Consider the following 115,343-nt stretch of genomic DNA (forward strand, 5'->3'; position numbering starts at 1 on the left):
CTCGGCAAGACCATCGAGGCCGGGCTCGTGATGCAGGAGCTCCAGCTCCGGCAGCGCGTGGACTTCGTCCTCGTCGTCTGCCCGGCCTCCCTCTGCCTCCAGTGGCGCGGCGAGATGGAGAAGCGCTTCGGCCAGCGCTTCGAGGTCATGGGGCGCGAGCTCGTCGCCCGCCGCCGGCGCGAGCGCGGCTTCGGCGTCAACACCTGGAGCACGCACAACCGGTTCATCGTCTCCTACCAGACGCTCCGCCGCCCCGAGTACCGCGAGCCGCTGCTCGCCCACCTCGGCACGCGCATGAAGAAGAGCCTGCTCGTGCTCGACGAGGCCCACACCGCAGCGCCCGCCTCGGCGAGCCTGTACGCCGTCGACTCCCACGTCACGACCCTGATCCGCGACGAGCTCGGTCCGCGGTTCGAGAACCGCCTCTTCCTCTCGGCGACGCCGCACAACGGCCACTCGAACAGCTTCAGCGCCCTCATGGCCATGCTCGACCCCCAGCGCTTCACGCGCGGCGTGCCCATCCAGGCGGGATCGAAGGCGCTCTCCGCCGTGATGGTCCGCAGGCTCAAGCGCGACCTCCAGGCGCTCGGCAAGAGCGATTTCCCCCTCCGGAGCGTCGTCCGGATCGCGCTCGAGCGCGAGGGCGACGGGTTTCGGGCGCGGTACTTCGAGGCCGAGGCCGGGAAGAGCGAGAAGCTCGCCGCGGAGATCTCCCTCGGCCCCGTGGGCACGCCCGAGCTCGAGCTCTCGCGCCTGCTCGCCGAGTACTCCGAGAAGATGAAGCCCAGGCGCGGCCGCGGGCAGCTCGTCTTCATCAACCTCCAGAAGCGGCTGCTCTCGAGCGTCGAGGCGTTCCACCGGACCCTGAACGCGCACGCGGCGCGCGTCGAGGAGGGAACGGCGAGCGCCGAGCCCCGATCCGCATCGAGGGTGGCACGCCGGCGCCCCGAGGAAGACGACGACGCGTACGGCGTCGACGACGAGCAACGCGACGAGGAGGACGCCGCCGAGGTCGCCTCGGCATCGGCCGCGCTCTCGTCCCCGGAGGGGCGCGCCCGCGAGCTCCTCCAGCGCATGCTCGACCTCTCCCGCCAGCATCGCCATCGGCCCGATGCCAAGGTCGTGGCCCTCCTCCACTGGCTCCGCGCAGAGCTCTGCCCGGGGGTCAGCGTCTCGGGCGGTGGCAAGCGCGCGAGCGGCGCGTGGAGCGAGCGACGCGTGATCCTCTTCACCGAGTACGGCGACACCATGCGCTACCTCCAGAAGACCCTCGGCGCCGCCATCGAGGCCACGGATCGCGGTGACGAGCGCATCGCGATCTTCCACGGCGGCATGGGCGACGAGGTCCGCGAGGAGCTGCAGCGGGCGTTCAACGGCGATCCGGAGGAGCACCCGGTGCGCATCCTCATCGCCACCGACGCCGCGCGTGAGGGCCTGAACCTCCAGAACCACTGCGCCGATCTCTTCCATTTCGACGTGCCGTGGAACCCGGCCCGCATGGAGCAGCGCAACGGCCGCATCGATCGCACGCTCCAGCCTTCAAGCAGGGTCCGCTGCCATTACTTCGTCTACCCGGAGCGCGTCGAGGACGCCGTGCTCGAGAAGCTCGTCGGCAAGATCGAGACGATCCAGACCGAGCTCGGGAGCCTCGGCGAGGTCGTCATGGACCGCATCGAGCGGACCCTCAGCCGCGGCATCGACAGGGGCACCGCGGCCGCCCTCGACGAGGCGGAGCGGCTCCCCGAGCAGGCCGAGACGACCCGGCGGGAGCTCGAGAGCCAGCGCGCCGACACGGCCGCGCTGAAGAAGGAGATCGACGAGGCCCGCCGCATCCTCGGCCGGTCCCGCAAGGTCATGGACTTCAGGGAAGAGCTCTTGCACGACGCCATCGACGTCGGCCTCGAGCTCGCCGGGGCCGCGCCCCTCGCGCCGCTCCCCGAGAAGGTCGAGGGGCAGCAGGCGTTCGCGCTGCCGCCGCTGCCGGCGAGCTGGGGCCGCACCCTCGACAGCCTCCGCCGGCCCCGCCACCGGGACGAGCCCGAGTGGGAGTGGCGCAAGCTCTCCCCGCAGCCGGTCGTCTTCAAGGCGCTCGACCGCATGGGCGAGGAGCGCGTCCATCTGCACCTCGAGCACCCGTTCGTGCAGCGCATCCTCTCGCGCTTCCTGGCCCAGGGCTTCGGTGCCCAGGATCTCTCGCGCGTGACGGTCGTCCCGGATGATCGCTCGGGCGAGCCGCGGGTCATCGCCCTGGGACGCCTCTCGCTCTTCGGTCCCGGGGCCGCGCGCCTGCACGACGAGCTCATCGCCGTCGCCGCGCCCTTCCGCGAGAGCGGCGAGGGCGACCACCTGAAGCCGACGGGCACCGACGAGGATCGTCAGGCCGTCGCCCATCTCGAGGAGCTGCTCACGCGCGTCGGCAGCCTGCCGGCCGTCCCGGAGCGCCTCCGCGAGCGCCTGGCGACGACGGCCGCCGCGCACTTCGGCGTGCTCTGGCGGCATGTGCAGGACGAAGCCGATGGCCGAGCGCACGAGGCCGCGCAGCTCCTGCAGGCCCGGGGCGCGAAGGAGGCCGAGGATCTCCGGCAGATCTTGAAGGACCAGCGCGTCGAGATCGAGAAGCAGCTCAGCGTCCAGCTCGGGCTCTTCGACCACCTCGAGGACGAGACCATGAAGCCGCAGCGCGAGCAGCTCGACAGCGAGCGACAGGACATGAAGAAGCGCCTCGCCAGCATCGAGGACGAGATCCGCGACGAGCCGGCGGACCTCGAAGCGCTCTACCACGTGAGCCTGAAGCGGCTCTCGCCGGTCGGGCTCGTGTACCTCTGGCCGACGACGAGCCTCTAGGGATGACCAGGCCATGAGCGACGCCGACAAGCGATTCCACGAGCAATGGATAGGCATGGCGCAGCCCTCCGAGGGGCTCGTCGTGTCGTTGCCCGTGCTGGTCGATGCCCAGTGCGCGGAGAAGCTCCCCCGGGAGGCGCACCTGGCCTTCCTCGAGTGCCTGGAGGAAGACGCCGGGGGGAGGCTGCGCGTCTCGGATCTCCCGCGGCTCTTCTCGACCGTGCTCGACCTCGGCCCGCCGCGCTTCGACGAGGGCGAGGCGCTCCCGAAGGAGCTGTCGCTCTATGTCGTCGAGGGCAAGCAGCTCCTCCGCCCGACGCGCGCGCTCACGTGGAACAAGCCCCGGGAGGACGCGACAACGGCCGCCGACAGCACGCCGGCGGCGCAGGCGGGGCGACCGTATGCGATGCTGGTCTGGGAGGTCTCCCCGGAGGTCGAGCAGCTCGACAGGCCCGAGAAGGTCACCGGGGCGTGGGAGTACCCCGCCCAGGCGAAGTTCGAGCGGCTCCTGCGCGAGTGCCGGGTGCCGATAGGGCTCCTCTCGAACGGCCACGAGATCCGGCTCGTCTACGCGCCGCACGGCGAGTCGAGCGGGTGGGTCGCGTTCCGCGTGGCGGACATGGCGTCCGTGAGCGGGCGGCCGATCTTCGATGCCTTCGTGATGCTGCTCTCGCGGCAGCGCTGGTTCGGGGTCGCGGCCGAGCAGGCGCTCCCGGCGATCCTGGCCGAGAGCCGCAAGCGCAACGCCGACGTCACCAACGACCTCTCGCGCCAGGTGTTCGAGGCGCTCGAGGCGCTGCTCGCCGGGTTCGCCGCGGCGGACGAGCGGGACGGCACCGGCGCCCTCCGGGACGCGCTGGAGCGAAAGGACGACCCCCTCTACGCGGGCCTGCTCACGGTGCTCCTGCGGCTCGTGTTCCTGCTCTACTGCGAGGATCGGGGGCTCCTGCCGACCGAGCAGCCGCTCTTCGCCGGGAACTACAGCCTCCTCGGGCTCTTCGACGCGCTGCAGGCGGACTTCGGGAAGTACCCCGACACGATGCACAGGCGCTTCGGGGCCTACCCGCGGCTCGTGGGGCTGTTTCGCGCGGCGTTCCTCGGCGTCTCGCACGGGGAGCTCGAGATCCCGGCGCGGCGCGGGCAACTCTTCGACCCGAACGTCTATCCGTTCCTCGAGGGGTGGGGGCCGGAGGGGAGCGCGCCGATCACGCAGCCGGAGGCGCGCGCGGCCGTGAAGCTGCCCAGCGTCGACGATCTCACCATCTATTCGGTGCTGGGGAAGCTCCTGTACCTGGGCGGGCAGCGGCTCTCGTACAAGGCGCTCGACGTGGAGCAGATCGGCAGCGTGTACGAGGCGCTGATGGGCTTCACGGTGAAGCGCATCGAGCACGGCGCGGTGCGGATCCGGCTCGGGAGCAAGAAGGGGGCGGCGCGGGTCTGGGTGGAGGCCGACGCGCTGCTCGCGGTGCCGGCGAACCAGCGGGAGCGGTGGCTCCAGGACGAGCTCGGGTTCGACAAGAACGTGGCGGCGAAGATCGCCGAGGCGGTGAAGGGGGCGAAGAAGGCCGGGGAGGCGCTCGGGGCGATGGAGCCCCTGAGCGGGAGGAACCCGGAGCGGGCGGGGGCGGGGACGCTGGTGATCCAGCCCGGGCCGGAGCGGCGGCGGACGAGCAGCCATTACACGCCGCGGGAGCTCACCGAGCCGATCGTGGCGAGGACGCTGGAGCCGCTGATCAAGGCGATGGGGGAGGCGCCGAGCTCGGAGACGCTCCTGAACCTGGTTGTCTGCGATCCGGCGGTGGGCTCGGGGGCGTTCCTGGTGGCGGCGTGCCGGTACCTGGCCGACCGCGTGGTGGCGGCGTGGACGCGGGAAGGGCGGATGGAGGTCATCGCCAGCGCGCATGACGACGTCGTCAATCACGCGCGCCGGCTGGTGGCGCAGCGGTGCCTCTATGGCGTCGACAAGAACACGTATGCGGTGCAGCTCGCGCGGCTGTCGCTGTGGCTCGTGACCATGGCCAGGAACGAGCCGTTCACGTTCGTGGACCACGCGATCCGACACGGGGACTCGCTGGTGGGGCTGGGGTTCGAGCAGATCCGGGCGTTCCACTGGAAGCCGCAGGCGCAGGTGGAGCTGTCGGCGGGGCTCCTGGCTGAGGCGCTCGACGAGGCGATCGGGATCCGCAAAAGGATACAGGCGCTGGCGAGCGAGGGGACGTACGCGGCGCAGCGGGAGAAGGAGCGGCTCCTGGCCGACGCCGAGGACGCGCTTGATCGGGTAAGGTTGATCGGCGACCTCGTAGTGGGGGCGTTCTTCGGGCAGAAGAACGACAAGGATCGGGAGAAAGAGCGCAATCGGCGGCTCGATCGGGTGACCGCGTGGCTCGCGACGGAGAAGGAGGGGAATGGGCCGAAGGCGGGGGAGATCCTCGCCGAGCTGCGGGGGATGCAGGAGGAGATCCGGAGGGAGCAGGTGCCGTTCCACTGGATGATCGAGTTTCCAGAGGTTTTTTACTCGGAGAGACCGGATCCGTTAGATGGGGACAAGATCAACGGCGCGGCGTTCGTGGATGCTTTCGTGGGCAATCCACCTTTCGCCGGTAAGAATGGCATCAGCGCAGCTGGTGGAGCGCACTATATCGACTGGCTGATGGCCATACGCCCTGAGGTCAAGGGCAGGCCCAATACCGATCTTTGTGCCTACTTCTTTCGTCGAGCGGCAGATTTGGTCGGCAACCACGGCACGATCGGGCTGCTCGCGACGAACACCATTGCAGAGGGCGACTCTCGATTGATGGCATTGACGCCATTGATCGGCGCAGGCGCCATCATCTACGAGGCGGAGGCGAGTAGGCCATGGCCAGGCGATGCAGCGGTTTCGATCTCCGTCGTCCACCTTGCTTTTGGTCATGCGAGAGCCGTTGTTTGTGAGCGTCGACTCGATGGTCGTGTTGTTTCCAGTATCGATTCCAGGCTCATCGTGGGTCGAGAGAGGCGCGATCCCTTGGCGCTTGTCTCTAATGCAGATCTCGGGTTTATGGGGATGAAGCTTGTTGGCGCTGGCCTCGCCATGAGCATTGCCGAGCGTGACGCCCTGGTTCTTGCTGACTCTCGGAATGCTACTGTCTTACGACCATATCTAGGCGGAGAGGATGTTAATAAGCATCCGCGAGGGGCCTTCGATAGGTACATGATCGACTTCACGTCGATGTCGCTTGAAGAGGCGAGGCGGTGGCCAATGCTTATGCGGGTTATCGAGGAGAATGTTAGGCCAGCGAGAGAAAAAGATAATCGCGGCACGTATCGTACCTACTGGTGGCGCCCGGGCGAGAGTGGCGGGGCGCTGTATGCCGCTCTTCGTGGATTGAAGCGATGCTTGGTCACCGCGCGTGTTACGAAACACCTGTGCTTCTCGTTTCAGCCTACTGATCTGGCCTTTAACGAAAAGCTTTACGTGTTCCCATTCGATGGTTTTGTACCGTTCGCAGTGCTGCAGTCAAGGACGCACGTTCCCTGGGCGTGGCTTCTATCGTCGACACTCGAGACTCGGCTCAATTACTCCGCTTCCGACTGCTTCGACACATTCCCCTTCCCCCAGCCCGACCCGCGCACCGTCATCCCCGCGCTCGAATCCATCGGCGAGAAACTCTACGAAACCCGCGCCAGCTTTATGGTCGACACCAACCAGGGCCTCACCAAAACGTACAACGCCCTGAAGAACCCAGACTCCGACGACCCCCGCGTCCTCGACCTGCGCGCCCTCCACGAGGAGATGGACCGCGCCGTCCTCGCCGCCTACGGCTGGAGCGACATCGCCGTCCCCCCGTACTGCCCGAAGACCGACGAGGATCGCGCCGCGCTCCAGGCCTTCGAGGACGAGGTCATCGACCGCCTCTTCGTCCTCAACGCCGAGCGCGCCGAGCAGGAGAAGCAAGCCGCCGCAGCCGCCGCGCCTCCCGCGAAGGGCGCCAGGAAGCCTGCCGCCGCCAGGAAGCCCGCCGATCCCGCGAAGAAGCCGCGCACCCCGCGCGCGAAGCCGGCGACGCCCTCGCTGCCCGGCTTCGGGGACGAGAGCGACCCGTGATCCGACGAGCCGCGGCACGACCTCGCCGGGGCGCTTCCAGGACGGCCCCGCTCGCGAAGCGGCCGCCCGCGCCCGCCGTGGCGCCCGCGAAGCTCGTCGGGGACATCCGCCGCCTGATCGACGCCGCACGCCAGCGGGCGGCGGTGACCGTCAACGCCGTGCTCACCCGGCTCTACTGGCGCATCGGCGCGCGGATCCGGACCGAGGTGCTCCGGTACGCCCGCGCCGCCTACGGCGAGCAGGTGATCGCCGCGCTCGCGGAGCAGCTCCAGCGCCGCTACGGCCGCGGCTTCTCGGAGAAGACGCTGCGGCGCATGGTCCAGTTCGCCGAGGCCTTCCCCGAGGAGCCGATTGTCGCGACGCTGTCGCGACAATTGACCTGGAGCCACTTCGTTCTCCTGCTGCCGCTCGAGGCTCCCCTCGCGCGCGCGTTCTACGCCGAGATGTGCCGCGTCGAGCGCTGGAGCGTGCGCGCGCTCCGCCAGCAGATCGACAGCATGCTCTACGAGCGGACCGCCCTCTCCCGCAAGCCCAAGGCCGTCGTCGAAGCGCAGCTCGCGGCGCTGCGGGCGGAGGACCAGGTCAGCCCCGAGATGCTCCTGAAGGACCCCTACGTCCTCGATTTCCTGGGCGTTCAGGACCGCTACCTCGAGAAGGATCTCGAGGACGCCATCCTGCGCGAGCTGGAGGCGTTCATCCTGGAGCTCGGGAGCGGGTTCTGCTTCGTCGCCCGCCAGAAGCGGATCCAGATCGACGGGGACGACTTCTACATCGACCTTGTCTTCTACAACCGAAGGCTCCGGCGGATCGTGGCGGTCGACCTGAAGGTCGGCGCGTTCAAGGCCGAGTACAAGGGCCAGATGGAGCTCTACCTGCGCTGGCTCGACCGCCACGAGCGCGAGCCCGGAGAGGAGACCCCCCTCGGGATCATCCTCTGCGCCGGCAAGCGCCGCGAGCAGATCGAGCTCCTGGAGCTGGGCAAGACGGGCATCCACGTCGCGGAGTACCTCACCGTCCTGCCGCCCCGTGACGAGCTCGCCCGCAGGCTCCACGCCGCGGTGGAACATTCACGCGCGCGGCTCGCGCTGCCCGAGGAGGCGAAATGAGCGACAGCACGTCGACGCAGCCGAAGAGGAGCCCGCCCACGAACCCCCGCGACCACCTGATCCGCGCCCTGCACGCCGACCTGATCGGCCCCTACCAGCTCGACGAGGAAGGCCTCGTCGAACAGGAGGTGCTCGAGCTTCCGCCGTCCCGCCACTACCTCACCGGCTTCCTCGCCTCCGAAGAAGAACGCGAGCCCGACGATCCGACCGCCGACGACAGCCTCGGCGCCGGCCCCGACGAGCCCGAGGAGGAGACCCAGGGGGAGGAGCTGGAGGACAAGCGCCCCAACCTCTGGCCCGCATCCATTGGAATGAGCGTGCTCGTCCCCAGGGAGACGCGCGACGTCAAGGCCACCGTCCGCTTCGCCGAGTATCGCCCCGAGACCCTGAAGCCCGAAGGGCGCGGTCGAGGGCAACGCGTCTGGAAGCGAACACCGCGGCAGACGATCTCCACGGATGTCCCGCTGGACCCGCAGATCCTCAAGAACGGGATCCGCCTGCGGGACACGGTGGGCCTCGTGATCTACGGCCAGATCAAGGCCGTCGAGCACGCGCGCGGGCTCCGCGAGGGGACGCAGGCGCTCGCGCTCTTCGTCGTGAACCAGCGCGGCGCCGGCGAGAAGGGCCGGCGCGACGAGCAGATGGTCTTCCAGATCGAGCTGGAGATCGAGTGCGCGGAGGGCATCGTCCCGCGGCCGAATTTCTCCGACGAGGAGAGCGACCAGTGGGACCAGAAGGTCGCCGATCTCCAGTTCCGCGAGCGCGTCGAGTACGCGGTCGGCCACGGCGTCGCCGTCGTGGTGCCCCCGGGCCAGAGCTCGCTGGACGATGGGGGCTCGCCCGGCAAGCCGGGCTCCCCGGTCACCCGCGTGAGGACCACGTGGCTCCCCGAATACGAGGTGCGGCGGGTCATCGCGCACGAGGAAGCCGACGTGAACGTCGCGATGGACGAGCTCGCGAAGCTCGACAGCGCCGAGGACGTGCGCGCCCGGCTCCAGCGCCTGCCGGCCGCCTACGGGGCGTGGATCGAGCGGCAGCGAGGCGTCGCGCTCGAGGGCGACAGGCGCGCCGAGACCCGCGACGAGCTCATGCAGAAGGCCGACGACGCCCGGCGGAGGATCCAGGAGGGGATCGCGCTCCTCGAGGGCAACGGGCAGGTCCGCCAGGCGTTCTGCCTGGCCAACGAGGCGATGGCCGAGGCCGCGCGCCACCGGAGCCCTTCCCGCTACCAGGGCGGCGAGCGCCCCGAATGGCGCCTGTTCCAGCTCGCATTCCTGCTGATGAACCTCCACGGCGTGGCCAGCGGCGAGCACCCCGATCGCGAGCGCGTCGAGCTGATCTTCTTCCCGACCGGCGGCGGCAAGACGGAGGCCTACCTCGGCGTCATCGCCTATTGCCTGCTCCTCCGCCGCCTGCGGCGGGCGAAGCTGCCCGACGGCGGGCTCGGCGTCACCGTGCTCCTCCGGTATACCCTGCGCCTGCTCACGCTCGACCAGCTCGGCCGCGCGGCGACGCTCGTCTGCGCGCTCGAATCCCAGCGCCGGAAGATGCCCGCGGTGCTCGGCGACACGCGCTTCTCGGTCGGCCTCTGGGTCGGGCGCAGCGCCACGGCCAACACCCTGGACGAGGCGTCGAAGCTCGTCACCGGCTTCAAGCTCGGCGCGAACGGCAATCCCTGCCCGCTGCCCGCCTGCCCGTGGTGCGGCGAGGAGCTCGGCCCGGGCAGCCTGACGCTCCTGCCCTCGAAGACCGCGCCCGACGAGGTGCGGGTCGGCTGCACCAGCGAGACCTGCGAGTTCTCGCGCGCCAACAACGACGAGGGCATCCCGGTCGTCTTCGTCGACGAGCAGGTCTATCGCGAGCTGCCGAGCTTCCTCATCGCCACCGTCGACAAGTTCGCGATGATGCCCTGGCGCGGCGAGGCCGGCATGCTGTTCGGCAAGGCCGGCGCGCGCGACGGCCGGCGCTTCTACGGCCCCATGGACGGGAAGCCGCCGCGCACGGCGAAGAACCTGCCCGGCGGCCTCGCCCCTCCAGAGCTCATCGTGCAGGACGAGCTGCACCTGATCTCGGGGCCTCTCGGCACCATGGTCGGCCTCTACGAGACGGCGGTCGACGCCCTCTGCTCGCGCCAGACGGGCGCCGGCGTCGTGCGGCCCAAGGTGCTGGCGGCGACCGCCACGGTCCGCCGCGCCGATACGCAGATCCAGGCCCTCTTCGGTCGTCCGGCGAGCACGGTGAGCGTGTTCCCGCCGCCCGGCATCGACGACTCCGAGACGTACTTCGCGACCGTGGACACGAAGAGCCCCGGCCGGAAATACGTCGGCGTGGCCGCGCAGGGGCGCAGCATGAAGGCAATCCTGCTGCGGGTGTACCGCACGCTGCTCGCCGGGGCGATGAAGACCTACGACCCGTCGTCGTCGCCCGAGCAGACGGCGGACGCGTACATGACGCTCGCCGGCTATTTCAACAGCCTCCGGGAGCTCGGAGGGATGCGGCGGCTGGTCGAGGACGAGGTGCTCGGCCGCGCCGCGCAGGCGGACGAGGCGCGCCCGAGGAACGCGACGGGCAAGCACCTCTGGTTCGCCAACCGGGAGCTCGGCGAGCCGGTCGAGCTGACGAGCCGCGAGCACACCGACGCGGTGAAGCGCACAAAGGACCGGCTCAACAAGCCCTGGAGCGATCCCGAGCGGATCGACGTGCTGCTCGCGAGCAACATGATCTCGGTCGGCGTCGACATCGATCGACTCGGCCTGATGGTGGTCGCGGGGCAGCCGAAGACGACGGCCGAGTACATCCAGGCGTCGAGCCGCGTCGGCCGCCAGGACAGGTGGCCGGGGCTCGTGGTGACCGTGTACAACCTCCACAAACCGCGGGATCGCTCCCATTACGAGCACTTCGCCGCCTACCACGAGAGCTTCTACCGCTTCGTCGAGGCCACGAGCGTGACGCCGTTCTCGGGTCCAGCCCTCGATCGCGGTCTCGTGGGCACGCTCGTCGCGATGGTCCGCTTCGCCTCGCGCGATCTGACGCTGCCGAAGGGCGTCATGGGGCTGCCGGCGAACCGGCACCTGGCGAACGCCGTCCTCGATCGGATCGCCGCGCGCGCGAGCCGCCAGCCCGAGCTGAACCAGGACGGGCAAAAGAAGCTCGAGGAGGAGCTCCGGATGCGCGGCCACAACCTGCTCGACACCTGGACCGACCTGGTGCGGTCGACCCCCGAGGAGCCAAAGCAGCGCCGGTACTCGAAATTCGACCGGGAGAAGGTCGGCGGCAAGCCGCTGCTCTACACGCCGCTCGACGAGGAGCGCCCGGGCCCCGACACGCCCGATGGGCGCTTCGCGGCGCCCACGTCGTTGCGGGACGTCGAGTCGACCGCGCACCTCTGGCTCATCGGGCGCCGCCTGGGGAGGCAAGGCTGATGGCCATCGCGAAGAAGACCGCGAAGGGCGGGCACAAGCCCCCCGAGGGCAAGATCCGGCTGGGCCAGGTCGTGATGACGTTCGGTCCGGGCGCGATGGTCGACCTGCTCGAACATGCCGTGCTCATCGGCGGCACCGACTTCTGGCGCTACGACAGGTACAAGGATCAGGGCTTCATCGACGAGCCCCGCCTGCGCGAGGCCATCCTCGCCCGGGTCGGCTCGAAGCTCGGGATCGAGCTGAGCATCAACCGCGCGTTCCGGCTGCCCCCCGCGGGCGACGACGACGCGCCGTCGCAACACAACGGTATCCAGGTCGCCGAGTTCCCGTCGTGGTTCGTCTGCCAGCGTTGCCGGGCGCTCGGGCCTTCGAGGAACCTCGAGCGTGAAAAGGGGCGCTACGTTCACCGCTGCACAAACACCCAGAAAGGCTTCTGCGTCCCCGTGCGGTTCGTGGCGACGTGCAAGCGCGGCCACCTCGACGAGTTCCCCTGGAGCTGGTTCGTGCACCCATCCCAGGAGACGCGGTGCGAATCGCTGGATCTCCACCTCAAGGAGGACGCGTCCGGCGACTTCGCTCATATCCGCGTCTGCTGCGGCGTCTGCGGCGCGGAGCGAAAGCTCTCGGAGGCGCGTGAGCCCAAGGTCCTGCCCCAGTGCCGGGGGGAGAGGCCGTGGCTCGGCTTCGAGGGACGCGAGGAGAAGGGCTGCGAGGAGAAGCTCAACCTGCTCGTCCGCACGGCGAGCAGCGGCTACTTCTCGCAATGGATGAGCGCGCTCTCGATCCCCGACAAGGCGCGCGAGGTGCTGAACAAGGTCAGCCAGGCGGACGTGTGGAATGTCGTGCAGGAGGCCGGGCGCGAGGAGCTCGCGCTGCTGCGCAAGGTCGTGGCCTCCGTGCGCAATGCGCTGCGCGACTACGACGACGACCAGGTGTGGACCGCCATGGAGACGATCCGCAAGGGCAAGGTGCCGGCGAGGGACGAGCTCCGGACTGCGGAGTACAAGGTCTTCCTCGAGGCGAAGGACGAGGTGGAGGGCCAGCTCCCGCCGCGGGACGAGGACTTCTTCGCCTGCCGCCTGTCCACGAAGCGCCATCCGCTGCCGCCGAGGGTGAGCCGCATCGTGCTCGCCAAGAAGGTGCGTCAGGTGCGCGCGCAGATCGGCCTGACGCGCCTGTCGGCAACCCAGATGAACCTGCAGGGCGAGACCGAGGACACGAGCAACCTCCAACCGCTCGGGCTGACGCCGACCTGGCTGCCGGCGGCAGAGATCTTCGGCGAGGGTGTGCTGGTCTGCCTGGACGAAGAGGACGTACGGGAATGGGAGGGCCGCCCGGCGGTGATCCGCCGGAAGGACGAGCTCGAGGACGGGTACAAGCAGGAGTTCAAGAGCAATAGCCGGGGGCCGGGCTTTCCGGGGGCCAGGTTTTACCTTCTGCACTCGCTCTCGCACCTCCTGGTGTCCTCGATCTCGCTCCAGTGCGGCTATTCGGCGAGCGCGCTCTCCGAGCGCATCTACTGTGCGCCGGCGACCGACGACCTGCCGATGGCGGCGATCTTCATCATGACCGGCACGAGCGGCGCCGAGGGCACGCTCGGAGGCCTCGTCGAGCAAGGTCGCTCCATCGGCCGGCACCTCCGTCGCGCCTGGGATATGGCCTCGCTGTGCTCAAGCGATCCCGTCTGTGCGCATCATTCGCCCGGGGATCGGTCCGGGCGCCATCTCGAGGGCGCCGCCTGCCACGGGTGCCTGTTCGTCGCAGAGCCGGCGTGTGAGCGATTCAACCGCTACCTGGACCGGGCGCTCGTCGTGCCAGCGATGGGGCACGATCCCGAGCTCGCCTTCTTCAAGGTCCGCCCGTGACGGGGGCGGGGTTATCCGCGGTTACGGAGCAGGATCTGCTCGCCCTCGTCGCCGCGCTCGACCGGGGGGACGTGCGCGCGCCGATGAGCGAGACGGGCCTGCGGGCCAACGGCTTCGGGCACCTCGTCGACGCGTTGCGGCCTTATCTCCGGCTCGATCGCGAAGGCCTTCACGCGGTCGTCGGCGTCGTGCTGGCCGAGCGGCGGCATCGCAAGGCCCCCAGGCTCACCCTCGTCTGGACGGGCGACGACCCGGGCGTCAGCCATTCTCGTCACACGCGGGTCCTCCTGTCCGAGCTCTTCGCGCGAGCGCGAGAGCACGTGCTCGTCGCCGGCTACTCCATCGACCACGGCGCGGAGCTCTTCGCGTCGCTGCACCGGGGCATGGCCGACCATGGGGTGACGGCGGAGCTCTTCGTCGACGTGGATCAGCTCGCCAAGCGGCTGGAGCAGGAGGCCAAGGGCGCAGGGCAGAGCTGGCCTCTCGTGTCGGCGCCGCTCGAGGCCGCCAGGGGGAACGTGGCGCGGGGTCAGGCCGTGGTGGCGCTGTTCTACCGACTCATGTGGCCGTTCGGCGACCCGAGACCGGTCGTCTATTTCGACCCGAGGACGGCCGACAGGCAGAGCGCGGTCAGCCTGCACGCCAAGTGCGTCGTGATCGACCACGAGTACACGCTCATCACGTCGGCGAACTTCACGGATCGTGGCCAGACGCGGAACCTGGAGGCCGGGGTGGCGATCGAGGACCGGGGGTTTGCGGCGAGCCTCGAGAGGCAATGGCTCAACCTGGTGGATGCGGGGAGGGTCGTGAGGGCGTGAGGCGCGCCCGAGCGGAAAGGAGCTTGCGTTGATCTCGACGTTCACCTGGCTGGATCATTCGGATCGGGAGCGGCAGCGGGTCCTCGAGGCGATCGACCGCTTCAAGGAGAGCGACACGCGCGACGAGCTCGGGCTCGGCGGCATCCGCGACGCCTTCGCGGACCTGTTCTTCCCGGGCACAAGCGTCATCCAGACGCGGGCGAGGTACTTCCTGTTCGTGCCCTGGATCTACCGCGAACTCGAGGCGCGCAAGACGCCCTCGAGCGAGATCGAGGCCAGGGCGCGCAGGGCGGAGACGAGGCTCATCCAGGTGCTGAAGGCGTCCGACGACCCGCTCGGCACGATCGGGGGCCTCGCCGGCGAGACGCTGAAACGGCTGCCGAGCAACGTGTACTGGCTCGGCCTCGAGGCCTGGGGCATCCGTGCCTTCGATGGCTCGCAGGACGACTATCACCGCTCCCTCGACCGCTTCTACGCCGCGCGCGACCGCGCCGGGCGCGACGACGACGGCGAGAGCCTCGACGGGCGCGCGCGCCGCAACTGGCACGCCGCGATCCCGGATCCCCCCGAGGATTTCCCGGGCGAGGCCGGCTTCGCCTTGCGGCGCGAGGAGGCACGCTATCTCGTCGAACGGATCCAGCTCTCTGCGCCGCGCTCGCTGCTCGCCTTCCTGGCGGACCGCGGCCGCCCGGCGGCGGTCGACTTTGTCTGGATGCACCCCCAGCTCGGTGAGCTCTCCGGCGAGGTGCAGGAGGCGCTTGCGCACGCGCGGCTGCTCGCGGAGACGATGCAAGGCGCGGCGTGGCTCTACAACGTGCTGCTCGCCGAGGAGCGCGCGAAATCGACCGCAAACGGCGAGGCGGTGGAGCGGTTCCGGGGCGAGCTCGCCGACTGGTCCGAAGAGATGCGCCGTCGGCGCGCGGCGATCGCGGCCTGGGACCGCTCCGCCTTCTGGCGTCTCGTCCGCCAGCGCACGCGCGTGGCAGGGTCGACAGAGGCGTTCGTCGAGGGCTGGCTCAGGCTCACGCCCTGGGACAAGCCGGGCGGCGGGGCTGACGACAAGACGGCGCGCGCGCTGGTGTGGCAGCGGGAGCAGCAGCTCAAGGGCGGCCGGGCGCGGCTCACCAACCCGCGCGCGCTGGAGCTCTGGGGCGGTGAGTCGGGCACGGCGCGCCTCAGTTACCGGTGGCCGTCGGCGAGCCGGCTGCTCGCCGATCTGTACACGGCCCTGGGCCGGGGAGGGGACGATGCTTCAGCCGGGTGATCGCCGGGTGCTCCTCGAGGCGCTGCGGCCGCCGGACGGCTACGTCGTCGACCGGACCCTCGCCACGACCTACTCGCTCGACCTTGTCGCCTTGCTTGTCGCGCCGCTGTCGTTCTCGCTCTTCGACCGGATCGCACGCCGCGGGGATCCAGCGGCCGGCGAGGCCGAGCCGCTGGGGGCGACGGCGCTGCTCCAGGCCGTGCGCGCCCATGCCGAGAAGCTCGTGGTGTTCTGCCAGGCGGGTTGTATCGCGCGCCCGGCGCAGTACCGCCAGCTCCTCGCCTACCTGGAAGGGTCCGTCGTCCAGGTGCGCGCGCGAAGCGAACAGGGGGTGTTCCACCCCAAGGTATGGGTGCAGCGCTTCACCTCGGCCGACGGCCCCGTGCGATATCGGGTCCTGGTCAACTCGCGTAATCTCACCTTCGATCGATCGTGGGACACGATGCTCTCGCTGGAGGGCGAGCTCAAGGACCGCACCAACGCGATCGGCCGGAATCATCCGCTCGGGGACTTCCTTGCGGCGCTCCCTGGCCTCGCGGTGCGCCCCGTCTCCGGGCGGGTGGCCACGGACACCGCGCTCCTTGCCGACGAGGTGCGCCGCGTCGCCTTCGAGGAGCCGGAGGGGTTCGAGGATCTCAAGTTCTGGCCCCTCGGCCATGACGACAAGACGCGGTGGCCGTTCGACACGCGGATCGATCGGATGCTTGTGATCTCGCCATTCCTCGCGGCCGAGACGCTCGGGCGACTGACCACGACCGGGAGCGGCCACGTGCTCGTTTCGCGCACCGAGGAGCTCGCCCGCGTCTCCCCCGCGACATTCGCCCGCTTCGACGAGGTGCACGTCCTCAACGAAGGAGCGGAGGGCGAGGACGATGACGCCGGCGGGGACGTTGAAGCCGGCGAGGCGAACACCGCGGAGACGGCCGCGCGCGGGCTTCACGCCAAGCTCTATATCGCCGATGCGGGGCGGAACGCGGAGGTATGGACGGGATCCGCCAACGCGACGCGAGCGGCGTTCCACGAGAACGTCGAGCTCCTCGTCCAGCTCACGGGAAAGAAGGGCAAGGTGGGCATCGACGCCGCGCTCGGCGACGGCGGCGGGTCGGCCGCCCTGCGGGCGCTCCTCGTGGCGTTCACGCCGTCCGGGGACGCCGTGCCACAAGACCCCGTCGACGCGGCGCTCGACCGTCGGCTACGCGCCCTGCGCCTCGCGCTCGGGAGCGCTCCATGGCGGGCGAAGGTCGAGCTCGAGGCCGCGCCGGGTGACGGCACCGAGCGCTACAGCGTCCACCTCCGCGCGGAGGGGGCGCGGCTCGACCTCGGGCCGGGCACCGAGGTGCGCTGCTGGCCGATCGCGCTCCCGCCGGATCACGCGACCGGCCTCTCGCTGTCCAGCGCCGGAGCGTCGGCCACCTTCTCCCGGTGCTCGTTTCAGGCCCTGACGAGCTTCTTCGCCTTCCGCGCCGTGGCGCAGGAAGGCGCGCGGACAGAGCAGATCGTCTTCGTTGTCAACGTCCCGCTCGACGGGGCGCCGGAGCACCGGCACGCGCGCATCCTCCTGGCGATGCTCGATGATCCAGCCAAGGTGATGCGCTTTCTCCGGATGCTCCTCGCGCTCGATCCGGTGGAGGGCATCGAGGAGCTGCTCGACGCCGAGGGCACCGCGGAAGGGGCTGCCGCCCGCTGGTCCGGCGGGGGCTCGGGGACGCCGCTGCTCGAGGCCCTTCTCCGGGCGCTCGACCACGAGCCGGAGCGGCTGCGCGAGTTCGAGCGCGCGGTGCGGGAGCTCGGGACCACGCCGGAGGGCGCTGCCGTGCTGCCGCCCGATCTCGGGCGCATCTGGGAGCCCATTCGCGCCGCCTGGGAGGCGCAGCGCTCCAGAGGAGGCCGGTCATGAGCGGAGGCACGGAGGTGCGCGTCGCCGACGCGGTGCTGGCGGGGCTCAAGGACTTCCAGCGGCGGACGGTCGATTGGGTGTTCGAGCGGCTCTACGAGGACGAGGGCGGGAGTTGCCGCTTTCTCGTGGCGGACGAGGTCGGTCTCGGCAAGACGCTCGTCGCCCGCGGCGTGATCGCGCGCGCGATCGATCACCTGCGCGCGACGGTGCCGCGGATCGACGTGCTGTACATCTGCTCGAACGGTGACATCGCGAGGCAGAACATCCAGCGGCTGAAGCTCGATGGAGACGGTCACGTGGCCCTGGCGTCGCGCCTGACCATGCTCCCGCTCGAGGTGAGCAAGCTCAAGAGCACGAGCACCGGGGTCAATTTCATCTCGTTCACGCCGGCGACGTCGTTCGATGTACGCGACGGGCTGGGCCAGGCGCAGGAGCGGGTGCTGCTCTACTGGATGCTCCGCAAGGCGTGGGGGCTCGGCGCCGGCAAGGCGATGATCAACGTGTTTCGTGGTCACGTCGGCGCGGACCGGTTCCGCGAGCGGCTCGACGGCTTCGACACCTCCTTGATCGACGTCACCGCCCAGGATGCGTTCGAGAAGGCGCTCTCCAGGCGCGTGGCGCAGGAGAGGGCGGGCGGCGCGATCGATCTGCGCGCGCAGCTCGACGCGCTCTGCCAGGCCTTCTCCTCGTCGACCCGGGTGATCGACAAGGAGACCGGCCGCGCCCGCGGCCGCTTCGTCGGCGCGCTCCGGTCGGTGCTGGCGGAGAGCTGCGTCGAGGCGCTCGAGCCCGATATCGTGATCCTCGACGAGTTCCAGCGCTTCAGCCACCTGCTCGACGACGACGACGACGAGGCGAGCGTGCTCGCGCGCGCCGTGTTCGAGTATCCGAAGGTCCGGGTGCTGCTCCTGTCGGCGACTCCCTACAAGATGTACACGCTGAGCGAGGAGGGGGGCGAGGACGACCACTACCGCGACTTCGTGCGCACCATCCGCTTTCTCGAGGGGAAGACGGGTGACGCCAGCGGGATCGAGGACGAGATGGAAGCGTACCAGTCCGCCGTCCTCGGGCTGACGCAGGCCGAGGGGCCCGAGCGCCTCCGCGCGGCGACCGGGCGGCTCAGGGAGCGGCTCCGTCGGGTGATGGTCCGGACCGAGCGGCTCGCCTCGACGCCGGACCGGAACGGGATGCTCGTCGAGGTGCCCGGAGCGCCGCTGGAGCTTCGTTCGAGCGATGTGCTCGACTACCTCGCCGTGCAGGCGGTGTCGCGGGTGGTCGGGCAGCAGGACGCCATCGAGTACTGGAAGAGCGCGCCTTATGTGCTCAGCTTCCTGGACGAGGGTTACAAACTCAAGACCGAGCTGCGCAAGGCGCTCGACGCGGGCGACCAGAGGATGCCTGTCGCCCGCGCCTTGTCGCTCTCTCCGACGGCCACGCTGCCCTGGGACAACGTCCACCATTACAAGGAAGTCGAGCCAGGCAACCCACGGATGCGGGCGCTGGTGGACGAGTTCCTCGGTACCGGCGCGCACCGCCTGCTCTGGATCCCGCCTGCGATGCCCTACTACGCGCTCGGCGGGCCGTTCGCGGACGCGGGCGTGGCGCGGCTGACGAAGCGGCTCGTCTTCTCGTCGTGGCGGGTCGTCCCCCGGACGATCGCGGCGATGCTGAGCTACGAGGTCGAGCGACGGGTGTTCAGCGAGGATACGGCCGCGGAGTACACGACGGAGTACCGGGCGGGGCGGCGCGGGTCGCTGCGCTTCGGTGCCGAGGCCGATGGCCGCCTGACCGGCATGGCCGTGCTCGCGTTGCTCTACCCGAGCCTCTACCTCGCGGAAGCGTGCGATCCCGCGAAGCTTTCGGTCGAGCTCGCGCGGGACCGGTCGTGCGGCGGCGCGCCGTGCGGCCTGGGCGCGATCCCCGCGACAGACATCCTTCAGCTGGCGAAGGAGCAGATCCAGTTCGCCGTGGAGAGGCACCTGCCCCGCACCCGGGCGGACGGCCCTGCGGACGAGCGCTGGTACTGGGCCGCCCCGTTGCTCCTCGACCGCAAGCTCAGGCAGGCGACGACGGTGGCCTGGTTCCAGCAGGAGGACCTCGCGGCGGCATGGTCCGGCGCGGCGGACGCCGACGCGCCTGTCGAGGGCGAGGAGCGCGCCGGGCGGGGCCGCTGGGCGGAGCATGTCGAGGAGGCGCGGGCTGTCGCGCTCGGCGGCGCGGCCGTGGCGACGTCGGCGGAGGGGCAGAAAGCGCTCGGGCGGATGCCCGACGACCTTGTCGATGTCCTGGCGCACCTCGCCATCGGCGGGCCTGCGGTGACCATGTTCCGGGCGATGCTCCATGTCGTGGGCGGGGAATCCGCCCTCGACGAGGCGGCGCGGACGGCCCTGCGCAACGGCGCGGGGACCACCGCGTGGGCGTTCCGCGCGCGGTTCAACCAGCCCGAGGTTGTGGCGCTCCTGCGCGGCATGCGGCGGGGCGATGATGCGACGCCGTACTGGCGGCAGGTCCTCAACTACTGCGTCAACGGCTGTCTCCAGGCGGTGCTCGACGAGTACGTGCACGTGCTCCGCGATCACCTGGGCCTGCTCGCCGGGACGATAGGCGAGCGCGTCCACGAGGTCGCGGACGAGATCGTGGAAGCGATCGAGCTCCGGACGTCACGGGTCGCCATCGACGACCTCGCGCGCAGCGAGGCCGGCCGCACGGTGAAGCGCGTGAGCCGCAACCTGCGGACGCATTTCGCTCTCCGGTATGGAGATGAGCGGTCGGAGGACGGGTCCCTTGTGACGCGCGCTGACCATGTGCGCAAAGCGTTCAACTCACCGTTCTGGCCATTTGTGCTGTCGACGACCTCTGTCGGCCAGGAAGGGCTCGACTTTCATACGTACTGTCACGCCGTCGTGCACTGGAACGTGCCGTCGAACCCGGTCGACTTCGAGCAGCGTGAGGGCCGCGTTCATCGCTACAAGGGCCACGCGGTGCGCAAGAACATCGCCGAGGCGCACGGGGAGGCGGCGCTCCACGACGGCGACCGCGATCGCTGGGAGGCGATGTTCGCCCGCGCCCTGGAGCGGCGCTCTGCGGACACGACCCACATCGTACCGTACTGGATCTTCCTCGAGGGCGCGGCGCGCATCGAGCGGCATGTCCCTGCGCTGCCGCTCAGCCAGGATCGAGAGCGCATCCAGCGACTGCGCAGCTCCCTCGCCGTCTATCGTATGGTCTTCGGCCAGCCGCGACAGGAGGACCTTGTCGCCTACCTGATCGAGCGGGTACCCCGGTCGGAGCTGGACGAGCTGATGGCGGAGCTGCGCATTGACCTGAGCCCGGACGGCGGTGCGTGAGGGTGCGTGAGCCTGAAGCGCTGTACACTCTTTCCACCCTCCTCCGGGACGCGCTCCTCGCTCCCTCGTTGAGGACGAAAGCTGGCCCCGGCGGCGCGCTCAGCCGTCGATGACCTTGGTCTGGCCGGGGTTCAGGATCTGGATGACACCGCCCCAGGCGCACATCAGCTTGGCGGCGCTGTCGAGGGCGGGCATGCCCTTGAGGAGCACCTTGGTGCTCCCCGGGATCCAGGTGCCGGCGGGGACGGGGACGCAGGGCATGGGGGTGAGGACGCCGAGGGCGGCGGCGGTGGCCGCGGCGACGGTGGGGTTCGCCAGGGAGGAGCAGGCGCCGAAGGGGAGGACATTGAGCACCGGGGCGCAGTCCGAGATGTTGGCGGCGGGCAGGGTGGCCATGGCCTGGTGGACGGGGAGGGCCATCAGCGTGGCGGGGGCCATGCCGAAGCTGCACATCGTTGTGGCGCCCGCGCAGACTTGAACGGCCATGGCGGGGGAGGATAGGGGAGGGGGGCGATGAAGGGCCAGATTTCGAGCGGGCCGGCTCCCTCCGGAGGTCTCCAGCGCTGCGCCGAAGACGCCCACGTCGATCTCGGCTCCTCCGCTCTTCAGCTCTCGTCGTCCAGCGTCTCGTACATCACCCTCGGCCCCGGCGCCGCCCCGCCCTCGGGGACCGGCACCCGCGCCGCGCGCAGCACGTCGAGCGCGAACGTCGAGCACTGGCGCTTGTCCAGGCTGTATCGGTATCGCCCCGACTCGTACTCCGCGATCTTCGCCATCGCCGCCCGCGCCTGCTCCCCCGTGATCGCGTAGTCCCGCGTCTTCACCCCTGGCCTGTCGAAGGCGCCTTTGTCGTCGTGCACCACGCCCTCGACGCCCCTCCTGAGCCGCCCCAGGTCCCGCTGCGGGTCGTAGCTCGAATACCGGGCCGGCGAGAACCCGAACGCCCGTCGCTCCCCGCTCGGCTCCTCGATCGCCACGAAGCTGTGTCCCGCCACCGGCTCGGGCAGCTCCCTGTCGTGCATGTAGGCGCCCACCAGCAGCCGATAGCTCCCCTTCGCCTGCGCCCCGCCGCTCTTCGCCTGCGCTCCCGCTGGCCCTCCCGCCCCGCCGGGCGCCGGCCCCGACGACCCGGGCCCGCTCTTCCCCTGCGCCGCCGCCTTCCCGTGCCGGTCCGCCTCGGCCTCCAGCTCGAAATCCTGCACCACCGCCACGCCGTCGCCGAAGGGGTTGGCGACCCGCCCCTCCCGCTGCTGCACGACGTGCGTGAGCTCGTGGCCGAGGAGCTCCTGGCCATAGTGCGTGTGCGGCTGGTAATGCTCCGGCGCGAAGTAGAGATCAGAGCCGAGCGTGAAGGCGAGCGCCCCGATCGAGGAGGCCTCGGGGCCGACGTGGACCCGCACGTCCGAGAAATCGGCTCCGAAATAGCGCTCCATGCGGAGCTGCACCGAGGGCGGGAGCTTCTGCCCGGCCTTCGCCGGGCCCTCCAGGAAGCCGGTGGGCGGCTGGAACGCGTGGACGTCCGCCTCCTTGCGCTGCGCCGCCCCGGCGGCCCGGGGCGCCGCGCCGAAGGGCGCCCGCGGCTGGGCGACGGTGGCGGGGTGCGGCGGCCTCGGCGCGAAGCTGAGCCCGGGGCGGGGCTGAGCGACGGTGGCGGGGTGCGGGGGCCGCTGCCGTGGGTCCATGGCGGCGCGCGGCTGCGCGGCGGTGGCCGGGTGCGGCGGCAGGACCGTGCGGGCGAAGCGCTGGACCGCCGTGCCCGCAGGGACGCGGCGCTCGGGGAAGAAGGCCTGGATGACGCGGGGGGGCGCAGCGGGACGCATGGCCGATGACGAGCAGGGTATCACCCCTGCCCGCGGAGGCTCCAGAAGCTTGCCGAAGAACCCGGCTCCGCGCGCACGGCGTTTCACCGAGGGCCTGGGGTGTTGCAGATGGGACCGCGGTCCTGTCGGTGGTCGATTTGCGGTCACATTTCGTCGCTGGTTTTTCCCAGGACCGCATTACGTGCAACCGCACGAGTGGTGCGCACAAAATCAGCTGTTTCGGCGGATTTCTCGCTGGCACCACCCAGCGGTATCGATACGTTATGCCGCGCGAGCGCCCCGCCGCGGCCGGTCGGCTATCGGTAGCTCGTGTGCACCAGCCCCCTCTGGCCACGGCGTCCACCGCCCATAGAGCCCCGCATGCCGACGCTCGAGCACAATGGCATCGTCGAGATGTTCCGCGAGAACCCCGAGCTCGCGCCCCATTTCATGACGACTCTGTTCCACGTGGACGTGCCGCCGCACGCTTCCGCGGCGGTGGTCGAGTCGTCGCTCGATCAGCTCCTCCCGGTCGAGTTCCGCGCCGACCTGGTGCTCGAGCTGCGGGATGCCGCCGGTGCGCTCGTGCTGGCGATCGTCGTCGAGGTCCAGCGCGAGGAGGATCGGGATAAGAAGTACTCCTGGCCGGTGTACGTCGCCGTCGTGCGCGCCAGGAAGCGCTGCGACACGGCCGTCCTCGTGGTCGCGACGGACGCGGTCGTGGCCGCCTGGGCGGCGGAGGACATCGATCTCGGGCTGGGGCTCGGGCATGTCAAGCCGCTGGTGCTCGGTCCGACAGTCATGCCGGCGATCACCGACCTGGCCGAGGCGGAGAGAGAGGTCGAGCTCGCCGTGCTCGCGGCGGTGGCGCACGGCAATGACCCCAACGGCATGGCCGTGGTGCAGGCGGCCGTCCACGCGCTGGCGCGGCTCGACTTGGACCATGCGGCGGTGTATTTTCAGATCATCTACGACGCGCTGCGCGAGCCCATGAGGCGGGCTCTGGAGGCATTGGTCATGGAGCGGCAGACCCAAGGCAAGGCGACGTTCCCCCCGTTCGCGCAGAAGATCTTCGAGCGCGGCATCAGCGAGGGCTTCCGTGACGGCGAGCTCCAAGGGAAGCGCGACGTGCTGTTCCGGCTGCTCGCGCGGGCGGGGATTGCGCTCTCGGACGAGCAGCGTGACCGCATCCTGGCGTGTGAGGACGGCACCACCCTGGATCGGTGGGCGGAGAACGTTCTGGGGGCGAAGACCGCTGCCGACGTGCTCCCCTGAGGCAACCCTGCGCCCGCCGGCCGTCCCGGCCGCGGTGTCGGCACCGCTGGAGCCGGGGCGGGATCCAGCCCTGATCGCAAACACGCAACCAGCGCCGCCGGGTGGTGGCCGGATTTGAACATGAAGGCGGGAAAGCGGGAAGAAAAGATCAATGATCTTCCTGCCTTCCCGCCTTCATGTGAAACACTCCGGGGCAAATCAGGCCACCACCCGCCGCCGAGGCGCTCCGCTGAGCCCCAGGCGGGGTAACCCGCCCGGCGGCGCCCGCCCGGCCGCACCCGGCACAATGTTGCCATCCATCAGAGGCCGCCGTTACGTTCCCGCCCCTGGACATCCCCGCCGCCCTCCGCTCCCTCGAGCTCTCCCGCGAGGACGACGTCCCCGACCTCGCCTGGCTCGCCGCGAGCCACGACGATCCCCCCGCCTTCTGGTCCGCCCTCGCCGATCACGCCCGCCGCGTCGGCCCCGCCCCGCGCAGCCGCCCCGGCCACGCCTACGACCTCTACCACGACGCCATCGGCCGCCACGCCGGCGCCGGCCGCGCGGCCTTCATCGCCTACCAGCGCCGCGCCGGCTGGCAATCGCTCTCCTATCCGGAGCTCGCCGCCCGCGCCTCCGCCTGCGCCCGGCGCTGGGCCGCCGCCGGCGTCGCGCCCGGCGCCGCCGTCGCCCTCGTCCTTCCCCTCGGCATCCCCTGGCTCATCGCCTTCGGCGCCGCCCTCCGCCTCGGCCTCGTCGTCTCCTTCCTCGCCCCCGCCGGCGAGCGCGCCCTGCTCCGCCGCCTCGAGGCGCTGGACCCCGCCCACGTCGTCGTCGATCCCGCCGCCCCGCCGCCCATCGGGCCCTTCGCCGAGCGCGCCCTGCCGCTCGCCGGCGACGGTCCGCCGCACGCCGCGCCGCCGCATGCCTATGCGCCCGACGAGCCCTGCGCGCGCCTCTTCTCGCCCCTGCGCGTGCCCCTCGCCGAGCCGGTGGACCTGCCCGCGAGCGCCGCGTGGCAGCGCGCCCTCCACGACGCCGTTGTCGCGTATCGCCTCGGCCCCGGCGACGCCCTCGCGCTCCCCGGTTTCCACCCCCAGCAGCATCACCCCGCGGCGATCCTCGCGGCCCTGCTCGCGGGCGCCACCTTCGTGCACCTCACCCCCGCCGACGTCCTCTCGCGCCCGGCCCTCCTGCAAGAGCAGCCCATCACCACCCTCGGCATCACCCCGGCGCTCTGCGAGGCGCTGCGCAAGGCGCCGATCGCGCGGCCGCCGAAGCTGCGCCAGTGGGTGCGGAGCGTCGACGAGCCGCTCGACTGGGTGGCCTGGAACGATCTCGTCAAGAAGAACGACCTCGCCGGCGTGCCCTCCACGAATCTCCTCGTCGACGCCGCCGCCGGCGGCGCCGTGCTCTTCTCCACGCGGCGCCCCGGCAGCGTCCAGGCGCTCGCGCTGCCGGCGGCCGGGCAACCCTACGCCCTCTTCGACGCGACCGGGAGCGGCGAGCCCGCTGCCGGGGGCGCAGGCGTCTTCGTGCCGATGCCCGACGGCGATCCGAAGAAGGACGGGTGGTTCGTGCTCGCGCGGCGCGGCACGGAGCACCTGTGGGGCGGCACGCTCGTCCCCCGCCGCGCCGGGCGGGCCTTCCCGGCCGCGGAGCTCGCGGAGCGGGTCTCGGAGGTGCCCGGCATCCTGGGCGCCTGCGTGGTGCCCATCCCCACCGGAGACCCGGGGGCGCGCTGGGCCTTCCTCCTCCTCGCGTTCGCGGGCGCGCCGCCGGACGGCACCCCCGCGCGCGCCGCGCTCTCCGATGCGATCGACGCCGCCATCCGCGAGGACCTCGGCGACGATTTCCTCCCCGATCGCGTCACCGTGCTCCCCCTCTACCCCCGCATGCAGGGCCGGAAAGTGGACGCCGCGTGGTGCCAGCGGCAATACTCGTCGGGCTTCCTGGCGGCGAAAGCGCAGCACCCCGTATTCCGCCGCCTCGCCGGGCTGCGGGGCCTGGTCCTCGGGGCGTGAGCGCGGGCCGCCGCACGGATCCGCTGCATGATCGATATCGCCCTCGCCTCGCGCGCGCTCGACGGCCCCGGTCAGGACATGGCCGAGTCGGCCGTCGACGCGCTCGTGCGCCTCGTCCAGGCGGGTGAACATCAGGAGGCGGCGAGGCAGGCGACGAAGGCGCTCGCGGCGGGGGGGACCGACGTCCGGGCGATCGCCGCGCTCCTCCTCGGCGTCTTCGGGGAGCGGGGACCGGCGGCGCTCCCGGGAATGCTGGACGTCCTGACCGGCGCGACCGGGCGGCGCTGGGAGGCGCTCCGGCCCGCGGCGCGGCGGGATCGGGCGGTGGACTCCGCGCTCTGCCTGCTGTTCCGGAGCGTGAAGGCGAGCATCGATTTCCACGAGAGCGCGCGCGACGCCACCTGGCGCGCATGGGTGGAGCAGGTGGACCGCGATCTGGCGCGCGCCTGCCTGGAGGCCGCCGCCGCCTTCGAGGCCGCCGCCGCCGAGCGGATCGCGTCCCCGCGCTGCGTCGTGGAGCTCGCCGGCCTGAAGACGCGGGTCGAGCTCTGCCTGCAGAGGATGCCCCAGCGCGAGCCCCCGCCGGAGCCGGTCGCCGCCGCCCCGGAAGCGGGCGCGGGCGAGGACGCGGCCGCGAAGGACGTGGATGCGGACGCAGGCGCGGCGCCCCCTGCCGCCGGGATCGCGCAGAGCGAGCCCGCGCCGCAGGCGCCAGGGGCGCGGATGATCCAGGTCTCGCCGGCGCTGGAGCGGTTCATTCGCAAGCTCGAGGCGTTCGCCGGGCTCGTCGAGCAGGGCGAGATGGGCAAGGCCGCGATCGTGGCCCGGGACATCAAGGCCGCGGTCGACGACTTCGATCCGCGCGTCTACCTGCCCGCGCTCCTCGCGCCCCATTTCCGCCTGCTCAGCACGCATATCGAGGCGATCGCGCCGCACTGGGCCGCGGCGGACAGCCCGGCGTGGGAGGCGCTGGAGCAGCTCTATCGGGTCGATCTCGACGCCTTCCTCGAGCCTTGAGCGACGCGATGACCGCCGCCCGGGAGCGCCCCGACGAGGATCCCGCCGAAGAGGACGGCCCCGCGGCGCTCGAGGCGGCCATCCGCCGGCGCGCGAGCGCGCTCGACGCGCCGGCGCTGATCGCGCTGCTCCGGGAGAAGCTCCCCGACCGCGCCATCCGGTTCCGCTGCCACCCGTCGCTCTCCACCCGCTCCGCGATCGTGCACGACGTCGAGATCGCGTCCGATCACGTGGTGGTGACCCTGAACCTCGGGCTCCGGAGCAGCACGAGCCCGCTGCCCTCGTATTTCCTGGAGCTGCTCGCGCACCCGCGCGCCGGCCCGGCGCTGGAGGGCGTCCTCGCGATGCTCGACGATCGCCTGCTCCGCGACCGCGTGGACGCCCTCCTGCCCGAGCGCTCCGAGCGGCTCTTCCCCCGCGCGGCGGACGTGCGCCGCGACGCGCTCGCGCTGGCGCGGCCGGCCTCGCCGCTCGCGCTCCACTGGCTGCTCGAGAAGGTCTACCCCGAGCTCGGGGTGAGCGTGCGCCGCGCGCCCGTGCGGCGCGGCATGCCGGCGCAGGATCCGCGCCTCGGGCAGGCGGTGCTCGGCTTCGCGGCGCTCGGGGGCGAGGCGGAGATCACGGCGCCCGGGCTCGACGCGATCCTCGTCGCCGAGGAGTCCACCACCTGGAGCGGCGCGCCCTGGGCCGCGGAGGCGCGGCGCCGCCTCGATGCGCGCGTCCTGCCCGCCCTCGGCGATACGGGCCTTCACCTCCGCGTCATCCTGCTCGATCGCCAGGCCGATGGCCGGCTCGAGCTGGTGGGCGCGTCCCACCTCGGATTCGAGCCGATCGTGCGGGCGCGCCCGCCCAAGGCGACCCTCCTGTTCGAGGGGCGGGTCCCGCCCACGTGACCTGAAAGTTGGTCCGCGGAGGATGGGTGTGTGAGCCTATGCATCGTTCCGGGGAGCAATGGCGTTGCGCAGAGAGCGCCCCTGAGCGTCCACCGTGCCGAGCGAAGAAGGAGGACGGCGTTGAGCAAGCCGATCCAGGAGCAGATCTTTAAGTCGCGCCTGACAATTACCTACCGGACCGACATCACCGGGACGGTGCAGCAGGAGAACCTGCCCTATCGCCTGCTCGTCCTCGGAGAGTTCGCGGGTCGATCCCTCCGTCGAGGGAACCTGCTCCCCGACCTGGGGACGCGGGGCGTCCGCACGATCAAGCGCGGCACCACGGTGAACGATCACCTGCGCGAGGTGATCCCGATCTGGCGGATCCCGGAGGGGGACGAGGCGCTGCGGCCGCTCCGGAGCGCCATCCCCGGGCAGATCCACTTCGACAAGGTGACGTGCCTCATCCCCCTGACCGCGCTCGACAAGCCCGGGGAGACGGCCTTCAGCCTGAGCGGGTCGGCGCACTTCCGGAGCGCGGAGGGCGACAACGGGATGACCGAGATCACCGGCGATGTCCGGGTCCACGGCTCCCTCACGGTGACCATCGCCGATCGCACGGCGACGGCCAAGGGCGCCAAGATCGACCTGACGGGCGCCGTCACCGGGACCTACGTCGATCCGGCGACGAACAAGGTCGTCGGGATCCTCACCGGGTTCCTGGAGATGCGGGGGATCTCGCTCGACGACAAGCGGGTGACGATCTCGCCGGTGGAGGAGGGCGAGGAGGACGGCGCCGCGGCGGCCGCCGGGGACCGGAAGGTGAAGGCCTTCGCGGTCACCGTCGAAGGAGCGCAGTCTGGCCACGCGGAGCGGACGATCCCGTTCACCTCCGTCGACTCGTTCGCTCCGGACGCGGTCGCCACAAGCATTCCCGAGGTGTACCGCCTGCGCGTGCTCAAGCAGCTCCTCCTGGACCTGCAATCGGGGCTCAGGAACCGACCCGATCTGCGCAAGCGGCTGAAGGACATGCTCCCGGGTTATGGCGAGTCCACGGCGGCGATCGAGGCGAAGCTCGCGGGGTTCCGCGAGCTCAAGGCCTGGGCGGGCGAGAGCTTCCCGCTGCTCCAGATCGAGCCGCCCGACGTCGCGCCCCCGGCGGGCGGAGGCGGCGCCCCGGCGGGCGGAGGCGGCGCCCCGGCGGGCGGAGGCGGCGCCCCGGCGGGCGGAGGCGGCGCCCCGGCGGGCGGAGGCGGCGCGGATGGCACCTGAGCACCGGTCCCTTGTGAGAGCGCTCGGCAAGACGAGGCGGGAGAATCAGCGATGGCTCTGACGGACAAAGCGAAAGAGTTGCAAGAGCGCCTCCTCGAGACGCTCGGAGAGACGCCCGGAGATCTCTACAAGAACGGCGATCCCAGCGGCAGTCCCAAGGCGATCATCAGCCTGGCGAGCAAGCCCGCGGCGACCGTCGCCGCCCCCGGGGCGGCCGCCGCCCCCGGGGCGCTGCTGTCCGCGCCGGCCGGCGTGGCCGCGCCGCTCCATTTCGACGATCGCAGCACGGAGCTCAACGAGGGGGCGCGCTTCATGAACGCGCTCGCGGTGCTCCTCGTGAACAGCGCCGACATCAACCGTGACCTGAAGAGCTTCAGCGATATCCTCGACACCATCGGCCGGCTCACCGCGGCGATCGACAAGAAGGTCGCCACGTACCTGGATCTCGTCTACCACGACGACGACTTCCAGGCGCTGGAGGCCGCGTGGCGCGGGCTCGACGACCTCGCGTCGAGCGTGAACGAAGAGGACGTGACCATCGACTTCCTCGACGCGAGCAAGGAGGAGCTCTTCAACGACCTCGTCGACCACAAGTCCGACATCTTCGGCGGGGAGCTCTTCAGGAAGGTCTATATCGAGGAGTACGATCGCTACGGCGGCAAGCCGTTCGCGTCGATGATCGGCCTCTACGAGTTCAACTCCTCGGACGAGGACGTCGAGTGGCTCAGCGCCATGAGCAAGGTCGCGAACGCGAGCCACTGCCCCTTCGTGTCGGCGGTGCACCCGACGTTCTTCCAGCCCAGCAAGACGATGGAGGAGGTCGCCCAGATCGGGGATCTCGACGCGGTGCTCGCGCACCCGAGGTTCGGGAAATGGCAGGCGCTCCGCGACACCGACGCGGCGGCCTACCTCGCCCTCACGCTGCCGCGCTACCTGCTTCGCCACCCCTGGGCGAACGGCGCGTCGATCCAGCGGGGCAACCAGATCGGGTTCGGCGAGACCGTCCACCCCGGCCGCACCGACGACGCGAGCCACTTCCTCTGGGGCAACTCGGCGATCCTCTTCGCCAAGAACATGGTGCGCTCCTACGAGCGGAGCGGGTGGGCGCAGCACATCCGCGGCCCGAAGGGCGGCGGCATCGTCGAGGGGCTCACGGTCCACACGTATACGAAGAACGGCTACGAGGAGATCCAGCCCCCGGTCGAGATCGCCATCCCCGATTACCGCGAGCTCCAGTTCGCGAAGAACGGCTTCATCCCGCTGGTGCACAAGAAGAACGAGGCCACCGCCACGTTCTTCAGCTCCCAGTCGATCAAGAAGCCGCGCCTCTTCGTCGAGGACCTGAACACAAAGAACGCGCACCTGGTGACGAACCTGGCGTATACCTTCTCGGTCACCCGCATCGCCCACTTCGTCAAGCGGATGATGCGCGAGTACATCGGGAGCACCGCCGACGGGCCGTACATCCAGCGGGTCCTCGAGGGCTGGCTCGGCCAGTACGTCACCACGATCACGAACCCCGACGACCTGACGCTGCTCTATTACCCGTTCAAGGCGGTTGCGGTCGAGGTCGAGCCGAAGCCGGGCCCCTTCGGCTGGTACAAGGCGACGCTGTCCGTCCTGCCGCACGTCCAGTTCGAGGGGATGGATGTGGAGCTGCGCCTCGAGGCGGCCCTCGGCGGGCCCTGAGGCCACGAGTCGACGAGGACGAGCCCCCCACGCGCGAGAAAGGATGAGCGGCCATGCCGACGTTTCGTAGAACCCTCGATATCTACCAGGGATACAACTACAAGAAGGACAAGCAGACGCCGGTCGGCTTCATCACGAAGCTGAAGCTCGGCGACACCGACCTCACGGCGGACCAGACTTGCAAGGACCCGACCAACCCGACGACGGATCTGAAGGTGGTCGCCGTGCTGTCCGACATCCAGTGGGAGACGGGCGTCACCGACGCGATCTATTTCGCCGGCCAGGTCTCGATCACCAACAAGCAGAGCCTCCTCACGCTGGTCTACACGTCGATGACCAACGTCCTCGCGGAGTTCCAGTTCTCGGTCTACGACTACGACCCGCTGGCGAAGAAGTATTTCCTCTGCTTCCACAGCAACCAGACCGACATGAAGGGCATCCTCGAGAAGAACGGGGACGAGCTCAACCTGGCCGTGGCGGACGACGCCTCGACCCAGGTGCAGTCGCCCGAGAACTACGCGGCCACCACCGGCATCAAGCCGCAGCCCACGGCGCAGGCGCTCCAGGTCGCGGTCGGCGACGGCAAGAACTTCGCCAAGGCCTGGGGCCTCACGGTCGGCTGAACGGCCGCCGGGAGCACGATGGCGGCCTCCACCCTGGCTCGTCCGACGTGGCGGATCGGGCAGATCCTCCTGCCCGAGCACTTCGCCGGCCTCGAGGCGGCGCTCGCCGCCGAGACGGCGCTGCGCGCGGGGCTCAGCGCGCCGGCCTACGGCGTGGCCCGGCTGGCGTGGAACGGCGACGATCCGACGGACGGCGTCCTCTGGGTCACCGCCCTCACCGCGGTGCTGCCGGAGGGCGCGCTCATCGACGTGCCGGGCAACGCCAGGATGCGCGCGCCGCTCGACCTCAAGGAGGCCGGGCGGCGCGAGGTGGAGGTCTTCGCCCACGTGCTCGACCCCGAGGGCGACGGCGGCGAGGGCGAGCCGCCGATGGAGCTGCCCTCGCCGCGGGAGATCCCGCGGGTGTTCCACGTCATCGAGCTCTCCACCGAGCGCGCCGCGCTGGGCGCCCGCGGCCGCGTCCCCCTCGGCCGCTTCGTCCTGCAGCGCGGCGCGTTCCGCCTCGACGAGGCCTCGGCGCCGCCGCTCCTGCGCCTCGACACAACCCCTTACCTCACCCGCGCCCTCGCGTCGCTCCGCGGCGATCTCGCCGGTCTGGAGAGCGCGCTCGACGCGCGGGCGCTCGACGCGCTGGGCCGCGGCGAGTCGCTCGGGCCGGTGCAGCGCGTGCGGCTGGAGGCGCGCAAGCTCGCCGCGCTGCTCGCGGACATCGAGCGCGGCGTGCCGCTCCACCCTTACGCCGTGTTCTCGGCGCTGCGCGCGTTCTCGCTCGACGTCTACCTGCTCGACGAGCACGCCTCGCCGTGGCGGCCGCCGGCCTACGATCACGACGCGCCGGCGCGCTGCTTCGGCGAGGTGCTCGCGCATCTCGAGCGCCGGACGGCGGCGCCGCAGCCGTCCTCGCCGGCCGTCGCCTTCCTCCCGGACAACGGCCGCCTCGTCGCCGCCGAGCTGCCCGACGAGGCGCTCTCGGCGCCCGAGGTCTACGTGGCCGTGCTCAAGGCGCGCGCGGCCGATCGGGTGCCGCTCGACGGCGTGCGGCTGGCCAGCCCGACCCGGCTGCGGATCGTGCGCGAGCACGCGCTCCGCGGCATGCGGCTCGCGCCCACGTCGAGCCCGCCCTTCCGGCACGGCTTCGGCGGGGCGGTCGACTTCTACCGGGTGGCCTTTGGCGCGGCCGGCGAGGAGGGCGGCGAGTGGGCGCACGCCGCGCGCGAGCGCGCCCTCGCGTTCCACCCGCCGCCGCACCTCGAGGGGCACCAGGTCGTCCTCTGCTGGAGGCGGCCGTGAGTACCCTATACTCGGCCACGGAGGCGCTGGATCGTGTCGTTCTTCGGGAAGCTTTCCGGCAATCCGGACGAGCGCGCGCTCGAGAGCATCGCGCGGAACCTCGAGGCGGTGCTCAACGCGAAGCGCGGGCACGCCGGCGCCGTGGAGGTCTTCGGGATCGGGGGCTACGACGGGATCCACGCCACGAAGCCGTTCATCGGCGCGCTCTCCCAGGAGATGCTGGAGCAGGTCAAGCGCCACGAGCCGCGGCTCACCGAGCCCCAGCTGACCCTGATCGGGCGGGATCGCGCGCTCTGGGTGCGCTTCCGGCTCAGCGGGCGCTGCCAGGGCGAGGCCTGCTCGTTCGCGATCCTCTTCCACAGCGTCTTCCGCAGCGTCCGGGTGCTGCCGGCGGCGTAGGGCCGAGGGGAGGGGCGCGGTCGTGAGGGAGCGCCTCCAGATCTCGCTCACCCTCACGCTGGCGGGGACGGCGCACGAGATCCCCGGCGGCGACGTGCGCGGCCTCGGGCTCGAGATGCACGCCTGGGGCGTGGAGGGCTGGGTGGAGTTCGTCGTGCAGGCCGACGACGGCCGGCAGGGGAAATACGCCGACGCGATCCTCGACGATTTCCAGAAGCCCGACCTCGCCGAGGTCTCGCTCTCCCTCCAGGCGGGGCACCTCGAGACCGACACCGAGCCGTCCGACGCGGTCCTGAAGACGGGCGGCGTGGTGCTGGAGCGGGCGCTGCGCGAGGAGGTCCACCAGCCCGAGGGCGAGGCGGCCGACGCGCTCTCCCGGTACTACCGGGTGAGCTTCGCCGATCCGGCGCGCGCGCTGTGGCGCCAGCACTTCCCCTGCGAGCTCACCACGAACAAGTCGTTCAAGGACGTCATCGAGGCCCACAAGGGCGCGAAGGCGACGCTGACCTACGACTTCGACCCGATCACGACCGCGGAGCCGCTGATCTTCTTCCACCTCGACCCGGCCGCGGGGAGCAGCTTCTACGATCTCGTCCTCTGGTACGTGCGGCACCGGATGGGCGTGTTCACCTTCGATCACGCGGCGCGGGCGTACTCGATCAAGGGGGCCAAGGACACGAGCGGCGCGGCCGCCGAGCTGCCCGCCGAGGACCTGGCGCGGCTCACCTCGGTCTTCCCCGCGATCCCGCGGCACAAGCCGCGCGTGCGTTGCTCGTACACGGAGTCGCCGCGCACCGAGGTGGGCGAGAACGCGAACGCGGCCGCGGGGGTGTTCCGCGACGCGCTGATCCGCACGCCGATCGCCGCGGAGGTGGACGGCCGGGTGGCGCTCGAGAAGGCGCGGCCGCTCCTGCCGGGGCGGGGGGTCGAGGTGGTGTTCCGCCGCTTCCCCACCGTGCAGGTGGCGCCGGGCAGCCTCGTGTCGATCTCCGCGACCGGCGGGCACAGCGCCGCGCTCCTGCTCGCCGCGGATCCGTTTCGCGTCCACCGGCTCTCGATCGAGGCGCGCGCCGTCGACGAGGGGCCGGAGCAGGGCTACGGCGAGCCGTCGACGGCGTTCGAGCTCTCGATGTCGGCCCACCTCGAGGCGAAGGCCGAGCCCGCGCTCCGGCTGCCGCCCATCGTGGATCCGCGCTTCCCCGGGTACCTCGAGGGCAAGGTGGTGAGCACGGTCGGCGAGGACGCCGAGATCACCTACCAGTTCGCGACGGACTCGAGCACCTCGGTCGAGCGCTACACGATCGAGATCCCCCTCTTCGAGGACCAGGAGATCACCGCGCCCTACGAGCCGACCTCCGGCTCGGGGACGCTCTACCTGCCGCTCTACAAGGGCGAGCGGGTCCTCTGCGCGCTCGATTTCTCCCGGGCGCGCGTCCAGGCGCTGCTCGACTGGCGCGCTGACGCCAGGGCCCCCGCGGACGGGCAGGGGCAGCACCTGTTCCTGGGCAAGTCGGCCACGAACAGCACGTCGGTGCTCCACGACTACCAGGACGAGAAGCCCGTGCTCCGCGTCCTGCGCACGAACGACAAGGACACCGTCCTCCTCCAGCTAGAGGAGGGCAAGCTCACCCTCAAGGTCGAGGAGAAGCAGGGCTAGCCGCGATGGGGACCCTCGTCTGCACCATCGAGATGGACAAGGCCGCGGGGCTCACCGTCACCATCACCAACGCCGACGCCAAGATCACGCAGACCATCAAGATGGACGGCACGAAGATCGAGCTGAAGGTCGCGGGCGATCAGGCGACCAGCATCATCCAGCAGGTGGCCGAGAAGATCACCATCACCTGCAAGCAGTTCGAGGTGAAGGCGGAGGAGACGATCGACCTCTCCTCGGGCAAGGCGTCCACGTGGAAGAGCGGCGACGCGCTCACCGCGCAGAGCGCGAAGGACATGACGCTCACGTCGGACGCGGACGTGAGCGTCTCCGGGCAGAAGATCGCGGCCGATGGGCAGACCGAGGTGAGTCTGAGCGGCGCGTCGACGAGCACGCTCTCCCTCGCGAGCGCGGGCGCGACGGTCGCCTCGGGGGGGAAGCTCCAGCTGTCGCAGGCGCAGGCATCGATGTCGGGGGTGCAGGTGCAGGTGAAGGCGGACGGGATGATGTCGCTGGAGTCGTCCGGGATCGCCACGCTGAAGGGCAGCCTGACCAACGTGCAGGGCAGCCTGATCAACCTGGGGTGAGGAGGGAGCATGAGCGCGAACAGCGAGCGGCTCTCTGCGATGTTCCTGGCGGAGCTCCAGGCGCTCGACGCCTTCGCGGCCCGGCGCGAGGCGGAGGGGGGCCTCCTGCCCGGGCGCGACGACCCCGACGTCCGCCGGATCCTCGAGGCGATGGCGTTCTTCTCGGCGCGGACGCGCGCCGCCGCCGCCGCCGCGACCCGCGCGGCGGTGCGGCGCATCGCCGCCGGCACCCTCGACGATCTCCTCGCGACGTCGCCCGCGGCGATGATGGTGCAGGCGGCGCCGGACGGCGGCCTGATCGAGCCTTCGGGGCTGCCCGCCGGCACCCTCCTCCGCGTCTCCACGCCGGAGGGCAAGGCCGGCATCTTCTCCACCGCGCGGCCGCTCGCGGTGCTGCCGCTCGAGATCGAGGGCGCGGCCCTCGTCGAGGTGCGGCGCCGGCTGCGCCTCACCCTCCGGCTGCGCGCGCTCCGGCCGATCAAGGGCGCGGTGGAGCTCCCGATCCACGTGCGGCGCCTCAACGACTACCGCGCCTCGCTCGCGTTGCACGACGCGCTCGAGCAGCACGCGGTGCGGGCGTTCGCCGTGGCCGACGGCGACGGGCGCGAGGCGCCGTGCCGGATCGCCTTCGGCGCGGAGCCGCCGCGGCGGCTCGCCGACGAGGCCGGCGAGCCGGGCGCGCTCGCGCGGATCCGCGGGTTCTTCCACCTGCCGGAGCAGGATCTGTTCGTCCACGTCGCGGTGCCGGCGGCGCCCACGCCGTGGAGCGCGCTCGCGATCCACCTCGATCTCGACGAGGCGTTCCCGTCGGACATGGTCGTGCCGCGTGACGCGTTCCACCTCTTCGTCGTGCCCGCCGTGAACGCCTGGACCGATCTCTCCGCGCCCGTCCTCTGCGACGGCACCCGGGACGGCTACCCGGTGCAGAGCCCGAGCGCGGTCCTCGAGGCCGTCGAGCTCACGGGCGTGCGCGGGGTCTACCGGAGCGACGACCGGGGGCTCTCGCCGATCCTGCCCGCCGCGCTCGCCTGTGGCGGCGACACCTACGAGCTCGAGGAGGACGAGGAGGGCGGCCCGCCGCGCCTGCGCCTGCAGATCGCCGGCGCGTTCGAGCGGCCCGCGAAGGTGCAGGTGGACGCGCGGTGGTCTCAGCCCGGCCTCTGGTCCTCGGCGGTGGGCCGGCTCGCGATCGTGCCGCAGACGCGGCACTTGCCGGCGATCTCCTTCCGCGCGCTCGGGCCGCTGCGCCGCCCCGAGGAGAGCCCGCTCGCGCGCGATCCCGCGCGCTGCCTCGACGTGCTCTCGCTGCGGATGCGGCCTTCGCTCTCTCAGCGGGACCTGATGGGCGTGCTGGAGATCCTCGGCACGGGCGCCGACGGGCCTTACCGGGGCGCGCACGCGCTCGTGGACTCCCTCGAGGTCGCCGAGGCGGCCGATCCGGCGCGGCGCGCGGGCGGCGTCCGGCGCGTCTACCGCCTCGCGCTGCGGCGGCGCGGCCCGGAGGACGCGCCGCTCCTGCGGCGGCTCGCGGCGCAGGTGGTCGAGCTGCTCGACGCATGGACCGAGGAGCCGGTGGACGTCGAGATCGACGCGCGCGGGGACGCGCCCCGGCGGGCGCTCCCGGCCGGCGGGGGGCGGGCGTGACCCCGCGGCTCTGGGCGGAGATCGTCGCGGCCCACCAGGACGCCGAGCGCATCATCGCCGCGGCGTTCGGGGACCGGGCGGCGCGGCCCGATCTCGATGCGCTGCGGGCGCGCCTGCGCCGCCGCCTCGACGAGCTGCTCGCGGCGCTCTCGCCTCCGGCCAGCGAGGAGGACGCCGTCTCCGCCCTGGTGCCGCTCGTGCTCCTCCTCGACGAGCGGGTCGAGGGCCGGCTCACCCGGCTCGACCCGGAGGAGCCGCCCGCGTGGCCGGCCCTCCAGCGCGACCTGTTCCCGGCGGGCGACGGCGGCGACGTGTTCTACGAGCAGGCGGCGGCCCTGCTGCGCCTGGCCGCGCCGCCGGCGCTCGTGGTCGGGGCCTACCTCTTCTGCCTCAGGGCCGGCTTCGAGGGTCGACTCGTCGACGCGCCGGCCCAGATCCCGCGCTGGAAGGAGCGCCTCGCCGCGAGGCTGCCGCCGGCCGCGCCCCTCGTGGCCGAGGCGGCGCAGGCCGCGTCGCGGAGGGCGAGGCCGCGCTGGCACCACGTGGCGGCCGTGGTAGGCGCCCTGCTCGCGCTGCAGCTCGTCCTCTTGGCCATCACGCGCGGATTGTGATGCAGTGGCCGCCGTGGCGGCCGATCCCGAGAGCAAGCACCCCACGTCGCCGGTGCTCGCGCGCTGGCGCGAGACGGCGTCGCGCCCGGGCGCGCTGCCGCGCGGTCCGCGGCCCGCGGCCTCGCGCGAGCTGCCCGCCGCGCCGCCCGCGGATCCGGTCGACGTGGAGGGCCGCGCCGCGCCGCGCGAGGCTGCGCCCCGGGACCCCGTCGTCGCCGCGCCGCGCGAGGCTGCGCCCCGGGACCCCGTCGCGCTCCTCGCCGAGATCGAGGAGGCGATCGCCGCGGCGGCGCCGCCGGCGTTCGTCGCGGTCGCGCGCGCGGCGCTGGATCCCCTCCGCGCCGCCCTGGGCGCGCCCGATGCGGAGCGCGATCCAGCGGCGCTGCTCCCGGCCTTCGAGCAGGCCGAGGACATCCTCGAGGCGCTCCTCCTCCTTCCGGCGCGGCCCCCGCCCCCCGTGGAGGGCTGATGCGAGCGGCGAGCGCGGCACCGCCGGGCCGCGCGGAGAGCGCGCTGCCGTGAGCCTCTGGATGATCGTCGCGCTCGCGGTGGTCGGGGTCGCGCTGGTGATCCTCGCGGTGGTCCTGCTCGTCCGGCAGCGTCGCCGCGCGCCGAAGGCGCCGAGCGCGCCCTCGCTCGGCGCGGCGTGGTCGCGCTTCGTGCGCGGCCTGCCGGCGAGCGCCCGGCGCGATCCGGTCGTCGTGGTCCTCGGCGAGCGGCTCGCGGGCAAGTCGCGGCTCGTCCTCGCCGCCCTCGAGCAGGGCGGCAGCCCCGTGCTGGGGGGGCCGGACGCGCCCGAGGATCCGCGGCTCACCCCCTTCGCCGGCCGGCAGATGCTCGTGCAGGAGATCTCCGGCGACCTCCTCGAGGACACGCGCGCCGAGGCCCGGGACGCCCTGCGCGAGCTCTGGGAGCCCCTCTCGCTGGAGGTGCCGCTCGTGGTGGTCGTGCTCGACGCGGGCGCGCCCTCGTGGTCGCCGGTCGGGCTGCGGCGGCTGGGGGCGCTCGCGCGCGCCAAGGTCGACCTGCTCACCGCGCTGCGCGGCACGCCGCCGCGTGTGCGCGTGTGCCTGACGCACCTCGACGAGGCGGCGGAGGGCTTCCGCGAGCTCGCGCCGATCGCCCGCGACGCCGGCCACACGGCGGAGCTGGTCCCCGCCGGCCGCGGCGCGTCCGAGCTCTCCGCCGCGGTCGCGCCGCTCGGGACCTACGTCTCCCCGTCGCTCGCGGCGCTGTCCACCGAGGCGCTGGGCCGGGTGACGCGGTTCCTCACCGCGTCCGGCCCCGGCCTGCTCGGCGCGCTCGCGCCGTTCCTCGAGGCGCTGCTCGGCGGCCGCGGCGCCGCCGCCGCCCCGACGCTCGAGGGCATCGTGCTGGCGGGGCTGCCGGACGGGGAGGGCGGCGCCGCGGTCCTCGGCGATCCGCTCTCGTTCGACGGCGCGCTCGTCGATCGGGACGCGCGCGCGTTCGACCGCCGGCGGGCGCGGACCGCGGTCCTGGCCGTGGTCGCGGGGGCGGCGCTGCTCCTCGGCGTCTACGGCTGGCACCTCCACGCGCTCGGGCGCGCGGGCGACGCGGTGGATCGGCTGGCGAGGGCCGCGGAGGACGCGAGGCGCGCGCCGCCGAGGAGCTGGCCCGGGAACGCGAGGGCCCGCGAGGCCGAGGCCGCCGCGGCCGACGCGCTCTCCTCCGCGCTCCGGCCGCTCTGGCCCCCGCTGCGCGTCGCGTTCCCGTCCGACAAGCGGGACCTTGTCGAGCGCTTCCTGACGAGCCTCCGCGAGCTCTACCTCCTCCCCCCCGCGCGCGGCGGCGAGCGCGGCCGGCGCATCTATGCCCTCTCGCTGCTCTACGCCTCCAGGGACAACGCGCTCGGCGAGCGCATCCGGAGCGCGCCCGACGCCTGGGCCGCGGCGCTCGAGATCCCGGCGCGGGTCGCGCTCGACTACATCGAGCGCAGCGAGCGTCCCTGGTCCGGCAGCGTGGAGCCGCCGTCGGGCGGCGAGGCCGAGGTCTCGCTGGCGGACTGGGAGGGCTGGCTCGGCGCGCTCGACGAGGCGCTGCGGAGGGAGACCCTCGCCCAGGACGCGCTCGACGCGCTGCAGAAGCAGGGCGCCACGCTGTCCGAGTCGATCGGCGGCGCGGTCGAGGTGGGCGGGCTGGACGCCGTGATCGAGGAGCTCAGGGCCGTGCGCGGCGACGAGGAGGTCGACGCGCTGCTCGGGTCGGTGGCGGCCCGACGGCGGGAGCCGCGGTGGGTGAGCGACAACCGCGAGGCGCTGGAGGGGCTCCTCGCGATGGTGGGGCAGGGGAGCCTCGCCGTGCCCTCGGCGAAGGGCAAGAGCCTGCGCGAGGCGCTGAAGGATCTGGCGGTCGTCGGGGGCGACGCCGGCGTGAAGGACGCCGCCCACGCGATCGTCGTCGACGGCCGCGCCGCGCGCACCTACCAGACCCGGGCCTTCTCGGATCTGCTCCGATCGAGCCGGTCGGGTCTGTACGTGCGGGCGTTCATCGACGACGTGGCGGTCGCGGGGCGGTCGCTCTTCTTCGCGCGGACCTCGGACTACCCCGCGGTCGGCCTGGGCGACACGCGCCAGCGCGGGCCCACCCGGAGCCTCTCGGGGACGTTCACGGCGCGGGCCGTGGAGGCCGAGATCAAGCCGCCGCTGCTCGCGTTCGACGCCGCGCTCGAGGGCGCGCGGGTGCCCCGCGACGAGCGGGCCGCGTTCACCCGGCTGGTCGCCGACGGCATCGCGCGCCACGCGTCCGAGCACCGGGCGGCGCTGTGGGCGTACGTCTCGAGCTTCCGGCTCGACGTGACCTCCGCCGCGGGTCTCCGCGTCGATCTGGAGGCCATGGTCGGTCCAGCCTCCTGGTTCACGGACTTCTGGGTGACGGTGGCGGAGAACGCGCGCGTGGAGCCCGGGGGCAACGTCTACCTCCAGGTGCTCGCGGACGCGCTCGTCGCGTTCCGGCCGATCGTCGAGGTGATGACGGGCGACAAGGGGAAGTACCCGGCGCTCGACGCGTACTACGCGGCGATCTCGCCGATGGTGCCCTCGCTCGACGACGGCGCGCCGGCGGCGCCGGGTCCGGCCGATGCGCCGCTCGCGGATCGGCTGCCGCCGATCGGGAAGCTCGGGCTCGCGATCCTCGACGTCGACAAGCCGGCGCCGCTGCAGCAGGTGACCGCGTGGCTGGACGGGGCGCGCATCCACGAGAAGGCGCAGCGCGAGCCGTTCCTTTCCCCCGTGGCGCTGGCCTACGGGATGGCGCTCCAGCGGGTGGAGCGGACGATCGAGGCGGCGTGGCGGGAGCAGATGCGGCCGCAGGTGGCGCCGCTGCTCGCGCGGTTCCCGCTGGATCCGCGGGGTGAGGTGGAGGTGTCGCCGGACGATCTGCTGGCGGCGGTGGGGCCGAAGGGGACGTTCCGGTCGGGGGTGGATCTGATCCTGGGGCCTGTGTGCCGGAAGGGGAGCGCGGCCGGGTGCACGCCGAAGGCGCCGGTGGGGTCCCGCGCGGTGCGGGTGCCGGGCGAGGCGGTGGAGCTGGCGACGTGGGCGGAGAAGCTCTCGGCGGCGCTGTGGGACGACGGGGGAAACCCCAGGGCGATCGCGCTCCAGGTGCGGCCGCAGGTGCTTCCGGAGGTGCAGTACGGGGCGGGGATCGGGGTGACGCGATCGTTCCTGCGCTCGGGCGAGACGACGGTCTACGGGTTCAACCAGGCGCCGGCGTGGCGGGCGCTGGCGGTGACGTGGTGGACGTCGAGCGCGGCGAGCGCCGGGATGGAGCAGACCCTGGTCGGGGCCAGCGACACGCGGGCGCAGACGATCGAGAGCAGCGGCGCTGCGTGGCGGTTCTACCGCCTGCTCTGCCGCGCGGCCGCGGGATCGGAGGGCGTGGTGACCTGGCCGTTCGATCCGCCGGTCTCGTTCGACATGCAGCCTGCCCCGTGGGCGCTCGTCGTGCCGCCGGGGAACCGGGGGCGGCGTTGCGTGAGCGCGGTGGCGGCGGACTAGCGGGCGATCCCGCGCGATGGCCGCGGGATCCGTCACGTCCGGAGGAACCCTCCGGGGCTGGCGAAGGGGTCGTCCCGAACGCAAGCGGGGCGGCTATCGGCCGTGGGCCGAGCTTCTGCGCCGCACGTTTGCGGTCGACGTCCGCGAGTGCCCGGCCTGCAAGGGCAGGATGAAGCTCGTCACTCGCCGGCAGCGCACCGGGAGACGAGCAGCTGGCCGGCGCCTCCTCGCGAAGACCTGTGTCGGCCAGCGAGCGTCGTCGATCACAGGGGCACTTGGAGCACGTCCTCGCAGGTGAAGTCGACACCCAGGGAGACCTCGACGTCGGCCTGGACCACGGCGCAGGTGTCATCGCAGAGGATGATCGCCGTCGGGTTCGCAGGGTCGTCGTAGCGCCACGTGCCTGTGACCGAGCAGGCCTGATCATACGAGAGGGTCGTCGGCGTGTTGGTCGCGGCGCTCGTGTAGGTCACGTTGACCTTTTGCTTGTCGAACGTCCTCCCGTCGGGCGGCGGCGGGATCGGGATCGTGCACGAGACGGCGGCGCCGCGGATCTTCTCGATCGCGGTCTTGAACGCGGCCGTCGTCTGCGTGGGGTCGCCGGTGTTCAGCATGGACGCCTCTCCCGTGCCGCCCGCTGCGGCGATCTCGTGCAGGTTGGTGAGGCTGGGCGGCGCGCCGGCCCCCTGCGGACTGTCGACCCCGATCACGAAGGTCGAGATGTTGTTGGAGAGTGCAGCCTCGACGTTACTCACGACGTCCTGGAGCGTGTTGCCTTGCCGGCACCCCTCCGGATAGCCGTCGGTCACGAGCACGATCGCATATTTTCCGGGGTTCTGCTGGCGCTGCGCTTCGATGTAATCGACGATGCCGTCGACCGCGAATGCCGTCGGCGTGGTGGTGCGCCACGAATCCCTGACGCTGATCTCCGGCTCGATGACATCGAGCGCCTCGCCGAACGCCGGGGAGGGCAGCGGCGTCATCGGGACATCCGGGGTCGAGTAGAGGGTGCTCTCGCACGCCTGAAGCGCCTGAGCCGCGCCCGGGAAGAACGTGAGCGACGCCCTGAACCCGGCGGACGCGCTATCCACGAAGAACTCCTTCGTCGCGGCCACGACGGGATCCCACTTCAGATCCTTCCTGCGCCACTCCACGTCGCTCGCTGTCATGCTGGCCGATACGTCGAACGCAAACACGAGGTACACCTGTTGAAACCCGGCCTGGGACGACTGGGTGGCGCACGCATTCCCCGCGCCCGTCGAGCCCCCGCTGCTGCCGCCGCCCGCGCCGGAGCCCCCGCTCGAGCCCACGCCGCTTCCGCTGCCGAAGGTGTCGTCAATCCCGGTGCTGGTGCTGGCGCCGTTGCCGGAGCCGTTGCCGGCGCCGGTGCCGCTCTGCGAGCCAGCGCTGTCCCCGCCGCCATCGTTGGCCCCTCCGCACCCCGCGCCGAACAAAGCCACCATTGGCAGTGCAATGGCTATCCTAGGCAATCTCATGAGCCAGACTCCTTCTGGAACGCGTGCCAGCGCGGTCCGCGGGCACGAAGTTAGTTCGCAACGAGAGGTCTCCAGAGGCGGAATTTTCCAGTCGTATGCCTCGCAGGAGCCCCGGATCGATGATGAGTATAGTCGATGACGCTGATCTTTGCGCGGGATACGGTCTGAAAAGACGCAGCGTCGAGTCGCGGCCGTCATCGCGCAATGCGACCCCGGCCACGCAACCAGCATGGTCGTCGGCGTGAAATCTCACATCCGGGCGTCGTAGGTGCTGGCCCGCGCCGTCCCTCATGGCGCGGGCCCCAGCGGCGCGGGACGGCCGCGCGCCCTCGTGGCGCGGAGGCCGCCGGGATCCGAGGGGCAAGGCAGCGGTCCTGGACAAGGCAGAGCGGCCCGCGCGGTGGCCCATGTCGCGCCGCGTGCAAAGGTCGCTCGTCGGGGGTGTCAGAAATGTCGCCGGAGCTCCTTGCGGTGGACGTCCTGAGGGGATCCCTCAGAGACGCCTCCCATCGCGCGTGCGCGGAGTCCGAGCTGCGAAGCGGCGTGAGCGCCGCAGGCAAAGCCCCCTGGCGCCCGCAACGCCGGCGTCCACGCCGACGTGCGCCCGCGGCGCTGCCCGCGCCACAGGTTCGGGGCAAACGCGCTCGGTCGCGCAGCGCCGACCCACCCGAGGCGCCCCGACAACCGGCGACCGGGCGGTAGAAGGCGTATTCGACGTCCCAGCCTCTCCACCCCGGCCGGGACGTGTAATCCCCGCTTCCTGATGATTCTTGATCGTGTTTATCTGCTAGCGTCTATCAATCATTGAATCGGCGCAGGCGCCGCGTCCGGCGCAGGCGCCGCGTCCGGTGCGGGTGCGGGCGCCGCGTCCGGTGCGGGTGCGGGCGCCGCGTCCGGTGCGGGCGCAGGCGTCGGCGCGGGCTCCGGGGCCGGCGTGGGCGCAGGCGCGGGCTCCGCCTTGGCTGGCGCCGGCTTGCAGGGCACGCAGGGCGGCAACCCTGGCACCTTCGAGCCCTCGGCATAGGAGAGCGTGAGCAGGATGTTATTCTGCACCTGCCAGGCGTCGATGAGCTGCGGCTGGCGCACGACATGGAGCTGGTAATCGAGGGACGCCCACTCCACGAGCTTGAAGGAGAGCCCCCCGACGATGTCGACGTTCATGAGGTCCAGCGCGCCGCGCTCATCGCCTGCGTCCAGATCCGAATACACGATCGGCAAGAGGGCGGCGATGCCCGCCTTGTACGTGATCTGCTTCTCACGGAGCGTGCCCGAGGCCTCGATGACAGCCTCGGCGCCGAGCTGGTTATAGCCCGAGAGCTCGCTCACCTCGACCTCGGGCGTCCCGTCGTCGTCCCCCAGGGCGAGCACGCCCGACGCAATGACCTCCTGCGCGCCAGCGCCGGCGCGCGCCTCGACAAGGACGGACTCCCGATTGACAGGCTGGACGAAGACGCCGAGCGACTGCTTGAGCGTCACGGGCTGGAACGGGTCGCTCAGGTGAAGGCGCGTCCCGGTGCTCGCCTCGGTCGTCCCGTCCGCGCGCGTGATCGCGTAGGTCGTCGGCGCCGAGCGCGGGTCGCTGCCAGGGAACATCTGCGTATCGAGAGCGAAGCGACCGAACGGACCGAACCAGGGCACGACGTGGTAGAGGTAGATCGCCTCGAAGGCGAGCGCGTCGCGCGACTTGACCCAGGCCTCCAGGGCCGGCGTGCGCGTCACGCCAGCGCCAGCCCCGAGCGTCATGCGGAGCTCATGGGCGGCCTTATTGAAGTCGAGGGAGCCCTCCAGAATGAAGCCTGCGGATACGCCTGTCCCGTCTGCCTGCCCGACGACGCTGCGGTTGTTGGCCAGGTTGAACGTGCCGCCGAGGAGCAGCCCCGGTGACCAGCCCTCCACGCGCCCCGGATCGGTCGCGGGCGCTTCGACGTACGTGGTCTCGACGGAGGGTACCGACTGCGCAGAGGCTCCGCGAGCGAGGAGACCGGCCACGGCGCACGCTGAGGCTACAAGCCCGAAGCGCTCTTGAGAGATTTTCATGGGATACCCTCGGCGAGTGTGCTGAATCAGGTGCAAACGCGGGGTCTATAGCACAGAGAGCGTTCGACGAGAGTCGAACGTAGAAATTTTCAAGAGAGATCGGCGCCGTCGGGTAAACGGCTGGGTTTCACGTAAGCTCACCTCGCCCGAGCCTTCTGTCACGAACGACGCTGCTTGGAGGCGATGGGGCCAAGGCCGCTCCTCTCCAGTCGCTCGTAGCGCCCCGCCCACCTGCGCGCCTTTCCGGAGAACGACGGCTGTTGAGGTCGCTCCGCGCGGGGCGTCGCCTCACTCCACGCCTCGGCGCCCGCTGACAGGTCAGGTATCCAAGGAGGTTCCCTTCCGACCGATGGGGTCAACGACATGCCTCTGCGACCAGCAACGGAACGAAGCGGGGTTGCGGCGGTTCGGTGCGCGCATCGACTGGACGAGCCTGCTCCGTCGGGTGGTCCTCGAGGACGTGTTGGCCTGCCCGTGTGGCGCCCGCAACGCCGGCGTCCACGCCGACGTGCGTCCGCGCCACAGGTTCGGGGCAAACGCGCTCGGTCGCGCAGCGCCGACCGACCCGAGGCGCCCTGACAACCGGTGGCTGGGCGGTAGAAGGCGTATTCCACGTCCTGGCCTCCCGAACGAACGCTTCATGTGCTCGAAAGGCCGCACAAGATAAGCTCCACTTGCGAGTGCGAGCTGGGTACACGCGAGCTTTCCTCGCCGGCGACGACGCCAGCTACGTGACCGGACAGATCTGGCAGGTCGACCGGTAGTTCAAGCTCGAATGAAGGGTATTCGGTTGGAGAATGCTCAATCGGGGAATGACTTCGACGCGTACACTTCGGGGAGTTCGCCGTCGAACGCGTTCTTCCGGTAGAAGGGATTGCCCATCCGCTCGGTCGAGTGATACACGGTGATCTTGTTCCAGTTCGAGGTCGAGCCCTTCACGGCCACGCCGTTCACGAAGATGCACACGTTCTCCGCGTAGCTCGCCTTCGTGGCAATGCCCTTGGCGTCGCAGAAGGACACGTTCGTCGAGCCAGCCGTGCCGTTGAATCCGTACACGGTATAGGTGTCTCCCAGGTGCTTGCTCAGGGTCCTGGCCGACGAGCTGTTGTTGAATTTCTCTGGAGGGGAGGCCAGCTCCGTGGCGCTCCAGCAGGCGTCCAGCACGATGCGCCGTGCGCGCACTTCACACTCCTTCTGGATCTTCCGGAGCTCCGCCGCGAAATTCTTCGCGGGCCCGCCTTCCTGGCCGGGCGTCTCGCCGAACAACCACTGAACGTTGCCATGCGCCGTCAGCACCACGATGACGTCCTTGTCTTTCAGCGCGTTCTGGACCTTGTTGGGGATTTTGCCGATCGTCTGCTTGCCGGTGTCGAAGCTGATCTTGGAATCGTTCAAGATCGTGCAGTTGTTCAGCTTCGTGTAGAACGCGTGGCTCGTGTTGAACAGGTTGTCCTGGCCGTTCGCGTCGAAGGTCAGCGTCAGGATGATGGCGGGTTGTTTCTCGTATTCAGGACACCGCAAGAGCTGCGCGAACGTCTGCTCGCCCAGGTAGTTGACCTCGTCCCTCAGCATCGGCTGAACGAGCGACGCCGCCGCGGCCCCGACGTGCGCCGCGTGCGGTGGCGCCGCCGTCGCGGCGGGGCGCGCGGCGCGCTGGGCGACCGTGGCGGGGTGCGGCGGCAGGACCCGAAGCGCCGTGGCGGGGTGCGGCGCCACGGAGCGCTGCACCGTCGCCGCGTGCGGGGGAGGGCGCTCGATGGTCCGGCGCTGGGCAGCGGCCGGCGGCGCCGGTTCCGGGTCGAGCACGGCCGGATGGGCCAATGGACGGGCGCTTACGGTCGCCGGGTGCGGCTGCAAGGGTCCCGCCGGAGGGCGCGGGCCCCTGGCTGGTCGCGCGCGGTCGTTCGCCATCTGGCCTGAGTGTAGTCCAGCGGCGCCCGAGCAAACAAATTCGTCCACGTTGGGGGGAGCCGTGCGCATCGCCTTGGCGGGTAGGAAACCGTAGAACTCCCCGACGGCCGCATCGCAACTCGGCATCGGAGGCCACGCTGCAACGGCGCCACCCACCTCGTGCTCGAGCCCATCGCGTTCATGGCCAGGCTGGCCGCGCTCATCCCTCCACCGCGCTAGCCGTTGCTGGGCCTGTCCGGCGTGCTCGCGCCGCACGCGTCGTGGCGCGGCGCAGAGCGGTGCGCGCACCCGCCTCGGCACCGGCGTCACGAAGCCAGTCGGTGCGCGCATCGACTGGGCGAGCCTGCGCCGCAGGGGGGTCCTCGAGGACGTGTTGGCCTGCCCGTGTGGCGGGCGGTGGCGGCTCGTGGCCGACATCTCCGAGCGCGAGGTCATCGTCGCCATCCGGATCCGGGACGCGGATCTTCGCTGCGCCTTGTTCGTTGGGGCCGCGCCGTATTTGCGCGCCGTTGTCCGCGGGGGGGAGCACGCACGGAGCGCGCGGGGGAAGGCCACGGTTTCCCCTTCCCGCTGCAAGCGTATATCAGACATAGGGGCTTGCTGGAAGCCCCGGGTCATGCCGCACAGTCCCTGACCATGACGAAGCACGCAGTGGTCATCGCTGGTGGGGGGCCGACGGGGCTGATGTTGGCGGGGGAGCTCGCGCTGGCGCGGGTGGACGTCGCCATCGTCGAGCGGCGCGAGAGCCAGGAGCTCGCGGGGTCGCGCGCAGGAGGGCTGCAGGCACGCACGATCGAGGTGCTCGATCAGCGCGGGATCGCGGATCGCTTCCTCGCGGAAGGGAAGATCGCTCAGGTCGCGTCGTTCGCGACGACGCCCCTCGATCTCAGCGACTTTCCGACGCGCCACAACTACGGGCTGGCGCTGTGGCAGAAGCACTTCGAGCGCATCCTGGCCGCGTGGGTCGAGGAGCTCGGGGTGCCGAGCTACCGCGGGTGCGAGGTGACGGGGTTTGCCCAGGAGGACGCCGGGGTCGATGTCGCGCTGTCCGATGGGCGGTCGTTGCGGGCGGCGTACCTCGTCGGATGTGACGGTGGGCGCAGCCTGATCCGCAAGAAGACCGGGATCGGTTTCCCGGGGTGGGAGCCGTCGGTCAGCTACCTGGTGGCCGAGGGCGAGATGGTCGAGCCGGCGCTGGGCATCCGCCAGGGAGACAAGGGTGTCTATGGCATCGGGCCGCTCGAGGACGGCAAGCGGGTGCGGGCGGTGCTGAGCGAGAGGGAGATCCGGCAAGACGAGGAGCCGACCCTGGACGACCTGCGCGAGGCGCTCGTCGCCTCCTACGGGACCGACTTCGGGGTGCACGGCGTCACGTGGCTCTCGCGGTTCAGCGATGCGACCCGGCAGGCGGCGTCGTACCGGGAGCGGCGGGTGCTGCTGGCCGGCGATGCGGCGCACGTGCACTCCCCGGCGAACGGGCAAGGGCTCAACCTCGGGGTGCAGGACGCGGTGAACCTGGGGTGGAAGCTGGCGCAGGTGGTCCACGGGACGTCGCCGGAGAGCCTGCTCGATACCTACCAGGCCGAGCGGCACCCGGTCGGGGCGCGGGTGCTCAAGCACACCATGGCGGCGACGGCGGTCCATCGGGGCGACGAGCGGACGAAGGCCTTGCGCGAGACCCTGGCCGAGCTGTTGACGCTGGAGGAGGCGCGCAAGCGGTACGCCGGGCTGATCTCGGGTCTGGACATCCGCTACGACCTCGGCGTGGGACACCCGCTGCTCGGGCGCCGCATGCCCGATCTGGACGTGGAGACCGAGGGCGGGCCACGGCGGGTGTTCACGCTGCTGCACGAGGCCCGGCCGGTGCTGCTCGACCTCGGTGAGCCCGGGGCCCTCGACCTCGGTCCCTGGGCGGATCGGGTGAAGCGGGTCGACGCGCGGTACGCCGGGGTGTGGGCGCTCCCGGTGCTCGGCGCGGTCGCGGCGCCCAGGGCCGTGTTGATCCGGCCCGATGGATACGTCGCGTGGGTGGGAGACGGCACGGACCAGGGCCTTCGTGAGGCCCTGACCACGTGGTTCGGGCCGCCCACGGCGGCGTAGCTCGCTCAGCCGCCCGCGTCACACCCGGTCGCCCGGCGATGCGCCCCGGCTCGAAGAGCTGCATGGGCTGCCACTCCGCGGGCAACATCGCGCCCTTCAGCCTTACCGCGTACGACGAGGCCAAGGCTGTCGCGGCGCTGATGGTCCACACGACCAAGGCGGGCACGATGCCGCCCTTCGCCGTGCGTGACACGGACGAGTGCTCGACCCGTCACGCGTGGAAGGGCGACATCCGCCTCTCCGACGAGGAGATCAGCACGCTGGAGGCCTGGAGCGAGGCCGGCACCCCCAAGGGTGATCCGAAGGACGCGCCCGCCTCGTTCGTGCCGAAGAGCCCCGACCTGCCGGGCATGACCCTCGAGGTTCATCCGAACGAGCCCTACGTCACCTCCGGTGAGCAGGACGAGTTCCGCTGCTTCATCATCGATCCCGGGCTCACCGAGGACCAGTACCTAAATGGTCTACAGATGGTGCCCGGCAACCATAAGGTCGTTCACCATGGGATAATCTCCATCGATCCGGAGTGGAAGTCCGCGAGCCTGGCCGGCCCCGACGGGAGCTTTCCGTGTGGCGCCGGCGAGGTCCCGAATGGCGTGGAGATTGGATCGCTCCAGATGCTCACAGCCTGGGCTCCCGGCACCGACCCGGTCGATCTGCCCGAGGGGGTGGGTCAGCTGATCCCGAAGGGGTCGCTCATCATGATGCAGATCCACTACCACCCCGCCGGCACGACGGCCGACCCGGACCTGACGCGCATCCAGCTCAGGCTCACCAAAGAGAAGCCGAAGTACGGCTTCCTGTACCACCTGATCGGCAACTTCGATGATCCGGTCGGCCAGTTTGGCTTCGGGCTGCTGCCGGGTCCGGGCGACAAGAACGGCGTCGAGTTCCTGATCCCCGCGGACAGCAAGAACCACGTGGAGACGGAGCAGTTCACGGTCCCGGCCCCGGACTCGCCCGGATCGCAAGAGATGCCGTTCCCGCCGGGCACTCGCATCTATGGCGACTTTCTGCACATGCACTACCTGGGATTCGACGAGAAGGTGACGGTCACGCGGGCGAACGGCTCACCCGATCAACCCAAGGAGGAGTGCCTGGCGCACGCGCCGAAGTGGGAGTTCGGCTGGCAGCGCTCGTACTCGTACGACGCGCCCATCGAGACGCTCCCGGCGCTCGATCCGGGCGATGTGCTCCAGGTCCGGTGCACGTACAATAACTCGACGGAGAACCCGTACGTGGTCAAGGCGCTCAAGGAGGCGAACATGATCTCGACGATCGACGTGGCCTACGGCGAGGGGAATATGTTCGACGAGATGTGCGTCGCCGGGCTCTCGCTCGTGTACCCGATGCCCTGACGGGAGCGGAGGCGGGAGGCGTATAAGGCATGCGCTACATCGAACAAGAGCTTCGCCGCTACCTTCGCTGCGGGCGCCTGCCGTGGGGCTTCGTGCGCGCCGCTCGCGCCCCCCTCGGAGGCAGTAGATCGAGCGCGCCCACGGCGGCCGTTGCCGCAAGGCGAAGAGCGTGGATAACAACGAGGGCGCTCGCTGCCCCCTGCCGTCGTCACGGAGGAGGCTTCTGCCCGAGGAGCACGCTCAGATCGAACGGGTAATAGGTATTGAGCTTCCGCTCACGCACCGGCGGGATGTCGACCGCGAGAACCTTCACCGGATCCCTGGCCGAGAGCTCCGTCGCTGAGATCGTGTACATCCCGCCGCTCTCGACGAGGAGACCGAAGCCCGCAGCGTCGGACGCTGCCAGGTGGAAGCCGGCGTTCGTGTCGCTCTTCCAGGCGGACAGGAGTGCCACCTTGTCCCAGACGCCGCCGTCCGACGCGAGGCTCGAGGGTATCACCACGATGTCAGCACCGGCCTTGGCCAGCGCGACGCCGATCTCGGGGAAGACCGAGTCGTGCCCCGTCACGAGCCCCACGCGCGCATCGGGCAGGTCGACGAGCTCGGGCCTCCTGCCGCTCCCCGGATCAGCGCCAGCGGCGTGGATCGCGGGAACCGTCCGCGGAAGTCTCCCCCTCTCCAGCACGAGCAGGGACTCACGTGCGCCGGCGCCGGATGGCCTCTCGCGGATCGTGGTGACGAGCAGCTGAACGCCTCTCCGATCGACGAACTCCCGCCACGCCGACCATGGGGGATCGCTCCAGTCCGGGAGCGGCTCCTGCGCGGTCTCCCCGGAGATCCCCAGCGCCGGTAGCACGACCAGCTCGGCCGGAGCGTCACCCCATCTCGAGGCGACGAGGTCGAGGTTCGCGGCAGGATCGGCCTGAGGGACGTAGGAGAGGACGCGGATCTCGACCCTGCCGGCAGGAGGCAGCCCGGCCTGGCAGGACGCGGGGGCCGTTGGCACGAAGCAAGGCCCTGCAAGATCCGCGTAAGCCTGCGGGCGCCGGTTCGCGATGGTGTCGGTCGGGTTGCTCTTTGCTCCGATCCGCGCCCGCGGGATCGACATCGTGGCGTAGAGAATCTTGTCGGCCGGCGCCGTCATGTCCTCCGCCCGGTGACGCAGCTCGACCTTTCCCTGGGGGTCGATCACCACCGACGGCGCGTCGTTCATGTCATAAACGTACGGGTCCGCCCCGCGGCGATCGACCTCTTGGCCCCAGCGGTTCGCCACCGCCATCCAGACGCCGTTTTCCCGCGCCCGCGTGGTCCAGATCGCCTCCTGCCCGTAGTCACCCCACCAGTTGGCCGGTGCGACGACGACGTCGGCTCCCTGCAGCGTCGCGATGCGCACCCAGTCCGGCAGGTAGGTGTCGGAGCAGATCACGGCGGCGAGCTCGCCATACGGCGTCGAGATGACCTTGAAGGGCGTGTCGCCACGAGCATTCCACGGCGTCGTCCCGCGCTTGCGCTCCACGCCGAGGAGACCGCCTGGACCAAAGATGGCCGCCGAGTTGAACAGTGACGCTCGCGTCCGCTCGGCGACGCCGACAACCACGTACGCCGCATATCGCTCGGCGAGATCTCGGATCCGATCGAGCTCAGGGAAGGGCGAGACGGAGCCCAGGCTCGTGCTCACCTCCTCCGCCGTGATCGAGTATCCCGTGGTGGCGAGCTCCGGCGCGACGACGATCTTCGCGCCTTTGATCAGCGATTCCTCGACGAGCTGCGCTATTCTCGCGACGTTCTGGTCACGCTTGCCGAGCTCCGGGTTCATGTGGAGCAAGGCGACCGTCACCGTCACCTCCGCGCCGGATGCCGGCAGCGGCGGCTGCGCGCTCGTTGGAGCGCCGCCCGAGCAGCCGAGGGCAAGCACGAGGGGGGCCGACCAGGCTGCGGAACCATTTGCGCAGCTGTGCCGCATGAGGCAGCCGATCCTGCCAATGGAACGACGGAGGTCCATGTGCCATACCCTCAAAGAACACTGCTATATGCAATCTCGACGTAACGACGTAACGACGCAGCGCTCGCCTGGGTCGCTGCCCTCCGGCATCCGCCCCGGAAATCCCTATCAGGACGAGCCAGTGTATGTCAATATAGCGCCGCGATGATCCACCAGCTGGGACAAATTGGCCTCCCGTCCAACGGCTGCGCTGCCATTTTGACGGTCGGGGCCGTGGGCCCGTTGCCAGGGCGAAGCGTGCATGGGGGCATGGAGGTATGGTGGTGATGGCGAACAAGGCGAGTGTCTGGGCGGGACGGTCGCTGAGCCTGCTCCTGCTCCTCGGATGCAACGTGGCGCCGCCTCCGGGAAGCACCGGAGGGGTCACGAAGCAGTCGGACGGGTCCGGGCGAGGTTTGAGCATCGTGAACACGGACTACCAACCCACCAATGTCTCGCTCCTCGACATCGAGGGAGCCGTCCTAGAGCGCTTCTGGAGGAGCGCCCGCGGTGACCCTGCGGGCCGCGGCCCCACGGAGACGGGCTCACCAGGCGTATGCCTGCGGGGCCTCGCCACCGGGGCCGGGCCAGATCTGCTCTAGCCTCGTCACAACCTCCTCACTGAGAGCCATATCCATGGCGCCTACGTTCTGCACCAGCTGCTCGACGGTTCGCGGTCCGATGATCGCCGCCGTGACGGCCGTGTTGCGCAGAACCCAGGCGAGCGCGACGTCGGCGGTGCGATGCCCAGCCTGCTGACACAGGTCCTCGAACGCTCTGAGCTGCTCTCGATGCTGCTCCGCTATGCGCTGAACCCAGCTGTCTGCGCGGCGCCCCGGCGCAGGGCTCGTCAGTCCCCCGCCGAGCAACCCGCCGCCCAGCGGACTGTACGCCAGCAGCGCCATGCCGAGGGCCCGACAGCAGGGGATGACCTCGAGCTCGATCATCCGCCTGCGGAGGTTATAGACACTCTGTTCCGAGACGAATCCAGGCCACTGGTGCTGTCGACTGAGGCTATTGGCCGATGCTATGTCCCATGCCGCGAAGTTGCTGCTCCCGACGTTCAAGACCTTTCCTTCCCTCACCAGTTGATCCATGGCCTGCCATAGCTCTTCCCACGGACAGGCCCGGTCGACATGGTGGACCTGATAGAGGTCGATACGGTCTGTTCTCAGTCGCCGGAGGCTCTGCTCACACGCCTCCAAGATGTGACGCGCCGAGAGGCGCGGCTCGTCCGGCCCTCGGAAGACCTTCGTCGCCAGCGCGATCCTGCTTCGTCGGCCTTGTCCGAGCGCCAGCCAGTTTCCGATGATGCTCTCCGCTCGCCCCTCGCTGTAGACTTCGGCCGTGTCGACGAGGTTGATCCCGCAGTCGGTCGCCCTGTCCAGCAGCAGAAATGCGTCTCTCTCGGAGGTGTGCAGCCCGAAGTTCACTGTCCCCAGACAGAGGCGGCTGACGCTGATGGCCGTGGGGCCGAGAGGGCAATATTTCATCGGCTAAAAAGGGGGAGGCGTCCTCATGAAGTCATTGTGGTGGTAGCGATCGGCTCCTCGGACAACGAGGGTCCTCAGGTAGCCGAAGCTCGACTCCACCGCCGCGCGCTCGAACCGAACCTCCGGCGTCGTGAACCGCAGCGCGTAGGCTATGCGCGGACTAGAGCTCATATTTCCCTCCGAACCGTGATAAAGATACCCGGAGAAGAACGTCGCCTGGCCGGGGATCATCTCTAGCTCGACGATCGGGAAGCTTGAGCTGTCGATGTCCGGTATATGGGAGTCGTGGGGCACGGTCCGATGCGAGCCGGGAATCACTCGCAGGCCGCCGTTGCCGTGATGACAGGCGCTCAGCGCGATCCAGGCCGTCAAGTTGGTGTCGCGGTCCAAGACGGGCCAATAAACGGCGTCGCAGTGCCAGGGGACGATGTCCTCCGATCGCGGCGGCTTGTACCAGACGTGGCTCGCCCACAGCACCAGATCAGGTCCCAGCACGGCCTCTACGCAGTCGAGGAGCGCCGGCGTCGTGGCGAGCTCGTACGCCCATCGATGCCTGAGGTGGTACCCCGATAGCGCGTGGGGATCGGGGCGACCTCCGCTCTCGCCCAGCGAATCGAGGAAGCTCCGCCGATAGTGGTCGGCCCTGGCCCGGTCGAAGACCGGAACGGGGTCGGCATACCCGTTGCGCGAAAGCTGTTCAGTCAGGGTGGATTTCATGCTGAATGCTACGCGCCGTCTCTCGGCAGGACGTCGTGCCGCGCGCCAGCAGAATCGCTGGCGTCGGGCAGGACAGAGTCGATCTCTCGGATCGAGCGGACCTTGTACGCGGCCGCAGCGAGCCCCATGGTGGCCAGGCCCGCGACGATGAAGAGGAGGCTCATTCCAGCGCCCGGGCCCGAGCCGACGAGCCAGGAGAGGAACGGGACCCAGGCCCCCCCTGGAGATAGCGCCGGCTCCAGCACATAGTCCGCGAGGGGACCGGCGATGAGCATGGCGACGGGGACCATCGCGTCGACGACGATGCGCCGGGCGGCGAAGACCCGCCCCTGGGCGTCGGGATGGATCTTTGACTGCCAGATTGCCTGGTTACACCCGTACAGGATCGGAAAAAAGAAGGAGGTCAGGAAGGATGCCATTCCCCAGGTCACAGGCGTGCGACCGAGGCCAAGCAGCACCTGACCGAAGAGGCCGTTGAGAAAGATCATCAAGAGCACTCCCTGGATGCGCTTTCGCGGCCCTCCCCACAAGCCCATCGCGATGCCTCCGGCCACGCCTCCAGCCGCGCCTGCCACCATGACCGACGCCAGAGTTGCCTCGTGACCTCCCGTCCGGGCGAGGACCAAGGGCGGCAGCAGAATCCCGAACATGCTCAGAAAGTTGTTGACCGAGAGGACGAACAGCAGCCCGACGAGGCTCTTGCGGCCAAAGACCGTCCGGAAGCCGTAGGTCGCCTCCTCGATGAGCCGCGGGCGGTCCCTCGGCTCGGTGGCCAGCGCGCGCGCTGGGAGCCGGACGAAGATCAGGAGGGCGACGGCGATCCCGAAGCTGGCGGCGTCCAGCATGAGGACACCATCGAGGCCGACGCTGCGATAGAGCGCCGATGCTGCCACCGGAGAGAGCAGGCCCGAGAGCGAGAGCGACAGCGACATCATGCCACTGGCGCGCGCATAGGACTCCTTGGACAGGAGGACGGTCACCGCTCCCAGATAAGCCGGCAACTGAAAGGCGACGAAGGCGCCGGTCAGCAGCTTGGCCACGTAGAGGTGCCAAGGCTCCAGCCCGACGGTCCTGTTGATGCACAGGATCCCGACCGTCACCGCGCCGACCCCTAGGTCGGCCACCGCCATCGCCCACCGCCGGTCAAGGCGATCGACGAGCACGCCGGCGAGCGGGCTGACCAGGACGACGACGCCGAAGGAACACAGCTCGAGGGTGGTGATGGACGCAGCGTGATGCGTTCTGTCCCAGACCCATATCGTGAACACGAAGCTGCTGATGCCGGTCCCGAGCGTTGACAGGAGCTGACCGAACCAGATCGCAAGAAACGACATCGGCAGCAATCGGAGCATCCTCCCGATCCCCTCGAGCGAAGGTGTCTCCTCACGGGATCGCGCGGTCGCTCATCGGCCCAGGATCCGGGGGGTGCGCCGAAGGGGGCTGGGAGAGGAAACGCTCCTGCAGGAGCCAGAGATTCAGGTGTTTGATGATGTGATCTGCGCAGCGATCCAGCTCCTTCATGAAGCCTTCGCCTGACGCGATGGTCTCCGGCGCCGACGCTGCCTCGCTCTCCTGACCGACGAGGGTGATGCCGGACAGGAAGGGGATGACGCCCATGCAAGGAATCCCGGTCTTGTCCTCGAGAATGCGGACGCCGTCGGCGAACTCGCTTGGATCCCCATGAAATTTGTTGATGACGAAGCCGGCGACCCGGGATCGCTCCCTCTCTGTGAGAAGCGATAGCGTCCCGATGATGGAGGCGAACACGCCGGTCTGCTCCGCGCTCCCTACGAGCAGGCATCGCGCGTCGAAGGTCTCTGCGACCCAGCAATTCGACATATCGCGCTCTTTGATGTTCAGCTCGACAGGGCTTCCGCAGCCCTCGATGACGATGTGATCGAATCGTTCGGCGAGCCGGCGGTGGCTCTTGACGATGACGGCGCGGAGTGAGTTGTACCGATGCGTGATCGGGATCTCGGCCAGCCCCGGGGACGGTGCTCCGCAGACGATGATTTCGAGCTTGTCCCCCACCGCCTTGAACATCAACGGGTTCATGTCGACGTGGGGCTCAAGGTTCGCCGCCATGGCCTGGTGCGCCTGGTGGACGTGGATCTCCCCGCCTGAAGCCGTGAGGTAGGAGCCACGCCCAGACGACATCGACATGGGCTTGAACGGGGCGACGGCCTTGCCCTGACCGCTGAGCCAGCGGCAAATGGCCAGCGTGACCAGCGTCTTCCCGACCAGGGACGATGTACCGAGGACGAGAACACTAGGGCAATTCCTGCTCGCCATGGTGAACACGTCGCTCCAGGAGGATCTAGGCCGTCAAGTTGACTACTCTAAGGCAATACCTGCCCCCGTATCAACCATTACGATCGGCACGAAAGAATATGTTCCGTCTTGCGTGTGTTATTTCAACGGTACTGCCGCGCGATCAGGTACACCAGGGTCGGCGCGCCGAGCGCGGCGGTGATGACCCCGACCGGCAGCTCGGCGCCCGCGATCACCGTTCGCGCGATCGTGTCGCACAGCGCCAGGAATGCGCCGCCCACGACCAGGGACATCGGCAACAGCACGCGCCGGTTGCTCCCGAGAGTGAGCCGGACGACGTGAGGCACCATCAGCTCGACAAAGGCGATCGGGCCGCACCAGGCGACGCAGCCGGCGACGCCGAGCGCCCCGCAGCCGATCGCGATCGCGCGCACCAGCGGGACGTTCATACCCCGGCTATGCGCGAGCTCCTCGCCTGTGGCGAGGACGTCGAGGGAGCGCGACAGGCCGATCAAGCCCAGCGCCGTGATCGCGGCGATCGGCAGCAGGAGGACGATACCGCGGTAGCCCACCTGCGGCAGGTACCCGAGCGACCACCGCACCGCAGCGAGCGTGGCGGTCTCATCGGCGGAAAACTGGATGGCCGACGACGCGGAGCCGACTGCGAGAGAGCTGGCGATGCCGGCGAGGATGATGTCGTTGTTGCGCGCCCGCCTGCTCAGCGCGACGAACGTCACCGCTGCGCTCACCCCCAGCGCCCCGAGGAAGGCGGACAGGGTGAGGACCGGCAGCTCCCCCCAGACCATGCTGCGGACCCCGAACACAATGGCGATCAGGGCGCCGAACGTCGCCCCCGCCGTCGTCCCGACGGTGCTGGGCGTGGCCAGCGGGTTGAAGAAGATCACCTGATAGGTCGCGCCGACCAGCGAGAGCGTCCCCCCGACCAGGACCGCCATCAACACGCGCGGCACACGGAGCTGCCAGAAGATGAATTCAGCGCTGTCCTCGACCAGCGGAGGGCCCACGAACGGTGCGGCGCCGATGATCAGCGCGGCGCCGAGCACGAGCGCGCCTATCCTCGTCCCGGCGCGGGCGCGGGGGCTCATGCGAGCGGCGCTGCGTCGGGCGGCTCGACCAGGAACAAGGGTCGGCCCCCCACGTCCACCGCCCGCATGCGGACGCCGAACAGGGCGCCGAACAAGGCGCCGAAATCCGCCGCTCCGTAGCTGGTCACGAACTCGATGCGTCCGTTCTTCATCCCCACCACGTTCAGGCGGTTGGCCTCGCCGTGATGGACCGAGTACGCGAGCGCGTTCACGTCGTGGGTGACGCAGAGAACGCTCTGGCCAGAGCGCCAGAGGCGCACGAGCTGCCCGTAGAGCTCGAATTGCTGCGCCGGATCGAGGTGGTTTGCTGGCTCGTCCAGCAGCACGAGCGGCGTCTCCTGGGCGAGGAGCGCCGCGACGAGGACGCGCTGCAGCTCGCCACCAGAGATATCGGTGATGAGGCGGCCCGCGAGGGGCGCCGCGCCCACCGAGGCCAGCGCCTCCTGCGCCGCGGCGAGCGAACGCCCCCGGCTCTCCCGGAACCGAAACCGGGCTGCGGCGACGAAGTCCACGGCGGGGATCGGCTCGAGGATCACCCCGCGCTGCGGCAACCATCCGAGCTTGGCCGCGCGCTCCCTCCCGGAGAGCGCGGAGAGCGGCTCGCCGTCGACGAGGACACGGCCCGACGAGGGCTGGATGACCCCGAGCGCCACGCGTATCAGCGTCGTCTTCCCGGCGCCGTTGGGGCCCACGACCGCGACGAACTCGGACTCGATGAGGCGCAGCGTGACGTCGTCGAGCAGCCTGTGCGCACCCACGTGGACCGTGACATGGTCGAACTCGAGGACGGTCATCGGGGCTGCGCCTTCGCATCGTGGATGGCCGCGGCGACCTTGTCAAGGAGCCCCAGTATGCGCGGCCCCGTCGAGTTGACATCAGCGCCGTGGATGACACGGATGGCACCTCGCTTGGCCGCGGCGATCGGCAGCGCCTTCCAGTCGGTGAGATAGCGAGCTTCCACGCTCTCCTCGAGCCGATCGACGTCGACGAGGATGAGCACCACCTCCGGGTCCAGCGCGATGACCCGCTCCAGCGACAGGTTGGGAGCTCGGAAGATGTCCTCTGCGATCGCGTTGCGGCCGCCGGCCGCCTCGAGCACCGCGCCGTGGAGCGCGTTGCGCCGGAAAAACCAGATCTCGCTCATCCTCCCGGAGGTCGAGCCGAGCACCATGAGCACGCGTGGAGCGCCCTCCGGAGGCCGCCGGGAGAGCCGCTCCTCGAGCGTGCCGGCCAGCGCCTCCGCGGCCGATTCTCGCGACGTCAGCCGGCCGAGCTCTCGCGTGCCGCTGACCACCTCCGAGAGGGTCTGCCAGGGCAGCAGCTCGGCACGCGCAATCGCTCTGAGCTCCTCCACGCGCGAGTTCTGGGTGCGCTGGCTGATGATGAGGGTCGGGCGCAGCCTCGCGATCGCCTCGACGTTCGGGGTCAGCGCCGTGCCTGCCTTCGTCCGGCGTTGCGCGTCGTCGGGGTAGTCGCAGAAATCGCTCACGCCCACGACGGCCCCGCCCGCGCCTATGGCGAAGAGCGTCTCCGTGATGGCAGGGGAGAGTGAGATGATGCGAAGCGCGCTGGCGTTCTCCTGAGGCGGGCGCCGGTCGCACGCCCACGCGAGCAGCGCCGAGGAGAGAGCCCCGAGCACGAAGCCACGGCGGACCAGGCGGCAGGCAGGGAGCTGTACCGCCTCCTTCGTGGCCCCGGCTCTGCCGCTCGACCTCGGCAACGTTGGCCCCCCCGCGACATATGGCGCGAACATGTCCCTGTGGCGTCGAAACGTCAAGCTTGGCCCCCCCGCTGCGTGCCCGGCGTCTCATCGCCGACCAGCAGCATCCTGGAGAGATAGGTCTCGTCCAGGTGCCGCATGACGTGGCCTGTCCAGCGGTCGATCTCGGCATCGTAACCGCCTGAAAGATAGGAGCGCACGCCCGGCAGCGCCGGCCAGCCGCGCTCTTTCCGCAGGGTGTTCAGGAGGTGCAGGCGGAACTCGTCGTTGTCGAGCAGGCCGTGCAGGTAGGTCCCGAAGACGCGGCCATCCTCCGTCTGCGCCCCGTCCAGGATGACCTCCCCGCCGCCGGCCCGCCTCAGGTGCAGCAGCGGCCTGCAGCGAGGGTCGGTACGTTCGGTCCAGCCCATGTGGATCTCGTAACCCACGAGCTGTCCCACGCCCGGTCGCGCATCGACGAGCACGGCGGTCGCCTGGGTCGTCGTCTTGTGAGCGTTCATGATCGTCCGCACGGGGAGCAGACCGATGCCTTCGACAGCCACGCCGGCCTTGTCCTCGACCTTGTGAGGATCGTCGATGCTCTGCCCCAGCATCTGCATGCCGCCGCAGATCCCGAGGATGCGACCGCCGCGCGCGCCGTGCCGCGCGAGCGCGTCCGCCAGCCCGCGCTGGCGCAGCCACTCCAGGTCCGCGACGGTGGACTTGCTGCCGGGGAGGATGAGCAGGTCCAGGCTCGCCACCTGCTCCGGGCGTGTCACGTAAACGAGCCGCACGCCCGGCTCCCGCGTCAGGGGGTCGAGATCCGTGTGGTTGGCGATGTGGGGGAGCTGCACGACGCCGATGGTCAGCGCCTCGCTGTCGCCCGCGCCCGCGGTGGGCGGCCCGTCGCCGAGCGCCACGCTGTCCTCGGCCTTCAGGCAGATGTCCGGCAGGTGAGGGATGACGCCGAGGCAGGGTTTTCCGCTGCGCTTTTCCAGGAAGCGCACGCCGTCGGCGAAGAGCAGGGGATCGCCGTGGAACTTGTTGATGACGAACCCCGCGATAAGGCGCCGCTCCGAGGGGGTGAGCAGCGAGAGCGTGCCGAGGATCGACGCGAAGGCGCCGCCGCGATCGATGTCGGCCACGAGCAGGCACGGCGCGCCCACGGCCCTGGCCATCCAGAGGTTCGAGACGTCCCGCGCTTTGAGGTTCATCTCCGCCGCGCTGCCGGCCCCTTCGAGCAAGACGACGTCGTGGCGCGTCGAGCACCGACGGTAGCTCTCGAGAATGATGGAGCGCAAGGCGCTGTACCGGCGATCAGACGGCAGCCTGCCGAGCTCCGGTGACACCTTGCCGCGCACCACGACCTGCACCGAGGCGTCGGCTCCCGGCTTGAGCAGCACCGGATTCATGTCGGCGTGAGGGGTGACTCCGGCCGCGAACGCCTGCTGCGCTTGAGCCCAGCCGATCTCGGCGCCATCCGGCGTCACGTAGGAGTTGAGGGCGATATTCTGCGCCTTGAAGGGCGCCACATCGACGCCGCGGCGGCGCAGCCAGCGCCCCAGCGCCACGACCAGCAAAGACTTTCCCACGTTCGACGCCGTGCCAAGGACCATCAAGGCGCGGGTTGAGCTCCGCCTCTCCCGGCCGTGGTGTGCCTCGCGCGTCGGGGGGTTGACCATGCTGCGGACTGTACCCCCATCCCGCGGGGGGCGGGAGGCCCCTTCGGCGGGGAACGTCCGGGCGGCTATGGCGCTGCGCCCCCGAAACGGCCTGCAGCGGCCGCCATCGGGCGGCCCCCAGCGAGGGCTCAGTCGTCGAGGAGGACCGCGAGATCGAACGGATAGTAACTGTTCAAAAACTTGGTACGCACCGTGCTCGTGTCCAGGTTCAGGATCTTGAGCCGGCCCCCGGCGCCGACGTCTTCCTGGTTGCTGATATAGCCACCGCCATTCTCGACGATGATACCGTTGCCCGTCCAATCCGAGGCCGCCAGATGCACCACCTCGTTGGTCCGGGTCCTCCACATGCGGCGGAGCGCGTCGACGTCCCAGTGGTAGCCTATGCGGCTCAGCGGGTCTTTCGGTGCGAGCGAGCCCGAGGTCGAGGTGATGAGCACGAGGTCAGCTCCTGCCTTGGCGAGGTGCGTCCCGGTCTCGGGGAACAGGGCGTCCTGCCCGGTGAGCACGCCGACGCGGGCGCCAGGAAGATCGAGCAACACCGGCTCGGCCCCGCTGCCGTTCTCGAGGAAGGGGGTGTCATGGATCTGGGCGTGCAGCGAGGGAGGTACGCCCGGACGGACGAGCAGCAGGGACTCGTGCAACGTTTCACCCTGCTCGTACTCGATCACCGTCGTGACCAGCAGGGAGAGCGCGTTCTGCTCGACGAAGGTCTGGAGCGCAGACCAAGGGAACGCCGAGGACCATCCCGAGCTGGAGGCGTTCACGGGCACGACGGAAGCCCCCAGCCCCGGCAGGACGAGCACGTCGGCGTCCTGGCTCCGCGTGGACCAGAGCTGGTTGATGGTCGTGAGGTTGTGCGCAGGGGAGAGCGCTGGCTTGTAGGCCATCGCGGCCACGCGTACAGGCCCCGGGGTGGGCAGGCCAGGCGCCGGCTCGTAGCCGAGGTCGCGCCGGTAGTACGAATTCGCGATCGCGCCGTACGCGCTCGGCTCCCGGTGGCTGACCGAGTAGGTCGGGTTGCTCACGTTCCCGATCCGCGCGTCGGGAACGACCACGGTCTGGTAAAGGATCGTGTCGGCGGGAGGTAGCGAGTCGTCCTCCGTCCGGTAGATGACCTTGATGTTCCCATCCGGGCTGATCGCGGCGGACGGGGCGTCATTCATGTCGTAGGTGAAGGGAGAGCCGAAGCGCTCGTCGACCTCGGTCCCCCACCGGTTCGCTGCCAGGAACCATACGCCGTTCTCCCTGGCGCGCGTCTGCCAGATCTCCTCCTGCCCGTCGCGGCCCCACCAGTTGGACGGCAGCAGGACGATATCCGCGCCCTCCAGGGCGATGATACGCATCCAGTCCGGAAGATAGGAGTCGGAGCAGATGAGCATCCCGATGTCCCCGTACGGCGTCGTGATGACGTCGAAGGGGACGTTGCCAGCGTCGTGCCAGCCGGAGAGACCCCGCTTCTGCTGCGTCTCGATGAATCCGTCCGGACCGAAGGCCACCACGGTGTTGTATACCGCTTCCGAGGGGGTCACCTCGGCGATTCCGACAGCGACATAACTCTGGTACGCAATGGCGAGGTCGCGGATGCCGTCCAGCTCGGGGTACGGAGAGGTGAACCCGAGGCTGTCCACCACATCCGCCCGGGTGATGGAGAAGCCCGTGGTGGCGAGCTCGGGGGTCACCACGATATCGGCGCCGTTCTGGAGCGCTTCCTCGACGAGGGCGTCGAGCGCGGCGACGTTCTGGGTGACCTCTCCGAGGCCCGGATTGGAATGGATGAGCGCGACCTTGGCCGCGGCGGCAGCCGCGTCCACGGCGAGTGAGAGCAGCGACAGCGAAATACCGCAAGCGCTGAATTTTCTTAGAATTCCGTTCATGTTGTCGTCCAGGCTACCACGAGATCAATGGCGTGAAGCGCATGATCGACCCAATGGTATTCGGGCGGGTCCGCCCGTTTGACGATGGCGGAACGGTGGACGGGGCGCGACATTCTTCTTTGATGCCTCGACCGGATGGTCAACGACCGGCACGCCACGTTCGCCGAGCACCTGCATGAACGCGGCGCGCGGAAGACCCGAGAGCTCGGCCCGTTTTCCGGCGCTGACGCGATGCTGGCGGATCCGGTCCACGATCCGACGTGACGGGCGCGCCCCCCTCTCACCGCGCCTCTAGCTCGCGCAGATCCACGCCCGCGCCCTCCGCGGCGCCTGGCCTGGAGAGCTCGCCGTGACCGAGCCGTCGCGTCGGGCTGCGGTGGTCGTTTCGCTCGCCAGCACCCTGAGCCGCGCCGTCGCCCTCGGGGATGAGGTGGGGGCCCGGGTCGCGCACGAGGCGATCGGCCGGCTGCTCGGGCTGCCGCTGGCACCGGAGGGGTGAGCAAGCTTGGGCCGAACGTCGGGCCCGCCGCTCGGATCGACTCGCTGCCGGAGCCTTGCCGCTCGCCAGCGCCCGCAGGCACGACCGGCTCGTAGGGGGCGCCGGTGCGGACGTACCGGGTGGGCCGGAACGGCGCGCGCGAGGTGGCGGGGCATAGGCGGCGCCTCGCCTCGCATTCGCGGGCCCGTCGGCATCTCACGAAGCTGACCGCGGCGATGCTAGGGGGCCCCGCGTGCCGACGATCTTCACCAAGGGCGACCTCCTCAACACCCCGGATTTTCATGCGTACGCGCACGGCGTGAGCTGCGTGGGCAAGATGGACACGGGGATCTCCGTGACGTTCAAGAAGCGCTGGCCGGGCCTGCTCCCGGCGTTCGAGCAGCGGAGCGCCGAGCGGAAGCTCCAGCTCGGGGAGGCCTTCGTCTGGAGCGAGGGCGGCGACACGGTGTACAGCCTCGCGATCCAGGAGGACGCGACGAAGAGGCCCTCGCTCGCCGCGCTCGAACGCTCGCTGGCCGCGATGGTGACGCACGCCGCCGGGGCGGGGATCGCGCGGATCGGCGTACCGCGCGTGGGCGCCGGCAAGACCGGCCTCGAATGGCCGCGCGTCAAGAGCATCCTCGTGAAGGTCGCCAACGACATGCCGGTCACGCTCGTGGTCTACGAGCAGTTCGTGCGCGCCCCGGGCGCCTGACTCCAGCGTTGGAGGAAGTGATGCGCACCCGCGGCATCAAGACCGAGGTGGCGGGCTGGGGCGGTTTGCCGGACGGCGTGGCCGCGCTCATCCCTCCACCGCGCTAGCCGTTGCTGCGCCTGTCCGGCGTGCTCGCGCCGCGCTCGTCCTTCTCCCGATAAGGCTTCCTGCGCGTACCGTTCACCGAGGCGGAGGGAACACGGCACGCCTGTGACAATTCGACCACCTTCGTGCTGGCCCGGATGGTGGAACGGGCATCGAGACACTGCAAATCGAGGACTGGTCGGGGGACCCCGACTCACTTTGCGGGTACGGCTACCAGTTCTGGATGTCGCGTCACGGTTATCGCGGTGACGGCGCCTTCGGCCAGTGCGGGCTCGGCGCCGCGGCCTGGAGTAAGATTCCTGGAGCTCGGCGCGACCGTCCACCTTGCTGACATCAGGCTCACGTGCGGTGTCCCGCAGGCGTCGGGCCCCGCCATGACCGAGAGGACGGTAGCAATCCCCCCACCCGTGGCCAAATTCACGCGGGCCGTGCCCGGCTCGGCCCCCGAGCCCACCTCCGCATCGGTGCGCCCGGGGCCGGCGGCCGAGGGGCCGGCGCGTGCCGGTGCTTTTTTTGCCGGGGGCGGCGAGCGCGAATAGGGAGGAGGACCGCACTGGGTCTCCGGGAGCCGCATGTCCATCGTCGGTCGACCGCCTGCTCCGCCCCCGAACGCCCGCGCGCCGCACCCTGCCACGGTGGCGCAGCCCAGGCCCACCATCGGCGGCGTGGCCCCGAAAGCACCGCACCCTGCGACGGTGGCGCAGCCCAGGCCCGCCATCGGCGGCATCGCTCCGAAAGCACCGCACCCTGCGACGGTGGCGCAGCCCAGGCCCGCCCTCGGCGGCGTGGCCCCCAGGCCGCCGCACCCTGCGACGGTGGCGCAGCCCAGGCCCGCCCTCGGCGGCATGGCCCCCAGGCCGCCGCACCCTGCCACGGTGGCGCAGCCCGAGCCCGCCATCGGGGAGGCTCTCCAGCCGTATCGCAAGGGTCAACGCAACCGGGGGTTCCTCGACTCCAAGAAAGCGAAGACGAAGGCGGACCGAGCGCGGCACGTGAGCGGGGTGAAGCACATCGATCACCAGCAGCGGGCTTACCTCGCAGGGAAGGTCGACGCCTCCCTGCTGGACGGGCCCCTCGTGAACCTCCCCGTATGGGCGGCGCTGTTGCTCCTCTCGGCTTCCCTCATCACCGCCGCGGAGGCGCGATCCATCGACGCCCACCAGTCGCGCCAGCCGGCGCCGCGATCTCCCCAGAAGCTCCCGTCGAGCCCGGGAGGCTACTCCAACTCCACCGCGCTCGTTCCGGTTCGCGGCGTCACGGACGTGTGCCCGGTCCGGCCTCCGCTCGTGCGCACCCCCGGCATGATCGGCGGTTTGCTGCCCGTGCCGCCGCGGTCCTCGACCTCGCAGATCGGCTCCTCCGAGCTCGTCGAGCTCCTGCCGGCCCGCGAAGTCGCGCTGTCTCCCGGCGAACGCTTGACCCAATCGATCTTCGAGGCGTGGCGCCCGAAGGTGAAGGCGCTCGGCAAGCGCGAGAGCCTGAAGCCCATTTACAAGCAACTGGCGACCTTTCGAGGCGGCGGCGCCAGGCTGTCGGCCATCTCCGGCGGTGATGGAGGAGCGTACTTCCTGAAGGCGGGCGGGAAGACCGGCTGGGTCGTGAAGCCGGGGGATGAAGATCTGATGTGCCCGAACAACCGCAAAGGGTTCGGCTACGACGGCAAGCGCCTCCACGCCGGGATCCCGGTGCATACGGCGGTACAGCGGGAGGTGGCGACCCACCACGTGGCGAACCGCCTCGGGCTGGGCCACCTCGTCCCTGGCACCGTGGCGGCCGTCTTCGACGGGTCCGGCGTCTTCAGCACGAAAGGGCCGAAGCTCTGCTCCGCCCAGCAGTTCCTCCCCGGGATCATGGGCGTCGGCGAGCTCCGCGACGAGCTGGTCACCAGGCTCCGCCAGGGAGGAGCTCCCATCCACGAGGCGGCCGACTCGGCCACCAAGCTCATCGACGGGATGCTCGACGAGGACGACTTCGCCGACATGATGCTCCTGAACTGGCTCACCCACGATAATGATGCGCACGGCGGCAATTGCGTGGTCCACGTCAAGGCGGGGCCGGGCGTCTCCGCGGAGACGCCGCTGCCGGTGAAAGATCTGCTGAAGAAGCCTGTCGACGAGATGGGCAAATACAAGCTCGGCATGAAGAAGATCGACAACGGCCTCGCCATGCCCGAGGAGAACACCAACGGGCGGAATTACCTGTCCGTCTTCCCGAAGTTCAAGCAGCCCGTGAGCGCTCGTGTCCACGACAAGCTCGAGGCATGGACGACGTCCGCGAAGGGCGGCCTCACGCCCGTGAAGGCCGTGGCCGAGGAGCTCGACGAACTCGAGCTCAACCCGGAGGGGATCAGCACCGCCGGCGACGCCATGGTGGATCGCATCCGCAAGTATGCGAGCAAGAGCAAGACCGTCCAGAAGCGCGGCTGGAGCTACGAGCGGTTCCAGAGCCTCGTCGGCTACGTCTATCGAGGCTGAAGCGTACGTGGGCGAGGCGCGACGCGCAGCGGCTCGACAGCCCTCGCCGCCCGCGCGACGACCGCCGCCGCTCCTCGCTCGGCGGAGGCCGCGTGGATCTGGACAGGCCACCCCCCCGGAGGAACGCCCTGATCGACGATGGCGCCGTAGTTGCCCGCGCGGCACCCGGCGCGGGAAGATGGGCGCCCCATGCGCGTCGCGTATCTGATGGTCCTCGGGGCGGCGCTCGTGCTCCCGGGTTGCGGCGGCTCGACCAGGGAGCTCCGCCTCACCCTCACCCCCGCGGCCGACATGAACGACGCCCGCTCGTGCTACGTGCTCGCCCGCGCGGTCGACGGCAAGGCCTTCTCGACGGAGTCGTACGACGACGCGGCGGGCATGGCCATGGCGCCGGACGACTCGGTCCTGAGCGCGCTGGCGGTGCTCCCGGGGGTGAGGCAGGTGCTCATGGTGCCGCTGCCGGCGAAGGGACGGGTGGCGATCTACGCGCTGTTCAAGCAGCCGGAGGACGAGGCGTGGCGCCTGCTCCTGCCGGAGGAGCTGCCGCCGGAGGTCGAGATCCGGCTGGGTCGCAGCCGGATGTGCTGGACGAGCGACGGCGCGCCGAAGGGGGCGACGGGGCTGTGCCGGCAGCGGAGCGAGGGGCGGTAGCAAGAGCCCCGCCGCTTTCTTGCCCCTCCGCGGCCGCCTGCCCTTCCATTCCGGCATGCCGCCGTCCCTCGTCGACCGGGTCCGGGTCAACGACAACAACCGCGAGCCCCGCCAGCCGCTGGTCCTGCTCGTCGACACCTCGGGATCCATGACCGCCGATCTCCCGGACCTCGCCGCCGGCCTCGACGGCCTCCGCGCCGCGCTCGCGCGGGACACCGTCGCCCGCAACCGGGTCGAGCTGGCGGTCGTGACCTTCGGCGGCAAGGTCACGGTCCACGGCGATTTCGGCGAGGCCGCCGTCTTCGAGCCCCCCGCGCTCGTCGCAGCCGGCGATACGCCCATGGCCGCAGCGATCGAGCAGGCCCTCGAGCTCCTGGAGGCCAAGAAGCGCGCCTACCGCGAGAGCGGCCTCGATTACTACCGCCCGCTGATCTTCCTCCTCACGGACGGCGAGCCCACCGACACCGCCCGCTGGCCGGCGGCGGTCCGCCGCGTCCGCGAGGCCGAACGCGACCGGAGGCTCGTCCTCCTCGCGGTCGGCACGAGGACCGCCAACTTCAATCGCCTCAAGGAGCTCTCGCCCGATCGCGCGCCGCTCCGGCTCAAGGAGGCGCAGTGGGACACAATGTTTCAATGGCTGAGCAGGAGCCTCCAGGCGCGGAGCCGCTCCCGGCCCGGCGAGGAGGTCCCGCTCGAGGATCCCACCGGGCCGCGCGGGTGGGGGGCGCTGCCGTCGTGACGGGGTGGCTCGTGTTCGGCGCGTCGGTGCGCGGGCCGCAGCACGAGCAGGAGGGCTCGCCCTGCCAGGACGCCTGGGCGTCGGGCCCTGCCGGCGGGCGCCGGGTCGGCCTGTGCCTGTGCGACGGCGCCGGATCCGCCGCGCATTCGGAGATCGGCGCCGCCGCGGTCGCGGCCGCGGTCGTCGAGGCGCTGCGCGAGCTCGCGCCGGAGAGCCCCCGGGCCCTCTGCGACGCGGTGCGCGCCGCCTGCGCGGCCGGCCGGCAGGCGCTCCTCCGCGAGGCCGAGGCGCGCGCCCTCGCGCCCGAGGAGCTCGCCTGCACGCTGGTGGCCGCCGCCGCGTGGGGCGACGCCGTCGCCGTCGCGCACCTCGGCGACGGGGCCGTGGTCGGGCGCCGCCGCGGCGACGGGGAGCTCGTGGTCCTGAGCGCGCCCGATCGCGGTGAATACGCGAACGAGACCTGGTTCGTCTCGTCGCCCTCGTGGGAGGCGCGCCTGCGCGTGGGCCTCCACGAGGGCGTCGACGCGCTCTGCGCCTTCACCGACGGCTGCGAGGGCGCCGCGCTCGTGCGGGGCCGCGCCCTCGCGCCGTACGCGCCCTTCTGCGCGCCGCTCCTCGACTTCGCGGCCGAGGTCACCGACGCGGGCGACGCCGGCGCCGAGGTGGCACGGCTGCTCGACGCCGAGCCGCTGCGGCGGAGCTCGGGCGACGACAAGACCCTCGCCGTCGCGCTGCTGCGCGCGCCCCCGTGAGCGCGCATGAGCGCGAAGGCGTACCTGGATCCCGCAGGGAGGGTCGTCGAGCTCGGCGAGGAGCTCGGCGCGGGCGGCGAGGGATCCGTCTTCGCCGTCCGTGGGCGCCGGGCGCTCTGCGCCAAGATCTACCGCCCCGACAGGGCCGAAGGACGCGAGCGGAAGCTGCGCGTCATGCTGGAGCGCCGGCCGTCGTGGCTCCTCCGCCGCGCGCTCGCCTGGCCCGTCGCGCTGCTGACCGAGGCCGAGGGGCGCGCGGCGTTCGCGGGGTTCCTCATGCCCCTGCAGCGCGGCGCGATCGAGGTCCACCGCTGCCTCGTGCCCGACGAGCGCATGCAGATCGCCGGGTGGCTCACCCAGCGGGACCTCTGCGTCCTCGCGGCCAGGCTCGCGCGCCTGGTCGAGGGCGTCCACCGCGCCGGCCACTGCGTCGGCGACCTGAAGCCGCAGAACATCCTCGTCTCCCCGCTCTCCGGGCGCGTCGCGCTGGTGGACGCCGACTCGTTCCAGATCCGTGATCCGGCTGCGGGGCAGGTGCACGGCTGCCCGGTGCTCACGCCGGAGTACACAGCGCCGGAGCTCTGCGGCGCCGAGCCCGGCCGCGCAGCCCGCACCCCCGCGTCCGACGCGTTCGCCCTCGCCGTGCTGATTCACCAGCTGCTCCTCGGCGGGGCGCACCCGTTCGAGGGCGAGCTCGCGCGGGGCGGCGCCGGCGGCGCCGAGCGCATCCCGGCCCGGATCCGCCTGGGCCTCTGCCCCTTCGTGCCCGGCGTGACGGGCGTCCGCCCCGCCGCGGGCGCGATCCCGTTCGCGACGCTCCACCCCGGCCTGCAGGCGCTCTTCATCCGCTGCTTCGGCGCTGGCCATGGCGCGCCGGCCGAACGCCCCGGCGCGGCGGCGTGGCGCGCCGCGCTGCTGCGCGCGAAGCGCGAGATGATCCGCTGCGCCCGCAGCCCGGCGCACCTCCACGACAAGGCGCTCCCGCGCTGCCCGTGGTGCGAGCGCCGGGAGCGCACCGGGATCGACCTGTTCCCGGCGGAGCAGCGGTTCCAGCGCGCGATCGCGCGGGTCCGCGATCCGGCGGCGGCGCCCGAGGCCGAGCGGATCCGCTGGCTCGGCCTGCACGCGCGCGGGCGCTTGCGGGACGGCGCGCTGAGCGCGGCGGAGCGGGCGTGGCTCGACAGGGCGGGGGCGGGGCTCGGGCTCGACAGGGGCGCGGTGGCGCGGGTGGTCAAGGAGGCGGCGGGGCGGGCGACCGAGGTTAGGGCCGGGGGGCGGGCGACCGGGGTTGGGGCCGGGGGGCGGGCGACCGAGGTTGGGGCCGGGGGGCGGGCGACCGAGGTTGGGGCCGGGGGACGGGCGACCGAGGTTGGGGCCGGGGGACGGGCGACCGAGGTTGGGGCCGGGGGACGGGCGACCGAGGTTGGGGCTGGTTCCGGGCCGGCGCGCGTATGGCTCCCGCGGGGGAGGGTGGTCTTCACCTCGGTCGCGTCGATCGCCGCGGCCGGCGCCTGCGCGGCCGGCGTCCTCGTCACCTCGAGGCTGCTCGCGACTCCGGGCGCGTCCCCGATGCCGCGCCCGCAGCCCTGCGCCGTGCTCGCGCAGCGCGCGACCATCGGCCATACCGGGGGCACCGGCGCGTACCTGCGCGCGGCGCCGTCGACGGGGAGCGACAGGCACCCGCTGCCCGACGGCACGGCCCTGCGCCTCACCGGCCGCACCCGGGTCGCCGAGCAGCTGGGGTGGGCCGAGGTCGAGGTCGTCGCGAGCGGGCGCGTCGGCTGGGTGGCCGCGCTGTACCTGGTCCAGGAGGCACCCCGTTGAGCGGTATCTCGTGGTCCCAGCGGTCCTCTCGTCGATGTGCTTGCGCCACCGGCCGGCCGACAGCACCTCCAGCAGCACGAGCTCGTTCAGCGCGCCGGTCGTCAGCACCGAGTAGATCTTCTCGCGCAGCAGCGGCTTCAGCCGCCCTGGCTCGGCCGCGATGTAGCCGAGGCGCAGCGCCGGGCTCAGCGCCTTGCAGAAGCTGGAGTGGTAGACGACCCCTCCAGCCCCGAGAGCTGCGCCAGCCGCGTCGGGTGCCCGGGGTGGAAGTGCCCGTGCACGTCGTCCTCGGCGATCAGAACCCCGTGCTGGTGCGCGATCATCAGCGCGCGGTGCAGGTTGGCGGCGCTCGATCCCCAGCCGGTCGGGGGTAGCCGAAGTTGGCGCCCGAGGTGGTGAGCATCATGTTGTCCGGCCCCGGGGTGCTGGACATCACGAAGCAATGGGTCGCCAGGGGCAGCAGCTCGGTCATCGCGGGTGGCTCCGGTCAGGTGTGGCCTGGAGCTTAGGAAGGCGCCGTTCACCCGTGAAGGCACAGGGGCCGCGCCGCGCGAAAGCACTGTGTCAGTCGCGCGACCTGTACAGCTCGGATCCAGGCGCCCGCGGCAAGCCGGCGAGGACGACCAGGGCCAGACCGTTGTGGACTCGACACCGGGAGGCGTCGCGACCCCCTGCCGGACGAGGCGAGGGAAGGGATGGGCTTCTGCTGGGCAGACATGCGCTCCCTGACTCCGGATGACGGCGGTCTCCAGCCGGATGCCGACGGGTCGCACCACGGATGCCGACGGCCTCCGCCTCGATGCCGGCGGCGCTGCTCACCACCGAGTGTGACATCGAGACGGTCGCCACGCTCGAGATGCGCTCCCTTGTAGATGAGTGGGAGCGGACGCTGACGCTCAAAGCTCAGGCCGCGAAGCGAGAGCTCATGGCAAAGACAGTGCTCGTGCGTGGATTCAAGCAATCCAGGGCCGAGATGCCGATGCACTTCGGACCACGCCGCTCAGTCGCACTCCCCCACGCTCCACATCCCCGGCGCCTCCACGTGGAGCGTGACGACCTCGTTCTTGTCGAACCCCAGGCCCTGATGCGCGCCCGTGGTGCGGTATCCGAGGAAGATCTGCTCCTCCTCCCCGACGTCCAGGATCTGCTTCTGAACGCGCCCATGGATCTCGTGCTCCGCCACCGACGCCGTGATCGCGTTGCAGTCGAACGGCACGTAGCTCACGTGCGCGAGCATGATCGGGCCGGAGGCGGTGAAGTCCGTGACCGACAGCCCCGTGAACTGCCCGTCCGCGTCGTCGCTGCTCGGATCGGTGAGCGGCGTGAAGGTCCGGCCCCCCTCCTCGTTGTAGACGTTGGCGAGCGAGCTCGGCGAGCCCGAGTTGCTCGCCATGAACGCGATCTTCCCGCTGCCCGCCTTCTTCGCCTCGTCGATCCGGTAGATCCCGACGCCGCCGGAGACGTCATCGAAGTTGAACCAGCGCTGCAGGCCGCGGTCGTAGCCCTCGTTCTGGCGGTTATCGACGAGGAAATACTGGTCCGGATCCGAGGTCTCGATCTTGTAAATCGTCGGCTCGACGCTCTGCCCGAAGAACTCCGCGCCGGCCGACTGGACGATGGGAATGTCCTGCGGCGCGGCCCCGGGCTCGATCACGGTCGGCGTGAGGAATCCGGCATGGATCCGGCTCCACGCGCCCATCGCCACGGGCACCGTGCCGGCGGGCGAGCCGCTCGTCGCCCCCCAGCTCCCGCTCGACATCACGCACCACGCCACGAGCGGCGTCGGGCCCTTGTAGAGATCCGGCAGGCCGACCGCCGCGTGCCCGAGCTCGTGGACGATGACCCCCACGGTCGCCGGCATCGTGGTGGGCACGCCGCCGACCGAGTGGATCTGCCGCTCGCCGAGCGCGACGTAGCCGGTGAGGGACTTCCCGTCGAGGGTGATCGGCGTGTCGAAGCCCTTCGCGTGGGCCCAGACGGACGGCGTCTTCTGCGTGTTCGCGGCCTCGTAGCCCGCCACGACGAAGACAACGTTGAGCTCGTCGCCGCGGACCTTGCCGTCCGCGTTCTTGTCGAACGAGGCGAAGTCGACGTACGGATTCGCCATCACCAGCGCCTCCTTCAGGTACAGCTGGATCAGGGAATAATCCTTGTGGCTGTTCGGGTGCGCGAACGGGAGCCGGATCCGGACGATGCCGTCATTGGCGGTGCCCTGGGTCTCCTTCACGCGGGTGAAGGAGAACTTTCCGCGCGACATGTCGGCGTAATAATGGTTCACCGAGCCCGGGAGGCTCCCGTACATCGTCTGCTTCCAGTACGCGATGTCGGTCGAGAAGGTGCCAGTGAACGCGCCCGGGGCGGTGAGCCCGCCCCCCTGGGTGAACTCCAGCAGGATCGTGAGCAGCGGGCGCCGGACCCCGGTGGTCACGGTCGGACCCGCCGCGTACGAGAGCCGGCCCGGGGAACGCGCGATCGCCGCCTCCCACAGGGCGTCGAGCGCCTCGTCGTCGATGCGCGGGAGCAACGCCGGATCCACGCGGCCGCCCTGCGAGCGGAGATCGCGGACAAGGACCCCGGAGGGGACGAGCGCGAGGGCGCCGCTGCGCCTGTTCGTTCCGAGCTCGGCGACCTCGTAGTCGCCCGAGAGGGCGTTGAGCACGACGACCGTGCCGTCCGCCATCCGGAGGTAGTCGAAGTGCTCGTCGCCGATCACCTCGGCGCGGAAGGTCGCGCCGGTCGGATCGAGCGGGATCGCGCGGATCCCGGGCTCGGCGCTCACCGCGGCCGCCGGACGGCTCACCGAGACGGCGCTCGCCAGCACGGCGAGCCCGACGAGCCCGAGCCGCGCCCCGCGCCGCGCGCCGAAGATCCCCTGGTGCTCCACTTTGCCTGCGCCGCTGGTTCGAGACGTCATGTCCACATCCTTCTCAATCCGCGTTTCGTCGCGTTCGATGAGGACGCATCGCAACCCGCGTGCCGCCCTCGGTCGGCGACGCGGATCGCCGTGCTTTCAGGCCGATCCGCGCATCTCCGGCGATCGCCGCGCCGCGCGCCGACACGCCGCCGGGACACCTGTCGCGCGCGCGTGACGGCCGCTGTCGCGCGCGCGTGACAGCGGCCCCGCCGGTGCGGTTCCGCAGGCGCCGGCGCGTTCTCGCGGGCGCACGGGTTCCGGGTTGACGCGGCCCTCTCCAGGGGCACCATGGCGCTCATGAGCGACGATCCCGGGGCGACCTGCACGCTCACGAGCTTCGATCAGGGCCGTTCCCTCCGGCTCCCGGCGGTCTCGGTGACGGTCACCCTCCCGGACAGGCGCACGCTCACCGCGCCGCTCGATCTGCGCCCCCTCACCGTGGGGGCGGGCGCCGACTGCGATCTGGTCCTCTCCGATCCGCGCGCCTCGCGCAGGCACTGCGAGATCCGGATGACCGAGCAGGGGGTGCTCCTGCGCGATCTGGGCAGCAAGAACGGCACGCTGGTCCGCGACATCCGGATCCGCGAGGCCTTCCTCCCGCCCGGCGTCCCCGCCACGGCCGGCGGCTCCGAGATCGTCGTCGGCCCCGCGGGCCCCGCGGCGGTCCTGCCCCTCTCGGCCGCGGACGCGTTCGGCGGCGCCGCGGGCCGGAGCCTCACCATGCGCGCGCTGTTCGCCAAGCTGGAGCGCGCCGCCCCGACCGACGAGACCCTGCTCCTGCTCGGCGAGTCCGGCACCGGCAAGGAGGTGCTGGCGCAGGCGATCCACGCGCGGAGCCGCCGCAACGACGGCCCCTTCGTGGTCGTCGACTGCGGCGCCATCGCGCCGAACCTCGTCGAGAGCGAGCTGTTCGGCCACGCCCGGGGCGCGTTCACGGGCGCCGCGGCGGCGCGGCCGGGCCTGATCGAGCAGGCGAACGGGGGCACGCTCTTCATCGACGAGATCGGCGAGCTCCCGCTCGAGCTCCAGCCGAAGCTCCTCCGCGCCATCGAGGGGCGGCAGATCCGGCGGCTCGGCTCGAACGACTGGGCGCCCTTCGACGCGCGGATCGTGGCCGCCACGCACCGGAACCTGCGCGCGAAGGCCCAGGACGGCTCGTTCCGGGCCGATCTCTACTTCCGCCTCTCGGTGGTGGAGGTCCACGTCCCCGCGCTCCGGGAGCGCAAGGACGACATCCCGTTCCTCGTCGAGCGCTTCCTCCTCGCACGGGATCCGCCGCGCGCCCTCGCCGACCTGCCGCCGGGCGCGCTCCCGCTGCTGGAGGCCTACGACTGGCCCGGGAACGTGCGCGAGCTCCGGAACACCGTGGCGCGCCTGGTCCTCTTCCCCGAGCTGCTCCACGAGATCGTCGGCGCCGGGCCGCCGGCGCCGCAGGGGGCCGCGAGCCCGGATCCCACGCGGCCCGATCCCTCCGGCGGGGCTCCCACGGGCGCCTCGCCCTCCGGCGCGGCGCCCGTGGGGCCCGGGGATGCCCGCCTCCGCACGCTCCTCGAGCTGCCGCTGCCCGAGGCGCGCGAGGTCGTGCTGGAGGAGCTGGAGCGCGCCTACGTCACCGAGAAGCTCCGCCAACACGGGGGCAACATCTCGCAGGCGGCCGACGCGATGGGCGTCTCCCGCCAGCTCGTCCACCGGCTGATCCAGCGCCACGGCCTCCGCGCCCGATGATCCCGCCCGCGGACGCCGACGATCCCCGCATCCCGGCCCCGCCGAGGCCGCGGCGCGGCCGCGACGACGCGACCCTCACCGGCCCGGCCCCGCCCGGCGCGCCCGAGGCCCCGCCCGGCGCGCCCGAGGCCCTGCCCGGCGGGCCCGAGGCCACCGCCGACCTCGGCCTCGGCGAGGAGGGCCAGCGCGCCTCCGCCGCGCCGGAGGCGCCCTCGCCGATCCCGCCGTCGCTCCACGCCCGCTTCGAGGACTTCCACCTCCTCGGCCGCGGCGGCATGGGCGTCGTCTACCGGGCCCGGGATCTCCGGCTCGGCCGGCGCGTGGCCATCAAGCTCCTCTCGGCGGGCGCGCAGGTCGACGGGAGCCTCCTGCGCGAGGCGCGCTCCCAGGCGCGGCTCCGCCACGAGAACGTCTGCGAGGTCCACGAGGCCGGCGTCGCCGATCGCGTGCCCTTCCTCGTGATGCGCCACATCGACGGCCCCTCGCTCCAGGAAGCCCGCGGCGATCTGACCCTCGAGGAGAAGGTGCGCGTGGCCCGCGCCATCGCCGCGGCGCTCCACGAGGCGCACCGGCTCGGCCTCGTGCACCGCGACGTCAAGCCGAGCAACGTCATGCTGGAGCGGGGCGAGGACGGCGCCTACCGCCCCTACCTCATGGACTTCGGCATCGCGCGCGACGCGGGCGAGAGCGGGTCCACCCTCACCGGCGCGCTCCTCGGAACCCCCGCGTACATGGCGCCCGAGCAGGCGGCCGGGAGGGTGCGCGCCCTCGACCGGCGGACCGACGTCTACGGCCTGGGCGCGACCCTCTACGCGCTGCTCGCCGGCCGCCCGCCGTTCGTGGGGGGCACGGTGATGGACGTGCTCCGCCAGGTGCTGGAGGCGGACGCGCCGCCGCTCCGGACGCTGGACCGCGACATCCCCCGCGATCTCGAGGCGGTGGTGATGCGCTGCCTCGAGAGGGAGCCCGGCGCCCGCTACGAGTCGGCGCGGGCGCTCGGGGAGGACCTGCAGCGCTTCCTCGACGGCGATCCTGTGCTCGCGCGCCGCGCCTCCCTCGGCCGCCGCCTCGCCCGGCTGGCGCGGCGCCACCGGGCGGCCGTCGCGGGCGCGGCCGCGCTCGTCGTCGCGGCGCTCGTCGTCGCCGGCCTCTTCGTCCGGGACCGGCGCGCCGCGGCGGAGCAGGCCACGCTGGCGCGCGAGCTCGGCGAGACCGTGAAGGAGATGGAGCTGTTCCTCCGCGGCGCCCACGGGATGCCGCTCCACGACGTCGAGCGCGAGCGCGACGTCGTCCGCGCCCGGCTGAAGACGGTGGAGGCCCGGATGGCGCAGGCGGGCGGCCGCGGCCGCGGCCCCGGGGAGTACGCGCTCGGCCGCGGCCTGCTCGCGCTCCAGGAGCCGCGCGCCGCCCTCGAGCACCTGCGGGCGGCCGAGGAGGCCGGCTACAGGTCGCCGGGGCTCGACTACGCCGCCGGGGTGGCGCTCTCCGAGCTCTACCGCCGCGGCCTGGAGGAGGCCCGCCGCCTCCGCAATCCGGCGCAGCGCGAGGCCCGGATCGCCGCGCTCGAGGCCGAGCTCAAGGCCCCGGCGGTCCGGCACCTCCGCGCGGCGCTCGGCGGCGCCATCGAGGCGCCCGGGTACGTGGAGGGGCTGCTCGCGCTCGCCGAGGGCCGGCACGAGGAGGCGCTGGAGAAGGCCCGGGCCGCGTTCGCGGGGGCGCCATGGCTCCACGAGGCGAAGAAGCTGGAGGGCGACGTGCTCTTCGCGATGGGGAGCCGCTACCGCCACGACGCCGCCTTCGATTTCGAGAAGATGAAGGGCCACTTCGATCGCGCCGCCGAGGCCTACGGGATCGCCGCCGATCACGGCCGCTCCGACCCCTCGGTCCACGCCGGCGCGTGCGAGCTCTGGACCCAGACCATGAACGCCGCCGGCAAGCACGGCGCCTCGATGCGCCCGAGCTTCGAGCGGGCGCGGGAGGCCTGCGGGCGGGCGCTCGCGGCGAGCCCGCGGAGCCCCGAGGCGACCGTGAAGCTGGCCTGGGTCCACGGCTGCTTCGCCTGGTGGGTCGCGAGCGGGATGCAGCCGGGCGAGGACGTGGCGGCGGCCCTCGGCGAGGCCACCGCGCGCGCCGAGGAGGCGCTCGCCAGGAGCCCGGACGACGCCATGGCGCGGTATGTGGCCGCCGGCGTCTTCCGGGCGCGGGCGTTCCACGCGGACCTGATCGGCCGCGACCAGGGCGAGGCCGTCGAGCGCGCCATCCAGGGCTACGAGGCCGCGCTCGAGCGCGAGCCGGACTTCGCCTGGGCCCTCAACGAGCTCTGCGCCGTGTACGCCGAGCGCGGCCGCTACCGGTCGCTGCGCGGCCTCGACCCGGCGGGCTCCTTCGAGCGCGCAGAGGCCTGCTGCGACCGCGTCCTGGCGCTCGATCCAGGCCTCGGCAGCGCGCGCTCCTCGCGGCTGATCACCGGCATCTACGAGGCGGAGCACCTCGTCCGCGCCGGCCGCTCCCCCGAGGCGGTGGTGCAGCGGATGCACGGGGTGATTGACTCAATGCGTCAAGTGGACCCCTCCTGGAGCTGGGCGCCCTACTGGCGGGTCTGGCTGGACCACGCGCTGGCGCTGCATGCGCTCGACGCGGGCGCCGATCCCGGCCCGGCGCTCGCGCGCGCGCAGGCGAGCGCGCGGGAGATGGCGCCGGACGCGGCCACCTTTCCGGAGTCGTTGCGGGCGATGCTGGCGATGCTCGAGGCGCGCGTCCGGCTGGCGCGGGGCGAGGACCCGGCGGCCTCGCTCCGGATCGTGCGCGAGGCGCTCGATCGCAGGATCGCCGGGGCGCCGTGGGACGTGTCGGACCGGGTGCAGCGCGCCGAGGCGGAGCTCCTCGCCTTTGCGTGGAGCGCGCGGCGGGGTCGTCCGGACGCGGCGCGGCTCGACGCGGCGCTCGTCCCGGTCGACCCTCTGCTGCTCGGCGAGCCGCGCGCCGAGCCCCGGCTCCACGCGCTGCTGGCCGAGATCCACGAGGCGCGCGCGGCCCTCGGGGCGGGCCGCCGGGAGGACGCCGCCGCGGAGATCGCCGAGGGGCTCCGGCACGCGGGCGTCGCGCTCGGGCTGAACCCGCGGTCCGACCGGGCGTTCGTGGCCCAGGGCGGGCTCTTTCGCCTGCGCGCCGCGGCGGCGCTCGACGCGGCCGCCCGGAGGGAGGCCACCCTGGGCGAGGCCGCGGCCCTCGAGGCGGCGATCCAGGCGAACCCGCTGCGCGCCCGGACCGTGGGCGCGCGCCTCGCCGAGGCGCGGCGGCTCGCGGGCGAGGCGCCCGCCCCCGCCGCGCCCTGAGCACCCCCCCCGGGCGCCCCGGAGATCAGCGACGGCGACGGGGAGGGGGATTGCACCAGTCGGGCTCGGGGTCGTTCAGCCACGTCATCGTGCACGGCTTCTCGTTGCAGATGTACTGGCCGTCCGCCGGCGCCCCGACGGGTTTGCAGGCGGGGTTGAACTCCAGGTACCCCATGTAGTTGAGGCCGCAGGCCCCGACCTTGTGGCAGTACCGCTGCTCCAGCGCTGCCTTGGCGTCGATCCCGCATCCCCGCGCGAACGCGTACGTCGGGTAGACGTCCACGTTGACGGAGAGCGTGCTCCCGGCGTGCGCGCACCAGACCGCTTCGCCGTGGATGAACCCCGTGTGGTCCCCCTCGTCGTCGACCACGTTGAGGCCCGTGAGCAGGACCTCGACGCCATCTGTCTTGTCGTTGACGAACGCGACCACGCACTCCAGCACGTTGTCGATCACGCTCAGGGGGAGCCCCCCCTGCGCCCAGCTCGACCCGCCGGCCACCATCCCTCGCCCCGTGTAGGCGCTGTCGCCGTGGGTCACGACGCTGTCCTTCGCGAGGGCGCAGCGGACGGTGTGATCGAAGACCTCCTCGCCCTCCGGGGTTCCGAGGATCCCGGTGCCGACGATCCCCGGGTTGAGCGTGTCGTCCGCCTGGAGCAGCGGGAGCAGCAGCGCCTGGACCACCTGCCCCTTCCATGTGTGCCACGCCTGCTTCGGGGTGCCGTTGGTGTCCTGGCCTCCGGGCTTGCCTATCATCGCCTCGAGCCCCGGCCCATGGATCTCTCCGTCGATCTCCGACGCCGGCCCGCAGGCCGCCGGGAGGAGCCCGACCCCCATCATCATCATCGTCATCCCGAGCGCACGACCGGATCGGTTCATCGCGATCTCCTCAAGCAGAGAGTTTCGAGCCTTCGTTCCGGCAGGCTTGCCGATCAAGGAGGCAAGTGGCGATGCTCGCCGCCCTGCGCACCGGAGACAAGGGAGCACGCGCCGTGCCACGCCTGCGAGCGGGGTGCGATCCGCGGATCGCCCGTGCTCTTTGCAGGGGGCTGTCGCGCTGGATCGAGGCGCAGGGCAAGCGCGCCGACGCGCAGGCCTTGTGCCTCGAGCGGTACGACGAGCGCCGGCAGGAGGTGACGCCCCCGTGCGACCGGTTCGACTACGAGGTCTGGAAGCCGTATACGTCGACTCCGTGACGTACGATCGGCACACTTCGGCCCGCATGACCACCTTCGTCGCCCTCGACTTCGAGACCGCCGACCGCTACCGCGACAGCGCGTGCGCCGTCGGCGCGGTGCGGGTCGAGGGCAATCGCATCACCCACCGCGTGCATCACCTGATCCAGCCGCCGCGGCGAACCTTCGAGTTCACCGGGGTCCATGGCATCTCCTGGGCGCGCGTCGCGGGCGAGGCCCGGTTCTCGGAGGTGTGGCGAAGGGTGGCTCCGCTGCTCGAAGGTGCCGAGTTCATCGCTGCCCACAACGCGAGCTTCGACCGCTCGGTCCTCCGGGCCTGCTGCGCCGCCTTCGCCATGGATCCTCCGCGGCTGCGCTTCGAGTGCACGGTGCAGCTCGCGCGGACGCGCTGGCAGATCCGGCCCACGACCTTGCCGGACGTGTGCCGCCACCTCGGCCTCGCGCTCCGCCACCACGACGCCCTCAGCGACGCCGAGGCCTGCGCGGGGATCGTGCTGGCCGCGCGGGCCTGACCTGCGCGCCGAGCGCCGGGGGGACGTGCGTCGCCGCCGTTCGATCGACCCGCCGGGGCGTGTATACTCGCCGCGTGCGCGCCCTCCATCCTGCATGCAACGCGCTGTCTCCGTGCGCGCTGCTCCTCGCCGCCGCCGCCGCCGCCGTCGCCGTCGCCTGCTCGTCTGGCGAGGAGACGGGCGCAGCGTCGGCGGCCTCGATCTCCTCATGAAGCGCGCCCACCTCCCGGGCGGCTTCATCCGCTCTGTCCAGCTCCTGCGCGAGCGGGTCGAGGACTTCTCCAGGTATCCGTTCAGCATCCCCGCGGTGCGCGTCCTCGATGAGCTCGCGCTCCATCCCAAGGTGACCTTCTTCGTCGGCGAGAACGGCTCCGGCAAGTCGACCCTCATCGAGGCGCTCGCGCTGCTGGCCGGCTTCAACGCCGAGGGCGGCTCGAAGGGCTTCAACTTCGCGACCCGGCGCTCCGAGTCCGAGCTGCACACAGCGATGCGGCTCGTCCGCGGGGCGCGCCGGGAGAAGAACGGCTTCTTCCTGCGCGCCGAGAGCTTCTTCAACGTCGCCACGCAGGTGGACGAGCTGGCCGCGACCCAGTTTTACGGCGGCACGTCGCTGCACGAGCAGTCGCACGGCGAGTCGTTCCTGGCCCTGGTGAAGCACCGGTTCAAGCCCGAGAGCCTCTTCCTCCTCGACGAGCCGGAGGCCGCGCTGTCGCCCGCAAGGCAGCTCACGCTGCTCGCGCGCATGCACGAGCTCGTCGAGCAGGGGAGATCGCAGTTCATCGTCGCGACGCACTCGCCCATCGTGCTCGCCTATCCGGACGCGACGATCTACCGGCTCTCCGAGGAGGGGATCGCGGAGGTGGCCTACGAGGAGACGGAGCACTTCGCGCTGACGCGGGATTTCCTGCTGCACAGGGAGCGGTTCTTCCGGGAGCTCTTCAGGGAGGATGAGTGAAGATCGGGCGAGGGCCCTGGGCTCGTGCGGCTCGTGCTCGATTGTGGACGGGCGAGACCTCGCAGAGGTGAGGGGATCGCGCGACCGGCTTGACTGGACCGGTTCGCGTGTGGTCCAAACGATGGGGAATCCCCGATGAACGGGCACTTCGGGCGCGCCGCTGGACGAAGAGGTGGATTCATGGGCGAAGAGCATCGCTGGTTCGACGACCTCCCGGTGATCGGTCGCCTCCCCCTGCAGAGCGGGCGGCGGCGCTCCGCGCGCTCGACCCGCCGCCGGACGCCGAGGTGCAGGCGCAAACGAAGGGGTTCTTCTCGTCCGTACCCGATCCGTGGGAGCATACGTCGCACGCGTTCGGCTTCCTCCCGCCGGCCGTCTCTGGCTCGGGCCTCGTCGACGTGAAGCCCGCAAGCCAGATCAAGGCCGATCCCACGCTCCAGGACGCGCGCATCGCCGTCAGGCTCGACCGCCTGCGCGTCGCCGCGTACCCGGGTCCGGGTCAACACTGCATGCGACGAAGTGCGCGCCGGGGCTCAGGTGAGGCGCACCGCAATGAGGGGTGTACACGATGGGTGTGACAAAGCAAGCGTTAGAGCAAGCGTTCGTCGACCTGCGAGGGAAGTATGGTGGTGTGAAGGAGGACTACTTCGCACTCCTGTATATCGCAGAAGAGGTGGGTAAACCGGTTGTCGATATTGCTCATCAGGTCGCTTTCGGTAACAATGATTTCGGTATCGACGCCTACCACTTCGACCGGGAGCGACGAAACTTATATTTGTACCAGTTCAAGTGGTCCGAGGACTATCAGCTCTTCAAAGGATCGCTCGCGCGTCTGGCCGTCGCGGGGATGGATCGGATTTTTGGTAATCCGCATCAGGTGCACGAACAGAACGAGATGCTCCTGCAGCTCAAGATGTGCCTGCACGAGAACCAGGCCATCGTGGACCGCGTCCTCATCTACTTTATATTCAATGGTGACCCAGAAAAGGCGGAAGGCAGTGCGGTCCTTACGGCCATGCGCGAGGATCTCGAGAAAAAGAAGTATCTCGTCGATAGCTACTTTTCTGGCCGTGATGTGACGTTGTCCTTCCAGTTTCTGTCGAACGAGACGAGGAAAAAACGTCATCAGATCATCAAGAAGACGCACCGCTATACCATCAGCTTTCCGTCGTCCGTTGAGGCCCACGCGGACGACGGGCAGCTGATGCACGTAGGCTTCGTGTCCCTCCTCGACCTGCATGCCATGCACATGGATATGGGGCAACGCCTGTTCGAGAAGAATATCCGCGCAGGGTTGGAGGGCGAACGTCCAGTCAACCGGGCGATTCGGGCAGCTCTCGAGCGAATCGTCAAGGGGGACGCGCTTCCGAGCGAGTTCATATTCAACCACAACGGCGTGGCCCTTTACGCGGAGCGGTTCGAGCCCGATGGGGGGCGCGCGACGATCACCGAGCCGCGGGTGTTGAACGGTGCGCAGACGATCACCAGCATCACCCGCTTCTTCGAAGAGAACGAGAAAAACAGGCTGCTCGACCAGCATCGAGATCGCCTCGGGCTCGTGCGCGTGCTGGCCAAGGTGGTGAGCCGATGTGACGAGGATTTCGTTGCGGCGGTGACAATCAACACCAACCGGCAGAACCCCGTGGAGCCCTGGAATCTTCGCGCAAGTGACCGGATTCAGCTCGAGTTTCAGGACAGGTTTCGCGATGAGCTCGGCATCTTTTACGAGCGGCAGGAGAACGCCTTCGATGCCCTCACCGACGAGGACCTGCACGTGATGGGGGTCGACCAATACAAGGCCATCAAAATTCGTCCGCTGGCCCAGACATTTCTTGCCGCTCAGGGTGAGATCGATCGGATGTCGCGCCTGCGTGATGTGTTCGAGCAGGAGCAGATGTACAGAGCTGCGTTCAAAGAATCCTATCTTCGAACCGACGCCCGACGCATCCTCCTCGCCTACAAGATCCACTTTCGCCTGAGCCGTATCATCCGGGAGATCGTGGAGAAGGGCGCCGCGAAGTACGCCTACGTGGGACGTGCGCGGAATCTCGTCTGGGCCCTGCTCATTCAGGCGATGCTGAACGACTCAAAGATTGATCGTCTCATCGAAAATTACGGTACGCGGTTGGTTGCTGAGGCGGATTTCTTGGAGCACCTGAAGACGCTCGCCTCGACCCGCGTGCGCCTCATCTTGAGCGAAGCCTTCAAAGAGCAGCGCTATCAGGAGCTTATTGCAGAGGAAAAGTACAGCTTCCTTCGCACGAAGGCGACGTTCCAGCGATGCATGGAGGCTGCCGATGACAAGTACGGTTGGAAGAAGCAGCCGCTCTAGCGAAAACCGAGCGCCGGTGAGCTCGTCACGTTGATGGCAGATCGTCGTCCTCCGCGTCTCCGAACCAGCGCACGCTACGCTGGCACGTACTCGCCCACGATCCGCGCGTCGATCAACCCGAGCCACTGCCCGGCCAGGTAGCTCGCGAAGCTCGGGTCCTCGATCAGGACGCCGACCTCGATGTTCCTCTCCTGGCCTCGCTGCGTGAAGTTGGCGCTCGATACGAAGGCTCTCACACCGTCGACGACGACGCACTTCGCGTGCAGGCTGCAGTACGGCGGGCCGGGCGCGAGCGCGCGCTTGTCGTAGTAGAGGCGCGGGCGGGGCTCGCCGAACGGCCAGCTCTCGGTGAGGAACTTGCCGAAGTACCGCGTGAGGTGCGCATCCGCGGCGGCGCGGCGCTCGATCTGCGGGATGTCGATGAAGAACCGGGCGTCGACCTGGCCGCTCCGCATGGATCCGTACAGCGGCGCCAGCACATCCTCGGCGTGATCGAAGCTGTAGCCGGCGAGGAGCACGCTCTCCTGTGCGCCCTCGAACAGCGACCGCAGCACGACCGCCGTGTCTCGGGCGGTCCCGACGGGCACGTCCGGGCCAGTCCACACGAGCTCCGGTGTCGGTCGGCGGTTCTCGCGCTCGGCGAGCGCGATGTCGAGGATCGCAAGGCATGCGGCCATCCTGTGGCCGGCGAGCGCGTGCTCGATCGCCTCCACCTGATGCCGGATGCCCAGGCCGACCAGCGACGCCCGGTCCACCGGAGTCCGCAAGAGCCCCGATGCGATTGCCTCCCGGAGCGCAGCGAGCACCCCGGTGCCGACGAGCTTCAACGTGGGCCGGGAACCGGCGGCGCCGCTCATGGGCGCTCCCGGAAGAAGGCCAGCGCGGGATCGTTGCCGATCGTGGGCACGACCAGCGCGCGGTCGAGGAACCGGTTGAACCACTCGCAGGAGCACTCGGCGATGTAGAGGCAACCGTGACACGCGGCGCCCTCCGTGCGGCGATCGCTCGACTCGGAGCTCGGGTCGTGCGCCGCGCAGACGGGGTCGTTCGAGCAGAGCCGCCCGAGATCCCACGCCTCGCGCAGGTGATGCTGGATCCTCCGGCCCTCCTCGACGAGGCCGCCCAGGGTGCCCTCGCTGCCGGTCGTGCCCGTCGTGAGCATCACGGCGGCCATGTTCGGCCCATCGACCTCGGCCTTGCCGCAATAGATGCGCTCCCGGATGGCGCTGGCGGCATAGCCGCACTCCAGGCTCACCGCGGTGAGCAAGAGGTGCGAGAGCGAGTGCAGCAGGAAGAACCGGATGCCCGGAAAATCGCCCCTCCTGTCCAGGCCAAAGGCCCGCTCGAGCTGCGCGGCGCGCTCTTTTACGGCGTCACGCTTCTCCCAGTCGTCGGACAGCACCTCCTCGTCCAGCTCGACGAAGATGCCCTCGCCGCGCACCTCGGCGGCGGGGAGCCACTTCTCGTTGCCCGTGGGCAGCGTGAGCACCGTGGGCTTCACCTTGCGCCCGGCGAACTCGTACTCGCCCTGCAAGTTGGCGCCGATCGAGTCGAACCGGCTGAAGCTCACCTGGACCCGCACCTCGCGGAGCTCGGGGACGACGACGAGGCCGCCAACACCCTGCGGCAGCTCGATGCGCGGCTTCGGCACCCGGTACGCCGCGAACTGGACACCCCGGTCAGGGACCGTTCCGGGCTGCTCGGTCGGCGCGTTGACCAGCCGATCGTACTCCGCGCTGCGCAAGGGGCGCTCCGACGTCGCGGTCGTGGCCTCGTTCTCGGCGCGGATCGCCGCGAGCACCTTCTCCGCCGGAGCCTCGCCGATCGCGCTCGCGACGTGCTCCATGAGCCCGGCGATCATCGAGAGCTGCTCCGCCGTCTTGACCTTCTGGACGGCCTTCCAGACGTCCTTCTCCCGCAGCCGGAGGCGCAGCGGGTCGGGCTCCGGGTCCGGCAGGCGCAGCGCGCTCACGACCTGCCCGAAGTACGCGTGCGACGCCGTGCGGACGAGCAGTTCGCTGCGCTGATCGCAGGGCTCGCTCGCCGCGCGACCGCCGAGCCAGGGGCGATCCCCGTTGCAGTTGTACGGCAGCACCGTCGCCTTGCTCATGGGCGTCGTTGCGTCGCAATTCTTGCAGTGCACGAGGATGCGCGCGATATCGCCGATCGCCCTCTCCTCGAGGTAGAGCTCCGGCCGGTCGCACACGCCTTCTCGGCCCAGGTGCGCGAACGGGATCCACGGGAAATCCGACAGGTGCCCGCGCTTGCACGCGGCGACGAAGCGGACCGGCACGACGCTCGACCACTTGTTCTTCGCGCACTCGTGGCGATAGCGACCGTTCTTGTTCTCGAACTGCTCCGACGCCCGCGCCAGGCGGCGGCACTTCTGGCAGACGAACCACCGGGGAAACTCGAGCGCGCGGACGCCGACGCTCGGATGGTGGCTGCGCGCGTCGCCCTCGGGGGCCATGCGAAAATAGCCCTCGCGCGCCAGATCGAGGTCCGGATCGAGCGCCTTCAGGCGGGGGATGAGCGAGCGCCGGAGCCGAGGGTCGTCCAGCGCGACATAACCCTTGGCGCCATAGCTCCAGTGCTCCAGGCCGCCGATGACGACCGCGCGATCGACAAGGTCGACCATCGCGCCAGGGCCGAACGTGCTGACGAGCTGGCTCTGCCGGAGCTGGCCGTCCGAACGCAGTGCCCTGCGGGCGTCCTTCCTCTTCTTCGGATCGTTCATCAGCCCCTCTCGTCGAGCTGCTTGAACCGCAGCCACACATGCACGCTCGGCTCGACGTCACGCATGGACGTCGGGACCTGGAAGTACCGGGCGTCGTGGTCGTCGGGCGGGTCGTCGCTCGCCGTGAACAGAAGATGGAGGCCCTCCTGGCCGGCGCGGTCGTTCTTGCTGTAGACGCGCCTCGCCGCGCCGGTGCGCGCCTTGTCGACCACGCGCTCCCATGCGTCGAGGAAGCTCCGGCCGCGCGCGCGCACCAGCTCGGCGATCCGGTCCTCGGACTGCTTCTCGGGGAAGTGCCGGTGATGGCTGGCCCGCGCGACCATCCAGGCGACCATCGCCTCGGCCGCGGGCCGCTGCTCGTGGATGTTCATCACGCCCGCCGGGGGCTCCATCCGGGGGACGCCGTGCCGGATCATCGACAGGAGGCTGCCCACGAGGCCTCGATCCAGCGCCTGGCCGCTGAACGGCGTGACGCTCGTCGCCTCGACCTCGCGGTACAGGCTCTCGTGGTACGCGACGAAGCGCTCGTAATGCGAGCGATCGCGCGGCCGCATGACGTTCAGGCAGGTGACGACCAGGCCCGGGTAGGCCCGCCCGACGCGGCTCGTCGCCTGGATGTACTCGCTCGTCGCCTTCGGCTGGCCCGTGACGACCATCAGGCCCAGGCGGTCGACGTCCAGGCCGACCGAGATCATGTTGGAGGCGAGCACCACGTCGAGCGGCTCGGGGTCGGTCGAGGTGCGCCGGGCGTTGAGGCGCTGCTTCGTCTGCTTGACGTTCTCGGTCCGCTCGCGGGACGTGAGCTCGGCGGGCATCTCGAGGTTGCGGTCCTTGGCCCACGGGTGCGGCCCGAGGAAGAGCAGCGGTCGCTTCTCCTCCTCGATGTTGTCGACGCGGTTGCGCACCTCGTCCTCGACGAGGCGCCGCATGCCCCCGAGCTCGCGCAGGCTGTTGAAGTACCCGATGAGCGTCATGTACGGGTCGGCCGGCTGCTTCGGGTCGCCCTTCGGATCGAAGTGCTTCCGCGCGGCGGCGAGCAGCGCCGCGTAGGAGCGCACCGAGACCGCGCGGAGCGCGCGCCCGGGGGCGCCGACGCCCACGTACAGCCGGCCGGGCTTGTCGCGCTCGACCTCCGAGAAGAAGGTGTCGCCCTCGGCGATGCCGCGCGGGGGGAAGAGGACCATCGTGCGCCCGAAGAGCGCCTTGATCTGCTCGCGCGCGCGCCGGACCGTCGCCGTCGAGCAGACCACCTTCGGCGGCCGGGGCGCGCCGCCGATGGGGTGCTCGCAGAGGTAGTCGACGGCGGCCTCGTAGAGGCCCACCATGGTGCCGAGCGGGCCGCTGATCAGGTGCAGCTCGTCCTGCACGATGAGCTCGGGGGGCAAGAGCCCCTCGGGGAGCGGCTTCGCGCCGGGCCTTGGATCGTGCATCACGCCGTAGGCCCGCTGCGCGTCGAGGTGCGTGGCGCGGCCGAACAGCATGCCGGCGTCGCCGAGCCAGGGCATCATCGCGAACTTGTCGACGGTGGCGACGAGGAAGCCCGGGACCTCCTGGTAGATCTGCTCGTCGACGAACAGCACCGGCAGGCCGAGGCCCGGCGTCCTCGCCTCGGTGTAAAGGCACTTTCCATTGTCGCAGTAGACGGCGGCGCGCGCGAAGCTCTTCTTCGTCGGCTTCCCCTCGGCGTCGACGAGCTTGATGTTCTGGATCTTGATCGGCTCGCCGCACCACGGGCAGGTCGTGAGCGGGAAGGGGGAGTCGGTCCGGCCCGGGGTGTAGTCGGAGAGCGCCTCTTGCACGTCCTTCAGCCGGTTGGCGCTGGCGCTCGCGCCGACCCAGAGGCCGATGGTGAACCGGGCGTTGCCGAGCTCCCCGGGGTACTTGCGCCGGAGCTCCTCCAGCGCGCATATCAAGGTGGCCGCGCGTCCGAGCTGGTCCAGGGTGAGGAGCCGCAGCGTGTACCGGAGCAGGACCGCGACCCCGCGGCCCTCGTGCGGCGTGCCTTGCCCGCGGAGGCGCCGGAGCAGGAGCACGAACGCGATGAGGCCCAGGTAGGCCTCGGTCTTGCCGCCGCCGGTGGGGAAGTAGATGAGCTCCGCGAGCTTCCGCTCGGGGTGGCTCGCGTCCACGACCGACGGCAGGTTCAAGAGGATGAAGGCGAGCTGGAACGGGCGCCACTCGGGCTGCCTGCCGCCGATGTAGCGGCGATCCTCGCGGGACAGGTCTGCTTGCACCGCCGCGACGTGCATCGCCTGGTTCATGAACTTGAACGCCTTCAGCGCAGCCTTGTTCTCGCCCAGCAGGGCGATGCCCGCGGCGATGCGTTCCTTGGCCCTCGCCGCCTTGCTCATCAGGTCGTCGCGCGTGTCCGCGAGCGATGCCCGGTCGAGCCCCGCATAGCGCTGGTCGTCGATCCACGCGCCGTACGCCTCGATCAGGGGCGAGAGCGCGTTCGCGATGCCCTTGGCGTCGAGCTTGCCGAGGTCCATCATGCCCAGCGCGGCGTCATCGATCTTCCGGTGAGCGACGCGCGGCACCTCGAAGCAGGGGAGCTGCGTGGTCCGGAGGCGGAGGACCTTGCCGTTCTTCTCCACCGGGCGCTCGACGCTCGTGTTGTGGCCGACGGCCCACTCCCTGTGATCGCGGAAGGCGAGCGCGAGGGCGCGCTGGTCCTCGTCGCCGTCCTCGCCGCGCCGGTTGGGGCGGGAGACGAAGCCGCGCTCGTAGGTGAGCTCCATCCGCACCTGGAAGGCGAACTGCGTGTCGCGGTCCTGCTCCACCGCGGTGCGGTCGTTCACGAGGAACAGGCTCAGCACGCGCGTGCCGGGATCGAGGCCGTCCATGGCCGTCGTGCGGAGCTCTCCCTTCAAGATGAGGTTGCGCGAGCCGGGGATGGGGATCCCGTCCTTCTGCTGGAGGACGCTCGGGTCGAGCGGGACCGCGACGCGGACCGGGCCGTACGGCACCCGTTTCCAGCCGGGGACCTTCTTGTCGGTGTGGTCGAGCGCGACCTCGATCTTGTCGTAGTCCGCGTACCAGACATCGACGTGGATCGTGTCGTCCTTGCCCGGGGGCAGGAACACGGACAGGCCCATCGAGGCGGGGAAGCGGACCGGCCGCTTGGGCTCCGGCTCCTCGTTGCCGGCGTCCTCGTTCTGGCTCTCGCTGCCGGCCGCGAGTCCGGTGTCGGTGGAGTCGCGATCGTCCGGATCGGGGACACGGCCGCCCTGCGGCGCGAGGAAGCCGGTCAGGTACCAGCGCGACGGCGGGATCGGCAGGATCTCCTGGCCTCCCTGCGCGTGGCTGTCGGGCACGAAGGGGCCGATCAGATCGGCTTCGAGGGCTTCGACGAGGTGACGGCGGACGTCGGCAGGGGTCACCGCAGCAGGATCGCGTCCATGCTGGCGGGAAGGCAACCCTTTGGCGTGCTCACCGGAGGCGCTCCTCGATCACGCCGAGCATTTCGGGGAGCCGTGAGCCGTGCTGTTTCATCCACGTCGGGAAGAATGCGGCCCGAGCGGCGCGGCCGTACTGCTTCGGCGCGTGCTTCTGCTGGAGAGCGTAAAAGGCCTTCCACACCTGCTCCCGCAGCACGGGGAGGTCTCCCGAGTTGAGGCCGAGCGTCTGCTCGACATCGGTTTTGATGCCGGGGTGGTTCGATGTGATGAAAAGCCCCTCGCGGGTGTCGCGGCGCTCGAAGCGAAGCTGAGCGCAGGAGGCCTGCACGGTCGGATCGACGGTCAGCGCCGTCGACCCCTGCGCGGCGTCGCAGCTCCTCGTCCGCCATCCCGAGCGCTGCCCGCCGTCGCACGAGCCCAAGAGGTTCCTCCACGAGAGGGCCTGCGCTGGATCGACGTCGATGGGCGTGCGGTGGGCGATCTTCATCGTGCGCTCGCCGCGAGCATCGGCGGTGTCAGGGTCGATGCGGCGCATGCAGAAGGCGCAGAGCCAGCCCTGCTCGCGCGCGAGGTCGGCGCGCACGCGACCCTTGTCGATCTGGTCGAACGCGGTGCGAGCGCGCGTCGTCGTGGAGAGGTCGGTCGTCGATGCCGTGCGCGTCTCCGTGACCGTCGCCGGCTCCGCGCCCTTCACGATGTGCCTCACGAAGCGGCCTCGGTGGTGTCTTCAGGCGGCAAGAGCTGCTGGTAGAAGAAGACGTCGGGGTCGTCCCCTTCGATCATGGTGGACAGCTCACGGATGAGCTGGCGCGCCTCGTCGTAGCGATCGGCGTCGACCGCGTCGCGCAACAGGTTCAGCTTGGCCGCTACCTCGGGAGGCCGCCCTGGATCGCCGAAGGCCGCCTCCAGGATGCGGTTGGTGTCGCGCCGCCAGGTGCCGCGGTCGAGTGTTCGGAGCTCGAAGCGCTCCAGGACGCGGACGTTCGCCGCGTGCAGCGAGGAGAGCACCTGGGGAGAGTGGGTGGTGATGATGAACTGGGCCCGCGGGAACACCTTCTGAAGCCGCGGCAGGATGACCCGCTGAAGCCCGGGATGGAGGTGCAGCTCAACCTCGTCGATCAGGACGACCGCTGGGTGCTCGAGCGGGTTCTCCGCCTTCGGCGCCGCGAGCGCCATCCGCCGCGCGAGGTCCCCCGCCATGGCGAGGAGGCACTTCTCGCCGTCCGAGAGCTGGGCGACGTCGAGGCGCGTGCCGTTCAGCTCGACGGTCATGCGTTGCGGCCGACGCTCGATGCGGACCCTACGCGCGCCGGGCAGGAGCGCTTCGATCGCCCTGCGTACCGCCGGCAACGGCGACGCCGTGGAGGACGCGTCTAGGCCTTGCTCCTCGTGCAAGATCTCGAGGACCTGCTGCTCGTTGAGGATGTCTTCTTCCTGGCGAAACCATTCGAAGAAGCCCCGGAAGTTGCTCGCCCCGCCCTCGAGCGCGCCGTCGTAGGCGCTCAGCGCATCGAACTCGTGGGGCGTGCGGATCCGCTCCGGGATGTCGAGCGCGCTCCGGTTCGTGGGGAAGTAGACGACGAGCGGGAGGAGAGGGGAGCCGAGCGCAATCGTGGCCTGCGCGGCAGCGACGGGCTCATGCAGCGCGTCGAGCGCGCTTGGCGCTCCAGGCGGGTGCCCCGGCAGCGTCTTCGCGATGCTCCAGTGGGTGGGCTGCACACTGATGTCCGCGGTCAGCGAGAGCTGCGCCGTCGACGCTCCAACCCGGACGTCGCTCGCACTTGGCGCGATGGTTTCGGGCTCTCCCGAGCGGATGCTCTCCACGAGGCACGAGAGCAGGAGCGCGAGAGCGTCAAGGATCGACGTCTTGCCGGCGCCGTTGACGCCGACGAGTGCGGTGACGTCCGGCGAAAAATCGAGGTCGAGGCTCCTGAAGCCCCGGAAATCGCGGAGGGAGAGGCGGGTGATCTTCATGGTCCGGACGGCGTGACCATATACCGGAGAACGAACGCGTGGCGAGCCCGGAGGGCGCGGTCGAGGTCGCCATGCACGCGAGCAGGCCCAGCGCGCGTCGTTCCTTGCTCGCAGCGGGGTCGCCCGCGCGCGGTTCCTTGGGATGCCGGCTACCTGGCCGAGCACGGGCGCGTTGCGGATGACGAGCAGCGCAGCGCGCGCTCGACGCGCCCGCCCCCTCGGTGGCCTCTGTCCCCCCTGGTTCGCTGGCGGCACGATCTCCAGCGCCGCCGGTATGTTCAAAGGGGCGCTAGCCGCCACCGAGATAGCTGTACGTTCATCGGTAGAGCTCCCATCATGTGCCGCTACCAGGGTGGAATTCCTGATTGAGAGCGCGCGCGTAGAACGCGGCTTCCCGCGACGCGCGCTTCCAGTCCGCTCCGAACAGAGACTCCATGCACTGAAGGGCGAGCGGGCAGAGCTCGGGCGACCGCTCACCACCCGAGAGCGCAGCGGAACCCAGTCCGCCGAGTCGCCGCATCCGCTCGACGTCTTCCACGGTGATGGGTCTCGGCCCGTGCAGGCGACCGCGAACCTGCTCCACCATCGCCCCCTCGACGGCGAGCAGGGTGTTTTCCCACGCCACGGGATCCACCTGGAGATCGGCGTCGCCGCGTTCGATCGCGTCGGCGACGATGCGGATATAGCCGACGGCGTAGAGCTTGGTCATCGTCGCCCAGTCGAGCAGATCCTCGAGGTCTTCCGTGAGGATTTGATCCGGGTGAGGCATGCCCGGAGTCTAGTGCAGTCGGGAAGGGGGCAGCGGCGCTGCGGCGCAGCCCTCAGGGCGATTTGTGTCGATGGGCTCGACCGCCAGCACGGCTCTGTCGAACGAGGGCAACCTGCCGGCGTGGAGCGATCCTGGGGATCGCACGCGAGACGAAGCCGGAGGATGCGCGCGGCGTCGCGAAGCACGCGCGGGCTCGGCCCAGGAGAGCTCTCCATGCGCGGTCACGGGTTGGTCGATCTCGGGAAGGGAACGGGTCAGGTAGGCCCCTACGTTCACACCCTGAGAGGGCCGCATGGACGCCGCTCGCGAGCCTGGATACGGTGCGCCGCGTCAAGGAGGGCACCATGCAGGCGTGGATGCATTCCGTGGGGGCGCTTGTGTTGACGGGAGGCATGGTGGCGGCGCTGGTGCCGGCATGCACGATTCACCTCCGTCCGTCCGATGGGGGTGAGATCGAGGACGAATCCGCGGAGCACCCGCCGCCGGCGCGCCCCGATGAGGACGGCGAGAGCGAGACGGACGACGACGACGTGGAGGACGATCAGGAGAGCGAGACGATGTCGCCCGAGGCGGAGGCGGCCTACGATGAGCTCATGAGCATCGACCCCCAAGAGGTCGCGCTCAAGACGATGGCGACCTCCTACGCGGCGGTGATGGTCGCGAGCCTCGTGGAGACGCAGGTCGTCGATCCTGCGGCGCTCGACCTGGAGGCGCTCGACGCGCTGATCCAGCAGTACGCACCGGCCGGGTGGGACTCGGCGCGCCTCTGGATCGAGACGCCCGAGGCGACAACGCTGGCTGCGACCGATGGCGTGTACCCCGACTTCGCGTGCTTCAATGAGCCGTATGGGTGCCCTCAGACGACCGAATGTCCGTTGAGCAACGGCGAGCAGGCATTCTGCATGGTGACACACTGTGGAACAGGTGAATGTCCCTGGTGCCCGTGGGGGCTCGGGAACGTCCTTTTCAAGTCGTGGTGCGCCTACGGCTGTCTCAAGAACGGTAACCTTGTTGCTGGGGCCTACATCCTGGTTTCAAGCGGCTGGGGTCCCGGCAAACGTCAATGTACGTACTGGTGAGGGAGGAGCCATGAAAATCACATTCGAGGACGGGAACACCCTCACATTTACGGACGGCGATGGAAGAGAGGACATCGAGGACACGACGGATATTTTCAATGTTATCTACTGGCTATCGGCGTTTGCTGCCCCGCGTGTCTACCGGACATTTAGCCGTGTACCACCTCGCGAGCACATCCTGCGCTTGCTGGATGTCTATACTGCGTACGTGACGAGGGGGGCTCACCATATGGCACCGCAGTTTCAGCCTGTGCACTACGAACGCCGCCTGCCGCTTGCGACGCGGCTGCGTGAGCTCTTCGCGTCCTGGGCACCGCCTGAGCTGCCTCAGGAGGTCGTCGAGATTTCACGGGCGCTCATGGAGCATGAGGGCATCAAGCCACCCGCCTGCGGGTGGGATGCGTACGAAGATCCGGAGGAAGGCGGGATCAAGCTCGAGGACGCGCTCTTGTGGCCTGAAGGCGTGCCGGCCATTCTCAAGGGCCAATGGCCACCGAAGCAGGGGAGAGCGTAGCTGGAGCACGCGCGCAGGCTCGGCTCAGAAGAGCTTGCGCTGCGCGGTCGCGGATTTCTTGCCCTTTCCCGGCTTCTTCGGTGCCGCGGCTTCCTGCGGCGCGGCCTCGTTCGCACCGGCGTCGTCGCTCGCCGCGCGGCCCTTCTTCTTCCCCGCGAGCCCGAGCCGCTGCTCCTCGCGCGCGCGCTCGGCGTTCAGCACGTAGAGACGGTCTATGACCTCGTCCTCGAACGCCTGGAGCGCCTCGCGGTCCTTGTCCGTCAGGGGACAGTAGGGCGGCACGGCGATGTCGCTCCAGCCGTAGGCGGCGAGGACGGCACGGTCCATGTCCTCGTGGAGGCGGCGCAGGTCGAGGATGCGCGAATCGTCGCACGTCGGGTCCTTCAGCGCGTTGTACGTCTTCGTGAGGCCTTGGTTGGCGTCGACCATGAAGCGCGCGCGGGTGTCGTAGAGACCCTCGCCGATCGATTCGAGCTCGGGGATGACCGTGCGCGGGTCAGGTTTGGGGAAAGGAAACGTCTCGAAGCAGTCGGAGGCGGAGTAACGTAAATCAGTCTTCATCGATGACGAGAGCAGGCGTGCCCATGGCTCATGGATGCGGGACTGAAGGACGGCGAAGGGCGAGGCCTTGTCCAAGGGAAAGATGTATGTCTGCTCTGAGAAGATGCGGTTCGTTGGCTGGAAGGTGATGAGTAGATGTTTGCTGACCCGCGCTGTGACCAAGCAGCTTTTGAGCTGTGCCAGTGCGGAGTAGCATTCCGTGCTATATCGAGCGAACCGCCACCAGTGTCGCTTGTAAGCTGCCGCGGAGGCTGTGTCTCTTGTTCTTTCTCTTTCGGGCTTCACCTTTTCTCTGAGGATGCCGACAAGATCCGGCCACCGCTCGGCCTCGGCGAGGTCCATCTGTCCGAAGTTGATGGCATATCGATCGAAAGCCTGGGTTGGACTGGTGTTGAGCTCTTCGCCTCCGAGATATGGGAAGATTCGCGCTGCATTCTTCGCGTCCTTAGCAACGAGCGCTTCGCGCTCTGACGGTGTGAGCGTGAAACCCATGCCGAGGACGTAGCTTCCTACGTACGCCGCAGATGAGTTGGCCTCGAGCGCACTCGGTTCAGGGCGCTCCGGCTTCGGACGCAGGCGCGAGTTGATGACCGGCACGAGCTTCCCTCCAAGCGTGTGCCGAGTGTGCGATGCCGTATTGCCGTGCGCGCCGTGGACGATGGACACCGTGACCGCAGCCCGCCCTGGCCACGGCATTGAGTCGGTGGCATCGTAGAGAGTCCACTCCTTACGTACCAAGGTGGCAAGTCCGGTTGTTCGGGTGTCGCCCTGTGCTATCGTGTTGGTGGCGACGAGTCCGTATGTTCCGTGTTCGCCGAGGAGTGCTGTTGCGCGGCGGAAAAAGTAAGCACACAGATCCGCGCTCATGCTTCCGGGATAGCAGGCACCGAGCCACGCGAGGTAGCCGTCCCCGTGCTCCGTCGAGATGCGTTTCCCTCCAAGGAATGGTGGGTTCCCGACTACGCCCTCCATCCGCGCTTCCCGGTTGACCGTTCCCCTTTGCAGCGGATCCGGCCGCTCCTCGAAGAACACCTCCGGGAACTCGAGCCACCAGTGGAAGGGCGAAAGCTGCTGACGCGCCTCGTTCGCGAGCGCCTCCAACTCCTCACTCGCCGCCGCCGCCGCCGCAAAATCCGCCGACCGCTCCTCCTCGGCACGCGTCTCGTCCTGCGCGCCTCTCTCCCGCCCCAGCCACGTCTCCACCAGCGCGAGCCTTCGCTTCCGCTCCTTCTCCCGCGCGGCGTCCTTCGTCTCGGCGAAGAACGCCCCCACGCACGCATCCGCCACGATCCGCACCCGCTCGATCGCCTGCTGCGAGAACTCGAACAGCCGCCGCTTCTCGCCTTGCGACACCGGATCTTCGTGGTCGGCCAGCGCCAGAATCTGCTGGCGCAGCTCCACCGCCTGGTCGAGCGCGTCCCGCAGCAGCACCCGCACCGTCTCCGTCTGCCCCGACGGAGCCCAGTGGAACGCCTCGATCTGTTTGAAATCGAGCCCCACGAGGCTGTCCCCGTGCCGTAGCGCGTGATCCACGAACGTGAACGGCAGCGTCCGGCTCAACGTCACGAGCCACAGCGACAGCTTCGCCAGCTCGACCGCCGCCGCGTTCTTGTCGACGCCATACAGGCACTGCTGCGCCACGAGCCGCCGCGCGTGGAGGTGCGCATCGCCGTGCTGCTCGATGACGCGCGCCAGCTCGCCCTGCCGCGTCCAGGCGGCCACGATCTCCCCGGCCAGCTCGCGGCACGCGGCGACCAGGAACGCCCCCGAGCCCATGGCCGGGTCGCAGATCTTGAGCTGCAGGATCTGCTCCGGCGTGCGCGCCTCGCCCAGGCACGCGAGGAGCGGCTCCAGCGTGCGCCGCACGACCTTCTCGGTGAGCGAGCGCGGCGTGTAGTGGCTCCCCGTCCGCCGGCGCTCCTCGCCGGGCTGCAGCACCAGCCGGCCGGCGCCCGCGCGGTGGCGGTTCCCCTCGCCGCGGCGGCCGGCGGCATACCCCGCGAGCGCCTCCGCGAGCGCGCCGTCGTCCTTGCCCGCCTCCTTCACCGCCTTCTCGATCGCCTGGACCGGCCCCGGGTTCAGGCCGCACGTCTCCTTGAGAAAGCGCGCCCTGTCGGTCGGGCTCATCGCTCGCAGGGCCCGGGTCTCGACCCACACGCCGTGCTTGCCGAGCCGCACCGCGGGGCTCTCGAGCCGGAGCACGTGGTAGCCCATCAGCGACTCGTACACGCTGCCGATCTGCTCGACGTCGAGCGTGCGGTAGCTGAGCCGCTGCCCGCCGAAGACGATCAGCCGGTGCAGCACCTTGTAGACCGTTCCGTCGTCGATGCTCGGCGGCCGCGCCTGCGCCCGCGCCCCCGGGTCGGTGCCCGCGGCCGTCCACCCCGGCAAGCCGCCCTCGAGGAAGGGGTACGTGTTCGGGTCGAACAGGCGGCCTCGCCGCGGCGGGAGCTCGATCGTGCCGTGCTTCACGCCGAAGAAGACGGCCCGGAAGAGCGCCAGGAGCTGCCCGTACGCGCCGAAGCGGTGGTGCATGCTCTCGGGGTGGGCGCCGGCGTCGTGGCTGAGCCGCGCGTACAGGCCGCCGAGGCTCAGGTGCTCGGCGTACGTGCGGTGCTCCACCGGCAGCAGCGCCTGGTCCTCCGCGTAGAGCAGGAAGACGAGCCGCAGCACGACCGAGAGCACGCCCTGGTAGAAGTGGTCGCCCTCGGCCTCGATCGCCGCCCTCAGCCAGTCGAGCTGGTCGCGCCCGCAGTCGCGCGCGGCCGCGGCCTCGAAGCCGGCGACGAGCGTCTCGACCGCCTCGAAGACCTGCTTCGCGAGCTCCTCGGTGACGTCGGCCTGCCGGCGCCGGCTCTCGGCGAGCAGCCCCTCGAGCGTGTGCTCGGGCGAGGCGCTGTGCGCCCGCCGCGCGTGGAGCAGCAGGTCGAGCGCCGTGAGGAGCGGGCGGCCCTCCGAGCCGCGCAGGTGCTCGACCCGGAACGTGAGGTGCGCCGTCGACTCGCCGGCCGGCGCGTAGACGAGGCGCAGGTGCGCGCCGTTGAAGAGGAAACCGACGGGGACGCCGGCGTGCCGCAGGAGGCGCTCGAGCTTCGCCGTCGGCGGGTAGCGCCACGGCCCGGTCTCGCCCTCCGGCTCGTCGAGGTCGAGGCTGGCGCCGGTCTCCGTGAGGTCCCACAGGAGCGCGGACCACGGCTTCTTCGCGTCGGAGGCGCCCGCCTGCGCGGCGGGCTCCGAGGAGCCCCGCGACCCGCCGTCGCTCGCCGCCCCGTCCTGCGAGGCGCTCGGCGCCTCGTCGAACGCGGCGAACGGGTCGTCGGCGGTGAACGGGCCGCGGCCGAGGGCGAAGCTCGGCCGGATCTCCTGCCCGCCCTCGGCGGCATAGAACGAGAGCTCGGCCGGCAGCTCGGCGCGCGGCACGAGCATCCCCGGCGACGCGTAGCCGAGGAAGTCGCGGAAGAACGCCTCGAGGCTCCGGATGCGCGGCGGATCGCCCGTGAGCTGCGCCTCGAAGGCCGCCGAGAGCTCCGGCCGCTCCTCGGGGGCGATCTGCGCGTCGGCGAGCGCGGGCACGCTGAAGACGAGGCCCTCGATGGGCTGCGCGAGGCCGAGCCACTTCTTGTGAAAGAGAACGTCGCGATCCTTCATGTCATCGACTCCGGCCATGCGACGACGAGCCCCACCGGCGTGAGGCGCGACATGCGAACGTCGTAGAGCGCCTCGATCGCGGCCGGCTCGGACTCCATCTCGCCCGCGGCCGCCGCGCGCCGCCGCTCGAGGTGCCGCAGATCGAGGTCCACCTGGCGCTTCTGCTCCTTGTCCTGCACGTTGAAGAGGTCCGGCTGGCGCAGGCGCGCCTCCGCCTTGTCGATCGCCTGGCGCTGCCGCGCGAGCAGCCCGCGCAGGTCGTCGGCCTCGCGCCGCGCGCGCTCGGCGAGGCCCTGGCGCGCCTCGACCGCCAGCGCGTCGGCCTCGGCCTCCAGGTGCGGCCAGAGGGCCCGGAAGAGCACGTCGGCGTTCTGCTGGATGCGCTTTCCGATCGTTGCGTTGGGCGCGCGGCCCGAGCCCGCCAGGAGCCGCTCGGTCGAGGTGATCGCGTTCACCGACGTGGCGCGGTCCTTGTACGGCTTGATCTCGCTCGCCTCGCCGGACCACGCGGCCGCGACCGGGACGAGCTGGTCGTGGAGCCTCGCCGCCCCGATGCCGAAGAGCGTGAGGCGGGCGAAGCCGACGACGCGCACGACGCTCTCGCCCGGCGCGACGACGGCGCTCACCCGGGTGAGGTCGTGCGCGCCGAAGCCCTGCGCGAGGAAGCGATCGAGGATGCGCTTCACGAGCGGGTGCGCGAGGTGGAGCTGCTCGGCCCCCTCGGAGAGGCTCGCCAGCGGGTGGAAGGTCACCGGCCGCGGCGGCTTCTGGCGCCACTCCCAGAAGTCCTCGGTGCGCGCGCGGGGCGGCCTCAGCGTGTCGAGCGTCGCCTCCCAGGAGCGGTCGAGCGCCGGCAGCGCGTACGTCGGGCGGCCGTCGCTCGTCTTGCCCGCGTCCTTCAGCGATGACGCGCCCGCGAGCCGCAGCCCGATCTCGACGACGCCCCGCAGCGACTCGGGCTCGACCTCGAGCGTGCGCCGGGAGCTCTCCAGGCGCCGGCCGGCGCGCTCGACCTCGGCGCGCACGACCTCCAGATCGGTGCGCCGCGCCTCGAGCTCGGCGTCGACCGTGGCGGTCTTCGTGTCGGAGCCGACCTTCTCCACGCTGGCGCGCGCCTTGTGCGTGATGCCGTTCGCGAGCGCCGCCTCGATCTGGCCGAGCAGCACCGCCCCGAGGGAGCCGAGCTCGCGCTGCACCGTGGCGATCTTGCGCACGACGGTCTCGAGCACCTGGTCCTCGCTGCGCTGCGGGTAGACGAAGTAGTGGCAGCGGACCTCCGGGGCCGGCTGGAGCGTGCGGTCGATGCGGCCGTTGCGCTGCTCCATGCGGGCCGGGTTCCAGGGGATGTCGATGTGGAAGAGATCGGCGCAGTGCGCCTGCAGGTTGACGCCCTCGCGCGCGGCGTCGGTCGCGACGAGGATGCGCACCGGGTGCTCGTCGGGCGCGCTGTTGAACGCCCGCTGCACCTCGTCGCGGGCGTCGTCGCCCATGCCGCCGTGGAACTGCATGATCCGCTGGTCGCCCTCGTCGGTGTGCGCGACCGCCGCGGTGAGGAGCTCGACGAGGTAGCGCTTCGTGTCGGCGTACTCGGTGAAGAGGATGACCCGGCGCGGCGTCCAGGCGCGGCTCGCGCGCGCGTCCGCGCCGAGGCCGATGGCCGGGCACAGGTGCTCCCGCATCCAGCCGAGCAGGGCGAGCGACTTGGCGTCGGGCTCCCCGCGGGCCTTCTCGGCGAGCGCGCGCATCTCGGCGAGGAGCGCGCGGGCCTCGTCCGTCGGGCTCGGGAGCGCCGCGCTGGCGCGACGGACGGCCGCGTCGCTCTCCTCGGCGAGCGCGTCGTCGGAGAGGCCGTGCGTCTCCGGGTCGGCCTCGACGTCGGTCGCGGCCGAGCCCCTGGCCGCCGGCGCCTTGAGGGAGAGCTTTTGCTGCTGCGGCGCGGCGACCGGGCCGCCCTTCTTCGCGAGGCCCTGCGCGTGGACCTCGAGCGTGCGCGCGAACGCCTCGGGGCTCGAGAGGAGCCGCTGCTGCATGTGGATGAACGGGAGCCGCCCCTGCCCGGACTCCGGCGCGCAGAGCTCCATGTAGCGCTGGAGTTTCTCGCCGAGCGTGAGCTCGATCGGCTGCCCCTGGCCGATCTCGCTCGCCACCATCTTGCTCTCCTCGCCGGTCTCGGCGTCGTAGCCCGTTCGCTCGAGGCGCCAGGTTCCACCGCGGTTCGAGAGGGCGAGCTGCACGAGGAGGCGGCGGGGGAAGCGCTCGACGCCGAGCTGACGAAGATCGCGCTTGAGCCGGCGCACCATGACCGGTTCGAGATCCTTCTTTCCCTCGACCGGGACGCCGCGCGTGAAGCGCACTGGGTCGAGGATCTCGAGCAACGCGCTGAAGCTGTTCGAGTGGCCGTTGTGCGGCGTGGCGCTGAGGAACATGCGGTTGTCGAAGCGGGGCGCGAGGTCGCGGATCGTCCGCGTGATGTCCGTGTCGGTCGCGTACTTGCTGGCGGAGGCCGGCGCGGCGACGTGGGCCTCGTCGAGGATGAGCAGGCCCTTGCGCGCCCGTTCGCCGAGGTGGTGAAGGAGCGGCTCGCGGTACTCGCTCCGGCGCAGGAGCGCGTGCGAGACGATGAAGCGGTTGTGGGTGCTCCAGGGGTTGATCCCGAACCCGTGTTCCTGCCGCCGGTAGGCGACGAACTGCCGGGTCATGACCTCGAAGCGCAGGCCGAAGCGGCGCTGCATCTCGCCCTGCCACTGGAGGCAGACCGAGGCGGGGCACACGACGAGGACGAAGCTCGCCTGCTGGCGCAGGAGCAGCTCCTGGAGCACGAGGCCCGCCTCGATGGTCTTGCCGAGGCCGACGTCGTCGGCGATGAACAGGTTGGCGCGCGGCAGCTCGAGCGCCTTCATGAGCGGCGTGAGCTGGTGGGCCATCAGCTTGATGCCCGCCCGGAAGGGGGACTGGAAGCGGGTGGCGTCCGCGGCGCTCACCGCGCTCCACTTGAGGGCGTGCAGGTAGGCGCCGAAGTGCGCGGGGGGGTCGAGCCGCGAGGCGTCGCCCAGGCCGTGGGTCTCCGGCTCGACGACGCGCGCGCCGAGCTCGAGGTTCCAGAGCACGTCGAGCTGGCGTCCGGGATCGTCGTCGTCGAGGCAGACGAGGCGGACGAGCGGCGACTCGTCGCCCGTGCCCAGGGCCACGTCGTCGACGAGCCACTGGCGGTGCCGGGCGTGCACGATCTGGCCCTTGGCCGGCAGGCTGTCCGCGCTGGCGGCGGGCGGCCGTAGCGTCGCCGCGCGCGGATCGAACCCGGCGGCCTCGAGCACGAGCGCCTGGAGGTCGCCGCGCGCCCGGGCGGACGGGTCGAGGCCGTGCCGGCGGCAGACGGCGCGGAGCTCGTCGCGCCCGAGCTCACGGAGCAGGGTAGGGAGCCGCCCGCCCAGGTGCTCGGAGAGCCTGGAGGCGAGGCGGTCCTTGTTGCCGGCGATGTCGCGCACCTCGCAGCCGAGCAAGCGACAGAGGTCGAGGAGCCGCCCGGCGGAGATGACGGCGAGGACCGAGGGCACGGTGGGCGCCAGCGGGTCCGGGGCGGGACCGAAGGGCTGAAACGTAGCGACGCTCTCGAGAGCTTTGTGCGATTTTCTCGCGGCCATTCCTGTCTCCGGCGGTGCCCGAGCGCGGGCGACGGCCTCAAGGGGCGAGAGCATATCAGGAGAGCGCGCGATGTGATGCACGATGAATCGGGCGATCGAGCTACCTGCCCGCGTGGTCCCGTGGGCACTGCTCAGCTCGTGAATTCTGGGTCGCACGAAGAGACCATGGTCTCGCCGACGAGGGCTTCCGCGACGCCGGACTATGTGAAAGACTGTGCGGCAGTCCAGCCGCGGTGAGCTCGGACCGCGAAGCGATTGAGAACCACGGTGTAGGGCGAGCGGCCCAAGTGCGCGAGTCTGTCGGGCAGCCGAGCGTCGATGGCAGCGAGGTGCCACCGTCGGGTCGGCACCGGTAGGTCGTAGTGGACGGCACTTGATATTGCCGAGGGAGTCGATATGTTGACCGATGAACAGCTCACAGCCCTCTGGAAGGGCTTCGCCCAACCCAGCTGGGCGAAGTGGCAAAAGGACTACCTCGATTTCCTCTCCTGGGCGCACGGCACTCCCGAGCCCGAGCTGCGCACCGAGGCCGCGCAGAGGAAGCTCTGGAACGCCCGCGCGATCACCCCCGCCGGCTACGGCGATGCCATCAACGTCGACGCGCTCCTCGCCGATCCCGGGTTCGTGGACGCCATCGTCGGCCTCCGCGGGCGCGCCTGGCCGTCCGACGTCGCCGCCCGAGCGGCTGCAATCCAGGACGAATACGAGCGCATCCTCGGCATGGCCGTGGCGCGCGACGTCAAACCCAGGCCGTACGCCAAGCTCCAGCGGCTGGTCGGCGCGCTGCTGCCCGCGGAGCTGACGTGCGTGCTCAGCTACGACGCCGTCCGGCACGCCGCAAAGCTACTCCTCGGCGACGCGAGTGACCCCCAGCTCGTGGCCCAGGTGCAGATGCGCGCGCGGCTCCGGGCCGTTCTCGGCGAAGAGAAGAACCTGGCCGAGCACGTGCGACGCTCGACCTTCTGCTGGTGGATCCATGAGAACTACGAGCGGCTGGCGGCCGGGCAGATGCCGCCCTGGAAAGGCAATGTGGCCGTCGACAGCGGAGCGATGCGCCCACCCGACGACAAGCTGCCTTCCCTCGTGGTCTGGCCATTCGCGAAGCAGTACGTGGGCTATCTCGCGGTGCGCAACTTCGCCGGTGCATACCGCGCCGTGGTGCAGGCGGTGCTTCCAGGGCTCTCGCAAGACGACCTCGTGGGCGTGCTGCAGGCGAGCGGCAGCTTCGACAATGTCCCCACGCCATTGTTGCGCCAGCTCATCATCCGGGCCAAAGGCCTCGGGTTCATCGAGGAGCGCGGCGGTCTGCTCTACGCCACGAAGGACGGCGACGAACTGCTGGGCAGCGAGCAGCTGGACATCCTTATCGAACGCTTCTTCGAGCGCGTCTTCGGCTTCGCCCAGCTCCTCCGGCACCTCGATGAGCACCCAGGGTCGACCGATGAGGCCGTGGTCGGCGCTCTGCAGGCGCTCTATCCCAACTGGACCACCGCGCGCGTTCCCAGCGATCTCCGGAACTGGAGCAGCTACCTCGGCTTGCTCCAGCGCGACGAGCACGGCGGACTCTTCCTCACGCAGTACGGCAAGGCGTGGGTCGCCAGGCTCCCCAAGAATCTGCCGAAGCCTCCGCCCGAGGCGAGCCCCGGTATCGATCCGCGGACGCCCGTCGTCGCGCTGCCCGCGATCCCGTATCCGGCCTTCGACGCCATCCTCGCGCGCTTCAAGGCCGATCCGGAGATCGCCGACTTCGTCTTCGAGGACCGCCAGCTCGCCACCCTTCACGCCGCCTGGCGCTGCAACCCACGCAAGCGGTTCGTGCTCCTGTCCGGGCTCTCGGGCACCGGCAAGACAGCCGTCACGCTCTGCTACTCGCGCGCCGTCTGCGAGCTGATGGGGATCTCCGTCTCCGAGCACCGGGAGATCGTGCCCGTCTCGCCCGACTGGCGGGATCCCTCCGGGCTGCTCGGCTACTTCAACGCCCTGCACGCCGACCCCACGTTCCAGGCCGAGCCAGCGCTCCGGCTCGTCCTGCGCGCTGCCGCCGACCCGGGTCGGCCCTACTTTCTCATCCTCGACGAGATGAACCTGGCCCGCGTCGAGCGCTACTTCGCGCCGTTCCTCTCGGCCATGGAGACGGGCAAGGATCTCGTGCTCCACGCCAATGGCGTCGATGTCAACGACGTTCCCCCGCGCGTGCGCTGGCCGGCGAACCTCCACATCGCGGGCACCGTCAACATGGACGAGACGACCCACCCGTTCAGCGACAAGGTGCTGGACCGGGCCTTCACGCTCGAGTTCTGGGACGTGGATCTCAAGAGCTTCTTCGACCGCGCCGCGGCCAAGGCGCCCGGCAAGCGGCTGCTGGATGTGGAGGAGGCGCTGTGCGAGCTGCACGGCGCCATGCGCGAGGTCCGGCGGCACTTCGGTTACCGCACGGCCGGCGAGGTCCTCGCGTTCATGCACGCCGCTTCGGAGCTGGGCGGCGCGGCGCCGGCGGCGTTCCTCGATCAGGCCGTGTTCTCGAAGGTGCTGCCGCGCCTGCGCGGCGAGGATACGCCGGCGTTCAAGGGCGCGCTCGAGGCCCTCATGGGGATCTGCAAGCGCCGCAGCCTCGCTGTGAGCGAGGTGAAGCTCGGGAGCATGATGGAGCTGCTGAAGCGCACCGGCGTGACCCGGTTCTGGGCATGAGCCTCCAGGTCCGCGACGCGGCCGGCGCGGACGAGCGCGTCGTCGACGGCGTCCTGCATCTGGAAGAGGCAAGGACCTACCACGTCGATGCTCCCACGGGCGCCGGCGCCCCGCGGGCGTGGCTCGGGCCGCGGGAGTTGCCCTGGAGCGAGGAGCGCGGGTCGTTCACGCTCGACGTGGGCCAGTGGGTCGGCTCGGCGTCGCTGAGGGTGGCGCACGGCGCGCAGGAGACGGTGGTCGCCGTCGAGGTGGCGCCGCGCAGAGAGAAGCTCTCCGAGGGCGCGTGGCTGGCGCTGCTCGCGGACCTCGAGGCGTGGTCGCCGGGCCTGGCCATAGGCCTCGAAGGCGGCGGTGTCGGCACCGTGCAGACGGAGGGCACCACGGCCACGGTCCTCGCCGCAGCCCTGTTGCCGCTGGTGCCGGCGCTTGTCCGTGCCGTTCGTGCCATCGCCGCCGCGCCGCGGGAGCTCGCGACGACGACGCGCGAGGATGTGCCGCTGCGCGCCGTGCGGCGAGCGGATCGGGAGACGCTCCACTGGCTCGCGCGGCACCCGGCGGCTGCGTGTGCGGTGGACCCCTGGTTGGCCGCTCGCGCCGGCCAGCTGGACCCGTACGTGCCGCAGGACACGACGCACGAGACCATCGACCACCCGGTGAACCGCTATATCGCCTGGCTCGTCGGACGGGTCGCTCGCGTGCTCGGGGACCTGGGCGGCGCGCTCGGCCGCGCCGCCGGGAATCCACGGCTGCAGCCGGACACGGCGCAATGGTGCCGCGCGCGAGCGCGCGCGGCGGCTGGCGCGGTGGACGAGCTGTCGGCCACGTTGCGCCGGACGTTCCTCGGGTCGTTGACGCCCACGCCCGCCACCGAGGCCGCGCTCCTTGCGGTGCAGGACGACCCTGTCTACGCCCGAGCCCACGCGCTGGCTCGGCCTTTCCTCTCGCCGCGGTTCCGCCTGCGCGAGTCGCTGGACGGCGGCGAGGCCCCGGTGCGCCCGAGCTTCGAGCTCTACGAGCTGTGGGCGCTGCTCGCCGTCCAGCGGGCGCTCGCCGAGGCCCTCGACGGGTGGACGTGGACCTGGCGGCAGGCACCGGCGAGCGAGCTTCTCGCCGGCTTCGGGGCGGGGGCGGCGTTCACCGCGAGGCGCGCGGAGGATGGGGCGCGGGTCGACATCCGGTACAACATGACGTTTCCCGGATACCTCGCCCGGGGGACCTCGGATCGATACAGCGTCTCGGGTGAGCGTCGACCCGATATCGTGATCTCGTTCGAGCGGCCCGACGGCCCGCGTTCCTGGATCTGTCTGGACGCCAAGTACCGGGTACGTCGGGAGGCGCTCGCGGACGCCTTCGTGTCGCTCCACATCTACCGCGACGCGCTGCGGTGGGAGACGTTCGGCGGCGCGTGCCGAGGTGGGCTGCTCCTCGCCCCAGCGGTCGATCCGGAATGTCAGCCTTGGTTCGCGGCCGAGTTCCGTGAGCGGTTCGGGATCGGAGCCTGGCGGCTGACGCCCGGGGAGCCGCCGGACCTCGCGCTGGCCAGGCACATCCTCGCCATGGCAGGCGAACCTGCGCGGGCGTGGGCGCTGGCGACGGGGGCGCCCCCTCGCGATGCATAGCCGCCCGACGGGGCCATCGAGCTTGCCTTGATGAGATCTCCGCCCGCTCCTTCACCCGTCGCCTCGCCGGAAAAAGCGATAGGCCTCGATCCACTCGAAGCCCTTGGGCGGGGACTTCGGCAGCGGTAGATCCAGGACCGGGATGCGCTGCATGCGCGCACCGTGCTTGCAGGTGGCCACGATCTCCTCGGCGTCATCGAAGTCGATGCCGGTGACCTGAACTGGAACACCGAGCACCTCCGTCTCGAAGGGGACGTCGAGGTGGTCCTCCATCATGGTGAAGAATCCGACCCGCTGCTCGGACTCTCCGTAGGCGTCGACGATCGCCTCCTCGACGAGCCCCCTGAGCCGTGCCTCGTCGATCTCCGGTCGTGTCGGCCGCGCCGTCCTGCGCGATGTGCCTGCCACGCGCTCCGGCGTGTCGGACCTCTTCGTTCGCGAGCTTCGTGTAGCCATCGCGCATCTCCGCTGGATCTTGAACCGCGCCCTCGCAGGTCTTCGCCGCATCACGGGTATCCCCGCGCGTCAATTGGGTGCCGTGCTCCCGTGAGCACGACGAGCAAATTGATGGAGAGGTAATTGCCTCGCGTACTCCCAGTCGATGACGGCGAACGGCTGCTCCCAGTGAAGGAGGATGTTCTGCCCCAGGAGATCCCCATGGATGAGCGTCGCGGGCGCTTCCTCCGGCAGATGATCGAGGGCCCACCGCTCCGCCTCGCGGAGCTCGGTGAGGCCTCCCGGAGCTCGAGAAGGCGACCTCGAGGGCCCGCTTCGCGTGCGCCCATCCCGGTCCGGCATCGCGTAATCCAGTTCTCATCTGCGCGCCGACTCATCGCACAAGCGAGGTCCGAAGTGGAGCCCTGCTGTGCACGAGGACCGATCTCACGCGAGCCGGGCAGGGGAGCGCAACGAGCCATCCTCCATCCACCCATGCATTGCTGACAGAGCCAACAAATTGCCAATATTTCGGAGGAAGGTACCGCTTTCGGAGCAGCAGAATGCCGGCTCTGTCGTGGGTAAGTTGGCTGGCTGATCGGAATGCGTCGTGAGCTCCACACGAGATCTTCGTGATTCTCCACTTCGACGTGATCGACGAAGGCAAGCTCGTGGCGGCGCTCGACCGCGCGCGCGATATCACCCGCGCCGGCGAGGCGCAGGTCTGGTCGTGGGTGGGCAAGGGCGCGCAGCGCCAGGAGACGGTCTCCCGCGCCTTCCTGCGCGTCGACCAGGGGCGCCTGGAGATCCAGACCAACTCCCGCGAGCGCGGTGAGGCCGTGAAGGCCCTCGTCGAGCGGCTCGCGGGCGCCTCGGTGAAGCACCGCAGCACCGAGCACCAGGACCTGGAGCAGGCCGTGCTCGCGCACACGGTCCGGAAGGGGTCTCGAGCCCGCGCGAGCGCTCTGGATTGCGATCCGGAGGGGTCCGGACCCCCCATCTGGCACAAAATCATGCGCTTCGAAGGGGCAATTGGCACAAATTTGCGCAAAATCGGACGTTTTTTGGCACGAATTCCGCCGGAAAGACGCTCGATGGAGCGTTTCGGAGGGGTCCGGACCCCGGTGTGTCGCAATGCATTGCGGTTGAGCCAGTGCTCGACCCCCCTCCCTTGGCACAGATGGAGGCTGGCTGGCACATCTCTCCCGCGCATGCCGGGCGTGCTGGCCCCCTGGTGGCAGGCTCACGGCCTGCTCGTGCTCCGGAGGCGCCACGCGCGGTACGAGCTGCAGGCCGCCTCGAACGCGCTGCGCTCGGCGGGGGTCTGGGCGAGCCTCGCCGTCCAGGTGGCGTCGACCAGCGTCCTCTGTGCCGGGGTGAGGCCGTAGCGGCGCAGCGTCTCCGGGGCGCGCTCGGGCTCGAGCGCGAGGTCGACCGTGAGCGACGCGTACTGCTCGAGCGAGAACTGGACCGGCCCGCCGGCGGCGGCTCCGTCCGCGGCCTTGGCGGCCGCCGCGGGGGCGCCGGTGGGCGGAGCCGGGCGCGACGGCGCCGACGGAGGCGCGGGGTTCACGAACGGCAGCGGGTCCGCGCTCTTGCCGCCCGGGCGCGCGCCAGCCGCTGCCGGAGCGACGGTCGCCCCGAGATCGACGCTCGCCCTGGGACCGCCTGTCGGCCTCGACGCGGGCGAGGAACCGGCGACGAACGGCAAGATAGGCGACATCACGACGTCTCTCGGATCGACGGTGCTGCCGAAGTCGACGCGCGGCACCGCGGCCGGAGGCGCCTTCGCCTGCGCGCTCGCCGGCGATGGCGTGGCCGAGCTGGCCGGAGCGCGCTCGCCCGCCTTGGTGCGGGCCGCCTGATAGCGCGTCACCACGGCCTTCACGCGACCCTGGAGCGCGGGATCGGCGTTGATGCGACCCTGCCAGTACTGGAACGCCTGCGCCCGCTGCGCGGCCGTCAGCCGGTGCTTCTCGCAGAGCTGCGCCTCCGTCATGCCGAAGAGCGTGTGGTCGGCGAGCATCACCGCATACCGCTCGAGCGGGATGGGCGGCGGTGACTCCTCCGCCGGCGCCTGGCCCCGCGGGGCGGGGTTCTGGAACGGCAGGCCGTCCGTGAACGGGACGGCCGCCATCGCCGTGGTCGCGCCCTTGCGAGCCCTCGCGGGCTGGGCGCGCTCCTCGGGCATCGACGGAGGCGGAGGCGGCTCCACGATCGGGCTTGCGACCTGGGCCGGCACCATCGCGGGCCGCACCCCGACCGGCGGCACCCCGGCCGCCGGCACCCCGACCGGCGGTCCCCCGACCGGCGGCACCCCGACCGCCGGCGCCCCGACCGGCGGCACCCCGGCCGCCGGCACCCCGACCGCCGCCGCCCCGGCCGCCGGCGCCTCCACCGCCGCCGCGGCGAGCAGCGGCGACGGCGTCCGCGTCAGGGTCGGACATTCCTCGAGCGGCCCCTCCATGTGGCTCCGGAGCGTCGCGGCGAGCGCCTCGTCCGCCAGGACCCGGTTCGCCCAGCTCGCCTCGAGGCTCGCGTACGTCGCGAGCGGGAGCTCGTGGCGCGAAAGGAACGCGACAGGCTCCGCCGCGGTCACGAAGTGCCGGCGAAAATGGGCCCACGCGCGCACGTCCGACGCGATGGGCTCGAACGTCGGATCGAACCGCCGCTTCGCGGTCAGCAGGGCGGTGTCGAACGCCACGAGCAGCTCGAGATCCGAGGCGGCGCTCTCGTCGATCCCGGCCTGCCAGTGCTCCGACGCCCGCTCCCACTCGGCTGCAGGCACGCCGGCGTGCTCGAGGGCTCGCCACAGGTCGAGCCCGGCCCCGAGCCCGGCCACCACGGCAGCATACGACTCCAACGAGATGACCGTCTCCTGGTTCGACATAAGCCCTCAGCGCGCGAGGCGAGCCAGATCCGACAACGCTCCTTCCAGCGTCGCCCCGAACGCATCCCACGCCACCCGCGCCGGTCGGCCGGCCCGCGCGAGCAGCTCGTCGGCGCGCACGCGCACGGCCCCGGCCCACAGATCCGGGCGCCGCATCTCCGCGAGCACCGATCGCGGGGAATGAGGCTCGCCCCCCCGGAGGCGCGCCGGCTCGGCGGCCGCGGGGAGCGCCGCGATCGCCGCCTCCCACGCCGCCACGGTGGGCGCCGCGACGCGGTCGCCCAGGGCCGTCACGAGCGCGCCGTGCGCGTCCTCGTCGAGCTCGTCGCTCCCCAGCTCGGCGAGGAGGCGCGGAAACAAGGACGGCAGCCCGATCCGCCCCATCGCGTCGAGCGAGCCCGGGGTCGAGGGCAACCCCGCCGCGAGGTCGCGCGCGAGCTCGCCATCGCCCGCGTCGCCCGCGAGCGCGATCACGTCGAGCGCGTGCGGTCCGAGCGCGGCCAGGGCGCGAGGATCCATCCTCCGCACCCGGTCGAGCGGCTCGAGGTCTCGCAGCAGCATCCGCGCGCGCGCCACCTCGTAGGCGAAGGCAGGGCCCGCCACGTCGATCCACGAAGCGCGCCCCGGCGCCGGGTGAGCGGCGTCGGGCGGCGTGCGCGCGAGGTACCGCTCGACCGCCGCCTGGACGAGGGGGCTCCGCACCCGCGCCAGCGCGGCGAGCGCCTCGCCCGGGAGCTCGCCGGGCGGCGTCGCCTCCAGCGCGATCCCCGCGAGGACCGGCTGCTCCACGCGCGCCGCCCAGCGCCGCGCGCGCTCGCGCAGATCCGCGCTCGGCTGGGTCGCGATCGCCTCCGCGATCTCGAGCACGCCCCCGTACGTGGGGAACGCCGAGCCGTCGAGCGACGCGAGCCACCCCTCGAACGCGTCCTCCACGCCCGCCGCTTCAAGGCAGCCGAAGAGGACCGCCAGCGCCCACGCCGCGCCGGGGTGCTCGAGGTCCGCCTCGCCCGCGAACGCGGCGAGCTCCGCGGGCGTCAGGCCGGCCTCGGCGAGCGCGTCGATGTGCGTGAGGAGGCGGCGCGCGACCTCGGGCCGCTCGAGGTGCGGGCCGGCCCGGTGATCGGCCCCCAGCGCGACCGCCCGCTCCAGGAGGCCGGTCCGCACGTGCTGCTGCCACAGCGCCGCGGACAGCCCCGCCGCCCGCCCGGCGTCGAGGCGGACCTCTCCCTGCCAGTCGAGCGCGCCCAGATCCCGCTCCGCAGGCGGCGGATCCCGCCCGGCGAGGGGCGCGGCGGGGATCCCCCGCTGGAGCCCGGCAGAGGCCTTCCGGACGGTCATGACCGCTCGTCCCCCACGAGCGCGGCGCCCACGGTCCCGTCGCCCGACCGCGCCCAGGCGAGCGCCACGCGGCCGCCGACCTGCCCGGCGCCGGCCGGCCCGGGGAGGGGGAGCCCGTGCCGCAGCCAGGCCAGCGCGAACACCGCCGACATCAGGCCCGCGGCGCTCCCGAAGAGGCCGATCTGCCCCTCGAAGCTCGGCATCTCGGCGCGCTCCAGCCGCGCATTGTGCCGCACGGAGGCGAGATGGAAGTCGCGGATCCGGAGCGGATCCACGTCGAGCGGCCCGACCACCAGCGGCACCGCCGGGCGGAGCCGGAGCGCCGCGAACACGCGCGTGAGCGCGGCGCCGTCGGTGGGTAGATCGTTGTCGTCCCGCGCGTCGCTCTCCGCCGCGGCGTACGCGTGCACCTTGCCCGCGAGCGGCGCGCCCTGACCCGCGCCCCCGACGAGCCGCACCGCGGCCGCGCCCTCCGAGGGGGGCAGGGGATTGCGCGTGAAGGCGGAATAGCGCTGCTCCAGCCACAGCTCGAGGTCCTGCCGCCGGATCTGCGAGTCGACGGCGAGCACCACCACCTCCGGCTCCCTCCGGAGCAGCTCGCGCGCCTCCTGCAGCGCCGGCACGTACGCCGCCGCCCCCGAGCGCCGGCTCACGACGGTGTGGCCCGCGAGCGTCAGGAACCGCGCGACGTCCGCCTCGCCCTCGAGCGCCTCCGGGGGCGCGACGAGGAGGATCGGCGTGCTCCTCGACCCGGGCGCCGCGCGCGCCAGCGCCTGCTTCGCGAGCAGGCGGATGCGCGACGACCACGGGCGCGAGGGGGCGATCCACGGGCAGTGGTGGACGGGGAGGGCCTCGCCGTCGCGCGTCGTGAACGCGCCGCCCGCGTGCGGGCTGACCTCCGCCCGGTGGAAGAAGACATGCTCGCTCGGGCTCAGCCCGAGCGGCGAGACAAGGGAGATCTCCGCGACGCCGAGGGCCATCAGCCGGCGCTCTCCTTGCCTGTGTGCTGGGTCTTGCCGTTGATGGTGATCGTCGCGGACTCGAGGGTGAGGCCGCCGCCGTGCACCGAGACCGTGGACGCGCCGTCGCCGACGTCGAACACCACGGTCCCGCCGTCGAGGGTGAGGGGACCGCCCGCCTGGATCGACAGCGCGCCGCTGGCCTTCACAGCGAACTCGGCGCCCGCGTCGAGCCGGATGGCGCCGCCCGCCTTGAGGGTGTGGGCGGCCTTGACGTTGCGCCCGAGCCCGGCGGTCGCCCGCAGGGAGGTCGCCGCCGCGGTGTCCGACGAGGCGGCCATCGTGAGGCGCGAGATGCGGACCGCGGACGTCGTGTGGCTGCCCCCGATCGCGAAGCTCGACGCGCCGAGCGTCGTCCACTTGAGCGCCCCCGGCGTCTGGATGCCGTGGATCGCGCCGATCACCTCGGTCACCGCGCCGTTCACGACAAGCTTGCGGTGCCCCGGCGCGGCGGCGGCCGCGCCCGCGCCGGCGCCGCCGGGGCCCGCCGCGCCGCCGCCGCCCTGCTGCTCGGCCGCGCGTTGCTGGGCCTGCTCGGACCACGGCGTGAGCCCGGCGCTGTCCGCCGCCGCGACGATGGCGTCGCCGCCGGGGATCCGGCCGGCGACCTCCCCGAGGCCCGTCCGCGCCGCGGCCGTCGCGAGGCCGCTGAGCCCGCCTCGCTGGTACCCCTGGCCGAGCGCCTTGCCCCACGAATAGCCCTTCGTGAGGGCGGCGCCGACCCCGGGGATCTGCCCGACCCCGGCCAGCACCGCCGCCTCGGCGAAGCCCTTGAGCCCGCTGATCGGATCGCCCACCTGCTCGATGAGGTTGGCGCCGATCGAGACGGTCTCGCTCCCCACCTTCGTCGTGCCGGTGGCGTTGATCGTGATGTCCTGATTGCCACCCACGGAAGCCGTCTGGCGGTCGACGCCGACCGTCCACGCGTTCTCGAGGGACAGCGTCTCATTGCCGCTGATCTGCCACGATTGCGCGCCCTTGATGTGGATGTTCTCGAATCCCACGGTCTGGTTCTGCATGTCGACGCCGACGGTCGTCGTCTTGCCGAAGCCGGCGTGCCAGACCATGTGCTGCCGTCCCGCGGCGTCCTCCAGCGAGATCATGTTGGCCTTGCCGCCCCCGGGAGAGCTCACCGTGCCGAGCGCGGTCATCGTCTTGTTGGCGGGCAGGCCGAACGCGGGCAGCTGCCGGCCGTTGAAGGAGCGCCCGAGCACGTAGGGCCGATCCGGGTCGCCGTCCTCGAAGCCGACAAGCACCTCCCAGCCCACGCGCGGGAGGAGCATGGAGCCCGGGAGATTGGCCTGCATCACGCGGATCGGGAGGCTCGATGTCCCGTCCTTCGGGCCCCCGCGATCCCAGGGGAACGCGACGCGCACGCAGCCGGCCGCGTCGGTGTGGATCTCCTCGCCGCTCGCGCCTGTCACCGTGGCGCTCTGGATGCCCGGGACGCGCGGGCGAGGGGTGACGCGCGGGAGCCGGTACGGCACGCCGAGCGGGATCGCCCTCACGTGCAGCCTGCCTTCCGGATCGCCCGCTCTCCAGGTGAGCGATGTCTCGACGACGAAGTACTTGCCGCTCGGCGAGACGCCCACCGAGAGCGCGGCGTCGGCCTCGAACTGCACGCCGGGGCGGAGCTCGAGCGCCGTCGTGTCGAACTCGAGGACATCGGCGTCGGCCCGCAGCGCCTCGAGCCGCAGCCGCGCCTCGCGCTGCCCCTCGTCCTCGGTGCGGAACCGGCCGGGCGCCTGGTAGACCTCCACCGCCTTCTCCGGATCGAGGCCGCCCTCGGCCTTCGCCTCCAGCTTCACGGCGGGCTTCGCCGGGTCGTGATCGCGCAGGGCCACCTTGCCGGGGCGGCGCCTGCGGAGCTGCCTGGCGGCGAAGGCCACGCGCTTCCCGGGGTAAAGGCCCGATTCGTCGACGAACATCAGGGGATCCGGCAGGACCTCGGGCGCCCCTTCGGACCTGTCGCAGAGGACGAACGCGTCGAAGCCCTCCCTGGGATCGAACCGGAAGTAGAGGCCCTCTTCCTCGCAGATCCGGCGAAGGAAGACGTCGTCTGTCTCGTTCCACTGGGTGACGTGCTCGCGCTCCGGCGGCGGCTGCGCCTCGTTCACGAAGGCGTCGCCCTGGATGCCGGCGCCGGCGAGGAGCTCCTCCACGATCGCCGCGGCGGTCGTCCTGCGGAACACCCGCGCGTCCTTGCGCAAGGTGAGCCACTCGATGGCCGAGCGGAGGTCGATCGTGGTGAGCCGCTGCGCGCCCGGGTCGGCGGTGGCGACCGCGGTGAGGCCCGCGACGACGCCGTGGTGCACAGCGATCGCGCCGTCGTCGCCGGTGATCTCGATCCGCGCGGGCGTCCCGAGGAGGGCCTCGCCGTCGAGCGGCTCGGGCGCGGAGACGTCGACCTCGGCGCGCGTCGCGCGGCCGAGCGCGCTCACGAGGCGGAGCTCGATGGTGCGGGTGGTCGCCGGAGGATCGAGGGAGAGCGTGACGTGCATGGGAGTCAGCCCAGCCTTCTTCGTTCGGCCTTCGGCGGCCGCACGAGGAGCGCGTCCAGCGCGGGACCGAAGCCGCGCCATCCGTGCTGCTCCCGCCGCCAGAGCTTGCCATCGCCGGTGAGGACGTAGCCGGGGGCACCGAGCGACCAGCTCGTCCGCCGATCCTCCTCCGCGAAGAGCTCTTCCTCCTGAAGATCGCGGTCGAGCCTGGGCCGCACGCTGTACAGGGGACCGAGGTGCTCTCCGGTCGCGCGGCAATAGACCCTGTACCGGTCCGGGTAGCCCGCGGGAAAGGCCTTGTCCAGGCGTGCCGCGGAGACACCGAGGCGCGAAGGCGGCCACTGGCCCGCGGCGACGAGCGTATCCCTGGCAAAGCCGGGCGCCACAAGCTCCGCGGCGAGCCGGAGAGCGGTCAAACTGCCGCCGTGGAACGCCGCGCTTACCTGGACGAGCGCGCTCCTCAGCAGCGGCTCCAGGTGCCTGTCGCGCGTCATACGGCTCAGCGCCCACCAGTCGATCAGCCGGAGCCATTCTGCGCTCCGAAAGCGTCGGTCCACCGACCGGAGCTCCTTGAGCGCGCGTCCGAGGGGCGATCTCGGCGAGATCCGCGGCGCGAGGGATTGCACGTGCGCTCGGTACTCCCGGAACGTCCTCGGCCGCGCCACGCCGTCCCATGGGACATCGTCCGTTGTGACCTCATGCGGATG

General features: G+C 70.9%; 80 protein-coding genes and 1 pseudogene (2 of these 81 only partly in view). 46 read left to right on the forward strand and 35 right to left on the reverse strand.

Annotation, left to right across the window (positions count from 1 at the left end; all coding sequences use genetic code 11):
• The 9 genes from drmD (WMF17_RS16360) to WMF17_RS16400 form a co-directional block, all read left to right on the forward strand.
• Positions 1 to 2,844: the 3' portion of a DISARM system SNF2-like helicase DrmD gene (drmD, locus tag WMF17_RS16360; RefSeq protein ID WP_437650361.1), read on the forward strand. It extends 678 nt beyond the left edge of the window; only the last 2,844 of its 3,522 coding nucleotides appear in the window; its start codon lies off the left edge, out of view; its stop codon occupies positions 2,842 to 2,844.
• Between the two features lie 13 nt (positions 2,845 to 2,857).
• Complete coding sequence (locus tag WMF17_RS16365; protein WP_437650363.1) at positions 2,858 to 6,928, forward strand: type IIL restriction-modification enzyme MmeI; 4,071 nt, start codon at positions 2,858 to 2,860, stop codon at positions 6,926 to 6,928.
• Positions 6,929 to 7,005: 77 nt separating this feature from the next.
• On the forward strand, positions 7,006 to 8,034 hold the full coding sequence (locus tag WMF17_RS16370) for a PDDEXK nuclease domain-containing protein (protein WP_437651351.1): 1,029 nt from the start codon (positions 7,006 to 7,008) through the stop codon (positions 8,032 to 8,034).
• Positions 8,031 to 11,456 (forward strand): DISARM system helicase DrmA, encoded by a 3,426-nt coding sequence (drmA, locus tag WMF17_RS16375; RefSeq protein ID WP_437650365.1) that lies wholly within the window; start codon positions 8,031 to 8,033, stop codon positions 11,454 to 11,456. Before WMF17_RS16370 ends, drmA (WMF17_RS16375) begins: the two co-directional genes overlap by 4 nt.
• Positions 11,456 to 13,321, forward strand: a complete 1,866-nt coding sequence (drmB, locus tag WMF17_RS16380) for a DrmB family protein (RefSeq protein ID WP_437650367.1) — start codon at positions 11,456 to 11,458, stop codon at positions 13,319 to 13,321. The genes drmA (WMF17_RS16375) and drmB (WMF17_RS16380) overlap by 1 nt, the downstream gene beginning before the upstream one ends.
• Positions 13,318 to 14,139 (forward strand): phospholipase D-like domain-containing protein, encoded by an 822-nt coding sequence (locus WMF17_RS16385; RefSeq protein WP_437650368.1) that lies wholly within the window; start codon positions 13,318 to 13,320, stop codon positions 14,137 to 14,139. Before drmB (WMF17_RS16380) ends, WMF17_RS16385 begins: the two co-directional genes overlap by 4 nt.
• Before the next feature lie 28 nt (positions 14,140 to 14,167).
• Positions 14,168 to 15,403 (forward strand): DUF6361 family protein, encoded by a 1,236-nt coding sequence (locus tag WMF17_RS16390; protein ID WP_437650369.1) that lies wholly within the window; start codon positions 14,168 to 14,170, stop codon positions 15,401 to 15,403.
• Positions 15,387 to 17,300 (forward strand): phospholipase D family protein, encoded by a 1,914-nt coding sequence (locus WMF17_RS16395; RefSeq protein ID WP_437650371.1) that lies wholly within the window; start codon positions 15,387 to 15,389, stop codon positions 17,298 to 17,300. Before WMF17_RS16390 ends, WMF17_RS16395 begins: the two co-directional genes overlap by 17 nt.
• Entirely contained in the window at positions 17,297 to 20,647 is a 3,351-nt protein-coding gene (locus tag WMF17_RS16400; protein WP_437650373.1) for a DEAD/DEAH box helicase, read from the forward strand. The genes WMF17_RS16395 and WMF17_RS16400 overlap by 4 nt, the downstream gene beginning before the upstream one ends.
• 99 nt (positions 20,648 to 20,746) lie before the next feature.
• Here the strand turns inward: WMF17_RS16400 and WMF17_RS16405 are convergent, their stop codons facing one another.
• Both WMF17_RS16405 and WMF17_RS16410 read right to left on the reverse strand, forming a co-directional pair.
• On the reverse strand, positions 20,747 to 21,133 hold the full coding sequence (locus WMF17_RS16405; RefSeq protein ID WP_437491805.1) for a DUF4280 domain-containing protein: 387 nt from the start codon (positions 21,131 to 21,133) through the stop codon (positions 20,747 to 20,749).
• 119 nt (positions 21,134 to 21,252) lie between these two features.
• Entirely contained in the window at positions 21,253 to 22,467 is a 1,215-nt protein-coding gene (locus tag WMF17_RS16410; RefSeq protein WP_437650374.1) for an eCIS core domain-containing protein, read from the reverse strand.
• A 360-nt stretch (positions 22,468 to 22,827) separates the two neighbouring features.
• Here WMF17_RS16410 and WMF17_RS16415 point away from each other — a divergent pair, with 360 nt between their 5' ends.
• The 16 genes and pseudogenes from WMF17_RS16415 to WMF17_RS16490 all read left to right on the forward strand — a co-directional run bounded on the left by WMF17_RS16415 (position 22,828) and on the right by WMF17_RS16490 (position 41,398).
• Complete coding sequence (locus WMF17_RS16415) at positions 22,828 to 23,721, forward strand: hypothetical protein (protein WP_437650376.1); 894 nt, start codon at positions 22,828 to 22,830, stop codon at positions 23,719 to 23,721.
• A 551-nt stretch (positions 23,722 to 24,272) separates the two neighbouring features.
• Positions 24,273 to 24,476 (forward strand): annotated as a pseudogene (locus WMF17_RS16420) (AMP-binding protein); the annotation flags it as partial.
• Positions 24,477 to 24,674: 198 nt separating this feature from the next.
• Positions 24,675 to 25,724: a hypothetical protein gene (locus WMF17_RS16425; protein WP_437650378.1), complete on the forward strand. Its 1,050-nt coding sequence runs from the start codon at positions 24,675 to 24,677 to the stop codon at positions 25,722 to 25,724.
• Between the two features lie 27 nt (positions 25,725 to 25,751).
• A complete protein-coding gene (locus tag WMF17_RS16430) occupies positions 25,752 to 26,741 on the forward strand; it encodes a type VI secretion system protein IglI family protein (RefSeq protein ID WP_437650380.1) in 990 nt (329 codons plus the stop codon).
• Positions 26,738 to 27,634, forward strand: coding sequence for a hypothetical protein (locus WMF17_RS16435; RefSeq protein WP_437650381.1), 897 nt, complete (start codon positions 26,738 to 26,740; stop codon positions 27,632 to 27,634). The genes WMF17_RS16430 and WMF17_RS16435 overlap by 4 nt, the downstream gene beginning before the upstream one ends.
• Before the next feature lie 30 nt (positions 27,635 to 27,664).
• Positions 27,665 to 28,885, forward strand: a complete 1,221-nt coding sequence (locus WMF17_RS16440; protein ID WP_437650383.1) for a type VI secretion system contractile sheath small subunit — start codon at positions 27,665 to 27,667, stop codon at positions 28,883 to 28,885.
• Between the two features lie 78 nt (positions 28,886 to 28,963).
• Positions 28,964 to 30,574 (forward strand): type VI secretion system contractile sheath large subunit, encoded by a 1,611-nt coding sequence (gene tssC / locus WMF17_RS16445; RefSeq protein ID WP_437603029.1) that lies wholly within the window; start codon positions 28,964 to 28,966, stop codon positions 30,572 to 30,574.
• A 53-nt stretch (positions 30,575 to 30,627) separates the two neighbouring features.
• Complete coding sequence (locus WMF17_RS16450; RefSeq protein WP_437603030.1) at positions 30,628 to 31,197, forward strand: hypothetical protein; 570 nt, start codon at positions 30,628 to 30,630, stop codon at positions 31,195 to 31,197.
• 18 nt (positions 31,198 to 31,215) lie between these two features.
• Complete coding sequence (gene tssK / locus WMF17_RS16455) at positions 31,216 to 32,487, forward strand: type VI secretion system baseplate subunit TssK (protein ID WP_437650384.1); 1,272 nt, start codon at positions 31,216 to 31,218, stop codon at positions 32,485 to 32,487.
• A gap of 33 nt (positions 32,488 to 32,520) precedes the next feature.
• On the forward strand, positions 32,521 to 32,886 hold the full coding sequence (locus WMF17_RS16460; RefSeq protein ID WP_437491832.1) for a GPW/gp25 family protein: 366 nt from the start codon (positions 32,521 to 32,523) through the stop codon (positions 32,884 to 32,886).
• Positions 32,887 to 32,908: 22 nt separating this feature from the next.
• Positions 32,909 to 34,543, forward strand: a complete 1,635-nt coding sequence (locus tag WMF17_RS16465; RefSeq protein WP_437603032.1) for a hypothetical protein — start codon at positions 32,909 to 32,911, stop codon at positions 34,541 to 34,543.
• Positions 34,544 to 34,548: 5 nt separating this feature from the next.
• Entirely contained in the window at positions 34,549 to 35,127 is a 579-nt protein-coding gene (locus tag WMF17_RS16470) for a hypothetical protein (protein WP_437650386.1), read from the forward strand.
• A 9-nt stretch (positions 35,128 to 35,136) separates the two neighbouring features.
• On the forward strand, positions 35,137 to 36,771 hold the full coding sequence (locus tag WMF17_RS16475; RefSeq protein ID WP_437603034.1) for a type VI secretion system baseplate subunit TssF: 1,635 nt from the start codon (positions 35,137 to 35,139) through the stop codon (positions 36,769 to 36,771).
• Positions 36,768 to 37,382: a DotU family type IV/VI secretion system protein gene (locus tag WMF17_RS16480; protein WP_437603035.1), complete on the forward strand. Its 615-nt coding sequence runs from the start codon at positions 36,768 to 36,770 to the stop codon at positions 37,380 to 37,382. The genes WMF17_RS16475 and WMF17_RS16480 overlap by 4 nt, the downstream gene beginning before the upstream one ends.
• Positions 37,383 to 37,395: 13 nt before the next feature.
• Positions 37,396 to 37,851: a hypothetical protein gene (locus WMF17_RS16485; protein ID WP_437603036.1), complete on the forward strand. Its 456-nt coding sequence runs from the start codon at positions 37,396 to 37,398 to the stop codon at positions 37,849 to 37,851.
• Between the two features lie 49 nt (positions 37,852 to 37,900).
• Positions 37,901 to 41,398: a hypothetical protein gene (locus WMF17_RS16490; protein ID WP_437650388.1), complete on the forward strand. Its 3,498-nt coding sequence runs from the start codon at positions 37,901 to 37,903 to the stop codon at positions 41,396 to 41,398.
• Positions 41,399 to 41,661: 263 nt separating this feature from the next.
• Here WMF17_RS16490 and WMF17_RS16495 read toward each other — a convergent pair whose 3' ends face one another.
• The 3 genes from WMF17_RS16495 to WMF17_RS16505 all read right to left on the reverse strand — a co-directional run bounded on the left by WMF17_RS16495 (position 41,662) and on the right by WMF17_RS16505 (position 47,172).
• Positions 41,662 to 42,861 carry a vWA domain-containing protein gene (locus WMF17_RS16495; protein ID WP_437650389.1) on the reverse strand — a complete coding sequence of 400 codons (1,200 nt, stop codon included), beginning with the start codon at positions 42,859 to 42,861 and terminating at the stop codon, positions 41,662 to 41,664.
• 834 nt (positions 42,862 to 43,695) lie between these two features.
• Positions 43,696 to 44,931 (reverse strand): hypothetical protein, encoded by a 1,236-nt coding sequence (locus WMF17_RS16500; RefSeq protein ID WP_437650391.1) that lies wholly within the window; start codon positions 44,929 to 44,931, stop codon positions 43,696 to 43,698.
• A gap of 801 nt (positions 44,932 to 45,732) precedes the next feature.
• Entirely contained in the window at positions 45,733 to 47,172 is a 1,440-nt protein-coding gene (locus WMF17_RS16505) for a hypothetical protein (RefSeq protein WP_437650392.1), read from the reverse strand.
• Positions 47,173 to 47,478: 306 nt separating this feature from the next.
• Between WMF17_RS16505 and WMF17_RS16510 the strand changes: the two genes are divergently transcribed.
• Both WMF17_RS16510 and WMF17_RS16515 read left to right on the forward strand, forming a co-directional pair.
• Complete coding sequence (locus WMF17_RS16510; RefSeq protein ID WP_437650394.1) at positions 47,479 to 48,942, forward strand: FAD-dependent monooxygenase; 1,464 nt, start codon at positions 47,479 to 47,481, stop codon at positions 48,940 to 48,942.
• Between the two features lie 62 nt (positions 48,943 to 49,004).
• A complete protein-coding gene (locus WMF17_RS16515) occupies positions 49,005 to 50,297 on the forward strand; it encodes a hypothetical protein (RefSeq protein WP_437650396.1) in 1,293 nt (430 codons plus the stop codon).
• 208 nt (positions 50,298 to 50,505) lie between these two features.
• Here WMF17_RS16515 and WMF17_RS16520 read toward each other — a convergent pair whose 3' ends face one another.
• The 11 genes from WMF17_RS16520 to WMF17_RS16570 form a co-directional block, all read right to left on the reverse strand.
• The gene (locus tag WMF17_RS16520; protein WP_437650398.1) at positions 50,506 to 52,134 is read right to left on the reverse strand and encodes a nitrilase-related carbon-nitrogen hydrolase; all 1,629 of its coding nucleotides are present in this window, start codon (positions 52,132 to 52,134) and stop codon (positions 50,506 to 50,508) included.
• 689 nt (positions 52,135 to 52,823) lie between these two features.
• Positions 52,824 to 53,771 (reverse strand): aldo/keto reductase, encoded by a 948-nt coding sequence (locus WMF17_RS16525; RefSeq protein WP_437603044.1) that lies wholly within the window; start codon positions 53,769 to 53,771, stop codon positions 52,824 to 52,826.
• Positions 53,772 to 53,774: 3 nt separating this feature from the next.
• Positions 53,775 to 54,488 (reverse strand): phytanoyl-CoA dioxygenase family protein, encoded by a 714-nt coding sequence (locus tag WMF17_RS16530; RefSeq protein WP_437650399.1) that lies wholly within the window; start codon positions 54,486 to 54,488, stop codon positions 53,775 to 53,777.
• An 8-nt stretch (positions 54,489 to 54,496) separates the two neighbouring features.
• Entirely contained in the window at positions 54,497 to 55,822 is a 1,326-nt protein-coding gene (locus WMF17_RS16535; RefSeq protein WP_437604263.1) for an MFS transporter, read from the reverse strand.
• Positions 55,823 to 55,871: 49 nt separating this feature from the next.
• Positions 55,872 to 56,780, reverse strand: a complete 909-nt coding sequence (locus tag WMF17_RS16540; protein WP_437603046.1) for an AAA family ATPase — start codon at positions 56,778 to 56,780, stop codon at positions 55,872 to 55,874.
• Positions 56,781 to 56,902: 122 nt separating this feature from the next.
• Complete coding sequence (locus WMF17_RS16545; protein WP_437650401.1) at positions 56,903 to 57,823, reverse strand: FecCD family ABC transporter permease; 921 nt, start codon at positions 57,821 to 57,823, stop codon at positions 56,903 to 56,905.
• A gap of 38 nt (positions 57,824 to 57,861) precedes the next feature.
• Entirely contained in the window at positions 57,862 to 58,659 is a 798-nt protein-coding gene (locus tag WMF17_RS16550; RefSeq protein WP_437603048.1) for an ABC transporter ATP-binding protein, read from the reverse strand.
• On the reverse strand, positions 58,656 to 59,504 hold the full coding sequence (locus tag WMF17_RS16555) for an ABC transporter substrate-binding protein (RefSeq protein ID WP_437603049.1): 849 nt from the start codon (positions 59,502 to 59,504) through the stop codon (positions 58,656 to 58,658). Before WMF17_RS16555 ends, WMF17_RS16550 begins: the two co-directional genes overlap by 4 nt.
• Positions 59,505 to 59,638: 134 nt before the next feature.
• Positions 59,639 to 61,246 (reverse strand): cobyric acid synthase, encoded by a 1,608-nt coding sequence (locus tag WMF17_RS16560; protein ID WP_437603050.1) that lies wholly within the window; start codon positions 61,244 to 61,246, stop codon positions 59,639 to 59,641.
• A gap of 128 nt (positions 61,247 to 61,374) precedes the next feature.
• Positions 61,375 to 63,120 (reverse strand): nitrilase-related carbon-nitrogen hydrolase, encoded by a 1,746-nt coding sequence (locus tag WMF17_RS16565; protein WP_437650403.1) that lies wholly within the window; start codon positions 63,118 to 63,120, stop codon positions 61,375 to 61,377.
• Between the two features lie 24 nt (positions 63,121 to 63,144).
• Positions 63,145 to 63,372 carry a UPF0175 family protein gene (locus WMF17_RS16570; protein ID WP_437603052.1) on the reverse strand — a complete coding sequence of 76 codons (228 nt, stop codon included), beginning with the start codon at positions 63,370 to 63,372 and terminating at the stop codon, positions 63,145 to 63,147.
• A gap of 97 nt (positions 63,373 to 63,469) precedes the next feature.
• Here WMF17_RS16570 and WMF17_RS16575 point away from each other — a divergent pair, with 97 nt between their 5' ends.
• The 7 genes from WMF17_RS16575 (at position 63,470) to WMF17_RS16605 (ending at position 70,858) form a co-directional block, all read left to right on the forward strand.
• A complete protein-coding gene (locus WMF17_RS16575) occupies positions 63,470 to 63,619 on the forward strand; it encodes a hypothetical protein (RefSeq protein WP_437603053.1) in 150 nt (49 codons plus the stop codon).
• A 232-nt stretch (positions 63,620 to 63,851) separates the two neighbouring features.
• On the forward strand, positions 63,852 to 64,313 hold the full coding sequence (locus WMF17_RS16580; protein WP_437603054.1) for a macro domain-containing protein: 462 nt from the start codon (positions 63,852 to 63,854) through the stop codon (positions 64,311 to 64,313).
• A 677-nt stretch (positions 64,314 to 64,990) separates the two neighbouring features.
• Positions 64,991 to 66,892, forward strand: coding sequence for a hypothetical protein (locus WMF17_RS16585; protein ID WP_437650405.1), 1,902 nt, complete (start codon positions 64,991 to 64,993; stop codon positions 66,890 to 66,892).
• A gap of 189 nt (positions 66,893 to 67,081) precedes the next feature.
• Positions 67,082 to 67,543, forward strand: a complete 462-nt coding sequence (locus tag WMF17_RS16590) for a hypothetical protein (protein ID WP_437603056.1) — start codon at positions 67,082 to 67,084, stop codon at positions 67,541 to 67,543.
• Positions 67,544 to 67,598: 55 nt separating this feature from the next.
• A complete protein-coding gene (locus tag WMF17_RS16595; protein WP_437603057.1) occupies positions 67,599 to 68,282 on the forward strand; it encodes a vWA domain-containing protein in 684 nt (227 codons plus the stop codon).
• A complete protein-coding gene (locus tag WMF17_RS16600; protein WP_437650406.1) occupies positions 68,279 to 69,034 on the forward strand; it encodes a PP2C family serine/threonine-protein phosphatase in 756 nt (251 codons plus the stop codon). The genes WMF17_RS16595 and WMF17_RS16600 overlap by 4 nt, the downstream gene beginning before the upstream one ends.
• Before the next feature lie 6 nt (positions 69,035 to 69,040).
• Positions 69,041 to 70,858 (forward strand): protein kinase domain-containing protein, encoded by a 1,818-nt coding sequence (locus tag WMF17_RS16605; protein ID WP_437650408.1) that lies wholly within the window; start codon positions 69,041 to 69,043, stop codon positions 70,856 to 70,858.
• Positions 70,859 to 71,180: 322 nt separating this feature from the next.
• Here the strand turns inward: WMF17_RS16605 and WMF17_RS16610 are convergent, their stop codons facing one another.
• The 3 genes from WMF17_RS16610 to WMF17_RS16620 are packed head-to-tail and all read right to left on the reverse strand — an operon-like array spanning position 71,181 to position 73,772.
• Entirely contained in the window at positions 71,181 to 71,330 is a 150-nt protein-coding gene (locus WMF17_RS16610; protein ID WP_437650409.1) for a hypothetical protein, read from the reverse strand.
• 48 nt (positions 71,331 to 71,378) lie between these two features.
• Positions 71,379 to 71,843: a GxxExxY protein gene (locus WMF17_RS16615; RefSeq protein ID WP_437650411.1), complete on the reverse strand. Its 465-nt coding sequence runs from the start codon at positions 71,841 to 71,843 to the stop codon at positions 71,379 to 71,381.
• A 15-nt stretch (positions 71,844 to 71,858) separates the two neighbouring features.
• Positions 71,859 to 73,772 (reverse strand): M6 family metalloprotease domain-containing protein, encoded by a 1,914-nt coding sequence (locus tag WMF17_RS16620; protein WP_437650413.1) that lies wholly within the window; start codon positions 73,770 to 73,772, stop codon positions 71,859 to 71,861.
• A gap of 297 nt (positions 73,773 to 74,069) precedes the next feature.
• On the opposite strand from WMF17_RS16620, the gene WMF17_RS16625 reads away from it, so the two are divergent.
• Positions 74,070 to 75,497, forward strand: a complete 1,428-nt coding sequence (locus WMF17_RS16625; protein ID WP_437650414.1) for a sigma 54-interacting transcriptional regulator — start codon at positions 74,070 to 74,072, stop codon at positions 75,495 to 75,497.
• Positions 75,494 to 78,832: a protein kinase domain-containing protein gene (locus WMF17_RS16630; protein ID WP_437650416.1), complete on the forward strand. Its 3,339-nt coding sequence runs from the start codon at positions 75,494 to 75,496 to the stop codon at positions 78,830 to 78,832. The genes WMF17_RS16625 and WMF17_RS16630 overlap by 4 nt, the downstream gene beginning before the upstream one ends.
• A 25-nt stretch (positions 78,833 to 78,857) precedes the next feature.
• Here WMF17_RS16630 and WMF17_RS16635 read toward each other — a convergent pair whose 3' ends face one another.
• A complete protein-coding gene (locus WMF17_RS16635) occupies positions 78,858 to 79,709 on the reverse strand; it encodes a hypothetical protein (protein WP_437650417.1) in 852 nt (283 codons plus the stop codon).
• Positions 79,710 to 79,780: 71 nt separating this feature from the next.
• Between WMF17_RS16635 and WMF17_RS16640 the strand changes: the two genes are divergently transcribed.
• From WMF17_RS16640 to WMF17_RS16665, 6 genes are all read left to right on the forward strand, one after another.
• Positions 79,781 to 80,026, forward strand: coding sequence for a hypothetical protein (locus tag WMF17_RS16640; RefSeq protein ID WP_437650419.1), 246 nt, complete (start codon positions 79,781 to 79,783; stop codon positions 80,024 to 80,026).
• Between the two features lie 26 nt (positions 80,027 to 80,052).
• Positions 80,053 to 80,538 (forward strand): 3'-5' exonuclease, encoded by a 486-nt coding sequence (locus WMF17_RS16645; RefSeq protein ID WP_437603070.1) that lies wholly within the window; start codon positions 80,053 to 80,055, stop codon positions 80,536 to 80,538.
• Positions 80,539 to 80,612: 74 nt separating this feature from the next.
• On the forward strand, positions 80,613 to 80,750 hold the full coding sequence (locus tag WMF17_RS16650) for a hypothetical protein (protein ID WP_437650421.1): 138 nt from the start codon (positions 80,613 to 80,615) through the stop codon (positions 80,748 to 80,750).
• Positions 80,747 to 81,493 carry an AAA family ATPase gene (locus tag WMF17_RS16655; RefSeq protein ID WP_437650423.1) on the forward strand — a complete coding sequence of 249 codons (747 nt, stop codon included), beginning with the start codon at positions 80,747 to 80,749 and terminating at the stop codon, positions 81,491 to 81,493. The genes WMF17_RS16650 and WMF17_RS16655 overlap by 4 nt, the downstream gene beginning before the upstream one ends.
• A gap of 287 nt (positions 81,494 to 81,780) precedes the next feature.
• On the forward strand, positions 81,781 to 82,071 hold the full coding sequence (locus tag WMF17_RS16660; RefSeq protein WP_437650425.1) for a hypothetical protein: 291 nt from the start codon (positions 81,781 to 81,783) through the stop codon (positions 82,069 to 82,071).
• The gene (locus WMF17_RS16665) at positions 82,062 to 83,825 is read left to right on the forward strand and encodes an AIPR family protein (RefSeq protein ID WP_437650427.1); all 1,764 of its coding nucleotides are present in this window, start codon (positions 82,062 to 82,064) and stop codon (positions 83,823 to 83,825) included. Before WMF17_RS16660 ends, WMF17_RS16665 begins: the two co-directional genes overlap by 10 nt.
• A 74-nt stretch (positions 83,826 to 83,899) precedes the next feature.
• Here the strand turns inward: WMF17_RS16665 and drmC are convergent, their stop codons facing one another.
• The 6 genes from drmC to WMF17_RS16695 all read right to left on the reverse strand — a co-directional run bounded on the left by drmC (position 83,900) and on the right by WMF17_RS16695 (position 92,703).
• Entirely contained in the window at positions 83,900 to 84,682 is a 783-nt protein-coding gene (gene drmC, locus WMF17_RS16670) for a DISARM system phospholipase D-like protein DrmC (RefSeq protein ID WP_437650429.1), read from the reverse strand.
• Positions 84,679 to 86,562, reverse strand: coding sequence for a DrmB family protein (drmB, locus tag WMF17_RS16675; RefSeq protein WP_437650431.1), 1,884 nt, complete (start codon positions 86,560 to 86,562; stop codon positions 84,679 to 84,681). Before drmB (WMF17_RS16675) ends, drmC begins: the two co-directional genes overlap by 4 nt.
• Positions 86,562 to 89,942: a DISARM system helicase DrmA gene (gene drmA, locus WMF17_RS16680; RefSeq protein ID WP_437650433.1), complete on the reverse strand. Its 3,381-nt coding sequence runs from the start codon at positions 89,940 to 89,942 to the stop codon at positions 86,562 to 86,564. The genes drmB (WMF17_RS16675) and drmA (WMF17_RS16680) overlap by 1 nt, the downstream gene beginning before the upstream one ends.
• A gap of 49 nt (positions 89,943 to 89,991) precedes the next feature.
• The gene (locus tag WMF17_RS16685; RefSeq protein ID WP_437650435.1) at positions 89,992 to 90,666 is read right to left on the reverse strand and encodes a hypothetical protein; all 675 of its coding nucleotides are present in this window, start codon (positions 90,664 to 90,666) and stop codon (positions 89,992 to 89,994) included.
• A complete protein-coding gene (locus tag WMF17_RS16690) occupies positions 90,663 to 91,934 on the reverse strand; it encodes an AAA family ATPase (protein WP_437650437.1) in 1,272 nt (423 codons plus the stop codon). The genes WMF17_RS16685 and WMF17_RS16690 overlap by 4 nt, the downstream gene beginning before the upstream one ends.
• Before the next feature lie 334 nt (positions 91,935 to 92,268).
• Positions 92,269 to 92,703 (reverse strand): hypothetical protein, encoded by a 435-nt coding sequence (locus tag WMF17_RS16695; RefSeq protein WP_437650439.1) that lies wholly within the window; start codon positions 92,701 to 92,703, stop codon positions 92,269 to 92,271.
• Positions 92,704 to 93,047: 344 nt separating this feature from the next.
• Here WMF17_RS16695 and WMF17_RS16700 point away from each other — a divergent pair, with 344 nt between their 5' ends.
• Positions 93,048 to 93,782, forward strand: coding sequence for a hypothetical protein (locus WMF17_RS16700; RefSeq protein WP_437650441.1), 735 nt, complete (start codon positions 93,048 to 93,050; stop codon positions 93,780 to 93,782).
• 10 nt (positions 93,783 to 93,792) lie between these two features.
• The gene (locus WMF17_RS16705) at positions 93,793 to 94,296 is read left to right on the forward strand and encodes a hypothetical protein (RefSeq protein ID WP_437650442.1); all 504 of its coding nucleotides are present in this window, start codon (positions 93,793 to 93,795) and stop codon (positions 94,294 to 94,296) included.
• Positions 94,297 to 94,320: 24 nt separating this feature from the next.
• Here WMF17_RS16705 and WMF17_RS16710 read toward each other — a convergent pair whose 3' ends face one another.
• Complete coding sequence (locus WMF17_RS16710) at positions 94,321 to 98,505, reverse strand: type IIL restriction-modification enzyme MmeI (protein WP_437650443.1); 4,185 nt, start codon at positions 98,503 to 98,505, stop codon at positions 94,321 to 94,323.
• Positions 98,502 to 102,059 carry a DISARM system SNF2-like helicase DrmD gene (drmD, locus tag WMF17_RS16715; protein ID WP_437650444.1) on the reverse strand — a complete coding sequence of 1,186 codons (3,558 nt, stop codon included), beginning with the start codon at positions 102,057 to 102,059 and terminating at the stop codon, positions 98,502 to 98,504. The genes WMF17_RS16710 and drmD (WMF17_RS16715) overlap by 4 nt, the downstream gene beginning before the upstream one ends.
• Before the next feature lie 483 nt (positions 102,060 to 102,542).
• On the opposite strand from drmD (WMF17_RS16715), the gene WMF17_RS16720 reads away from it, so the two are divergent.
• Positions 102,543 to 104,834: an McrB family protein gene (locus tag WMF17_RS16720; RefSeq protein ID WP_437650445.1), complete on the forward strand. Its 2,292-nt coding sequence runs from the start codon at positions 102,543 to 102,545 to the stop codon at positions 104,832 to 104,834.
• A complete protein-coding gene (locus WMF17_RS16725; RefSeq protein ID WP_437650446.1) occupies positions 104,831 to 106,453 on the forward strand; it encodes a DUF2357 domain-containing protein in 1,623 nt (540 codons plus the stop codon). The genes WMF17_RS16720 and WMF17_RS16725 overlap by 4 nt, the downstream gene beginning before the upstream one ends.
• A 51-nt stretch (positions 106,454 to 106,504) precedes the next feature.
• On the opposite strand, the gene WMF17_RS16730 is transcribed toward WMF17_RS16725, so the two are convergent.
• The 7 genes from WMF17_RS16730 to WMF17_RS16760 form a co-directional block, all read right to left on the reverse strand.
• Positions 106,505 to 106,909 carry a calcium-binding protein gene (locus tag WMF17_RS16730; protein WP_437650447.1) on the reverse strand — a complete coding sequence of 135 codons (405 nt, stop codon included), beginning with the start codon at positions 106,907 to 106,909 and terminating at the stop codon, positions 106,505 to 106,507.
• Between the two features lie 69 nt (positions 106,910 to 106,978).
• Positions 106,979 to 107,251 (reverse strand): phosphotransferase, encoded by a 273-nt coding sequence (locus WMF17_RS16735; RefSeq protein ID WP_437650448.1) that lies wholly within the window; start codon positions 107,249 to 107,251, stop codon positions 106,979 to 106,981.
• Between the two features lie 880 nt (positions 107,252 to 108,131).
• On the reverse strand, positions 108,132 to 109,778 hold the full coding sequence (locus WMF17_RS16740) for a hypothetical protein (protein ID WP_437650449.1): 1,647 nt from the start codon (positions 109,776 to 109,778) through the stop codon (positions 108,132 to 108,134).
• A 6-nt stretch (positions 109,779 to 109,784) separates the two neighbouring features.
• The gene (locus tag WMF17_RS16745) at positions 109,785 to 111,116 is read right to left on the reverse strand and encodes a hypothetical protein (RefSeq protein WP_437650450.1); all 1,332 of its coding nucleotides are present in this window, start codon (positions 111,114 to 111,116) and stop codon (positions 109,785 to 109,787) included.
• Positions 111,113 to 112,096 (reverse strand): hypothetical protein, encoded by a 984-nt coding sequence (locus WMF17_RS16750; RefSeq protein ID WP_437650451.1) that lies wholly within the window; start codon positions 112,094 to 112,096, stop codon positions 111,113 to 111,115. Before WMF17_RS16750 ends, WMF17_RS16745 begins: the two co-directional genes overlap by 4 nt.
• A complete protein-coding gene (locus WMF17_RS16755) occupies positions 112,096 to 114,636 on the reverse strand; it encodes a type VI secretion system Vgr family protein (RefSeq protein ID WP_437650452.1) in 2,541 nt (846 codons plus the stop codon). The genes WMF17_RS16750 and WMF17_RS16755 overlap by 1 nt, the downstream gene beginning before the upstream one ends.
• A gap of 5 nt (positions 114,637 to 114,641) precedes the next feature.
• Positions 114,642 to 115,343: the 3' portion of a hypothetical protein gene (locus WMF17_RS16760; protein ID WP_437650453.1), read on the reverse strand. Its footprint extends 204 nt past the window's final position; 702 of the gene's 906 nt are visible here — the last part of the coding sequence; its start codon lies off the right edge, out of view; the stop codon is at positions 114,642 to 114,644.

The organism is Sorangium sp. So ce362, from assembly GCF_051519845.1.
Lineage (GTDB): Bacteria > Myxococcota_A > Polyangia > Polyangiales > Polyangiaceae > Sorangium.

Coding starts and splice junctions, on each gene's coding strand:
- drmB (WP_437650431.1), bottom strand. CDS start 86,562: ATGAACGATCCGAAGAAGAGGAAGGACGCCCGCAGGGCACTGCGTTCG.
- drmC (WP_437650429.1), bottom strand. CDS start 84,682: ATGAGCGGCGCCGCCGGTTCCCGGCCCACGTTGAAGCTCGTCGGCACC.
- WMF17_RS16695 (WP_437650439.1), bottom strand. CDS start 92,703: ATGCCTCACCCGGATCAAATCCTCACGGAAGACCTCGAGGATCTGCTC.
- WMF17_RS16400 (WP_437650373.1), top strand. CDS start 17,297: ATGAGCGGAGGCACGGAGGTGCGCGTCGCCGACGCGGTGCTGGCGGGG.
- WMF17_RS16395 (WP_437650371.1), top strand. CDS start 15,387: ATGCTTCAGCCGGGTGATCGCCGGGTGCTCCTCGAGGCGCTGCGGCCG.
- WMF17_RS16725 (WP_437650446.1), top strand. CDS start 104,831: ATGAGCCTCCAGGTCCGCGACGCGGCCGGCGCGGACGAGCGCGTCGTC.
- WMF17_RS16690 (WP_437650437.1), bottom strand. CDS start 91,934: ATGAAGATCACCCGCCTCTCCCTCCGCGATTTCCGGGGCTTCAGGAGC.
- WMF17_RS16515 (WP_437650396.1), top strand. CDS start 49,005: ATGGGCTGCCACTCCGCGGGCAACATCGCGCCCTTCAGCCTTACCGCG.
- drmA (WP_437650365.1), top strand. CDS start 8,031: ATGAGCGACAGCACGTCGACGCAGCCGAAGAGGAGCCCGCCCACGAAC.
- WMF17_RS16540 (WP_437603046.1), bottom strand. CDS start 56,780: ATGGCGAGCAGGAATTGCCCTAGTGTTCTCGTCCTCGGTACATCGTCC.
- WMF17_RS16525 (WP_437603044.1), bottom strand. CDS start 53,771: ATGAAATATTGCCCTCTCGGCCCCACGGCCATCAGCGTCAGCCGCCTC.
- WMF17_RS16535 (WP_437604263.1), bottom strand. CDS start 55,822: ATGTCGTTTCTTGCGATCTGGTTCGGTCAGCTCCTGTCAACGCTCGGG.
- WMF17_RS16710 (WP_437650443.1), bottom strand. CDS start 98,505: ATGAAGGATCGCGACGTTCTCTTTCACAAGAAGTGGCTCGGCCTCGCG.
- WMF17_RS16755 (WP_437650452.1), bottom strand. CDS start 114,636: ATGCACGTCACGCTCTCCCTCGATCCTCCGGCGACCACCCGCACCATC.
- WMF17_RS16470 (WP_437650386.1), top strand. CDS start 34,549: ATGGGGACCCTCGTCTGCACCATCGAGATGGACAAGGCCGCGGGGCTC.
- WMF17_RS16750 (WP_437650451.1), bottom strand. CDS start 112,096: ATGGCCCTCGGCGTCGCGGAGATCTCCCTTGTCTCGCCGCTCGGGCTG.
- WMF17_RS16505 (WP_437650392.1), bottom strand. CDS start 47,172: ATGCGCGCACCGACTGGCTTCGTGACGCCGGTGCCGAGGCGGGTGCGC.
- WMF17_RS16430 (WP_437650380.1), top strand. CDS start 25,752: ATGATCGATATCGCCCTCGCCTCGCGCGCGCTCGACGGCCCCGGTCAG.
- WMF17_RS16565 (WP_437650403.1), bottom strand. CDS start 63,120: ATGAACGGAATTCTAAGAAAATTCAGCGCTTGCGGTATTTCGCTGTCG.
- WMF17_RS16560 (WP_437603050.1), bottom strand. CDS start 61,246: ATGGTCAACCCCCCGACGCGCGAGGCACACCACGGCCGGGAGAGGCGG.
- WMF17_RS16595 (WP_437603057.1), top strand. CDS start 67,599: ATGCCGCCGTCCCTCGTCGACCGGGTCCGGGTCAACGACAACAACCGC.
- drmB (WP_437650367.1), top strand. CDS start 11,456: ATGGCCATCGCGAAGAAGACCGCGAAGGGCGGGCACAAGCCCCCCGAG.
- WMF17_RS16705 (WP_437650442.1), top strand. CDS start 93,793: ATGAAAATCACATTCGAGGACGGGAACACCCTCACATTTACGGACGGC.
- WMF17_RS16720 (WP_437650445.1), top strand. CDS start 102,543: ATGTTGACCGATGAACAGCTCACAGCCCTCTGGAAGGGCTTCGCCCAA.
- WMF17_RS16610 (WP_437650409.1), bottom strand. CDS start 71,330: ATGACCGAGCTGCTGCCCCTGGCGACCCATTGCTTCGTGATGTCCAGC.
- WMF17_RS16510 (WP_437650394.1), top strand. CDS start 47,479: ATGACGAAGCACGCAGTGGTCATCGCTGGTGGGGGGCCGACGGGGCTG.
- tssK (WP_437650384.1), top strand. CDS start 31,216: ATGGCGGCCTCCACCCTGGCTCGTCCGACGTGGCGGATCGGGCAGATC.
- WMF17_RS16605 (WP_437650408.1), top strand. CDS start 69,041: ATGAGCGCGAAGGCGTACCTGGATCCCGCAGGGAGGGTCGTCGAGCTC.
- WMF17_RS16700 (WP_437650441.1), top strand. CDS start 93,048: ATGCAGGCGTGGATGCATTCCGTGGGGGCGCTTGTGTTGACGGGAGGC.
- WMF17_RS16410 (WP_437650374.1), bottom strand. CDS start 22,467: ATGCGTCCCGCTGCGCCCCCCCGCGTCATCCAGGCCTTCTTCCCCGAG.
- WMF17_RS16730 (WP_437650447.1), bottom strand. CDS start 106,909: ATGGCTACACGAAGCTCGCGAACGAAGAGGTCCGACACGCCGGAGCGC.
- WMF17_RS16745 (WP_437650450.1), bottom strand. CDS start 111,116: ATGACCGTCCGGAAGGCCTCTGCCGGGCTCCAGCGGGGGATCCCCGCC.
- WMF17_RS16640 (WP_437650419.1), top strand. CDS start 79,781: ATGCTCGCCGCCCTGCGCACCGGAGACAAGGGAGCACGCGCCGTGCCA.
- WMF17_RS16620 (WP_437650413.1), bottom strand. CDS start 73,772: ATGACGTCTCGAACCAGCGGCGCAGGCAAAGTGGAGCACCAGGGGATC.
- WMF17_RS16645 (WP_437603070.1), top strand. CDS start 80,053: ATGACCACCTTCGTCGCCCTCGACTTCGAGACCGCCGACCGCTACCGC.
- WMF17_RS16630 (WP_437650416.1), top strand. CDS start 75,494: ATGATCCCGCCCGCGGACGCCGACGATCCCCGCATCCCGGCCCCGCCG.
- WMF17_RS16530 (WP_437650399.1), bottom strand. CDS start 54,488: ATGAAATCCACCCTGACTGAACAGCTTTCGCGCAACGGGTATGCCGAC.
- WMF17_RS16655 (WP_437650423.1), top strand. CDS start 80,747: ATGAAGCGCGCCCACCTCCCGGGCGGCTTCATCCGCTCTGTCCAGCTC.
- WMF17_RS16415 (WP_437650376.1), top strand. CDS start 22,828: ATGCCGACGCTCGAGCACAATGGCATCGTCGAGATGTTCCGCGAGAAC.
- WMF17_RS16450 (WP_437603030.1), top strand. CDS start 30,628: ATGCCGACGTTTCGTAGAACCCTCGATATCTACCAGGGATACAACTAC.
- WMF17_RS16665 (WP_437650427.1), top strand. CDS start 82,062: ATGGGTGTGACAAAGCAAGCGTTAGAGCAAGCGTTCGTCGACCTGCGA.
- WMF17_RS16365 (WP_437650363.1), top strand. CDS start 2,858: ATGAGCGACGCCGACAAGCGATTCCACGAGCAATGGATAGGCATGGCG.
- WMF17_RS16635 (WP_437650417.1), bottom strand. CDS start 79,709: ATGAACCGATCCGGTCGTGCGCTCGGGATGACGATGATGATGATGGGG.
- WMF17_RS16500 (WP_437650391.1), bottom strand. CDS start 44,931: ATGAAAATCTCTCAAGAGCGCTTCGGGCTTGTAGCCTCAGCGTGCGCC.
- WMF17_RS16550 (WP_437603048.1), bottom strand. CDS start 58,659: ATGACCGTCCTCGAGTTCGACCATGTCACGGTCCACGTGGGTGCGCAC.
- WMF17_RS16475 (WP_437603034.1), top strand. CDS start 35,137: ATGAGCGCGAACAGCGAGCGGCTCTCTGCGATGTTCCTGGCGGAGCTC.
- WMF17_RS16585 (WP_437650405.1), top strand. CDS start 64,991: ATGTCCATCGTCGGTCGACCGCCTGCTCCGCCCCCGAACGCCCGCGCG.
- WMF17_RS16495 (WP_437650389.1), bottom strand. CDS start 42,861: ATGGTGGCTTTGTTCGGCGCGGGGTGCGGAGGGGCCAACGATGGCGGC.
- WMF17_RS16590 (WP_437603056.1), top strand. CDS start 67,082: ATGCGCGTCGCGTATCTGATGGTCCTCGGGGCGGCGCTCGTGCTCCCG.
- WMF17_RS16405 (WP_437491805.1), bottom strand. CDS start 21,133: ATGGCCGTTCAAGTCTGCGCGGGCGCCACAACGATGTGCAGCTTCGGC.
- WMF17_RS16735 (WP_437650448.1), bottom strand. CDS start 107,251: ATGCCGGACCGGGATGGGCGCACGCGAAGCGGGCCCTCGAGGTCGCCT.
- WMF17_RS16740 (WP_437650449.1), bottom strand. CDS start 109,778: ATGTCGAACCAGGAGACGGTCATCTCGTTGGAGTCGTATGCTGCCGTG.
- WMF17_RS16625 (WP_437650414.1), top strand. CDS start 74,070: ATGAGCGACGATCCCGGGGCGACCTGCACGCTCACGAGCTTCGATCAG.